109 protein-coding genes, 3 pseudogenes and 1 riboswitch (2 of these 113 cut by a window edge) are annotated in these 113,308 nt (G+C 66.9%); of the genes and pseudogenes, 66 read left to right on the top strand and 46 right to left on the bottom strand.

Annotation, left to right across the window (positions count from 1 at the left end; genetic code table 11):
• Positions 1-292 carry the 5' portion of a peptidase inhibitor family I36 protein gene (locus tag ACWEWT_RS12850; protein WP_452558599.1) on the bottom strand. 71 nt of this gene lie to the left of the window's left edge, so only the first 292 of its 363 coding nucleotides appear in the window; its start codon is at positions 290-292; its stop codon lies beyond the left edge, outside the window.
• Positions 293-709: 417 nt separating this feature from the next.
• On the opposite strand from ACWEWT_RS12850, the gene ACWEWT_RS12855 reads away from it, so the two are divergent.
• The 4 genes from ACWEWT_RS12855 (at position 710) to ACWEWT_RS12870 (ending at position 5,625) form a co-directional block, all read left to right on the top strand.
• Positions 710-2,029, top strand: coding sequence for a hypothetical protein (locus ACWEWT_RS12855; protein WP_452558601.1), 1,320 nt, complete (start codon positions 710-712; stop codon positions 2,027-2,029).
• A gap of 196 nt (positions 2,030-2,225) precedes the next feature.
• On the top strand, positions 2,226-3,362 hold the full coding sequence (locus ACWEWT_RS12860) for a serine hydrolase domain-containing protein (protein WP_452558602.1): 1,137 nt from the start codon (positions 2,226-2,228) through the stop codon (positions 3,360-3,362).
• Positions 3,363-3,828: 466 nt separating this feature from the next.
• Complete coding sequence (locus ACWEWT_RS12865; protein ID WP_452558604.1) at positions 3,829-4,518, top strand: hypothetical protein; 690 nt, start codon at positions 3,829-3,831, stop codon at positions 4,516-4,518.
• 159 nt (positions 4,519-4,677) lie between these two features.
• Positions 4,678-5,625: a hypothetical protein gene (locus ACWEWT_RS12870; protein WP_452558606.1), complete on the top strand. Its 948-nt coding sequence runs from the start codon at positions 4,678-4,680 to the stop codon at positions 5,623-5,625.
• A 202-nt stretch (positions 5,626-5,827) separates the two neighbouring features.
• Here ACWEWT_RS12870 and ACWEWT_RS12875 read toward each other — a convergent pair.
• Positions 5,828-5,929: pseudogene (locus ACWEWT_RS12875) on the bottom strand (SDR family oxidoreductase); the annotation flags it as partial.
• A 29-nt stretch (positions 5,930-5,958) separates the two neighbouring features.
• Here ACWEWT_RS12875 and ACWEWT_RS12880 point away from each other — a divergent pair.
• A complete protein-coding gene (locus tag ACWEWT_RS12880) occupies positions 5,959-6,363 on the top strand; it encodes a hypothetical protein (protein WP_452558840.1) in 405 nt (134 codons plus the stop codon).
• Positions 6,364-6,396: 33 nt separating this feature from the next.
• Here the strand turns inward: ACWEWT_RS12880 and ACWEWT_RS12885 are convergent, their stop codons facing one another.
• Together ACWEWT_RS12885 and ACWEWT_RS12890 are read right to left on the bottom strand one after the other, a co-directional pair.
• Complete coding sequence (locus ACWEWT_RS12885; protein WP_452558832.1) at positions 6,397-7,932, bottom strand: ATP-dependent DNA ligase; 1,536 nt, start codon at positions 7,930-7,932, stop codon at positions 6,397-6,399.
• A gap of 245 nt (positions 7,933-8,177) precedes the next feature.
• Positions 8,178-9,551, bottom strand: a complete 1,374-nt coding sequence (locus ACWEWT_RS12890) for a lipase family protein (RefSeq protein WP_452558608.1) — start codon at positions 9,549-9,551, stop codon at positions 8,178-8,180.
• A gap of 489 nt (positions 9,552-10,040) precedes the next feature.
• On the opposite strand from ACWEWT_RS12890, the gene ACWEWT_RS12895 reads away from it, so the two are divergent.
• On the top strand, positions 10,041-11,393 hold the full coding sequence (locus ACWEWT_RS12895) for a lipase family protein (RefSeq protein WP_452558610.1): 1,353 nt from the start codon (positions 10,041-10,043) through the stop codon (positions 11,391-11,393).
• A 92-nt stretch (positions 11,394-11,485) separates the two neighbouring features.
• Here ACWEWT_RS12895 and ACWEWT_RS12900 read toward each other — a convergent pair whose 3' ends face one another.
• The gene (locus ACWEWT_RS12900) at positions 11,486-12,013 is read right to left on the bottom strand and encodes a MarR family winged helix-turn-helix transcriptional regulator (RefSeq protein ID WP_452558612.1); all 528 of its coding nucleotides are present in this window, start codon (positions 12,011-12,013) and stop codon (positions 11,486-11,488) included.
• A gap of 100 nt (positions 12,014-12,113) precedes the next feature.
• Between ACWEWT_RS12900 and ACWEWT_RS12905 the strand changes: the two genes are divergently transcribed.
• Positions 12,114-12,458: a DUF1801 domain-containing protein gene (locus ACWEWT_RS12905; protein WP_452558614.1), complete on the top strand. Its 345-nt coding sequence runs from the start codon at positions 12,114-12,116 to the stop codon at positions 12,456-12,458.
• Between the two features lie 40 nt (positions 12,459-12,498).
• On the opposite strand, the gene ACWEWT_RS12910 is transcribed toward ACWEWT_RS12905, so the two are convergent.
• The 4 genes from ACWEWT_RS12910 to ACWEWT_RS12925 all read right to left on the bottom strand — a co-directional run bounded on the left by ACWEWT_RS12910 (position 12,499) and on the right by ACWEWT_RS12925 (position 18,424).
• The gene (locus ACWEWT_RS12910) at positions 12,499-13,014 is read right to left on the bottom strand and encodes a hypothetical protein (protein WP_452558616.1); all 516 of its coding nucleotides are present in this window, start codon (positions 13,012-13,014) and stop codon (positions 12,499-12,501) included.
• An 816-nt stretch (positions 13,015-13,830) separates the two neighbouring features.
• Positions 13,831-15,237 (bottom strand): lipase family protein, encoded by a 1,407-nt coding sequence (locus ACWEWT_RS12915; RefSeq protein WP_452558618.1) that lies wholly within the window; start codon positions 15,235-15,237, stop codon positions 13,831-13,833.
• A gap of 537 nt (positions 15,238-15,774) precedes the next feature.
• On the bottom strand, positions 15,775-16,971 hold the full coding sequence (locus ACWEWT_RS12920) for a lipase family protein (RefSeq protein ID WP_452558619.1): 1,197 nt from the start codon (positions 16,969-16,971) through the stop codon (positions 15,775-15,777).
• A gap of 517 nt (positions 16,972-17,488) precedes the next feature.
• Positions 17,489-18,424 (bottom strand): helix-turn-helix domain-containing protein, encoded by a 936-nt coding sequence (locus ACWEWT_RS12925; protein ID WP_452558621.1) that lies wholly within the window; start codon positions 18,422-18,424, stop codon positions 17,489-17,491.
• Between the two features lie 212 nt (positions 18,425-18,636).
• On the opposite strand from ACWEWT_RS12925, the gene ACWEWT_RS12930 reads away from it, so the two are divergent.
• On the top strand, positions 18,637-19,530 hold the full coding sequence (locus ACWEWT_RS12930) for an IclR family transcriptional regulator (protein WP_452558622.1): 894 nt from the start codon (positions 18,637-18,639) through the stop codon (positions 19,528-19,530).
• A gap of 302 nt (positions 19,531-19,832) precedes the next feature.
• Positions 19,833-20,999 carry a 3-hydroxy-9,10-secoandrosta-1,3,5(10)-triene-9,17-dione monooxygenase oxygenase subunit gene (hsaA, locus tag ACWEWT_RS12935; RefSeq protein ID WP_452558623.1) on the top strand — a complete coding sequence of 389 codons (1,167 nt, stop codon included), beginning with the start codon at positions 19,833-19,835 and terminating at the stop codon, positions 20,997-20,999.
• 37 nt (positions 21,000-21,036) lie between these two features.
• Here hsaA and ACWEWT_RS12940 read toward each other — a convergent pair whose 3' ends face one another.
• Positions 21,037-21,822, bottom strand: a complete 786-nt coding sequence (locus tag ACWEWT_RS12940; RefSeq protein ID WP_452558624.1) for an SDR family NAD(P)-dependent oxidoreductase — start codon at positions 21,820-21,822, stop codon at positions 21,037-21,039.
• Positions 21,823-22,261: 439 nt separating this feature from the next.
• Here ACWEWT_RS12940 and ACWEWT_RS12945 point away from each other — a divergent pair, with 439 nt between their 5' ends.
• Both ACWEWT_RS12945 and ACWEWT_RS12950 read left to right on the top strand, forming a co-directional pair.
• Complete coding sequence (locus ACWEWT_RS12945) at positions 22,262-22,954, top strand: MspA family porin (protein WP_452558625.1); 693 nt, start codon at positions 22,262-22,264, stop codon at positions 22,952-22,954.
• Positions 22,955-23,018: 64 nt separating this feature from the next.
• Complete coding sequence (locus ACWEWT_RS12950; RefSeq protein WP_452558626.1) at positions 23,019-23,675, top strand: MspA family porin; 657 nt, start codon at positions 23,019-23,021, stop codon at positions 23,673-23,675.
• A gap of 135 nt (positions 23,676-23,810) precedes the next feature.
• Here the strand turns inward: ACWEWT_RS12950 and ACWEWT_RS12955 are convergent, their stop codons facing one another.
• From ACWEWT_RS12955 to ACWEWT_RS13005, 11 genes and pseudogenes are all read right to left on the bottom strand, one after another.
• Positions 23,811-25,265, bottom strand: coding sequence for an MFS transporter (locus ACWEWT_RS12955; protein ID WP_452558628.1), 1,455 nt, complete (start codon positions 25,263-25,265; stop codon positions 23,811-23,813).
• Between the two features lie 357 nt (positions 25,266-25,622).
• Positions 25,623-26,015 (bottom strand): hypothetical protein, encoded by a 393-nt coding sequence (locus ACWEWT_RS12960; protein WP_452558629.1) that lies wholly within the window; start codon positions 26,013-26,015, stop codon positions 25,623-25,625.
• Between the two features lie 3 nt (positions 26,016-26,018).
• Positions 26,019-26,672: a hypothetical protein gene (locus ACWEWT_RS12965; protein ID WP_452558630.1), complete on the bottom strand. Its 654-nt coding sequence runs from the start codon at positions 26,670-26,672 to the stop codon at positions 26,019-26,021.
• A 207-nt stretch (positions 26,673-26,879) separates the two neighbouring features.
• Entirely contained in the window at positions 26,880-28,997 is a 2,118-nt protein-coding gene (locus tag ACWEWT_RS12970) for an oxidoreductase (protein ID WP_452558834.1), read from the bottom strand.
• Positions 28,998-29,395: 398 nt separating this feature from the next.
• Positions 29,396-29,719 carry a hypothetical protein gene (locus tag ACWEWT_RS12975; RefSeq protein ID WP_452558632.1) on the bottom strand — a complete coding sequence of 108 codons (324 nt, stop codon included), beginning with the start codon at positions 29,717-29,719 and terminating at the stop codon, positions 29,396-29,398.
• A gap of 794 nt (positions 29,720-30,513) precedes the next feature.
• Positions 30,514-31,443, bottom strand: a pseudogene (locus tag ACWEWT_RS12980) (3'-5' exonuclease); the annotation flags it as partial.
• Between the two features lie 40 nt (positions 31,444-31,483).
• Entirely contained in the window at positions 31,484-32,011 is a 528-nt protein-coding gene (locus ACWEWT_RS12985) for a hypothetical protein (RefSeq protein ID WP_452558634.1), read from the bottom strand.
• 38 nt (positions 32,012-32,049) lie between these two features.
• Positions 32,050-33,423, bottom strand: a complete 1,374-nt coding sequence (locus ACWEWT_RS12990) for a hypothetical protein (RefSeq protein ID WP_452558636.1) — start codon at positions 33,421-33,423, stop codon at positions 32,050-32,052.
• 6 nt (positions 33,424-33,429) lie between these two features.
• Entirely contained in the window at positions 33,430-33,726 is a 297-nt protein-coding gene (locus ACWEWT_RS12995; protein ID WP_452558637.1) for a WXG100 family type VII secretion target, read from the bottom strand.
• A complete protein-coding gene (locus ACWEWT_RS13000) occupies positions 33,723-34,007 on the bottom strand; it encodes a WXG100 family type VII secretion target (RefSeq protein ID WP_452558639.1) in 285 nt (94 codons plus the stop codon). The genes ACWEWT_RS12995 and ACWEWT_RS13000 overlap by 4 nt, the downstream gene beginning before the upstream one ends.
• A 371-nt stretch (positions 34,008-34,378) precedes the next feature.
• On the bottom strand, positions 34,379-34,867 hold the full coding sequence (locus tag ACWEWT_RS13005; protein ID WP_452558641.1) for a DUF4265 domain-containing protein: 489 nt from the start codon (positions 34,865-34,867) through the stop codon (positions 34,379-34,381).
• Between the two features lie 158 nt (positions 34,868-35,025).
• On the opposite strand from ACWEWT_RS13005, the gene ACWEWT_RS13010 reads away from it, so the two are divergent.
• The gene (locus ACWEWT_RS13010; protein ID WP_452558643.1) at positions 35,026-36,198 is read left to right on the top strand and encodes a molybdenum metabolism regulator; all 1,173 of its coding nucleotides are present in this window, start codon (positions 35,026-35,028) and stop codon (positions 36,196-36,198) included.
• Positions 36,199-36,209: 11 nt separating this feature from the next.
• Here the strand turns inward: ACWEWT_RS13010 and ACWEWT_RS13015 are convergent, their stop codons facing one another.
• The 3 genes from ACWEWT_RS13015 to ACWEWT_RS13025 all read right to left on the bottom strand — a co-directional run bounded on the left by ACWEWT_RS13015 (position 36,210) and on the right by ACWEWT_RS13025 (position 37,106).
• On the bottom strand, positions 36,210-36,368 hold the full coding sequence (locus ACWEWT_RS13015; protein WP_452558644.1) for a hypothetical protein: 159 nt from the start codon (positions 36,366-36,368) through the stop codon (positions 36,210-36,212).
• Positions 36,365-36,688 carry a hypothetical protein gene (locus ACWEWT_RS13020; protein ID WP_452558645.1) on the bottom strand — a complete coding sequence of 108 codons (324 nt, stop codon included), beginning with the start codon at positions 36,686-36,688 and terminating at the stop codon, positions 36,365-36,367. Before ACWEWT_RS13020 ends, ACWEWT_RS13015 begins: the two co-directional genes overlap by 4 nt.
• 67 nt (positions 36,689-36,755) lie before the next feature.
• Positions 36,756-37,106, bottom strand: a complete 351-nt coding sequence (locus ACWEWT_RS13025; RefSeq protein WP_452558646.1) for a hypothetical protein — start codon at positions 37,104-37,106, stop codon at positions 36,756-36,758.
• 47 nt (positions 37,107-37,153) lie between these two features.
• Here ACWEWT_RS13025 and ACWEWT_RS13030 point away from each other — a divergent pair, with 47 nt between their 5' ends.
• The 7 genes and pseudogenes from ACWEWT_RS13030 to ACWEWT_RS13060 all read left to right on the top strand — a co-directional run bounded on the left by ACWEWT_RS13030 (position 37,154) and on the right by ACWEWT_RS13060 (position 43,737).
• Complete coding sequence (locus ACWEWT_RS13030; protein ID WP_452558648.1) at positions 37,154-38,608, top strand: helix-turn-helix domain-containing protein; 1,455 nt, start codon at positions 37,154-37,156, stop codon at positions 38,606-38,608.
• 10 nt (positions 38,609-38,618) lie between these two features.
• Complete coding sequence (locus ACWEWT_RS13035) at positions 38,619-39,284, top strand: GDSL-type esterase/lipase family protein (protein ID WP_452558650.1); 666 nt, start codon at positions 38,619-38,621, stop codon at positions 39,282-39,284.
• Between the two features lie 350 nt (positions 39,285-39,634).
• On the top strand, positions 39,635-40,471 hold the full coding sequence (locus ACWEWT_RS13040; RefSeq protein ID WP_452558652.1) for an SDR family oxidoreductase: 837 nt from the start codon (positions 39,635-39,637) through the stop codon (positions 40,469-40,471).
• Between the two features lie 23 nt (positions 40,472-40,494).
• Positions 40,495-40,593: pseudogene (locus tag ACWEWT_RS13045) on the top strand (IS5/IS1182 family transposase); the annotation flags it as partial.
• 347 nt (positions 40,594-40,940) lie between these two features.
• Positions 40,941-41,747, top strand: coding sequence for a DUF3048 domain-containing protein (locus tag ACWEWT_RS13050; RefSeq protein ID WP_452558654.1), 807 nt, complete (start codon positions 40,941-40,943; stop codon positions 41,745-41,747).
• Between the two features lie 384 nt (positions 41,748-42,131).
• Entirely contained in the window at positions 42,132-42,581 is a 450-nt protein-coding gene (locus tag ACWEWT_RS13055; protein WP_452558656.1) for a hypothetical protein, read from the top strand.
• A gap of 271 nt (positions 42,582-42,852) precedes the next feature.
• Positions 42,853-43,737: an alpha/beta fold hydrolase gene (locus ACWEWT_RS13060; RefSeq protein ID WP_452558658.1), complete on the top strand. Its 885-nt coding sequence runs from the start codon at positions 42,853-42,855 to the stop codon at positions 43,735-43,737.
• A gap of 84 nt (positions 43,738-43,821) precedes the next feature.
• Here ACWEWT_RS13060 and ACWEWT_RS13065 read toward each other — a convergent pair whose 3' ends face one another.
• Together ACWEWT_RS13065 and ACWEWT_RS13070 are read right to left on the bottom strand one after the other, a co-directional pair.
• Entirely contained in the window at positions 43,822-44,136 is a 315-nt protein-coding gene (locus ACWEWT_RS13065) for a hypothetical protein (protein ID WP_452558660.1), read from the bottom strand.
• 609 nt (positions 44,137-44,745) lie between these two features.
• A complete protein-coding gene (locus ACWEWT_RS13070) occupies positions 44,746-45,885 on the bottom strand; it encodes an XdhC family protein (RefSeq protein WP_452558661.1) in 1,140 nt (379 codons plus the stop codon).
• Positions 45,886-46,119: 234 nt separating this feature from the next.
• Here ACWEWT_RS13070 and ACWEWT_RS13075 point away from each other — a divergent pair, with 234 nt between their 5' ends.
• The 24 genes from ACWEWT_RS13075 to ACWEWT_RS13190 all read left to right on the top strand — a co-directional run bounded on the left by ACWEWT_RS13075 (position 46,120) and on the right by ACWEWT_RS13190 (position 67,933).
• A complete protein-coding gene (locus tag ACWEWT_RS13075; protein ID WP_452558662.1) occupies positions 46,120-46,662 on the top strand; it encodes a MarR family winged helix-turn-helix transcriptional regulator in 543 nt (180 codons plus the stop codon).
• A 306-nt stretch (positions 46,663-46,968) separates the two neighbouring features.
• Entirely contained in the window at positions 46,969-47,940 is a 972-nt protein-coding gene (locus tag ACWEWT_RS13080; RefSeq protein WP_452558664.1) for an ABC transporter substrate-binding protein, read from the top strand.
• Positions 47,940-48,734, top strand: a complete 795-nt coding sequence (locus ACWEWT_RS13085) for an ABC transporter permease (RefSeq protein ID WP_452558665.1) — start codon at positions 47,940-47,942, stop codon at positions 48,732-48,734. The genes ACWEWT_RS13080 and ACWEWT_RS13085 overlap by 1 nt, the downstream gene beginning before the upstream one ends.
• A complete protein-coding gene (locus ACWEWT_RS13090; RefSeq protein ID WP_452558667.1) occupies positions 48,734-49,633 on the top strand; it encodes an ABC transporter permease in 900 nt (299 codons plus the stop codon). The genes ACWEWT_RS13085 and ACWEWT_RS13090 overlap by 1 nt, the downstream gene beginning before the upstream one ends.
• On the top strand, positions 49,626-50,447 hold the full coding sequence (locus ACWEWT_RS13095; RefSeq protein WP_452558668.1) for an ABC transporter ATP-binding protein: 822 nt from the start codon (positions 49,626-49,628) through the stop codon (positions 50,445-50,447). The genes ACWEWT_RS13090 and ACWEWT_RS13095 overlap by 8 nt, the downstream gene beginning before the upstream one ends.
• On the top strand, positions 50,447-51,322 hold the full coding sequence (locus tag ACWEWT_RS13100; RefSeq protein WP_452558669.1) for an FAD binding domain-containing protein: 876 nt from the start codon (positions 50,447-50,449) through the stop codon (positions 51,320-51,322). The genes ACWEWT_RS13095 and ACWEWT_RS13100 overlap by 1 nt, the downstream gene beginning before the upstream one ends.
• Positions 51,315-51,863 carry a (2Fe-2S)-binding protein gene (locus ACWEWT_RS13105; protein WP_452558671.1) on the top strand — a complete coding sequence of 183 codons (549 nt, stop codon included), beginning with the start codon at positions 51,315-51,317 and terminating at the stop codon, positions 51,861-51,863. The genes ACWEWT_RS13100 and ACWEWT_RS13105 overlap by 8 nt, the downstream gene beginning before the upstream one ends.
• Positions 51,860-54,325, top strand: coding sequence for a xanthine dehydrogenase family protein molybdopterin-binding subunit (locus ACWEWT_RS13110; protein WP_452558673.1), 2,466 nt, complete (start codon positions 51,860-51,862; stop codon positions 54,323-54,325). The genes ACWEWT_RS13105 and ACWEWT_RS13110 overlap by 4 nt, the downstream gene beginning before the upstream one ends.
• Before the next feature lie 112 nt (positions 54,326-54,437).
• Positions 54,438-55,280 carry an aspartate dehydrogenase domain-containing protein gene (locus tag ACWEWT_RS13115; protein WP_452558675.1) on the top strand — a complete coding sequence of 281 codons (843 nt, stop codon included), beginning with the start codon at positions 54,438-54,440 and terminating at the stop codon, positions 55,278-55,280.
• A gap of 178 nt (positions 55,281-55,458) precedes the next feature.
• Positions 55,459-57,063: an aldehyde dehydrogenase gene (locus tag ACWEWT_RS13120; RefSeq protein WP_452558677.1), complete on the top strand. Its 1,605-nt coding sequence runs from the start codon at positions 55,459-55,461 to the stop codon at positions 57,061-57,063.
• A gap of 12 nt (positions 57,064-57,075) precedes the next feature.
• Positions 57,076-57,417 carry a RidA family protein gene (locus ACWEWT_RS13125; RefSeq protein ID WP_452558679.1) on the top strand — a complete coding sequence of 114 codons (342 nt, stop codon included), beginning with the start codon at positions 57,076-57,078 and terminating at the stop codon, positions 57,415-57,417.
• A gap of 44 nt (positions 57,418-57,461) precedes the next feature.
• Positions 57,462-57,980 carry a cupin domain-containing protein gene (locus ACWEWT_RS13130; RefSeq protein ID WP_452558681.1) on the top strand — a complete coding sequence of 173 codons (519 nt, stop codon included), beginning with the start codon at positions 57,462-57,464 and terminating at the stop codon, positions 57,978-57,980.
• A gap of 32 nt (positions 57,981-58,012) precedes the next feature.
• The gene (locus ACWEWT_RS13135) at positions 58,013-58,966 is read left to right on the top strand and encodes a PDR/VanB family oxidoreductase (protein WP_452558682.1); all 954 of its coding nucleotides are present in this window, start codon (positions 58,013-58,015) and stop codon (positions 58,964-58,966) included.
• A 28-nt stretch (positions 58,967-58,994) separates the two neighbouring features.
• The gene (locus ACWEWT_RS13140; RefSeq protein WP_452558684.1) at positions 58,995-59,957 is read left to right on the top strand and encodes a VOC family protein; all 963 of its coding nucleotides are present in this window, start codon (positions 58,995-58,997) and stop codon (positions 59,955-59,957) included.
• 18 nt (positions 59,958-59,975) lie between these two features.
• Positions 59,976-60,806, top strand: coding sequence for an alpha/beta fold hydrolase (locus tag ACWEWT_RS13145; protein WP_452558686.1), 831 nt, complete (start codon positions 59,976-59,978; stop codon positions 60,804-60,806).
• Positions 60,803-61,543: an SDR family oxidoreductase gene (locus tag ACWEWT_RS13150; protein WP_452558688.1), complete on the top strand. Its 741-nt coding sequence runs from the start codon at positions 60,803-60,805 to the stop codon at positions 61,541-61,543. Before ACWEWT_RS13145 ends, ACWEWT_RS13150 begins: the two co-directional genes overlap by 4 nt.
• Before the next feature lie 53 nt (positions 61,544-61,596).
• Complete coding sequence (locus ACWEWT_RS13155) at positions 61,597-62,385, top strand: SDR family oxidoreductase (RefSeq protein ID WP_452558689.1); 789 nt, start codon at positions 61,597-61,599, stop codon at positions 62,383-62,385.
• A gap of 56 nt (positions 62,386-62,441) precedes the next feature.
• Positions 62,442-64,118 (top strand): thiamine pyrophosphate-binding protein, encoded by a 1,677-nt coding sequence (locus ACWEWT_RS13160; protein WP_452558691.1) that lies wholly within the window; start codon positions 62,442-62,444, stop codon positions 64,116-64,118.
• Between the two features lie 4 nt (positions 64,119-64,122).
• Positions 64,123-64,713: an alpha/beta fold hydrolase gene (locus ACWEWT_RS13165; RefSeq protein ID WP_452558693.1), complete on the top strand. Its 591-nt coding sequence runs from the start codon at positions 64,123-64,125 to the stop codon at positions 64,711-64,713.
• Positions 64,706-64,933, top strand: a complete 228-nt coding sequence (locus tag ACWEWT_RS13170) for a recombinase-like helix-turn-helix domain-containing protein (RefSeq protein ID WP_452558695.1) — start codon at positions 64,706-64,708, stop codon at positions 64,931-64,933. Before ACWEWT_RS13165 ends, ACWEWT_RS13170 begins: the two co-directional genes overlap by 8 nt.
• Position 64,934: 1 nt before the next feature.
• The gene (locus ACWEWT_RS13175; protein WP_452558697.1) at positions 64,935-66,020 is read left to right on the top strand and encodes a Rieske 2Fe-2S domain-containing protein; all 1,086 of its coding nucleotides are present in this window, start codon (positions 64,935-64,937) and stop codon (positions 66,018-66,020) included.
• A complete protein-coding gene (locus ACWEWT_RS13180; RefSeq protein ID WP_452558698.1) occupies positions 66,017-66,358 on the top strand; it encodes a hypothetical protein in 342 nt (113 codons plus the stop codon). Before ACWEWT_RS13175 ends, ACWEWT_RS13180 begins: the two co-directional genes overlap by 4 nt.
• Positions 66,355-66,753: a RidA family protein gene (locus ACWEWT_RS13185; RefSeq protein ID WP_452558700.1), complete on the top strand. Its 399-nt coding sequence runs from the start codon at positions 66,355-66,357 to the stop codon at positions 66,751-66,753. Before ACWEWT_RS13180 ends, ACWEWT_RS13185 begins: the two co-directional genes overlap by 4 nt.
• Positions 66,754-66,805: 52 nt before the next feature.
• On the top strand, positions 66,806-67,933 hold the full coding sequence (locus tag ACWEWT_RS13190) for an FAD-dependent monooxygenase (RefSeq protein WP_452558702.1): 1,128 nt from the start codon (positions 66,806-66,808) through the stop codon (positions 67,931-67,933).
• 121 nt (positions 67,934-68,054) lie between these two features.
• Here the strand turns inward: ACWEWT_RS13190 and ACWEWT_RS13195 are convergent, their stop codons facing one another.
• The 9 genes from ACWEWT_RS13195 to ACWEWT_RS13235 form a co-directional block, all read right to left on the bottom strand.
• A complete protein-coding gene (locus ACWEWT_RS13195; protein ID WP_452558704.1) occupies positions 68,055-69,143 on the bottom strand; it encodes an MSMEG_0565 family glycosyltransferase in 1,089 nt (362 codons plus the stop codon).
• The gene (locus ACWEWT_RS13200; RefSeq protein ID WP_452558706.1) at positions 69,143-69,994 is read right to left on the bottom strand and encodes a carbon-nitrogen hydrolase family protein; all 852 of its coding nucleotides are present in this window, start codon (positions 69,992-69,994) and stop codon (positions 69,143-69,145) included. The genes ACWEWT_RS13195 and ACWEWT_RS13200 overlap by 1 nt, the downstream gene beginning before the upstream one ends.
• Positions 69,995-70,004: 10 nt before the next feature.
• The gene (locus tag ACWEWT_RS13205) at positions 70,005-71,276 is read right to left on the bottom strand and encodes an MSMEG_0569 family flavin-dependent oxidoreductase (RefSeq protein ID WP_452558708.1); all 1,272 of its coding nucleotides are present in this window, start codon (positions 71,274-71,276) and stop codon (positions 70,005-70,007) included.
• On the bottom strand, positions 71,273-71,593 hold the full coding sequence (locus ACWEWT_RS13210) for an MSMEG_0570 family nitrogen starvation response protein (RefSeq protein ID WP_452558710.1): 321 nt from the start codon (positions 71,591-71,593) through the stop codon (positions 71,273-71,275). The genes ACWEWT_RS13205 and ACWEWT_RS13210 overlap by 4 nt, the downstream gene beginning before the upstream one ends.
• Positions 71,586-72,509, bottom strand: a complete 924-nt coding sequence (locus ACWEWT_RS13215; RefSeq protein ID WP_452558712.1) for a carbon-nitrogen hydrolase family protein — start codon at positions 72,507-72,509, stop codon at positions 71,586-71,588. The genes ACWEWT_RS13210 and ACWEWT_RS13215 overlap by 8 nt, the downstream gene beginning before the upstream one ends.
• Entirely contained in the window at positions 72,506-73,948 is a 1,443-nt protein-coding gene (locus tag ACWEWT_RS13220; RefSeq protein ID WP_452558836.1) for an MSMEG_0567/sll0787 family protein, read from the bottom strand. The genes ACWEWT_RS13215 and ACWEWT_RS13220 overlap by 4 nt, the downstream gene beginning before the upstream one ends.
• Positions 73,949-73,973: 25 nt before the next feature.
• Positions 73,974-75,032: an MSMEG_0568 family radical SAM protein gene (locus tag ACWEWT_RS13225; RefSeq protein ID WP_452558714.1), complete on the bottom strand. Its 1,059-nt coding sequence runs from the start codon at positions 75,030-75,032 to the stop codon at positions 73,974-73,976.
• Between the two features lie 10 nt (positions 75,033-75,042).
• Positions 75,043-75,588, bottom strand: coding sequence for an MSMEG_0572/Sll0783 family nitrogen starvation response protein (locus ACWEWT_RS13230; RefSeq protein WP_452558716.1), 546 nt, complete (start codon positions 75,586-75,588; stop codon positions 75,043-75,045).
• Positions 75,589-76,245: 657 nt separating this feature from the next.
• Positions 76,246-76,611 carry a helix-turn-helix domain-containing protein gene (locus ACWEWT_RS13235; RefSeq protein WP_452558718.1) on the bottom strand — a complete coding sequence of 122 codons (366 nt, stop codon included), beginning with the start codon at positions 76,609-76,611 and terminating at the stop codon, positions 76,246-76,248.
• A 336-nt stretch (positions 76,612-76,947) separates the two neighbouring features.
• Here ACWEWT_RS13235 and ACWEWT_RS13240 point away from each other — a divergent pair, with 336 nt between their 5' ends.
• The 3 genes from ACWEWT_RS13240 (at position 76,948) to ACWEWT_RS13250 (ending at position 80,967) form a co-directional block, all read left to right on the top strand.
• Positions 76,948-78,324, top strand: coding sequence for a 4-hydroxyphenylacetate 3-hydroxylase N-terminal domain-containing protein (locus ACWEWT_RS13240; RefSeq protein WP_452558720.1), 1,377 nt, complete (start codon positions 76,948-76,950; stop codon positions 78,322-78,324).
• Positions 78,321-79,547, top strand: a complete 1,227-nt coding sequence (locus ACWEWT_RS13245) for an acyl-CoA dehydrogenase family protein (RefSeq protein WP_452558722.1) — start codon at positions 78,321-78,323, stop codon at positions 79,545-79,547. The genes ACWEWT_RS13240 and ACWEWT_RS13245 overlap by 4 nt, the downstream gene beginning before the upstream one ends.
• Before the next feature lie 289 nt (positions 79,548-79,836).
• On the top strand, positions 79,837-80,967 hold the full coding sequence (locus ACWEWT_RS13250; RefSeq protein WP_452558724.1) for an acyl-CoA dehydrogenase family protein: 1,131 nt from the start codon (positions 79,837-79,839) through the stop codon (positions 80,965-80,967).
• Between the two features lie 169 nt (positions 80,968-81,136).
• On the opposite strand, the gene ACWEWT_RS13255 is transcribed toward ACWEWT_RS13250, so the two are convergent.
• On the bottom strand, positions 81,137-81,697 hold the full coding sequence (locus ACWEWT_RS13255; protein WP_452558726.1) for a TetR/AcrR family transcriptional regulator: 561 nt from the start codon (positions 81,695-81,697) through the stop codon (positions 81,137-81,139).
• A 628-nt stretch (positions 81,698-82,325) separates the two neighbouring features.
• Between ACWEWT_RS13255 and ACWEWT_RS13260 the strand changes: the two genes are divergently transcribed.
• From ACWEWT_RS13260 to ACWEWT_RS13300, 9 genes are all read left to right on the top strand, one after another.
• Entirely contained in the window at positions 82,326-83,864 is a 1,539-nt protein-coding gene (locus ACWEWT_RS13260; protein WP_452558727.1) for an AMP-binding protein, read from the top strand.
• Between the two features lie 450 nt (positions 83,865-84,314).
• Complete coding sequence (locus ACWEWT_RS13265; protein WP_452558838.1) at positions 84,315-85,826, top strand: ABC transporter substrate-binding protein; 1,512 nt, start codon at positions 84,315-84,317, stop codon at positions 85,824-85,826.
• A gap of 37 nt (positions 85,827-85,863) precedes the next feature.
• Complete coding sequence (locus tag ACWEWT_RS13270) at positions 85,864-86,823, top strand: ABC transporter permease (RefSeq protein ID WP_452558729.1); 960 nt, start codon at positions 85,864-85,866, stop codon at positions 86,821-86,823.
• Positions 86,824-86,834: 11 nt separating this feature from the next.
• Complete coding sequence (locus ACWEWT_RS13275; RefSeq protein ID WP_452558731.1) at positions 86,835-87,686, top strand: ABC transporter permease; 852 nt, start codon at positions 86,835-86,837, stop codon at positions 87,684-87,686.
• A 20-nt stretch (positions 87,687-87,706) separates the two neighbouring features.
• Entirely contained in the window at positions 87,707-88,732 is a 1,026-nt protein-coding gene (locus ACWEWT_RS13280) for an ABC transporter ATP-binding protein (RefSeq protein ID WP_452558733.1), read from the top strand.
• Positions 88,729-89,520, top strand: a complete 792-nt coding sequence (locus ACWEWT_RS13285; RefSeq protein ID WP_452558734.1) for an ABC transporter ATP-binding protein — start codon at positions 88,729-88,731, stop codon at positions 89,518-89,520. Before ACWEWT_RS13280 ends, ACWEWT_RS13285 begins: the two co-directional genes overlap by 4 nt.
• 76 nt (positions 89,521-89,596) lie before the next feature.
• Positions 89,597-91,174: a sulfatase family protein gene (locus ACWEWT_RS13290; protein ID WP_452558736.1), complete on the top strand. Its 1,578-nt coding sequence runs from the start codon at positions 89,597-89,599 to the stop codon at positions 91,172-91,174.
• A gap of 28 nt (positions 91,175-91,202) precedes the next feature.
• Positions 91,203-91,553 carry a YidH family protein gene (locus tag ACWEWT_RS13295; RefSeq protein ID WP_452558738.1) on the top strand — a complete coding sequence of 117 codons (351 nt, stop codon included), beginning with the start codon at positions 91,203-91,205 and terminating at the stop codon, positions 91,551-91,553.
• Positions 91,550-91,858, top strand: a complete 309-nt coding sequence (locus tag ACWEWT_RS13300) for a DUF202 domain-containing protein (protein ID WP_452558739.1) — start codon at positions 91,550-91,552, stop codon at positions 91,856-91,858. The genes ACWEWT_RS13295 and ACWEWT_RS13300 overlap by 4 nt, the downstream gene beginning before the upstream one ends.
• A 202-nt stretch (positions 91,859-92,060) precedes the next feature.
• Here the strand turns inward: ACWEWT_RS13300 and ACWEWT_RS13305 are convergent, their stop codons facing one another.
• Both ACWEWT_RS13305 and ACWEWT_RS13310 read right to left on the bottom strand, forming a co-directional pair.
• Entirely contained in the window at positions 92,061-92,942 is an 882-nt protein-coding gene (locus ACWEWT_RS13305) for an alpha/beta fold hydrolase (RefSeq protein WP_452558741.1), read from the bottom strand.
• Positions 92,939-93,622, bottom strand: coding sequence for a TetR/AcrR family transcriptional regulator (locus tag ACWEWT_RS13310; RefSeq protein ID WP_452558743.1), 684 nt, complete (start codon positions 93,620-93,622; stop codon positions 92,939-92,941). Before ACWEWT_RS13310 ends, ACWEWT_RS13305 begins: the two co-directional genes overlap by 4 nt.
• Positions 93,623-94,575: 953 nt before the next feature.
• Between ACWEWT_RS13310 and ACWEWT_RS13315 the strand changes: the two genes are divergently transcribed.
• Positions 94,576-95,109 (top strand): hypothetical protein, encoded by a 534-nt coding sequence (locus tag ACWEWT_RS13315; RefSeq protein ID WP_452558745.1) that lies wholly within the window; start codon positions 94,576-94,578, stop codon positions 95,107-95,109.
• A 281-nt stretch (positions 95,110-95,390) separates the two neighbouring features.
• On the opposite strand, the gene ACWEWT_RS13320 is transcribed toward ACWEWT_RS13315, so the two are convergent.
• From ACWEWT_RS13320 to ACWEWT_RS13330, 3 genes are read right to left on the bottom strand one after another with little or no spacing between them, the layout of a single operon-like run.
• On the bottom strand, positions 95,391-96,401 hold the full coding sequence (locus ACWEWT_RS13320) for an ABC transporter substrate-binding protein (RefSeq protein WP_452558746.1): 1,011 nt from the start codon (positions 96,399-96,401) through the stop codon (positions 95,391-95,393).
• Positions 96,401-97,171, bottom strand: a complete 771-nt coding sequence (locus ACWEWT_RS13325; RefSeq protein ID WP_452558748.1) for an ABC transporter ATP-binding protein — start codon at positions 97,169-97,171, stop codon at positions 96,401-96,403. The genes ACWEWT_RS13320 and ACWEWT_RS13325 overlap by 1 nt, the downstream gene beginning before the upstream one ends.
• Positions 97,171-98,223, bottom strand: a complete 1,053-nt coding sequence (locus ACWEWT_RS13330; protein ID WP_452558750.1) for a FecCD family ABC transporter permease — start codon at positions 98,221-98,223, stop codon at positions 97,171-97,173. Before ACWEWT_RS13330 ends, ACWEWT_RS13325 begins: the two co-directional genes overlap by 1 nt.
• A gap of 108 nt (positions 98,224-98,331) precedes the next feature.
• A riboswitch (cobalamin riboswitch) is annotated at positions 98,332-98,547 on the bottom strand.
• 521 nt (positions 98,548-99,068) lie between these two features.
• On the opposite strand from ACWEWT_RS13330, the gene ACWEWT_RS13335 reads away from it, so the two are divergent.
• Both ACWEWT_RS13335 and ACWEWT_RS13340 read left to right on the top strand, forming a co-directional pair.
• Positions 99,069-100,163, top strand: coding sequence for a lipase family protein (locus ACWEWT_RS13335; protein ID WP_452558752.1), 1,095 nt, complete (start codon positions 99,069-99,071; stop codon positions 100,161-100,163).
• A 398-nt stretch (positions 100,164-100,561) separates the two neighbouring features.
• The gene (locus ACWEWT_RS13340; protein ID WP_452558754.1) at positions 100,562-101,680 is read left to right on the top strand and encodes an alkane 1-monooxygenase; all 1,119 of its coding nucleotides are present in this window, start codon (positions 100,562-100,564) and stop codon (positions 101,678-101,680) included.
• A gap of 3 nt (positions 101,681-101,683) precedes the next feature.
• Here ACWEWT_RS13340 and ACWEWT_RS13345 read toward each other — a convergent pair whose 3' ends face one another.
• Entirely contained in the window at positions 101,684-102,187 is a 504-nt protein-coding gene (locus ACWEWT_RS13345) for a DinB family protein (protein ID WP_452558756.1), read from the bottom strand.
• 507 nt (positions 102,188-102,694) lie between these two features.
• Here ACWEWT_RS13345 and ACWEWT_RS13350 point away from each other — a divergent pair.
• The 6 genes from ACWEWT_RS13350 (at position 102,695) to ACWEWT_RS13375 (ending at position 107,619) form a co-directional block, all read left to right on the top strand.
• A complete protein-coding gene (locus ACWEWT_RS13350) occupies positions 102,695-102,862 on the top strand; it encodes a hypothetical protein (protein ID WP_452558757.1) in 168 nt (55 codons plus the stop codon).
• A gap of 87 nt (positions 102,863-102,949) precedes the next feature.
• Positions 102,950-104,185, top strand: a complete 1,236-nt coding sequence (locus tag ACWEWT_RS13355) for an ABC transporter substrate-binding protein (protein ID WP_452558758.1) — start codon at positions 102,950-102,952, stop codon at positions 104,183-104,185.
• Positions 104,182-104,982, top strand: a complete 801-nt coding sequence (locus ACWEWT_RS13360; RefSeq protein WP_452558760.1) for an ABC transporter ATP-binding protein — start codon at positions 104,182-104,184, stop codon at positions 104,980-104,982. The genes ACWEWT_RS13355 and ACWEWT_RS13360 overlap by 4 nt, the downstream gene beginning before the upstream one ends.
• Positions 104,979-105,686: an ABC transporter ATP-binding protein gene (locus ACWEWT_RS13365; protein ID WP_452558761.1), complete on the top strand. Its 708-nt coding sequence runs from the start codon at positions 104,979-104,981 to the stop codon at positions 105,684-105,686. The genes ACWEWT_RS13360 and ACWEWT_RS13365 overlap by 4 nt, the downstream gene beginning before the upstream one ends.
• A gap of 17 nt (positions 105,687-105,703) precedes the next feature.
• Complete coding sequence (locus ACWEWT_RS13370) at positions 105,704-106,588, top strand: branched-chain amino acid ABC transporter permease (protein ID WP_452558763.1); 885 nt, start codon at positions 105,704-105,706, stop codon at positions 106,586-106,588.
• The gene (locus tag ACWEWT_RS13375) at positions 106,585-107,619 is read left to right on the top strand and encodes a branched-chain amino acid ABC transporter permease (protein WP_452558765.1); all 1,035 of its coding nucleotides are present in this window, start codon (positions 106,585-106,587) and stop codon (positions 107,617-107,619) included. The genes ACWEWT_RS13370 and ACWEWT_RS13375 overlap by 4 nt, the downstream gene beginning before the upstream one ends.
• Positions 107,620-107,775: 156 nt before the next feature.
• On the opposite strand, the gene ACWEWT_RS13380 is transcribed toward ACWEWT_RS13375, so the two are convergent.
• From ACWEWT_RS13380 to ACWEWT_RS13395, 4 genes are all read right to left on the bottom strand, one after another.
• Positions 107,776-108,324: a MarR family winged helix-turn-helix transcriptional regulator gene (locus ACWEWT_RS13380; RefSeq protein WP_452558767.1), complete on the bottom strand. Its 549-nt coding sequence runs from the start codon at positions 108,322-108,324 to the stop codon at positions 107,776-107,778.
• Between the two features lie 289 nt (positions 108,325-108,613).
• Complete coding sequence (locus ACWEWT_RS13385; RefSeq protein ID WP_452558768.1) at positions 108,614-109,294, bottom strand: DUF2848 family protein; 681 nt, start codon at positions 109,292-109,294, stop codon at positions 108,614-108,616.
• On the bottom strand, positions 109,291-110,769 hold the full coding sequence (locus ACWEWT_RS13390; RefSeq protein WP_452558770.1) for a 4-hydroxyphenylacetate 3-hydroxylase family protein: 1,479 nt from the start codon (positions 110,767-110,769) through the stop codon (positions 109,291-109,293). Before ACWEWT_RS13390 ends, ACWEWT_RS13385 begins: the two co-directional genes overlap by 4 nt.
• Positions 110,766-112,139: an MFS transporter gene (locus ACWEWT_RS13395; RefSeq protein ID WP_452558772.1), complete on the bottom strand. Its 1,374-nt coding sequence runs from the start codon at positions 112,137-112,139 to the stop codon at positions 110,766-110,768. Before ACWEWT_RS13395 ends, ACWEWT_RS13390 begins: the two co-directional genes overlap by 4 nt.
• A 227-nt stretch (positions 112,140-112,366) precedes the next feature.
• Here ACWEWT_RS13395 and ACWEWT_RS13400 point away from each other — a divergent pair, with 227 nt between their 5' ends.
• Both ACWEWT_RS13400 and ACWEWT_RS13405 read left to right on the top strand, forming a co-directional pair.
• The gene (locus ACWEWT_RS13400; protein WP_452558774.1) at positions 112,367-112,891 is read left to right on the top strand and encodes a flavin reductase family protein; all 525 of its coding nucleotides are present in this window, start codon (positions 112,367-112,369) and stop codon (positions 112,889-112,891) included.
• 190 nt (positions 112,892-113,081) lie between these two features.
• On the top strand, positions 113,082-113,308 hold the 5' end (the start) of the coding sequence (locus ACWEWT_RS13405; RefSeq protein WP_452558775.1) for a GntR family transcriptional regulator. It continues 454 nt past the right edge of the window; the window shows 227 of its 681 coding nt (coding positions 1-227); its start codon is at positions 113,082-113,084; its stop codon lies off the right edge, out of view.

The following is a 113,308-nucleotide window of genomic DNA, read 5'->3' on the forward strand; positions in this document are numbered from 1 at the left end:
ACCGGAAGATCACGCCGCCGGAATAGTTGTACTCGGTGAACCCGTGCCAGTATCGGCCGGTCCGGTCCCAGATCGAATAGGCCTGTCCGTCGATATCCTGGAGGCGCAGATCGGTGGAACCGAGGCGGAAGTACGCGATCCGCCCGCCCCCGTCCGCGGCGCTGAAAAGGCAGAAATGCCCGTCCGGGCATCGGTCGAATCCGGTGGCGGCCTGAGCGGGGGCGGCCAGGCCGGAGAGGCCTGCCGCACCCAGTACCAGCAGCACCGTCGCGGCGAGTTTGCGCAGTTTCATCGTATTCTCCTGTTTGCGTCTTCTTGTATTCCCCTGTGGCACAGCGGAGTTCGTGCTACCGCTCGCGGTCGGCCGGTGACCCGCGCGATATGTGGCCTGCCGGGAACGGTGGAGGAGTCGCGTGGACATGTGGACGTCGCGGTGCGGTCCTGCCTCCGGTAAAGACCATCTCCGGCGCCGAAAGGTTGGGTCCGAATGCAGATCCGGGCGGATTCGGATCCGCCGGCAGGGTTCGCGTCGATGCCACGGTTCTCGACGACTCGGCCTAGATCCGACGGCGGCATCCCAACGCTCGGCGGCCGCCGGTGTTCGGGTTCGCCCGCGCCGCGTGGTCCGGCCGGATCGTCCTTCGGGTTATCCTCTGTCGTCGTCCGAGGCGGGATTCTCTCGGGCCGGTCCAGGAGAGGTCGATCGCCCATGACCGGGGTTCTGCACGGTGTGCCACTGTCTTCGAAGGTCGTCACGGCGCTACGCGCCGCGGGCCGCCGGGCCGCTCCGCATCCGGTGGGCACCCGCGATCTGCTGGTGGAGTTGATGCGCACCGATACCACCGGGGACTGGTCGCGGATCACGCTGCGGACCGGCGATCCCGATCGCATCGCCCGGACACCTGTCGCGGATCCGGCACTCGGTGGTTCCGCGGCCTGGGAATCTGTGCCACTGAACGACTCGTGCGCCACCGCACTGGAAGTCGCCCACGAGCTCGCTGTGCGTTACGAGTTGTCGCCGATCCCAGTAGGTGTGGTCGCGCTGGGCCTGGTCGCCGACGAGTCCTCCGCGGCGGCACAAGCGCTGAATGCCGGTCTGGCTCGCGCTGATCTGCTGGATCTGCTGCAGTCGGAGGTACTGGGGCTCACCCTCGGCGGCCTGGACAGCCTGTTGCCGGTATCGGTGACGCGATCGCGGCGCCCGGCTGCTGCCCCGGAACCCGTATCGGCGCAGGAGTATTCACCACTTGTGCCGGTATCCGCACCGGGGCCGGTGTCGCCTGTCAGCAACGCCCCCGGTGGCGGTCGATCGCCCCGTGACAGGCGGCAGCAGTATTTCTGGATGGCAGTGGGAGCGGTCCTGCTCTGTACGGTCGGCTACGCCATGGTTTCGGAGGTCGTGGGATCATCGGGCTCCGCACCCGCCGTAACGGCGGACGCCGGCCATCAGGGCGACCGCGATGTCGTGGTCGGCGTGGCGGCGCCGGGGACCGGGAATCTCGGTGCGTATCCGGAGCCGGGGACCATACTTCCCGGAAAGCAATGGCCCGACGGCTGTACGCTCATCGATGACCGTGAGATCCGGGCCATCCTGCCCGAGGCCGGCGAGATCCGGCGCTACCCGACCGCCCTGACCATCATCGGGCTCGGGATTCCGGTCGACAATCAGGTGCCGGCCGCCGGGTGCGACATGTATTTCGAACTGCCCACGATATCGGCCGATATCGGGGTGACCATGCTGGGTATCGCCGATCCGGCCCTGATCACGCGCTTCTACGCCGACGATCGCGCCGGCACCACGGAAAGAAGGGAAATCGCCACCGATATCGGTAACAGCTGGGGGCCCGAGGCCTGCTACACGTGGCGGATATCGTCGCAGACGACAGCCGACGACCATCTGGCCTGCCGCCACGGCCGGTTCTATTTCGAGGTCGAGGTGAAGGTTTTCACCGAGTACCACAGCGGTCGGGAGCAGACGACCGAAGTCATGCGGCAGGTCGTGCGGACGGTGCTGGCGAAGATGGACTGAATCCGCCCGCGAGACAGCAGCGGGAGGCTTCGAGGGAGAGCGGGTATCCCTATCTCTGCGGGTGCCGAACCGGGCGTGGACGTCTGCGGATCACCGGTTCGAGAGCCGTGCGCAGCACCACCGGGAGCGGTGCGTCCGGTGATATCGCCCGGAGCGAACAGCGCTCATCGGAACGGGAACGTGTTCTAATTCTCGAGTGACAGTGGAAGGGCACATCGATCCGGCCTTCGGCGCGGTTCGCGAGGTCTTCGCGGCGAATCTGGCGACGGGCCGCGATCTCGGGGCCGCGGTGGCAGTCTTCGTCGACGGCCGTGCGGTGGTGGATCTGTGGGGCGGGATCGCGGATCGCCGGACCGGGCGGGCGTGGGAACACGACACCCCCTGTATCACTTTCTCGTGCACCAAAGGGCTCACCGCGACCGCGGCGCTGCGGGTGAGTGCCGCGACCGGTATCGGCGTCGACCAGCCGGTGACGCGGTGGTGGCCGGAGTTCGGCGTCGAGGGCAAAGAAGCCACCACACTGGCGGACCTACTGACCCACCGGGCCGGTCTGCCCGCCTTCGACCGGCCGATCACCAGCGCGGAGGCGGCCGATCCCCGGGCGATGGCCGCACAGCTCGCCACGCAGCGGCCGGTGTGGGAACCGGGCACTCGCCACGGCTATCACGCCCTGACCTTCGGATGGCTGGCCGGGGAATTCGTCGCACGGCACACCGGCGGTTCGGTCGCGGACTATATCGCCGAACAGTTCGGGCCCGGCCTATGCCTCGGAGTACCGCGGGTCACTCCGGCGCGTACTACTTTCCCGGACCGTTCCGGCGCCGCGCGTGCATCCACCACCGTTACCGGAAACGGTATCGCGGCACGGCTCGCGCGTGCCTACGCTGATCCGGATTCGTTGATCATGCGCGGTTCGGCCAACCCGCGCCCGTCCTACTCCGATCCCGCCGTTCAGGCGGGCGGCTGGCCGGCCAGCGGTCTGTACGCGACCGCCCGCGCGTTGGCCGGTTTCTACCGCGACCTCGGTGGCGGGACGCTGCTGCCCGGCGATCTTCTGGACGAGGCGGTATCGGAGCAGGTTCGCGGTCCGGACGAGGTTCTGCTGCTGGACAGCGCTTTCGGATTGGGCTATATGCTGCCCGCACCGGCCATGCCGCTGCCCGAACCGGCGCGTGCCGGCGCATTCGGGCATCCCGGGGCGGGAGGCTCGGTGGGATTCGCCGATCGCGTACACCGGATCGCTTTCGGCTTCGTCCCGAACCTGCGCCGTGACGCTTTCGACGGAGACACTCGCGCCCACGATCTCGTCGCCGCGGTCTACGAATCGCTCTGACGGGGTCGGGGCAGCTCGGGATTTCCGGCGCCGCGTGTCCACCACCCGAATATTCCTCTCGTGCACGAGGTCCCGTGAACATCTGCCGGCCGGGCAACTCGTCACATTGTGCACCGGGGACAAAGCAAGTTTCCGAATATCGTGAACGCACGAACGCCGCAGTAATCGCTCGGTTCGAATCAAGGGACGGTCCGCGGAACAAGACCCGTGAATATGCCCGAGTGACATATCTGGTCGACGGCATTGTGCATCTTGCACCGAAGCAGGCCGGCCGTGCGGTCATTTCTCGGGAGAAAAGGTAATCTGCGGTTGTCCGGAATCTCCCGATTCGTAGAGGTGCGAGATTCCCGCGAGACGTCGGTTGGGATGAAATTCTGTGCGCCTGGTACCAAGAACGGCCCTGGACGGCCCCGCGGGTGATTTCGACCGATCGCCGGGCAGCGCATCCGCGGTGCTGAGAGATGGGGTGAGCCGGCTCTCGGCGGTGGTGGCCGGTATGCGCAGCGGTCTCGCCGGTCGGCTGTCCGCCACCAGCGGCCACCTTGCCGGACCCGGCGGCATCGTACCGCGAGCAGGCGGCGCCGACGGCTGGAGCGCGGCCGCCGTCCGGGGCGCCGCTGTCGCGCAGTCACGTGGTGACGCGGTTTCCGAGGCGACGAACCCCAAGACGGGACTGGGTTTCGGCGCGGGTATCGCCGCGAGCTTCTTCATCGTGGGCGCAGTGGCTTCGCAGAGCGGGGGCGAGGGGGGCGAATCCGCGGGGGGCGGATCCGGCGGCGATGACCAGCGAGACAGCGATAGAGGTGCGTCGGCCGACCGGCGGCGCGACGAGGAAGAGGGCCGGACCGCTCCGGGTGAGCCGAAGACCCCGCTCGAGGGGCCGCTGGATACCGGCCTGCCCGGTGGTTTCGACAAGGCGATGGACCCGAACGGTGATTACCTACCGGGTGACCCGACCGCGGAGTACACCATTCGCCAGTTGCTGGACAACGGCTGGCGAATCAGGTTCACCGATCCCGGAACGATCAAGGGTGATACGTACATGGACTTCGAGCGTGTGGACGAGAAGGGCTTACACACGATGTGGGTGTCCACCGAACTCATGAACCTGCCCCCGGAGAAGTTGATGGCGGCCATTGCGAAGGGAATTCAGTGACGAATCGTGCCGATTCGGCAACCATCGGTCGCTACCGGATCGTATTCGGCGGGAATTCCGGCTCCCGTCCGGCGGCCGGTCCGATGGCTCGCGATGACCATCCGGTGACCGAGGTCGATGCGACGGCGGTCCGGGGTTCGCGTTCCCTCCACACCTGATATGGCAGTGGGTACGGCGAGTCCGGCCGGGGTGGGCCGTGCGGAGTTGAGCAGGGAGTTGCTCCAGCGGTACGGGCGCCTGCTCGGTTTTCGTATTCGCCAATGGTCGGATGGCTACGAGCACGAATTACGGAGTTACTCGGGCGTAGTCGCCGGCGCGGCGCGCAGCAGTATCGACGGTGACCTCCGGGGTGCTCGGAGAATCGTGTCCGGCCGGCTCGGCGGAGATGTGGACGGTGCGGCGTTCTCGGGATCGAGGCGACGGATCGCCGATCTGTCGGATCTGCCGCCGCTCGGTGTGCTGGTCGACGGGGCGTACTCGGGCGCAATGGACAGCCGTGCGCTGACCGCGGCGGTCAAAGGGCTCGAGCGTCCGTTCGGGCCCTATGCTCTCCGCCGAGTGTATTTCGGGCGTGATACCAACGACTTCGGCGAGGAGAAACTCTATCTGGACGCGGATATCACCGACCGTGACGGTACTCATGCGGGCTCCTTCTCGCGGAGTTTCCGCCGGGACGGTGCGGGGAATCTGGTGGTGACCAACGAATATATGAGGCTGAAGAAAGACTATCAGCGAAAGGGATTCGCCCGCGCGCTGGCTTCGTCTCTGCACGAGTACTACCGGCGCTCCGGAGTGGTTCGTGTCGAGGTGAAAACCGAATCGGACGGCGGAGTGGTCTGGGCGAAAGAGGGTTACCAGTGGAACACCCGCCGCGACCTTCTCGCCGATTCACTGCGGAGTGTCCGAGCCCGTATCGACGCCGTGATCGACAGTGGGACGATATCGGCCGACGACGGGAGGCTCTTGGAGGCGTACCGCCATCGGCTCCGAGTGGACAGCGGCAATATTCCGTCACCCGCGGAGCTGGCGTCGCTCACCGGCCACAACCCCCGTCTCGGCGAGACGATCATGAGGGATTCCGAGTGGCACGGGGTGCTGTACCTGTGATCACGCCCGGGCATCGATCAGGCCGGGAGGTGCTGCGCTTCGGGCCGTTTCGCCGTCCGCGCGCTCGGTGAGCGCGCGGACGCACTGCTCGGTTCGTTCGGGGTGCCCCGGTCGAGGTCGAGCGGGATATCGATATGCGTTCCACGGTCGCCTCCCCGGGAACTCCGGTCGGTTGCCGCGGCCCGGCCCGCGCGGTGGTCGTTCACCGGACCATGAAACCGGCGTCGAGCGGCCATTGGGTTCCGGTGATGAATTTCGCCTCGTCGGAGACGAGATAGGCGACGGCGGCGGCGATATCGCCGGGTTCATTACCTGTCGTTCCTCGAACAACTCGTGCGCGAGATCCACCCCCTCGACAACCTCCCCGCCACCCACCGCGACTCCGAACGCGCCTACTACGCCCGCGTCGGCGCGTTGATCGACCACGTGCCACAACCCCTGCGCGATATCCGGATCCATCAGGCCTCGGCCACCTGCCTCCACATCTGCGCGGACCGCCACCGCATGCGCATGATCGGCTCGACCGTCCCACCCTTCGCCGTCCACATCAGTCAGCTGCTCGACACTCTCGTCGCGCAGCTGGCCACGCCGCCGAGCGCCGAGACGCTCGCCACGCTGGAAAAGGCGGCAGCGCACCCGTCCGCCGGTGCGGTGGGTGATCGGGACGAGTCCCGTACTGCCCGCCGTCCGGCACGAGCGGTGAGTTCACCACGCAGCCGTGGTCCGGCCGGCGGGTGACCGCCCGGCGAAACCGTTACCGTTGCGGGTCTCTCAACCGCCCTGTTCGTACAGCGCGCGCACGGTATCGACGGTATCGGCCTCGGCGGGGGATTTGTCGTCGCGGTAGCGGACCACGCGGGCGAACCGCAGCGCCATACCGCCGGGGTAGCGGGTCGAACCCTGCACCCCGTCGAAGGCGATCTCGACGACCTGTTCGGGGCGCAGCCGCACCACATGCCCGTCGATCGGGCTGTCGGCGAGTTCGGTGAAACGCCGGGTCTGCCATTCCAGCACGGCGTCGGTCATCCCCTTGAACGTCTTACCCAGCATCACGAACCCACCGCCGGCCGGATCGCGGGCGCCGAGATGGATATTGGACAGCGTGCCGGTCCGCCGGCCCGAACCCCATTCGACGGCGAGTACGACCAGGTCCAAGGTGTGCACGGGTTTGACCTTGAGCCAGGCGGCGCCGCGCCGGCCGGCTTCGTAGGGGGCCGACGGTGACTTCGCCATCACGCCTTCGTGGCCGGCGGCCAGCGTGTGGTCCAGGAACCACTGTGCCGCGGTGGGATCGCCGGTCACCAGCCGGTCCACCCGCTGGGCGCCGGGGACGAGTGCGTCGAGCGCGGCGAGCCGGTCGCGGGCGGGCAGATCGAGGAGATCTGTGCCGTCGAGATGGAGCAGGTCGAAGAAGAACACCGACAGCGGTTCGAGATCGCCCGGTTGTCTGCGGCCGAACCGGGCGGCAGTGACCTGGAACCGCTGCGGCCGTCCATCGGGTCGTAAGGCGATGGCCTCGGCATCGGCGATCAGGTCGGTGGCGGGCAGGGCGAGTGTCGCCGCGACGACCTCGGGGAGCCGGGCGGTGATGTCGTCGAGACTGCGGGTATAGACCGAGACATCCGATCCGGCGCGGTGGATCTGCACTCGCGCACCGTCCAGCTTGGCTTCGAATACCGCGTTGCCCCCGAGTCGTTGCAGCGCGTCGGCCACCCCGGTCGCGGTCTGCGCGAGCATCGGCCCGACCGGTCGCCCCGCGCGGAGCCGGAATTCCGCCAGTGCCGGCCGGCCCCCGGTGAGAGCCGCTGCCGCGACCGCGGGAAGAGCGCCCGCCAGCATGGCCGCGCGCCGGACCTCGGCGGCCGGTATATCGGCAGCCCTGGCTATCGCGTCGGACATCACGCCCGCCAGTGCGCCCTGGCGCAACTCACCGCTGAGCAGGCGGCGCAGAAATATCTGCTCGGTATCGGACGCTGTCTCGAACAGATCCCGCACCAGTTCGGCGCGTAGCGTTCGAGCGCCCTGCCCGGCGACCGCGCCGATCCGGGTGAACCGCGCGTCGACGTCGGCGACGGTGAGCGTGGCCGTCGTGGCCGGTGGGGGCAGCGTGCGCAGCGCGGCCCAGCCCACGCCGATCTGGCGTTGCGGCAGTTCACCGGACAGCCAGGAGGCTGTCACCGCGACCGATCGCGCGTCACCGTGCGCTGCGACGCGGCTCAGCAGCCCGGCGAGACGGTCGGCTTTGGCCCGCCGGGCCGACGCCGACGCGATATCGGCGGATGCGGCGGCGACCTCGGTGAACAGCACATCGACAGCCTGGCACGCCCACCGGCCCGGGGCAATCGAGCCGCCGCTCGCCGCGCCGCCGATACGACCCACCCCTGTGGACCGGCTCCTCGACGGCGTGCCTGCGTCCACCTGGTCCGCTTGTCACCGACGTCGCCGGAGGCGCGGCGGTCCGGCTCTCGCGGAAAGTCCGACTTCGCGCCGACAGGGGAGACATCGATCGATCGGTCGCCTGCCGGCGCGGGCCTCGCAGTGACCCGAACGATCTAGGCGCACTCGTCCGGGGCCGGCTCGCCGCGCAGGCGTGCCTCGAGCCAGCCGAAGGCGCCGGGGAATCCGGTGGCCAGGCCGATCACGTGTTCACCCGGCTCGCTGCGGAAGACCGTGGGGACGCCGCGGGCGCACTGTCTGCGATACAGCTGCTGTGCGCCCTCGAACGGGATCCACAGATCGTGGGCGGCGTGGTAGATGTACAACGGCACCGCCGAGGTCCGGTCGCTGAGATCGGTGCGGGCGAAGATCTCGTCGGCTATCGCGCTGTCGAGCGGATGCGGAATGTTCGCGGCCACCTCGAGTGGTATCCCGACCACGCCCAGCGGGCCGAGCGCCTCACCGCACACGCTGTTGACCGGCGATGTCGCCACCCATTGGGCCAGATGGTTCATCCGGCCCAGGATTTCGGGATGTTCGCGGGCGTAGGCGAGTACCACCGCCAGCAATACGCCGGAGGCGAACTTGCCGTCGAAACCGTTCGCGACGACCCTGTTGTCGGTGACGAGGCCGCCCATCGCCGCGCCCACCACCACACCGGTCAGTTCCGGCGCGTAGTCGTCGAGCAGCACGGCTGCCGCGTACGAGGCGATCGCGCCCCCGGAATACCCGGCCAGCGCGAAACGGCTGGTACCGAATTCGGGCATCGATCGCACGGCGCGAATGCCGTCGAGGACGATATGCGCGGCGACGTTCGGTTCCGCATACGACATGAACGGGCCTTCGTGATCGGGAATCAGCACCGCGTAGCCACGATCCACCGCCGACGCGGTAGTCGGCGTCAACGCGTCGGTGGCACTACTACTGCCGACCTCCCCGTGCGCCATCGCATAACCCGGTGTACACCGCAGGCCGAGGGAGTTGATCGGCCGATTGTCCACCAGGACCGGCCGGCTGCCGGGACCCGTCCACGCTGCCGCCGGGACCACCAGGGTCGCCGTACCGAACGAAGGCGCCCCCGCCGCGGCGGTCGATCGGAACTTCACGAGTACGGCCCGGCCGACCGGCGCGGCGATCCGCGGCGCGGCGACCGCGGTGATGTCACGCTGTTCGATCACCGCGCCGGCGCTCATCCGGGCTGCCGCGGCGGGCCACGCGTCGAAGATCGGGTCGCCCGTCGGCGGGGACTGCACCGCGTGCCACAGGGCGGCCAGCGGCGGCGGCAGATCGACGATGGGTGGTGACGGCGCGTCAGGTAACGGTGGCGGGGCGAGAGCATCGTCGATACGGCGCTGGAAGCCGGACGGGGCAGCGGGATCCGGCACCTCCTCGGCGACCGCCGCCGGCTGTCCGGCAAGGAGCAGGCAGCACGCCGTGACCACACCCGTCAGCGCCCGTACGAGACCTGTTCGCGCACGGATCCAATTCATAGAGCTACCTCTCGAGATCGGTGAATGCGCCTTCGGGTCGAGGCCGGCGAAGACACACAGAGAGCCGCCGCGTGTCCGCCTTCCGGTCTCGGCGGAATACGTTGGGATGCAAGCTGATCGGTTGATCCAACCGTAGGTGTTCCGGCCGGTTGTCCGGTCGCCGCGGCGTCAGGTTCTGATTTCTCACCACGGTCGCGCGCTGCCGTGTTCATTCGCCACAAACGAGGCCGCCCGCCCGCGCGCGACCATCCGGGCACGGTGCGCGGCGCCGGCCGGTCCTATGAGGTGAACAGGTTCGAGATGTGCTGCCCGACTGTGGAAATCGCCATTCATTGCGGGCAGATGGTCTCCCGGCGACCCGCACCATGGCGAAAACCACAGTGGTAGAGACGATCCGCTGTGAGTGCCCATCAACCTCGTCGGTCGACGGACGATCGAGGAGAGCGCTGCCGATACTGAGGGAACTTCTTCGAATCGAGGGTTGAGGTCGTGAAGTCGCTTCTGGCAGTCGTGGTGACTGTGTTCGTCGGTTGTGCGTCGTCGTTCGGGTCGGCGGCCACTGCGTACGCGGATCCGCCGGACGGTGCCGCGGTGCCGGAGGTGCCGGATCCGGCACCGATACAGGAATGGATCGACGAAACGATCCCCGCTCCCACGCAACTCGCGGCGGGTGATCCCGAAGTATCCCTGTGGCGCGGGGTGCTGCCCTCGGGAACCGACGATCCGATCTTCGACGCCTGGCCCGCCGGTCTCGAAACACTGTCACCCGGTCGGATCATCGAAACGCGGGATGTCACCACGACGACTGCCGCGAGAATGGCGACGCCCATCTCACGCGCGACGTTGCTGAAGTTCCGGTCCACCTCCGCGTCGGGCGGTCCGTCGTTCGGAACCGCGACCCTGATCGTTCCGGCGACGCCGTGGACCGGGCCCGGCTCCCGGCCGGTGGAAGTGAACGCGATGCCGATCAATTCGCTCGGATCGCATTGCACTCCCGGATTCCAGTTGTCGCACGATCTCCTGGATCGGCCCAACACCGATTTCCCGGTCTTCCTGCCGTCGGTCTGGTGGGCGCTGAGCAAGGGACACGCGGTCCTCATGCCGGACCACGAAGGTCCGCTGATGGCCTACGCCGAACCCACTGTCGCCGCCCATGTGATGCTCGATGCGATCCGTGCCGTCCGCGGGTACGCGCCCGCGGAATTCGGCGCCGGCCGATACGTGGCCGTCGGCTACTCCGGTGGTGCCATCGCCGCCTATGCGGCGGCCATGCTGCTCGACGAGTACGCGCCGGAACTGGCGGGTGTGCTGACAGGCGCGGCGGCCGGGGGCCTGGTCACCGACAACGCGAGCGTGGCCCACCAGTTCAACGGCAATATCTCCTCCGGGATCCTGTTGACGGTGGCGCTGGCGGTCGCCCGCGAACACCCCGAGATCCTGCGATACATGAATCATCTCGGGCAGTGGGTGGCGACTTCGCCACTGCGGGATATCTGCGGTGATGCCTCCGGGCCCCTCGGTGTGGTCGGTATCCCGATCGATGTCGCGGCGAATACCGCGAACGCGCTCGATACTCCGTTCGCCGCGCGGATGTTCGAGCGCTTGGACCTCACCGGACGAACGTCGGCAGTACCGCTGTACATCTACCACGGCTTACACGATCCGTGGATTCCGCTCGACGACGCACAGCAGATGTTTCGGCAGCAGTGTGGTCGCGGGGTGGCCGCTGTCTTCCGGGTGGTGGGTGGCGAGCATCTGATCGGTTATGTCACCGGCTATCCCGAACTCGGGGGCTGGATCGATGCCCGTCTGCGCGGTGAACCGGCACCGCGCGAATGCTGAGTCGCTGGACCGGCCGCTGTCGAGAACTCGCCGGCCGGTGCGATTCCGATCGGCGGATGGTGGTGTGCGCACCGGTGCCGGGCGGACAGCCGTTACTCGGACGCTTGATCGGCCGGGGTCTCCAGCGTGTGCAGCAGGGTGCGCAGGAGGTCTTCGAGGGCGGCCTGCCCGGTTTCGGGGAGCGCGGCGAGCAGTCGCGTGACATTGGCGGTATGGGCGGTCATCGCCTCGTCCACTGTGGTGTAGCCCTTTTCGGTCAACCGGACGTGGAAGCTGCGCCGGTCGTTGGGGTCGAGGGTGCGTTCGACGAGACCGGAGGCGACCAATCGGTCGACCCGGTTCGTCATGCCCGCCCGCGTGAGCAGTAGCGCGGCCGAAAGTTGTGAGGGGATGAGGGTGTAGGGCTCGCCCGTCCGCCGCAGCGTCGCCAGAACATCGAATTCGCCCGGCTGGAGTCCGAATTCGGCGAAAATCCGTTCCTGTGCCGGGCGCAGCAGCAGGGCGGCCCGGCCGAGGCGGCCGACGATCCCGATCGCGGTCAGGTCGAGGTCCGGGCGTTCGCGTGCCCACGCTGCTACGACGGCGTCGACGGAGTCGGGTTCGGGGGTGCTCTCACTCATGGCTCCACGGTATTCGACATCTGATAGTTTGACATCTAACTATCAAATATGTGACCATTTTCGCAGGCCGTCATTCGGCCCCGCTGCCGAGGAGGACACCATGAACGACGAAGTCACCCGCTACATCGACGGGTTGCTGCCGTGGCAGATCGATGTCTGCCGGCGATTGCGTGCCATGATCCACACGACGATTCCCACCGTCGACGAGCAGATCCAGTACGGGAAACCCCACTTCTCGAAGAACGGTCGGCACGCCGCGGTGATCCATGTGGCGAAGAGCAAAGTGTCCTTCATGGTGTTCGACGCCGCCGCGATCGAGGCGGTCCCCGGGGTACTCAGGTCGATGGGCAACGGCGACCGCAAGACCGCCGATATCGTCGAGGGGAGCGATATCGACTTCGAACTGCTCGCCACGGTTCTGGCCCGGGCGAGCAGCGGCCGCTGAGCGACCCGTCGATCGACAACAGCGGCGCTCGCTCGTGCCGCTAACTACCGCGGGTGGGCCGACCGGCCGCTACCCATTTCCGGTGACGTTTCACCGTGCGGTCGAAGATCCAGGAGATCTCCTGCCCGGTACGCCGGGTCAAGGCCAGCTCGCTCATATTCGTGGGATCGTGGAATGCCGTCCACATCGGGGAGTCGACGACGCACAGGGGTTCCGGGCGATCGGGTGGGTTCGGTGGCAGCAGCGCCCAGATTCCCTCCAGCGCCCGGCGAAAGGTCTCACCGACGAAGTAGATGAATCGCACACCGATTTCGAGGTTCTCCTCGGCGACCATCTCGTCGAAGTCCGGATAGCGGCGGAGCATTTCGTGCTCCACTGTCACCAGACCCTCGCGGGTCCAGAGGTGGCCGCCGAGTTCGGGGACATCGTTCTCGACGAACTCGGTCTCGACGGCTTCCTGTTGCATCTGCAGCCAGGCCCGGAACTGTTCGTCGTTCTGGATCTGTCGGTACTCCGGCGTATCCCGGACCGTCGTCGGGTCACCTGTCGAGGGCATAGATTCTCCATTTCCGCGTTCCTGTGAGCTTATTTCACGAGCAACGTGGCGACGAAGTCGTGACGCTTCCGGGGATCCCCGATCGGCGCGGGTTCAGCGGCGGCGCGGGCGGAAAGGTGTACCCATGTGCCCGCCGAAAGCGCTGCTGCAGTTCACCACTGCTGCGCAGCACTGTCGGGTTCCACTCCATCGTCGGCCGTACCGGCGGATCGGCCGGGATGCCGTCCTGCCAATTGCGTGGATCCGCGGGAAACCGGGCGGGATCGTTCAGAATTCGGAGAGCGGCGCTGTAGCCGATCACCAGGGTGGCCGGTACGCGGCGCCGGTTCGATGGGGACCAGCGCGCCGTGGCTGTCCCGTACGGCGGCGTAGGCACGGTGCGGATCGCTCGCGAATTCCTCGGAATAGATACTGTGGCGGGGCCCCACCCCGCCGGAGGGTTCGCCGTGGATCATCGAGCGGCTTCGGGCGAATGCCGCCCCTGACATACCGAGATGTAGTGCACGGTCGGAGACGAGGCTCCGACCGGGGAACAGATACTCGCCGAACCCGATCACTCTCCGGCGCCGGGTGCGCCGATCCCGTTCGCAGAACAGCGCTGCTCTACGAACAATTTCGCCGATTCCCACATATCGCCCGGCGATGTCCGCGTCGAGTCCTCCGCTGTGCAGTCATAGGTATCGGCCCCGTGGACGGTACCGGCCGCGGGAAAGCCGCACGGGAGCTTCTGATCACCGTTCGAAGACAGATCTCCCCGCGCCTTCCGGCGCCGAGCGAAGAACTGCCCCGGCCGGGTCGGCGAAATCGCCGCAACGATCAGCACTCACTGTGCGCCGGGATGCCGCGCAGGCGCTCGTCCAGCCAGATCATCGCCTCGGGATAGCCCAGGCCCGCCGCGATGACGTGCTCGCCGGGCACGCTGCGATACACCGCGGTGACGCCGAGCGCGCACTGCTCGCGATAGAGGTTGCGCGCACCCTCGGCCGGGATCCAGAACTCCTGTTCGCCGTTGTAGATATAGAGCGGCGCCGCCGACGCGAGCCCTGCCATCCGGGTCACCTCGTATATATCGCGGGCCAGTGTCGAGCGCAGCGGGTCGGCGATATTCGCGGCGATATCGATCGGCAACAGCAGTGCGCCGGGCAGGGCGAAAACGCTCACACACTGGTCTTTCATCGGCGAGGTGGTCACCCACTGGGCGAGATGGTTCATCCGGGCCAGGATCTCGGGCCGTTCGCGCGCGATCCCGAAGACGGCTGCCATGAACACGCCCGACGCCAGATTGCCGTTCATACTGCGGGCGAGGATCTCGAAGTCGGCGGGCACTCCGCCGAGGGCCGCACCGGCCAGTACCGGTGCGAGATCGGGTGCGTAACTCTCGATCAGCTTCACCGCGCCGTGGGTGGCGATGGCGCCGCCGGAGTAGCCGGCCATGGCGAATCTGCTCGCGCCGAATTCGTCCGCCCGCCAGCCGCGTACCGCGCGTACCGCGTCCAGGACCGCATGGCCCGCGACATAGGGTTCGGCATAGGCCATCAGCGGACCCTCGTGATCCGGTATGAGTACGGCGTAGCCGCGCAGTGCGGCCAGATGAGTGGTCGGCGGTACGAAATCGGTGAGCGCGGTGCCCGATGAGAGACCGTGCGCCAGCGTGTAGCTCGGTGTGCAGTGCCGGCCGAGTGCGTCGATGGGGAGGTTGTTCACCAGCACCGGCCGGGCGCCGGGCACCGGAGCCGGGGTCACCGGAATCACCAGGGTGGCCGTGGCGAACGACGGGCGATCGTGTGCGTCGGTGGTCCGGTATTTGAACAGCAACGCCTGCTGGATCGGTACCACGATCAGCGGCGCGGCCGAAGCGGTGATATCGCGGACCTCGAGCACCGCACCCGGCGCGAAATCGGCGAGGTTCGACGGCCAGTGATCGAATATCGGGTCGCCGACCGGCGCGGGCAGTACCGCCTGGCGCAGCGCGGCCAGTCCCGGTGCCATCGCCTCGGTTTCCTCCAGCGGCACCGGCCGGGCCGGTGCCACGATCGGCGGGGGCGGAATCACCTGGTCTATCCACTGCTGGATACCGGGGAGGATCGCGCCGGGCGCGGGCAGTGACAGCGCGGGCAGTCCGGCGATCGGTAGGCCGGGCGGCGCGGGTGGCTGGGCGGCGGCCTGCCCGGTGAGCAATGCCATGGTGAGCATCGCGAGAATGCCGGCACGGAAACATCTCATGGCACACATCCCTGGGTGCGACGGAAATATCCGGCACCCGCAGAGATACGGCTTCTATCCTCCGAAACGTCCCCTGTGATACCGGGTCCAGGCGCTCAGGTTACGGGGCCGGACGTCTTCCATAGTGATACATCACAGAATCGAGACGCCCCGTTGCTGATTCGAGACAACATGCCCGCCGAGCGGCACGTTCGGCGAGCGCGGTCGCGGTGCGCCGGAACGGTTGCCGCCGTGGGTGTCATCGCCTCGCGGGAGGTCGTTCTCGGCGAGCGCGACCGACCGGTGCGGATTCTCGAGGACCGCAGCCGGGACCGGTCTGCCCAGGGTCCGCGGGATGGGTATCCGGACCGGATGAGGTCCTTCCGGGGAACGTATTCGCCCGCACCTGCCTCGCGGCGGTGGCGGTGGGGCTCGGTGAACGGCAAACCGGCCGCACCTCGGTGCGGCCGGTTTGCCGAATGCGGATATTGCTGTGCGCGAACCTACTTCACCCCTGCTCCGCCGATTCCCGGTCGAGGGAAACGGCGATCGCTCCGATCATCGGGCCGCGCAGGTATCGGTGGTGGGTTCGCCCGAGAGTGCGGCGGCCACGAATCGCTGTGCGTCTTCCAGTGAGCCGGGGACGGTCGCCCGGTGGTCCTGGCCGTCGTAGATCCGGTAGTCGACCGTCGCACCCCTGCCACACAGTGTGTCGACCAGTGCGTCCGTACTCGGTCCGGTGACCAGCGTGTCCGCGGTGCCCTGGGCGATCATCACCGGCACCTCGGGCACGGTGACGGACGGGTCCTGTTCTTCCAGATACTGCGTCAGGGCGCCGAAGTCGGCATCGGGTTCGAAGATCTCGGTGGCCGGTACCGGCGGAACTTCACGGATCTGCGCCACACAACCGGTCCGGGCCGCCTGCAGCATCGGCCGGGCGGCCGGTGTGAACAGTTTGCCGGGATCGATCTCCGGCCGGACGACCTGCGCACCCAGCACGATGAGCGGCAGGAAGGCCGCGGCGGCCTCGGCGCCGGGCCGGCCGCTGTCGACGAATTCGACCATTTCGCTCAGGCCGATACCGCCCGGCGCGATGGCGACGGCACCTTTCAGCGACAGCTCCGGCTGCCGGGCCGCCGCGTACTGGGCGGTGAACAACGCGGCCTGGCCGCCCTGGCTGTGTCCGGCGGCGACCCAGTCCGTACCGATCGAATCGTTCAGCGAACGAGCCGCTTGCACGATATCGGTGACGGTGTTCGCTTCGCCGATACCGTTGATGTACGGATGTCCGCCGGGGGTGCCCAGGCCCTGGTAGTCGGTCTGGACAACGGCATATCCGCGCTGGATCCAGGTGTCGAGGACCTGGGTCACCGGGCCGAGATAGTCGTGGGCCAAGCCGGTTTCGGTGTCCCGTGAGGGTGCGCAGGGATCGGCATACCCCGTTGTTCCGTGGGCCCAGCTGATCACCGGCCATCCCGTGGCGGGCGGAGCCGACCGGGGTACGGCGACGGTGCCGGATACGACGATCGGCCGCCCGTGCGCGTCGTCGGAGGTGTAGGTGATCAGATCTGTTCGCGCGGCGCTCGGTAACGCCGCGACGGTGGTCAGTGGCTGAGCGCCGAGGAGCTTTCCGCCGGGAATCAGGGGGGCGGCCGGGGCGACGCCGACCGCGCCACCGGCGACGGTGATCAGGACCGCGCTGGCGACTACGACGGCCGCTGTGTACAGGCGACGTGCCGAGCGGTGAATGAGCATGATTGTCCTCCGGAACCGGAATTCCCGATGAGCTGAGCGCCGGGCCGTGGGCCGTGCTCGGCGGTGGTCGTGTCGTCGCCCGGGAGCACCGATCGGTGCTCGGCGGATTCGGACCTGTCCGTACCGGGTGGGGTGTGGCGCCGAATCGGTGGCGTGGCCGGTGATCCGGACAGCCGCCGACCGGAAGTGCGTGCCTCCGGCGAGATCACTGCGATCAGCGGAACTGTCCAACGTACAACCACACTTTCCGGCGCCGGGGCTGTTGGTCGAATATTCGACCGACCCGGTAGATTGTGTCGGCGGTCACGGTACATCCGGTCGAGCGCACGGGTCAACCCCCGATTGCCGGTTACCCGGCGGACAACCCGGTCGGCGACGGGATTCCGCCCACGGTCGCCGGTTCCTGTGCCGGGGGCGCGATGACCGCGTGAGGGAACTCGACTCGGCCGACCGCGAGATCGGCCCGGTGAGCTGTTGGACAACGATTCGCCGAACCGTGGGGTCGCGGCGGTGCGGCCTACCGGTGCGGGTTGCGGCCGCCGAGTTCGGTCGTGATGGTGTCCGCCGCGGCTTTCAGGGCGGATCCGCGTTCGGCTATCTCGGCCACCGTGAGGTCGGTCTGCACATTGACGGCCAGCAGTAACGCTTGGTCACCCGCCCGGTCGAAGGTCGGTGCCGCGATGACCCCGACGCGATGGGTCGAATCCGGGCCGCTCTCCCGCAACTCGTCGTGCAGCAGTACGCGTCGTTGCCCCATGCCCGCGATCAGTTCGGTGATCAGGCCGCGCAGCTCGGGTGAGAGGTCGGGGGCGGTGGCGCTCCCCAGTATCCGGTAGACCCGTTCGAGCGTGGGCGACAAACGCTCGACGAGATATCCGACAGTGCGGCATTCGACCGCCATCCGCCGCAGATCGCCGAGATCGACCCCGGTCGTCCACGTATGTTCCGCTCGCATCTGCTGTTCGAGGGCTTCGTCGGATTGCCACAGCAGGTACATCAGGGCGGTGGGCAGGGCGACCGGAACGATCTGTCCCACGCTGACGCGGGGCCGCGTCCCCGGTGGGGCCGCGACCTCGAGCACCATGAATTCGTCGCCCACGCGGCTCGAGGCGACGCACATGGCGTCGAACCGGCGGCTGAGCGACTCCAGTTGCTCGGATACCACCGGATCCAGCGCGAAATCGCGTTGCGCCGCCCGGCCCGCCGTAACCATTGCCGGGCCCAGCCGGTAGGTCTTCGTATCGGGGTCGCACCGGAGATAGCCGCGGACGGTGAGTTCGGTGAGGATCGCCAGGCAGGTGGGTTTGCTGATCGCGCAGCGCCGCGCCACCTCGGACAACCCCGGCTGCGCACCCTGGTGGCGCACCAGGAAATCCATGATGTCGATAACGCGCGCGGTCGGCGGCGACGCGCTTTCGCCGCGCTGCCCCGCATCTACCGAACGATCAGCCATCGGCCAACCCTAGGTGAGCGGTCGGCGTCTACCGCATACAGCTCGGGTGCCCTAAGGTTCCGCCGGAGTCGTCGGTTGTCGGCGCACGGCGTTGCGGGCCGCGGTGCGCGCGTCCGCGGGGATCTTTTCGGTGACCGGGGTCACTGTTATAATTAGAATTCATTTCAGTTTTTGGCCTGCTCAAAGCAGCGGCCAGGTGGGTTGGAGGCTCGATGGCGATCGTCGATACGAAATCGGTGTCTCCGATACAGAATCCGCGGCGTGATCTGCCGCCGTCGATGGTGGAACGGATGACGCTGATCCTCGACGCGTTCGACGGCCCACCGGCGCGCCTGTCCCTCGAGGAAGTCGTATCCCGCACCCTGCTGCCCCGCTCGACCGTGCACCGGATCCTCGATCAACTCGTCCGGCTGAACTGGGTCGAACACACCTCGTTCGGATACCGGTTGGGCCGGCGGGCACTGGGACTCGGGGGCGGCGACGGCGGCCACGCCCAGATCCGCGCCGCCGCCGCGCCGGTGTTGCACGAGCTGCATATGCGCACCGCGATGGTGGTCCATCTCTCGGTGCTCGACGGTGGTGAGACCGTCTGCCTGGACAAGGTCGGCGGCCGGTTCGCCGCCGCTCTCCCGTCCCGGGTGGGTGGCCGTGGTCCGGCCTACTCCACCGCGGGTGGCAAAGCGATGCTGGCATGGATGGACCCGGAGAATGTCGACGCGCTCTATCGGCGCCGGCTGAACCGGTGCACCGAACGCACTATCGCCGATCTGGTGACGCTGCATCAGGAACTCGATCGCATCCGTCAGCGCAGCGGCCTGGCGTTCGAACGCGGTGAGTCGGTGCGTGGTGTCTCGTGCGTCGGTGCCGCGGTCCGCGGGATCGACGGCCCGGTGGCCGGTATCTCGCTGTGCGGTGACGCCCGCACCATGCAGCTGGAGCGGGTCGCCCCACTGGTCGCCCGTGCGGCCCGCGAGGTATCGCGGACCCTGTACCCCGAATCCGATACACCACGCCGTGGGCGTCGGGCCGCGCCGCAACCGGAGACCACCTGGTCCGCCGAGGCGCTCGACCGCTTGCTGGCGGTTCAATCCGGGCAGTGGCTCTGAGCAGGCGACAGGGTGGGCGGTGACCCGCTCGCGGACCTGCCACCCTGTCGTCGATCGACGGGCCCGCCGCTGCTCCGGCCCCGGAAACCGGCCGACGACCACACCGTGACCGCCGGGCGAATCGGCACCGGCCCGAGCCGGCGGATCGCCGATCGCGCATGCGTCGTCCGTCCCCTTCCGGGGGAGTGGTCCGGCCGTCCGGCGAACGTGCCGGATCCCACTGGACGAGACCGGGCCGGGTGTCCCCGAGAACACCTCCGCATACGATCGCCGCGCCCGGCCGAATCCTCAGGAGTTCCCCGATGACCGACCATGTCCTGTACGCAGTGCGCGAGCTGTTACCGGTGTTCGCCGCGCGGGCGCAGCAGGTCGACGAATCGGGGCACGTCCCCCGCCGGACCATCGAGGAACTGCGGAGTACGGGTGTGCTGGCGATGCTGCAGCCCGGACGATACGGCGGCGGCGAGGGGGATCCGGTCGAGTTCTACCGGATCGTGCGCGAAGTCTCGGGCGTATGCGGTTCCACCGGTTGGCTGACCGCGGTGCTGGGCGCGCATCTGTGGCATCTCGCGCTGTTCGACCAGCGTGCCCAGGACGAGGTCTGGGGTGCCGGCGGATCGGTGCTGGTGTCCTCGGCGTATGCGCCGATGGGGCAGCTGGTGCCGGTGGACGGCGGGTACGAGCTCACCGGTCACTGGAAATTCTCGACGGGTTGCGACCGCCCTTCGTGGGCCCTGCTCGGTGGACTGCTCTTCGGGGCCGAGGGCCGGCCGGTCGACTTCATGACCGCGCTGGTCCCGGCGGCGGACTACAGCGTTCAGAACGGCTGGGACGTGGTGGGGATGCGCGGTACGGCGAGCAACGGGATCACGGTGGACCGGGCGTTCGTCCCGGAGCACCGGGTGGTGCGCAACTACGAAACCGCTCAGCTCCGCGGACCGGGACAGAAGGTCAATACCGGTCCGCTCTACCGGTTGCCGTTCGCCACGATCTTCACCTATGCCGTCACGGTCCCGATCGTGGGTATCGTCGCCGGCTGTTACGAATCGTATCTGGGCGAGCTGCGGGAACGTGTGCGGCTCAGCCTCGGTGGTGGTCGTTTCGCCGAAGACCCGTTCGCCCAGGTGGCCGTTGCCCGGGCCGCGTCCGAGGTCGACGCGGCCACACTCCAGCTGGAACGCAACCTCCGCAATCTATGGGATCTGGCCCGGTCGGGTGCGGAGCTACCGACGTGGATGCGCCTGCGGTCGCGCCGCGATCAGGTGCGCGCCGGTGAACGCAGCCTGGAAGCGATCGATCTGCTGTTCAAGACGGCCGGGGGCAACTCACTGAACCGCGGGAACCCGATCGAGCGGGCCTGGCGGGACGCGCACGCCGGTAGTGCGCACGTCGCCAACGAGCCCGAACGCGCGCTCGCCCTGTACGGCCGGGGTGTGCTGGGCCTGCCGGTGGAGGACAACCTCGTCTGATCCCGGTCGCCGCGCCGCGACCGCCGGGATCCCCCGGTCAGCGCAGCTGGATCATGCCCCCGTCGGCCATCACGGTCTGCCCGGTCATGTACCGCGACTCGTCGGATGCCAGGAATACGACGATCGGGGCGATATCGGCCTCGGGGTCCCCGATTCGCGCCAGCGGCACCTTCGATACGGCCGCGGCGGCCTGATCGGGATGCTCTGCCGCCCAGGCGCGTACCCCTTCGGTCGCGGCGAACGGGCAGACCACATTCACCCGGATGCCGTCGGGTGCCCATTCGTTGGCCGCGACCCGGCTGATACCGCGGATCGCTTCTTTGGCCGCCGCGTACGAGGTCTGCCGCGGCATCCCGTCGAGCCCCGATCCGGAGGCGAAGTTGACGACCACACCGCTCGACTTCTTCAACTCTTCGTAGCAGGCCTGCATGAGATGCACGGTGGGGAAGAAGCCGGTGCCGAACGACAGGTCGAACATTTCGGCTGTTGTGTCCACCAACAGCGCTTGACGGGACGCGTGCGCATTGTTGACCAGGATGTCGACCGCACCGAAAGCGGAGAGCGCGGCATCGCGGATCGTGTCCGCGGCGGTCGGCTGCGAGATATCGATGGGCAGGAACCGGGACCGCGCACCGAGTTCCGCCTCCAGCGCGGCACCGCGTTCGCGGTCGATATCGGCGAACAGGACATTCGCCCCCTCCCGGACGAACACGGTGGTGATCGCGCGGCCGATCCCGGCGGCTCCGCCGGTGACGATCGCGGCCTTGTTCTGCAGTTTCACAGCGCTCCTGTAATAGACGGCATCAGGGATCGATCGGCTCATATTCGCCGCCCCGCACCGTGTTCCGGCGCCGCGGTCCCGATGGCCGGGACCACAGCGCGGCGGCGGACGACGAATACGGGGCGCGCGACGCGGTCGCACCTACCTCTGCCCACCGCCACCGTTCGATCCGGCGGTGAGGCGCCGCCCGCCGGTGCACCGTCCCTGCTCTCGGTGAGTGAGATGCGGTGGGAATGTGACGCAGACTACGCCCACCCTGTGACGGCGGGCACAAACGACCGGTCCGGCCGGCGTCCGGCATTTCACACCACTCGAGTCCGCGGCTTCGGCGAGTTCGAGCTGTGCCTCCCCTGGAACAAGACGAGTGGCTGGCACCGACGGCGCATACCGAGTAGCCGGCCACCGTTCGGCCGGCGCCGACCCGCCGGAACGGCGTCGCCCGACGCAAGTAGTACCGCTTCGATCGAGATGAGGGTCATCCATGACGACAACTGCTCCGGACCGTACGCCGACTTCATTTCTGCGCAACGGTTTACGCCGCGGCGGAATCGGCGCGGTATGCACGGTGGTCGCCGGCCTGGTGATCACCGGGGCCGCTCACGCCGATACCTTCGTCCCGCTACCGGACGGCCGGGAGGCCGCGCCCGGGGCGACCGTCACCCGCACCGGCGAACACGCTGTCGTATCTCCCTCGATGGCCGCCAACGGTGCCGGCCGGGTGGTGTGGGTATCGGGCACCGTCACCGCCGATGTCACCGATACGCCCACCGTCGAACGTCCCGGCCCCTACTCCACTCCCGCGGACTGGCCCGGTACCAACAATTCGTCGACCCACGCCGCCTCGCAGGTGAATACCGGCTATCTGGTCGGCTGCCAGGTCAGCATCGGTGACCGCGCGGTCACCGCGGGGCTGGCCGGCAATCTCAGCACCAACGGCGGCGGGGTGAGCGGTTCCGTCGGTGTCCAACTCGGCCCGGGGGAGGTCGAATTCGTGCAGATCGGGTTCAAGGACATCCTTCGGCCGGGTGTCTACACCCTCGGTTACCGGGACTTCGAAATCGAGATCCAGGGCTGCGGTGGCTATGCCCAGGCCCGGTCCTACACGGTGATCGAGATCATCGGCGATCACTATTCGAAAACCACCCTGTACGGAGCTCCGTTCAGCATCGGCTGAACCGGAACGACCGGCCGCCCCATCCCCGTCGAACCGGAAATCGCATCCGGAGAGGTATTCCGAAATGATCGATCACAAGAAACTCGCCCGCACCGCATTCGTCGCCTGCGCCACCTTCGGGTTGATGCACGCCGGTATCGCCGGTGCCGATACGTTCGTTCCGCTGCCGGGTGGTGCCGTCACCGAAACTCTCGGTGACGGTACCGAAGTCAGGATCCGCATCGTCGGCGAATCGGCCACGATCAGCCCGTCCATGGGCGCCACGCCACTACACCGCAACGCCTGGGTCTCCGCCACCGCCGAGGTCGAACTGTCGGCACCGGCCCGCTCGGTGCGGATCGAACCCGGCTATGTCGTGGGCTGCCAGGTGAATATCGCCGGCGGTGGTGCCAACAGCGGTGCGAACTACAGCTCCGACTGGGCCGGGCAGAGCCCCTCGGCCGGCGCGAGCCTCGGCGGCAACCTGAGTCTCGGGCCCGGTCGAGCGGCGAAGTTCTATCTCCTCGACCTCGAAGGACCCGATGCCTTCGGATCCGAATCGCATCGTCCGTTCAGCCGTACCACCGGTACCCGCGGCAGTGTCACCTGGCGTAACAGCACCATCGGTCTTTCCGGCTGCGCCGGCTACGCCCAGGCCCGGGCGTTCACCGAAGTGGAGGTGGAGACCGCGCACGCCAAGCAGATCGTCACCGTCTGGGGTCTGCCGTTCGGCCTCGGCTGATCTCCCGGAATCCGCAGTGACCTTCCCACCGGCGAGGCGGAAAGGTCACTGCGGATTCGGCTTTCCGCCGGAGCCGCGCGTCGGTGACCCGGTGTGCGCGGCCGCGGGCGGAAAGCCCGGATCCTCACACCACGGTTATGCCGCGGTGGAGCTGGTGTAGGCGGTGCCGCGCCGGATCAGCAGCGCGAGGGTGACGGTGAGAACCGTGCCGACGAGCATGATCGTCACGACCGCGTCGAGACCGGCCGCGGTGTTGACCCCGGCGACAGCGGTCGCCGCCAGTACCGCACCGGCGATCGAGGTGCCGATACCCTGACCGCCGGTGCGGACCACGGCATTCAGCCCGGCGACTTCACTGGTGTTCTCCACCGCCACGGTTTCGACGATGAGGTTCTGCAGCGCGGTGTAGGCGAACGAGGCGCCGACCGAGACACACACCAGCACAACGAACATCCCGGCCATCGAATGGTGGGATACATAGGTGAGAACGCAGCCCACCGTATAGATCAGTCCGCCGATCAGCAGCGAGATCCGGGATCCCACGGTGCGGGTGAGCCGGCCGCTCAGCGGTGTGAAGGCGAAACCGAACATCGCGCCGGCGAAGGTCAGCAGACCGGCATCGGAGGGGGACATACCGATACCGAACGGCCCGTCCTGCGGAGATTGCAGGATCAGCGCGTTGATCATGTTGCCGATACCGAAGGGACCCGCGGCCAGTGTCACGGTGGCCAGCATCGTCAGCGCGAGATGGCGATCGGCGAGTATCCGGACATTGACGATCGGATCCTCCACCCGGAGTTCCCAGCGCACCCACAGCAGCAGGGCGACCACACCGCCGAGCACCAGGCCCAGGATTCTGCCGTCGGTCCAGCCCCAGGAGCTGCCCTTGTTGATACCCAGCAGAATCGCCGCGATGGCCGGAGCGAAGACGAGAGTGCCCACGTAGTCGATCTTCTGCGTCGTCCCGGTGGGTGGGCGCCAGGGCAGGACGAACAGCACCAGTGCGAGCATGCACGCTGCGTACACCGCCGCGACGACGAAGATCATATGCCAGCTGGCGTAGTCGATCATCAGGCCGGCGATATAGGCCGCCGCCGCACCCGCGGCTATCGCCGTTCCGGAGATGACCGCCACGGCAACCGGAATCCTGGCCTTCGGCAGATGTTCACGAGCCAGCCCGACGCACAGGGGGAGAATGGCGCCGGCCACGCCCTGGACGGCGCGGCCGAGGATGATGGTGCCGATACTGTCGCCCAGCGCGCTGATCAGGGAACCGGCGACGGTGGCGGCGAGGATCACGACGAGCACCCGCTCGCGGCCGTACATATCGCCGATCCGCCCGCACACTGCCGCCGCGGCGGCCGCCACCAGAAGGAACGCGGTAACTGTCCAGCCGACCGTGCCGGCGTCGCTGTCGAAATCCCGGATGAGGGTCGGAATCGCGGCGAAGACCATCGACGATTCGAATGCGCTGATGATCTCCACCAGCACCAGAATGGTGATGATCGTGCCCACGGAACGCTTTCTGGTGAAGCGCCCGGGTAGCGGGGCCGGATCGACCGGGGCCACAGGATCTGGGAGTGTCGTCATGGAATTCCTCCAGGGAGCCTTCGTGAAACGGAGGTAGCCTTCGCCACGTCGGCACAGGCTAAAGTGACGCACAGCACAGCAGGTGCGTGGTCTCGTTGGGTGGGAGTCGCCGGACGGCCGGTCCGGCAGCGGTTGGCGGGGACGCTTTCGGTGGCGTCGAACCCGCAGGTACCGCACGAATCCGAGGCTCGTCGGCGCGGCCGGCTCGGCGATCGGAGGCAGCGCGGCGCGCGGTGACAGCCCGCAGCGCAGCGCGAAACGTTCGAACTCCGAGCCGACTTGTGTTCCTGGCCGACCGGTATGTCGCCGCAAGAAACAGCTCCGCGCGGGCAGGCCCGCCGAGCAGCGGCAGGAGGGTCAGTGTTCGAAGTAGTCCTCGGCACCGACATGCGGATGCGGTTCCGATCGAAGGGGATCTCGAACAGCCGCTGTCCTGGGTGCGAGGGATGTGGCGAGCAGTACCAGAGTCGTCACGATCACGATATGCGCGGTGAGTATCACCAGCATGGGGAGAGCGAAGCCCTCGTCGGTGAGAACGCCGTGGTCCCCTACGCAGTAGAGGGTGTAGTTGGTGGAGGTGCCTTCGGAGTCGTGGAAGGTGTCGGAGACGACCATAGGCTCGGTGGCCGGGGCGGAACAGAACAGGGGCGCGGTGAGTTTCGCTTCGCCGGGCCAGATAGCGACGGGCACGACGATGCTGAAGGCACCGACGATGAAGCCGGTCGCGAGGCTGGTCACTACTCGGGGCATCGGCTACACCTGGTCGGCTCGGAGAAAGGCGCCGGTGTGGTCGAATTCGGCGACCACCTCCGAACGGGCGGAGGCCACATTGGCGACGATGCGGATGTCGCGGCCGAAGCGGCTCACCAGAACGGCGGTGACCTGACCGTCCGGTATTTCGCTGCGTGCGCGGGCGGTGTCGACTATGTCCTCGATACGCGAGAGGCCGGGCACCTCGCTCATCGTGAAGTTCTCGCCGTCCAGGTCGTCGGCGGAAGAAACCCGCACAGGGCGTGGGGCACTCAGGTCGCCGAGCGTGAAGGAGTAGTCGTCCAGCACGCGGGGCAGACCGGGCGGCCGGACGCGCAGCCGGACAGTGGGTTCGCGGGCGGTGAAATCGCCGCCGGCGAGAAAGTCGGTCACCTGGGTCGGCTGGTTGTTCACCACGAGCCGGAACTGGGTGGAGTTCGGTGCCGTGAGAAGCATGACGTTCATATCCGGGTCTTCGGCACCGATGCGCTGGGCCAGCGCGGCGATCGCGGCCTGCGGCAGGGCGCTCACCAATCCGCCGCCGCGTGTTCGAATCCGGTCCTCGAATTCCGCGCGGTCCACCGCGCCGAAACATCCGCTGGTACTGCCGAGCACGGCCAGGCACAGCAGAACACGAAACCAGTCGCCACGGCGCATGCCCTGAAGGCTATGCGTTGCGAACCGAACGCGCTCGGGATGCTGCCAGAGTCGGCGCCCGGTCTCTCCCCGGCTCTGACCACCCTCGGCCGGGCGGTGGATATCCAGCTCGTGTTCGATCCCGTCCCGTGCGATCGGGGCACGTATGGCCGGGCGGAGTCCGGCGGCGCGGTGCGCGGTCGTCCTGAGAAGACAGGCCGCCGGAATTCACAACTCGGTCGCGACTTTCCACGCCGTATGGATCGCACCCTGGATGTAATCGACTTTCGCGGCGTCTCCCACCACATGAATTTCGGGAACCGTGCCCACCAGCGCCTCGGCCAGCGGCGCCCGGGCCGACACTTCGGAAGCGACGACCACCATATCCGCCGGTACGGCCGAAACTTCGTCCCCGATGCGGAACTCGACGTGCGCCTCGGTGATCCGTAGCACCGTGGCGCCGCGGTGCAGGCGTACGCCCGCCTCGCCCGCGTGGCGAACGGCGGTCCACCGCCGCGGCATCGCCATCGGCACCCCGAGCTGCCGGCCCTCTTCGAGGAGGGTCACGTTCCGCCCGCGTTCGGCCAGGAACTCCGCGAGCTCCAGTCCGACAAGCGATCCACCGATCACGACGATGTTCTTACCGATCGGCAGATACCGGCGGGTGACGGCGCGGATCGCCGCCGGGCTCCTGGTGATACCGGTGATTTTGCCCAGCTTGGCGATGGTTCGCAGCAGCGGCGATACCTGTGCGACGTCGCCGGAACCGGTCATGAGGGCACGCAGTGTATCGCCGGTGTGCACATGCGGGAGATCGCCACCGGGAATCGCCGGACGCCCGCGCACCGCACCGGTGGCGACGACCACCACGTCCGGGTGCAGCGCCCTGATCGACGGCACGGTGGCCTCGGAGTTCAACCGGATATCGATCTCGGGGCGCTTGACCTGAACCGTCAGCCACTTCAGCAGTTGCTGGTTGTCGGGAGTGGTGAGGCCGGAGAACCACAGGGTGCCGCCGAGCCGGTCGGATTTGTCCAGCACCGTGACCCGGTGCCCGCGTTCGGCGGCCACGCGGGCGGCTTCGAGTCCGCCCGGGCCCGCACCGACGACGACAACGTGCTTGCGGGTGCGGGTGGGCATCAGCGGAAGTAGCGTTTCATCGCCCAGCGCGGGATTCACTGCGCAGAGGGGAGTGTCGTCCCAGAAATTCTCCTGGACGCACACATAGCAGTTGATGCAGGGGCGGACCTGCTCCGGACGTCCCGCTCGCAGTTTGTTCACCAGGTCAGGGTCGGCGAGCAGTTGCCGTCCCATCGCCACGAAATCGGCGGCGCCCGCCGCGATCGCCTTCTCACCGACCTCCGGGAGTACCCGGCCGACAGCGATCACCGGAATGGATACCGCCTTCTTCACCTCGGCCGCCGTCCCGAGATACGCGCCGACCCCGTCGGGCAGCGGGCCGTCGGTGAAGTTGGCGAACGGGTTGCGACCCCACCCGGTGATGTGGAGGGCGTCGGCGCCGGCGGCCTCGAACAGCACCGCGGCCGCCACCGCCTCCGCGGTGGTCAGCGCTCCCTCTTCACCGAATTCGCGCCCGGCGACCCGCACCAGGATCGCGAGTGAATCGCCGACCTCCGCCGCGACCGCGCGGATCACCTCCACCGCCGCGCGCGCCCGGTTCTCCAGCGATCCGCCGTACTCGTCGGTGCGCCGGTTGTCCGCCCTGCTCAGGAAGCCGCCGAGCACATAGCCGTGCGCGACGTGGATTTCGACCGCGTCCCCGCCGGCGTCGCGCACCCGCCCGGCGGCCGCGGCGAAACAACGCACCAGCCAGTCGATATCGTCCTTGGTGGCTTCGTGATACGTGGCCTTCTTACCGCCGGTGACCGCGCCCATCTTCTGGAGCTCGCCGGGAGTGTTGTCCGCCAGCGCGGACAGATCGGCGGCGCCGCCCGGCTCCGACGGAACCAGCAGCGGCCGGCCCTGGACGGTATCGATCCGGGCGATCTTGCCGTGGTGCGTCATCTGTACGCACAGTTTGCTGCCCGCGGCGTGGACAGCATCGGCGAGGGCTTTCAGCCCGGGTAGGAAACGGTCCTCGGAGAGACCGGGTTCCTTGGTGCTCGCGCACCCGATCGGATACGCGACAGCGCAGGCACCGGTGATGATCAGCCCTGTCCCGCCGGCCGAGCGGGCGGCGAAATGGTCGATATCGCCCTGCTCGATCTCACCGTCGTCGCAGAGGTTCATATCCATCGCCGGCATGACCACGCGGTTGGCCAGGGACATCGGGCCGATGGTCCCGGGAGCGAGCAGGTGCGGGAAGGTCTGCGTGCCGATCACGATTAGTGAAGCTAGATCGCCGCGGCGGTCACGTGACGGATCGCTCCCGATCACCGAGACCTCGACCGGACCGCACCCATGTTCGTCACCGTAGCCACCCGCGACCCTGTTCACGGAGGTCGCCGCGCGGCCCGGGCCCTCGGCGCGCCCCTTGTGCGATATCGCCCGGCTGTACCGAAGCCGTCGAGCTGGTCGACGCCGCGATGGTGATGGCGGCGGGACCACGGGGATGCCTCGGTCCGGCAAGACCGGCCCGGCGGTCGGCCGTGCGCGGCCCGGCCTATGTGACGTGCCCTCGTGGGAAGGAGATCCGGTGCGGCGGCCCGGGTCGCTCGGTTCGGTGCTTCCGAATCACTGCCGCATCCGCCGCCGACGGTCCCGTGCAGTCGGGTGGGTGTGAATCAGTAGGTGCTCGGCGCACACGGATTCGGCAGTGCGGAGAAGCTGGCGAGGTCGCAGACACCGCCGGTCAGCATTTGAAAGGGCGTGAGCGCGAGTAGGACGAGAACTCCGATGACGTCGCCGTTCCGGACGGCTCCGACTGCCGACTGGGCGGCCGCCGACCCCGAGTCGGCCATTGCCGAGCCGGTCCCGCCTTCATCCGCGGCGACCGGTGCCGGCCGCGGCGCGGCGGCGGGGGGAGTGGCCGTGGCGACGCCCGCGGTGCCGATCAGAGCGGCCGCCGCGACAGCGGTGACGGTCAGGCGTAGTGGAGTGTGCGTCATTGTTCTCTCCGATGGTCGACGAACGGTGGTGGGTGGATCGGCTCGCGGGTGCGGACCGGTGCCGTGCCGGCGGGATACCGCAGTGATGCTCCGGCCTGCATGGCAAGGACATCAAACTAGGAATAGTCAGTAACTTATCAGGCGCTTGTACTGGTCTGTAGCGATTTGGTCTGTGCCGGATTATCTCCTGGTATTCGGATCATTGACAGGATTAATATGCTTGTATAGGCGTCTTCGGTCGGAATCTGGACGATCAATACTGAAGCTATATCGGTCCTCGGTGCTGTGCTTCTATGAGAATTGATATGAACATCGCCGATTCGGCATCCGACCGAACGGGCTGCCTACGATCTGGACATCAGTCGCCATCGCCTCGGCATCGGGACGGTGACCACCTGGGCCACTCGTACGGCACTCGGCTGACGGCCTCGTAGGGCAGTCTGTTCTCCGACAGCATCGAGCGGACAGTCCTCGACTCTGCGACGGGCTCGACCCAGGAATTGATTCAAACCCTGTACAGCGGGGCCCATGAGGGTCGTGACCGCCAGTTCCGCTTCCGCATGATGAACATCTCCGCCGAGATCGTTCGAGATTCCAGCGTTCACTGACCTGCAGCAGCCCGGCGGCCCCGGCAACCAGTGTGGGCGCCGCTGGGCGCGAACATGCCACCGCGCCGCGGAACGCCGGACGCGACCAACAGATTCTCGGCCTGGGTAGGTCGGCCATCGCGGATCCGGCGATCGTCGATCCGGCCGACGCGCCGGATGATTTCGGCGAGACGGTCTCGGCGAAAGCTACTTCGTGTACAGGCCCAGCAGCTCGGACCGCCGTCCGCTCCAGGTGACCACCACCTGATCTCGCGCCCGGCTGGCCGCGACATACAGGAGCGACCGTTCCCGCAGATCCGCTTCGCCGCGCTCTTCCACGGGGACACCGTTGAAGCCTGCCCGTGAGGGGACGTGAGCCTCGTCGATGCCGGCAAGGATCACCCGGGAGAACTCCATCCCCTTCGATCGGTGCATCGTCATGACCTGGAGGTACCCGGGGACGGGCGGGTTCTCGTCCAGCGCGCGGGCGTCCACCCCGCGCTCGGCGAGTCCACGCACCATCTGGTTGCGGTCGTTGAGGCCGCGGGTGAGGACAGCGATGGTGTTGCGGTCTGCATTGTTGTCCGGCTGCAGCCACGCCTTGATCTGTTCCGCCACTGTGTGGAGTTCGTCGGCGGTCGAATCGTATTGGCGCAGATCGGGCTTCGGCCCGTTGCGCGCCGAGCGGTAGTCTGCGGTGGACTCCTCGCCTTCCTCCAGGTCGTGGTAGTCGGCGCCGTCGAGGATGCTCATGGCCAGGTGCAGGTTCTGCGCCGTCGTCCGATAGTTGAGGGTCAGCCGCCGGGACCGGCCCACGATCTTGATACCCAGACGGCCCAGTACAACGGGCTGTCCGTAGATGCGCTGGTGTGAATCCTCGGCGATGAAAAGGTCGTTCGTGCCTTCGGCGGCCGCGGCGCGCAGCATTCGCCAATGGGTCGCGTGCAGATCCTGCGCCTCGTCCACGAGGACATGGTCGGCGAGATGGCCGGCTCCCGAGTGCGCGCGCAGGCGCAGGTGTTCCGCGGCGACGGCCAGCACTTCGGGGAAGCTGAAGGTATCGTCCATCCGGCTCCGGCGCCGGTAGGCCTCGACGAGTTTCCACACCGCGATCCGCTGTGGCCGCGCGGCGGGTACGGCAGCGACCGTCGGGGTGCACGATGTAGACATCCCGAGACTAATCGTCGGCGGCAACTGTGAGCCGGAGCGTCCTGCCCACCGTGTCGAATGTGATGATCTCGTGAAATTCGGTGTGGATGAACCCGTAATCGTTGACCGCTGAAGCGTCGAGCCGGGGCAGTGTGACTATGTGTGTGGCAGTGCGGGCCGGACCGAACACTTCCTTGTCGATCACCTGGCGTAGCGCGTCCGGTACGACGCCGCACTGATCGACCCAGCGCGTCACCAACGCGATGACGGAATCGGCCGATGCGGGCGTGTAGGAGTCCGGGGAAATCCGGTCGATCCAGTACGGGCCGTGGCGGGTGCCCGCCGGGTCGACCCCGCCGCCGATGTAGTCGTCACGGAAGTATTGGTCGCCGATCAAGGCGGACAGCAGATCGCGATCGGGCGGTGGGGGCGCGGCGATGGTGAACTGCTTGATATCGATCCACTGTCGCGAGGGATTGCCACCCTCCGGGAAGTCGAAGTCCCGGAAGTTGATGAAGGAAGTCCCCTCGTATTCCAGGTTCGCCGATGTCTGCACGCACTCATCCTTGTCTGACGATAGGGGCGACGATCAGGTTACTGACCCGGGATATGCCATCGCTTGATCTGTACCCCGGGAACGTCGTTGAAATCCAGTGTCGGCCCGCCGGACTTGCTGAACGGACGATACGTCACCGTCGACTTCGGGTCACCCGATACCTCCCAGACCTCGATATTGCCCTTGGGGGTGGACTTGACCTGTGGTGGGCCGAGTTTCTCGGTCAGTTCGGTGCGCGCGGCGTCGACTTCCTTCTGGGAGACCATCTGCACGCCGGTCGCGTCTTCGGTACCGATCAGCTTCCCGGATTCGTCGGTGACGACGTCCTTGACGGCCTTGGATTTCTCTTCGGTGGTCTTCGCCACCGAGCCCGATTCCTTGTCTGCGCCGTCACCGGCGCTCGCGTCGTCGTCCAGATTGACACGTAGCGCAATGATCCCGGCGAGGGCGGCGGAGATCGGATTGAGATCAGGGATGGCATCGAATTCTTTGACGATGCCGACGGCGGTCGCCGCGACCGCGGCGACGCCCAGGAGCCGGTAGAGGCGGCTGGCCTGGCAGAGGCCTCGGATGGTGTTGACGGTGGCGGTGACCGTACCGGCGATCCCTGCGGTGCCGGCGGCGAGGCTGCCGCCGAAGCTGAGCCAGGATGCGGCGACTGCGGCCGCGGCTATGACACCGATCTCGATCAGCAGGGTGTTGACCTCGCCGGTGATCTCGTTGCTGATGTCGATGGTGGCGGTGCGGTAGTTCGCCACGGGTGCGGCCATCGACTGCGTGGCGCCGGCGAGTTGGTCCGCCGCCGATTTCAGGGTGTCGAAATGGTTTGTGATGAGCTGCGCGGTGCGCGGCTCATCCATACCGGCGAGCATGCCGGCGATACCGCTGATACGAGAGCCTGCACCGGTGATGCTGGCGTGGCCGGCGAAGGTCGACCAGGTCGTTCCGGCGGTAGCGAGCTTGTCGACATCACCGTTGGCCAACTTGCCGAACTGCTCGACAATCTTGCTCGACAGATTGTCGAAGAACGCCTGGACCCCGCCGTCGTGGCGCAGACCGTTGCCGTTGTCGGCGACCGACGTCGGCAGCTGCACGGAATGGATCATCACCTCCGCTGTCGGCGGGCGTGGCGGGTTGCTCGTGTTCGAGCCCCCGTGGTTGTACCCGATCGCGTACAGCACATACCCGAAGTTCGTCAGCGCGTCTGCCAGGTTCGTACACGTCTGCAACGCGGCCAACGCGTGTGCATCGTATGTTTCGCCCCACTGCTTGCAGCCGGGGGCATCCCCGGCCATGCCCGCACAGTCACCCTTGACCGCGTCGTGCACGGGTCTGTCCGCCGTTCGGAGTTCACCGGCCAGATCGTGACACTGTTCGGCGGCCTCGTAGTAGGTTTCCCAGTTCACCCACATGGGCGGTCACCCGCCGCCGAGCATCTGACGGTTGACCTCGATCGCGCGGGTGTACCGGTCGTGTGCGGCGCGGGTGGCGTCGCTGATATCGGCCATTCCGGCCGCGATCTCGCGAGCACCGACCGACCACAAAGTGTGCGCATCCCGGTACGCGGCGGCCGCGAGTGCCTCCCAGTTTCCGTCCAGGCTCGCGACCTTGTCGTCGATCAGATCGAGCTGTTCGGTGAGATAGCCTGCGAGGTTCGCGAGCCGGAGGACGAGCTGATCGAGATGTTCGAGATCGACCGTGAATTCGGGGTTCATATGTTCAAGCTCGGGAACTGCTGCGAAACGCCGTCGTCGGTGCCCTGATAGGCGTCGGACTGTACGCCGAGTTCCTCGGCCATCCCGTCCAACGCCTGCAGGATCTTCATGCCGCCGTCGCGCAGCTCGGTCCATCCGCCGGAGAACTCGTCCGACGCATCACCGCGCCACCCGTCGGCCAGCAGGGCATCGACCTCGGTACTCGCCGAATCAAGTCCTGCGCGAGAGTTCCTGGCGATATCGGCGACGAACTGCCCGACCGACCGCACCTCCTCCGGCACAACAGTTACACCGCCGACGCCTTGCGGAGTTCCCCTGTATCGACCATGAGCGTGAAATTACCAGACGATTTCTGGGCGCTCCGAGGCCTCGTATCCATCGATCAGGTGGGATTCTGCCCGGTCGCGGATCCTGAGGACCGGCCGGGGGTGATCACTTGTGCTGCCGAACGGGTGAGCCTGCGCTGATCGGTGGTCGCGCCGAACTCGGTTACCGGTGATCGGGCCTGTCCGATGATTCTCGTTCGGCTTCAGCAGATCATCGGCGAGCCCATCGGCGACACCGAGTCGGCGGAAACCTTGTGAGATCACCGATCCAGCAGAGGGCGCAGCCATTTCGAATTACTGTCCTGATCGCCGCGGAGCCCGCTGCCTCACCCTCGAGTTGTGGCTTCCCAGGCCGGGGTGACACACCCTTCCTTCCAGTACCACCATTTCTTTTCTTCACCGTGTTCCAACAGCTCGCGGATCTTCGACAGGTCCGCTTCCGGCGGCACATCCAAGGCGACCATCCGGTACCGCTCGATGCCTTCACCTGTCGCGCCGAGGCGGTGGAAGATATCGAGCACACTCTGCCGGGCGGCCGCCGAGCCGTCGTCCTTCAGCACGATCAGTCGGATGGTGCAGTTCCGCGACCGCCGGACCGTCTCCCCGGCCCAGAGAAGGCCCTCGTCATCCGGCCCCACGGTGACGATGTCCCCGTTGGCGACTCCACGGACGAACCAGGGCGTGTTGTCCAACCGCACCGTGCCGTCACCGAGGTTCACCGCCCACAGGCTCTCGACGCTCGCCGGGGGCCAACCGTCCTCGTCGATGTCCATTCGGAAGTGGACCTTCACATGGTCGTCACTGATGTCGGTCACCGAACCATCATCCACACCGCATCCACTGCACCGGACTTCGGAGCCCGGACGAAGCAAGCGCTGTGCCGGATTGTCAGGACGGGCAGGCTCTTTCTCCGAATGTCTGTGTCTCTTGCTAACTTGTCGCGTTCTGATCCGACAAAGCGACGAGGCGAACTATGGCAATCGGGAACAACATCGGTTTCGAACAGTCCGAGGATGTGAAGTCCGCGCCGGTGCTGTGGAGTTTTCGTTCCGGCGCCGCCGCTTCCGGTGTCGTCGTGGACGAACGGGGCTGCTGGGTGGGCACCGAGAGCGGTGATGTGTTCACCTTGACGCCGGAGGGCGTGGTCACCGGACGGTTCCGACTGCCGGGTGCGGTCGAATGCGTTGTGGCCGACGGCTTCTGGATCTACGCCGCGTGCGCCGACAACCACGTCTACGACCTGTCCGGCACGGTGCCGCGAGTCGCCTACGAAATACCGGCCGAAACCGACATCTACTCGCTCGACATCCATGAAGGCCGCCTCTGTGTCACCGACCGGCAAGGTGTCATCACCGCGATCGATTGGAACGGGGAATTGCTGTGGAGCAATCCCGGCGACGAGGGCGGGGTGATCCAGATCGACTCGCACGCCGTCTACCACGGGCATTCCGCCGGTGTCACCGGATATGACCTGGAAGCCGGATATCGCGTGTGTCACGAGGACACCGATGGCGCGGTCCTGTCCGGCTGCCAGGACGAGAATGCGTTCTACGCGGGCACCGATGACAACTCTGTCGAGGTGGTCGGCAAGAACGAATGGGCGGGGATCGGCTACGTGTGCGATGCGCCGGTGCAGTCCTGCGCCACCTCCCCCGACGGCCGCGTCTTCGCCGGGGACGACTGCTCCTCGGTGTACTGCTGGGACATGTCGCGATGCGGTGCGTGGAAATGGGCCACCGGCTGCGGCTCGGCCTCTTCCATGCAGTACCACGACGACAGGCTGTACCTGGTCACCACCACCGGAACCCTCGCCTGTCTCGATGTCGGCGAGACCGCCTTCCGCGACGCCGAGCAGGGTGTGCTGCCCGAGACGGTGTCGGTGACGGCTCCGGAGATCTCCGCCGTGGCGCCCGGCAACGCCGTCGAGGTCACCTCCGACGCCGGGACCGGCGTTGTCGTCGAATGCGTGCTACAGAACGGCGAGCAGTGCGTAATCGCTGTCTCCCCTGATCACGTGTTGTCCTTGGAGGTCCAGTTCCCCAAGGACCTGTGGCGCTGCGGTGCCCGCTATGTGGTCGATGACGTGGACGAGCCCGAGCGCGGCTTCTTCTACCGAGTCCGCGGCGACATCCGGCAGCTGATCTGACCGCCGACCGGTCACAGGGACGGCCGGTCGTCGGGTGTGTCCGGTGGCCGTGCCCGCCCTCTCGGCACGCGGGTGGTTCCTCGTTTGTCCCGGTGTTCGGGCAGCGTCACCGACAGGATCAGCACGGCGAGTGGCAGGCCGATCGCGATGGCGAATCCGAGCGTGATCACTGTTCGGTCCGGTGCTGTGTGGTGATTGCCGACCCCAGGGGATACCGCTGTGTTCCGGTGATCAGGTCGGCGGCTCGAGTGACCACCCACCACGGGGTGCGCGGCTCGAGGGTGCCGAGGTGGGGGATCACGACCGCGTCCGCGGCGTGCTCCAGGGCGTGCTGGACGGCGATCAGCGCGGCCAGGACGGCGGCGGTATCCGTGTGGACGGTGTGGACGATGGTCAGCCGGTGTTTCCGCGTCAGTCCTTCATATGTGGCCGGGTCGTGGGTGCTGTGCAGGAGGGCAACCGCTCTTGTCGGTGCGTCCGGTTCCGTCACAGTGCTTGCCCCTCCACGATTCGATATGGACGTGCCGAGACCGAGCCGCACGCCCTCGGGCCGGCGGTCACTGGTGGTCCTCGATGTACTGTGCCGCGAGCCGGAACCGGAGGCAGTTGTGTTCGGTGTGGTCGGCCATCAGGTGGATGGCGTGTGCTCGCCCGCGGATGGGGTCGGTGCTCTTGCAAGCTGCTGGGTGGTCGAGGTGGCGGAGGCCGGCGGCGACGCGCTCGAGGAGGTCGCGGCTGCGGGTGTGCCAGAGTTGGAGGTTGGCCGCCATCGACTGGTTGTGCGCGCGTCTGGTGGGGAGTTTCGGTAGTTCCTGACGCAGGTGGTCGTCGACCGGGGCGGTACCGGAAGGGATCGGGTCCACGCAGGTCGGCTCGCGGACGGTGGTTTCGGTTGAGGGAACGGGCATAACGGTCGGCTCCGGGTTCTGTCGGGGCGAAAGTCGAGCGTGCGCCTGTGCGGATTGCGGTATTGATCGGTTTCAGCATTGCTGTGTTCTTGCGGCAGAAGGACACACTGAACCCGTACGGAGGCCGTACCCTGGCGGTATTGCAGCGGAGGGGAGAACGCCGAAAGATGGCGATTATCAAGTGGACTGGGTTCGAGGTCGCCGCGCTGCGTACGGCGTTGCGGGATACGCAGGTTCAGTTCGCCGACCGGATCGGTTGTTCGATCGAGTCGGTCGGAAAATGGGAGCGCAGAGGTGCCGACATCACCCTCGGCGCGAAGTACTCCGAGTGCATGGACACTGCCCGCAGGAGGCTCGACGACGAGCAGCGGGCTCGCTTCGACGCAGCGCTTCACCAGGGTCGGCGAACGGCGTCCGCTAACACATCCCCGCAACCTGCCGGAGCATCGAACGGTTTCTCGCGGTCATCTACGGTAATGATCCGGACGAGCGGCGATGGAGTCCCGGATAGTTCGCGCAGCGGCTCGCACGATGACAAGGTATCTACCTTGCGGCGGATGCTTATGGGATGCGTCCCCGATGCGCCGCCAGCCAATGAGTTCGAGATGACGGATGCGGTAGTGAGTACATGGCATCTGTTTTTTTCGGCCCGGCTGGGCGAAATGGAGCGTGGGCTTCTCACCGCGTTGGCGGGAGCGTACAACGCTGCCGAGGAGGTAACCGGGGAAAGTCTCCGGCGGGTAAATATTCTGCTCGCGCAACTATTGCATGCCTCCTCCAACCTGCTCGGCTACGTCGCGCATGCGGACTTGGCGACTCTCGCGCTTGTCCGTGCGGATGCACTAACCGCAGAAAGCGGGGACGAGCTGACGCGGGCTGCGATCAAAGGATCACAATCATGGCTCTTGGCAAAAAGCGGCCTGTACGACGATGCGGTCGCGTGTGCCGAAGAAGCCGCCGTTGGCATCGAGCCGCGATTGTCCACTGCCACACCGCGCCATATCGCAATCTGGGGAGAGCTTCTGTGCTATGCGGCATTTGCGGCTTCTCGAACGGGAGACCACCGCGAAGCGAGAAGATTCCTTCGGTTGTGTGAATCTGCCGGGACGCAGATAGAAGACGACTATCGTAGTCGGCCCGAGGCGTCCAATGTGTTCGGTCGCACCTCAGCCGCTAGTTTCGGCGTCATCAACGAGATCTCGGGGAATCGGCCGCGGGAAGCTCTGAAGCTTGCCAGTGTTATCACCGGCGGTGACACCGGTATCCCGCCCACACTGCAGAGCCGCCGGCTCGTAAACGTTGCTCAAGCTCAGATCGGCAGCCGAGACGATGCAGGGGCCTTGGATACGCTTCGTCGAGCGTGCTCGATGGCGCCAGAGTTCGTAGTTCACATATCCCTAGCCCACGAGCTGACCAATGAACTTATGAATCGGCGGAGTCGGCTACAGGCGAATGAACTCCTCGGCGTGGCCGACCATCTCGGAATATCGTGTGAGCTGTAGGAGTGCGACCTTGATTGTTAACCCGTCCGCATTTACCATTCTGTGTTTCGGGGATTCCAATACCTTCGGCCAGCCTGCCGAGGAGCGCGGCCGCTGGCCAGTGGACGTGCGCTGGACTGGGCGGCTGCAGAAAATATTGGGTACCGGGTACGCCATCATCGAGGAAGGTCTCGGCGGTCGCACCACGGACCTCGACGACCCGGGTCGAGATGATCGCAATGGCCGAATGTACTTCCAACCATGCTTACGCAGCCACTCGCCCCTGGATATGGTGGTAATTATGCTGGGGAACAACGACCTCAAAACCAAGTTCGGCCGAGAAGTAGAGGATGTCGCTACCGCGCTCGAGGGCTATATCGACAATATCGAGCGCACTGCTTGGACCCGCACCGGTGGAGTGCCGGCGGTACTGCTTGTCAGTCCGATCCATCTCGATGCCGACCAGCCGGCGTTTGCCGAGCAAAGTTCCGAATACGACGTTGACTCCGCGCGCAAGTCGCGCGAACTCGCTGCGGCGATAAGCCGAGTTGCTCGCAAGCGCGGCGCTCTGTTCGTGGACGCGGCGACCGTCGCGTGTGCGGGGATCGATGGTGCGCATTTGAGCCGTGATTCACACGAACCGCTTACAAGGCTGATTGCCCAAGAGATAGATCGAAGTGTTCAACTCCATGCTTGACCGCACATCCTGTAGAACGTGGCCTTATGACTCCTGTGCCCCCGCCGCTGGATGACAGCGAGATCGCCGACCTCTTGAAGCTCTGCCCGGTTGGCGGTGCGACGGTGACGAGATTTTCGCACTTCCGTCATGCCTGACACGAGTGCGTGCACCTCGCGATGTATGTCGCGGCGAAGGCCCGCGAGGTGAGTCACCACCCCGACATGCTGATCACAGGGCAGTCACTGTTGAACGCGTCACTTGTGTCCTGCCATATGCGGTACTCGACCTGATGACTTGTCGTCATGTCACCAACTTACCGCGAGGTTAGTCTGTTCCGAGGGCACGCTGCGGATGCTTACGCTTCGACCGTGACAACGGTAGTTTTCGGCGCCACGGGCAATGTCGGCAAACATGTCGCGGCGGGTTTGAAGTCACGAGGCGTGCGTGCCCGGCTGACAAGCCGCAACCTCGACAGAGCGCGATTCCCGCCCGGCGCGGATGTAGTCGCCGCGGATCTCGACCGGCCCGAAACCTTGCCTGTCGCACTCGAAGACGCACAGCAGGTGTTTCTCTACGCGAAGCCGGACGGAATCGATGAGTTCGTCACGGCAGCCGAGTCCAGCGGTGTGCGACACGTGGTCTTGCTTTCGTCCTCGGCCGTCCTGACGGACGTTTCCGGGACCGACCCGATCGCTCGGGCGCATGCCGTCGTCGAGTCGGCGATCGAGATGTCGAGTCTGGAATGGACGTTCGTTCGGCCTGGCATCTTCGCCGGCAACGCGCTGTGGTGGTGGCAGAAGTCCATCAGCGAAGAAGCTGCTGTTCGCCTGCCTTACCCCGATGCGTGGACGAGTCCCATTCACGAGAAGGACCTGGCCGCGCTCGTGGTGGCTGCGCTGACCGAGCCCGGCCATCACGATCGCGCCTACAACGTGTCGGGACCGGAATCGCTGACTTTACGCAGGCAGGTACAGCACATCGGCGAGGCCATCGGCCGCGATATCACCGTGGAGCAGGTCAGCGTCCCCCAGGCGCGCGTGGAACTGCTGAAGACCCTGCCGCCCATCGCCGTCGACGGCATTCTTGCCGGCTGGACAGCAGGGATCACCGCACCGTCACCCCTTACGAACGTTGCCGAGCTCACTGGACTGCAAGCACACACCTTCGCACAGTGGGCGGCTGACCACGCAGCTGAATTTCGCTGAGTGGTTACGGTTTACCGGGTGTCTTACGTGAATGTAATTCGTTGTTGCCCCGGATCGCCCGCCGCGGGATCGAGGACCCCACGCGTCTGAGCCGGTACCAGCGGAAGATCGACCGCACTATCGCGTGGTTGACCGGATATTCACGATCGACGGTCCGCTACAAACGACACGGCTGTCTCGTCGCGGTATTTCCACAACTCGCTGCCGCTCTCACCTGCTACGAGAAACTCCCCATATAAGACATCATCTGAGCCTCATTCAGCGGCCGGCTCGACTACTCCTGCCGTGCTCGAGTTCGGCGTAGAATCGGGTGCGTTAGGGAGTTACCCCTATGCAACAGCGATGGTGGGTGTGGATTGCCGCGTTCCTGACGATACTGGGGATGTGCGCTGTATTCGCCTGCAGTAGCGGTACTCGACCCGAGCGCGCTCCACCCGGTCCGGACACTTCCTCCCGGGTAGGGGTGCCTGTGCTGGTCGCGAAGATAGACAACAGTCCGCAGGCACGGCCACCGGTCGGGCTCGGAGCCGCCGATCTGGTCTACGTCGAGCCGGTCGAGGGTGGTTTGAGCCGGTTGGCCGCTGTGTTCTCGACCGACAAACCCCCGGTGATCGGACCGGTCCGAAGCGCACGAGAAACGGATCTGACGCTGTTGGACCAGTTCGGCAACCCGACATTGGCATCCTCCGGTGCCGCACCTGAGCTGGTTGCCTCTGTCGATCGCTCGTCGCTCCAGAACGCCTCGGCCGATCGGCAACCGGCGGCGTACTACCGCGACTACAGTCGCGACGCTCCGCACAACCTGTTCGTCCGCTCGGATCAGTTGCCCGTGGGCGGTGGCTGGCCATCGGCTTCGCAACCGCACTTCGGTCCTACGCCTGTCGGTGGCCGGCCCACGCAACACGAGGAAGCGCGATATCCGGACACGGTGATCGGTTTCGACTGGTCACCCGGCCACCACCAGTGGCTGGTGTCCATGGACGGTGCTGCCTACACCGGTGCCGATACCGGACAGCTCATGGCGAGTACGGTCGTGCTGGAAAGTGTGCAGGTATACGACTCGGCTGTCAGCGATATCGCGGGCAGCGTCTCACCCCTGGCCCAGACGACCGGTAGCGGACGGGCACTCGTACTTCGGGACGGACAAGCGTTCCCTGCTGTGTGGTCCCGGCCCTCCCCACAGGCCGGCGCAACCTATACATCCCCGACCGGTGCAGCCATCCCGTTCGCGCCGGGGCAGGTCTGGACGGTTCTGGTGCCGGCGCAGCTCTGGTAACCGAGACCGCGCTGCCTCCGCTTCTCGCCGGACGTGCCGTCGAGTCCTTTGTGGGGATCGGACGGAAGCCGGTCTCACCGACGGCGATCATGCATGCCCGGTCCGAAACCCCGACCTCGCGCACCACTCTGCCGGGCGCAACCGTGGTTTCGGCTTCATGACCGACCAGGTACCACCGAATCGACAACAGGTGGGTGCCGTACGGCCGATCCTTCCGGGGAAGTCCCGTCCCGGCTGGAGGTCACGTCGATGAACACGTGCTGCGCGGAGAGCCATTCGGCCGTGCCAGGGTGTACCACTCCGGCATCGGAGTAGGTGACCATGTGAATTGGTCAGGGGAAACAGGCGCGTTGATCTTGCGAGGGTCTGCAATACGATAACGAGGTGTCTGGTCTCGCGGTCGGGATGATCGCCGGGGTGGGTGTCGCTGCGGCCGCTGGAGCGTTGTGCGGGGCGGCCTATTTTCACCTGCTGGTGCCGTTCAACGAGGCACTGCGCAGCAACGGCGGTCCCAGCTACACCGGTCGCCGCCCGGCAGTGGTCCTCGCCCACACCTGCACTTCTGGGCACGAGCCCTCCTCGTGCGTATGCGCGCGGCGATATCGCCGCACCCTGCTGGACTACCGGGGCGCGGACTGGCGCCGCCGCCGATACGCGGTACCCGGTGAATACCCCGTCGGCCAGGAGGTACCCGTACGGGTCAGCTACTCCAGCAACCGTCCCTACCCGCTGACCTGGACCACCGTCCGGCGCACCGCGACCCGGGGCGCGGTGGCGGGCGCGCTGATCGGGCTGGTTCACGCGGCACTGCTGAGTCTGCTGCTCTACACCTGACCCGGGCGGCACGACGCGGCTTCGTGCCGGCTCGCCGGGCCGGCCTCGGTGCAGTCACCAGGGGCAACCGGAGACCGGAGAGAAACGATCGATTCGGTGACCTGGCTGGTCGCGATCATCTGATCGGTGCTGCCGGCGGCGGAACAGACCGCAGATCGCCGGCCGGCACCCGTACATCGTCGAGGCTGTCGGAAGCGATAGCAGGGGTCGGCGTCCCGCGGATGCCGGTGGATATGGTCTATGGAGTACGACTGCTGCGAAGGAGTTGACAGTGACAGTGACGGTGACGTCTGCGGTACCGCGATGGTTCACGGAAGCCATTGCGGAGTTGCCCGAACATCGTGAGGTCGAGGTCGCCGGGGGACCTGTTCATCTGCGTTGCTGGGGACCGGCCGGCGCCCCCGGTGTGGTCCTGGTGCACGGCGGATCGGCGCATTCGGGCTGGTGGGACCATATTGCACCGTTGCTTGCGACCACATATCGCGTAGTTGCGCTCGATCTGTCCGGCCACGGAGACAGCGCCGTGCGATCCCGGTATCCGCTCGACGGCTGGGCAGACGAGGTGATCGCGGCCGCCGAGGCCGGGGGGATATCGGATCGGCCGTATATCGTCGGCCACAGTATGGGTGGAGGGGTGACCGCCGCGGTAGGAGCTCGACATCGAGATTCTGTCGCCGGTCTGGTGATCATCGACTCACCGATGTTCCGAGAGCCGCCGGAAGAGGCCATTATCCGGCATCTCCGCCGTAAGTCGAAAGCCTACCGGACCAAGGAAGAAATCTGTGGCAGGTTTCGTACCGAGCCGGCCCAGGCCACGGTGCTGCCCTATGTGGCCCGGCATGTGGCGGAGGAATCGGTCCGCCGCACCGATGACGGGTGGGTCTGGAAATTCGATCCCGAGATGTTCCGAAAGCGGCTCGAACACGAGAGGATCGATATGCCCGGCCTGCTCCGGGCGGTGGATATCCCCGCGCTGTACATCCGATGCGAACTCGGGTTGGTCGAGCGTGATACCGCATCGGCGATCGCCGGGTCTTTCAAGCGTCGGGCGACAGTTGTCGAATTGGCCGACGCAGGCCACCATCCGATGATGGATCAACCGCTTGCTCTCGTCGCGACGGTGCGTACGGCTCTGGCGCAATGGGATTCGATGTAGATTCGCGTACCCCGGTGAGCCTCCGCTCGACGTTCCCTCCGCGGTGTCCGGGGCCGAGAGCATGGCCGAAACCAGGTCCCCGCGTCAGGAGCCGACCTCGTGCACGACCAAGTCACACCGCGCTACCAGCGCCGTCTGCAGAACGGTTCGGGATACCGTCTCCGACAGATGGCCGTGCGGTGTGATCACCGCGGTCGCGGCGGCCCGCCGACATTCCTGGAGCAGGTCGACGAACGCGGGTGGTAGCCCCTCACTCCGACTCCGCGGCTCGTGGAACACCGTGCCCAGCTCGTAGCCGAGCGCGGTCGCGGCAGCTCGGAGCATGCCTTCCGCGCAGCCGCGTTCGCTGAGCAGATCGTCGCGCAGGTACCCGTAGGCCAGTGGTAGTACTTCGGTCATCGCAGACACCATTCCCGTTCGTGTCGGCCGGTACGGACACGCATCTGCCTCGACCGACGGTAACCCTTCCTGCCGATCTCCCCGCAGTGCGGAGGCCGGCGTCCGATCTTCCGAGCCCCGGCCGGCCCGACCGCCCGGGTTCCTCGTCGGCGGCATCTCGCATCCGGTGGTGTGGTGCGCGACCACTTCGGCGAGAACCCCTCGATTCCGCCGTGTCGTAGCCGCCGACCGCCGACGAATCGAGGTTCGTCGAATAGGTAGAAAAGACACATCGGCAACGTGGATGCCGGCGCCGACCGTTCGCGCACGGCTCGATCGCGCGTCAGACGCCTGCACTTGGTCGGCAGAATGCAAATACTAAGATATGCGCATTCGACTATCTATTTCGGCGGCTTCGCTCGAGTCGGCCACAACCGGGCGAGCAACATCGATGGCGCGCATCCGGGCCGACAGGGTGAGGGCAGCGTTGAACCCGGTGCGGCCCTGTGGGCTTTCACCATTCTCACGGAGTGGCCGATGGCGCAGTCGGCCCGCTCCTATCGGCATCAGGAAGTAGGTGGGGCCGGGTCCATCGACCGCTGCGGCAGGCGGGATGACGGGTCTCGGCTCCTACGCTGTGTCCAGCACACCTCGGTGGTACATGTGGTCGGGCGCAGGTAGGTGGATCGGCCCGGCGGTTCGTCCGAGCCGACGGCCGCTGCCGCCGCGGCGCAGCGCGATGACCTCCGCGAGGATGGAGACGGCAGTTTCCTCCGGTGTGGTGGCGCCCAGATCGAGGCCGATCGGGGAGGACAGCCGGCTCAGCTCGGATTCGGACAACCCGGCAGCGCGCAGGCGTGTCATTCGGTCGGTGTGTGTCCGCCGGCTGCCCATGGCGCCCACGTAGCCCGCCGCGGAGCGTAGGGCGATCTCCAGTGCCGGGACATCGAAGCGCGGATCGTGGGTGAGGACGCAGACGGCGGTCGACGGTGTGATCGTCGCTTGTTCCAGGTAGTCCTGGGGCCACATGACGACCACATCGTCGGCTTCCGGGAAACGTTCGGGTGTCGCGAAAACCGGCCGGGCGTCGCAGAGTGTCACCGAGTATCCCAGAAGTTTCGCCGCGCGGACGAGCGCATGGGCGAAGTCGACCGCGCCGAACACCAGCATCCGCGGTGGCCGGGCAATCGACGAGATCAGTACCGAGAGTGTGTCTTCGGCGCAGTCCCCGGTCGCACCCAGCTGTAGAGTCGTCGTCGTGCCGGTCTCGAGATGGCGGGTGGCCCGGGCGTGCACTGCCACATCCAGGAGTGGGTTGCCGAAGGTGCCGGTCCACGAGACGCCGGTCGTGACAATCGACCTGCCCAGGTGCGCGCCCTCGGAGACAACGGTTGCCGTGGCGACCGGCCGGCCGGCCGCGACGCTGTCCGCGACCAACCCGACGCCGGGGAGGTCTGCCGAACCCGCGCGCTGGACGAGGACTTCCATCGAGCCGCCGCACATCAGTGCGACGGATCCGGCGCCGTCGTCGTCGACCGCGTACTGGTGGACTGTCGCGTTCCCGGTGTCCATCGCCTCGAGAGCCAGATGGAAGACATCGCTCTCGATGCACCCTCCCGAGATGCTGCCCACGACGGTCCCGTCTCGTGCGACGGCCATGACTGTGCCGACGGGCCGGGGAATCGAACCCGCCGATCCGATGATCGTGACCAGGGCGCAGTCGATTTCGGCTGCCTGCCATCGGGCCACTGCATTCAGCACCTCGTGCATCCGGACTACTCTCTGCCTGGTCTTGCCGGTCCGCGTAACGGCCGTGCTGCGACGGCCGGAACGCGGTTCGCTACCGGTGGCGGTCGTCGGCGTGCGGTCGACTGCGCGACCGGTACGCCCCGGCGAGACGATCGCCGGAGTCCCACGCTGGTGGGGCGACAGAAAAGATCGTACAGTACCTTTGCGCAAAGGTAAGCTGGTGTCAGCGACTAGAGATGGGTTGGGGCAGGGTCAGTGGCGGAAAATTCGGACGGTGTCGGCGAGATCATCCGGCAATGGGCCCAGTCGCGGCCCGAACTCGATGTCTCCGCGCTGGAGATCTTCGGACGAATGCACCGGAGCTTCCTGCTCTACCGTTCCCGGATCAACGGGGTGTTCGAGCAGTTCGGCACCAATGAGGCCGGCTTCGATGTGCTCGCGTGCTTGCGCCGCGCGGAACCGGAGTTCCGGCGCACAGCGGGTGAACTGGCGAAGCAGACGCTCGTGACGACGGGTGGCCTGACCTTGCGGGTGAACCGGCTGGAGGAGGCGGGGCTGGTCCTCCGGGAGCGTGACCCCGAGGATGCGCGGGTCGTCTACGTGACGCTGTCCGATATGGGGCGGGACCTCGTGGACCGGGTCGCCGATGCGCACTTCGCCGAACTCACGAGGATGCTCATGGGTCTGGACCCTGGGCAGAAGGCTCAGCTGGCGGGATTGCTCACAGTGCTCGAGGGGTCCTTGCGGACGGCCGCGCTGCCGGTGGGGGAGGAATCCGCGGTCGATCGCACCGCCTGAACGCCTGCTCTGCACGCTCCCGGATCTCACGATCTGGGAGCGTTCGTCGTTTCGGGGCAATTCCCGCGAAACCTTTTCGATCTTGTCTGTGGTGGCTGTCACACTGGTTTTTGGGGTGTGACCTGCATCTCTTCGCGCGAAGCGGCAGATTCCGGTTGAGTTAACCGGCTGTTAAGCGTCGAATTCTCGCCCATCCGGCGTTGACCTCTTAGCGGTAAGGAAGTAGAAATCTCTTGCAGCCAAGATGTTCGGCAACCGCGGTGGACTCCAGCCCGGTCGCCACCATCGTCCCGACAGGAGACGTTCATGACGACAATCCGCCTCGCGGCCGCGGCTTTGCTGGCCGGCTCCGCATTGGTCCTGAGCTCGTGCAGCGGTTCGAGCGAGCGCACTGCCGCGGCGACCGACGGCACCCTGGAGCAGACCGAGGTCTCGGTGGGCGTCCTTCCGCTGGCCGACTACGCGGCCGTGTACTGGGCGGATGAGAAGGGCTTCTTCGAGAAGGAGGGCCTCACGGTGAAGCTCGAGCCGATCCAGGGCGGGCCCATCGGCATCCAGAAGGCCGCTTCCGGCGAACTCGACTTCAGCATCGCCAACTCGATCTCCTCGGCGATTGCCCAGTCCCGCAAGACACCGATCACCACCGTCGCGCATACCGCCTCGCTCGGCGACAGCAGCGGAATCCTCTATGTGAAACCGGATTCGCCGATCCGATCGCTGGCCGATATCGACGGTAAGACCGTCGGTGTGAACACCACCAACAACATCGGTGATGTCACCATCGCCAACCTCGCGGCCGACCAGGGCGTCGATATCGAGCCACGGTACGTCGAGGTGCCGTTCCCCGAGATGCTGCCGGGAGTGCAGGCCGGATCGATCGACGTCGGGTACGCGCCCGAACCGTTCTCCTCGGCCGCGCGCGGTGCCGGGATGCGGGAGATCGCCGACCTCACGACGGGTACCAACAACGCCCTACCGGCATCGATCTTCGTCGCGGGTGACGATTTCGTGGCCGCGAACCCGGACACTACCGCGGCATTCGCGCGCGCGATCTACGCCGCCGGGGCCGATATCTCTACCCACGAAACCGAATTCCGCAACTGGCTGCCGGGTGTCGCCAAGGTCCCCGCGGAAGTGGCCCAGAAGATGTCGCTGCCGATCTTCGCATCGAGTATGGACCCGGCGAAGATGCAGTCCGTCGCCGATATGCTCGGCGCGCAGGGGCGGGTCCCCGCGGGCTTCGACGTCACCTCGCATCTCGTCACGCTCGAGGATTGATGATGAATCTCCTCCGTGAGCCGCTCGGCCGGAACCAGCGCATCGCCTACGGGATCGTGGGCGTGCTCGGGACAGCCGCGCTGACCGAAGCGGTCATCCGGACCGGCCTGGTCTCCACACCCGGATTACCTGTTCCGAGCCGGGTGCTGGCCGAGACCGGCGCGCTGTTCGGCGACCAGGCCTTCTGGCAGGAGGTCGGATTCACTCTCCGAGAATGGATGCTCGGCCTACTGATCGCCACCGTGGCCGGTATGGTGCTCGGCGGCCTGATGGGCGCCTTCACGAAAGTGTTCCTCGCCTTCGAACTCCCGGTCGAGGTGTTCCGGGTGTTGCCGTCGGTCGCGCTGGGGCCGGTCCTGGTGTTGCTGCTGGGTTCGGGAATGCTGCCGCTCTCGATCACCGTGGCGCTCGCCTGTATGTGGCCGATCCTGCTGAACACCCTGTACGGAGTCCGCGCCACCGACGCCACCGCTGTACAGACGGCCCGGACATTCGGTCTCTCGGGGATCGCGATCCTGCGCCGGATCAAGATCCCGAGCGCGCTTCCGTTCGCGTTCACCGGAATCCGGATCGCCGCGTCGATCGGGCTCATCGTCGCTGTCAGCGCGGAGCTGCTGATCGGCAACGGGCAGGGGATCGGCGGGTACATCCTGCTCAACAGCGCGAACGCGACCAACCTCGACACCGTATACGCCGCGACGCTGGTGGCCGGAGTCCTCGGCTTGGCGGTCAGCACGGCCTTCACCGCCCTCGACAACAAGGTGTTCGCATGGAAGAAGGGGCTGGCCCAGTGATGGTCGCATCGACCGACGACACCGGACTCGCCGCGACGGCGGTCCGGACAGGACCGAAATCTCCTGCCGTCACCGCGGCCGCGCGCAGCCGCGGCGCCCTGTCGCGACTGCTCGGCAATACGGGAATCCGGCTGCTGGTTCCGGTGCTGATCCTCGCCGGGTGGTGGGCACTGTCGCAGTCGGAGGTCGGCTCGCTGATCGTCGCGCCGCCGCTCGATGCCTTTCAGCGGGTCTTCACCGATTTCTTCAGCGCCGACGCCGGCCGGCTGTTCCTCGGTGACGCGACCTTCGACCACTTCTTCCCCAGCGTCTACCGTGCGATGGCGGGACTACTCCTGGCCGTCGTGATCGGAGTCGCGCTGGGCGTCGCGCTGGGTGTCGTTCCGGTGCTGACGGCGCTGTTCCAGCCGCTGATCCATCTGGGGCGGTCGCTGCCCAGCCCGGCGTTGCTGGGGGTGTTCTTCTTCCTGTTCGGAACGGGGGACAGCCCGAAAATCTTCCTCATCGCCTTCTCCGTGGTCTGGCCGATCCTGTTCAATACGATCGACGGTGTCCAGAGCGTGGGCGTCGGCCGGATGCAGGCGGCGGCGGTGTTCAAGATCTCGCGCCGGAATGTGCTGACACACATCGTCCTTCCCGGCGCGGGACCGAAGATCTTCGCCGGTGTGCGGACCGCGATGTCGCTCTCGCTCATCATCATGATCATCTCCGAACTACAGAAGGCGGAGAACGGTCTCGGTTATCTGCTGATCCGGACGCAGCGCGATTTCGACTACACCGGGTTCTGGTCCGTTCTCATCGTGCTGGCCGCGCTCGGCGTCGTACTCAATTTCATCTTCGTGTTCGTCGAACGGCGGGCGTTGGCCTGGCACCGAGGAGTGACTCAGCAAAATGACTAGTACAGATGTGACGGCCACGTCCGCGGAGCTGGTTCTCACCGGCATCTCGAAGTCCTACGGAACCAATCTCGCGGTCCGCGATATCACCGCCGCCGCCCCGGCCGGAAAAGTCAGCGTGATCGTCGGACCCTCCGGCTGCGGTAAATCGACCCTGCTACGGATCATCAGCGGGCTGGACGTGCCGACGACCGGTGCGGTCACTTTCGACGGGCGGCAGGTGTCCGGTGTGCCCGACGGCCTGGCTATGGTGTTCCAGGATTACGCGCGCTCGCTGTTCCCGTGGATGCGGGTGGACCGCAATATCGCCTTCCCGCTCGAACATCTGCCGCGGGCGGAGCGCGCTGTCCGGGTACAGGAAGCGATCGACGCGGTCGGGCTGTCGGGTAAGGAGAAGCTCTACCCCTGGCAGATGTCGGGCGGTATGCAGCAGCGTGTCGCCATCGCCCGGGCATTGGCCAGCCATCCGAAGCTGCTGCTCATGGACGAGCCGTACGCTTCGGTCGACGCCCAGACCCGCGCCGAACTCGAGGATCTGCTCCTGACGATCCAGGCGCGGCTGGGGATCACCGTCCTGGTCGTGACTCACGATATCGACGAGAGCGTCTACCTGGCCGATCACATCATCGTCCTGTCGAAGCCGCCGAGCATCGTGGCCGAGACGATCGAGGTCGACCTGCCGCGGCCGCGCGATCACATCACCACCAAGACGGATCCGCGATTCGTCGAGATCCGTTCGCATGTGACCAGGCTGCTGCGCGGTGAGGGCGTGGCAGCCGACGGCCCACGCGATTCGGTTGTGAGCAAGGCGAGCTGATGCGGGTCACGGTGGATGGATCCGGAATTGTCGCGCAGAGTCAATCGGCTCTGGCTTCGTTCCGGCTGTACCGTCCCGAGTCGATCGACGAGGTGGAAGCGGTGCTCGCGGCCGATCCGGAAGCGGTGATCGCCGCCGGATGCAGTGATCTCGTGGCCAGGATCCGGGAGGGTTGTGCGCCCGGGGCGCTGGTCTCGCTGCGGAAGGTCGCGGGCCTGAAAACGATCACCCACGAGGACGGTGTGCTCGACTTGGGTCCGCTGGTGACCCATCACGAGGGCGCGACCAGCGCGACGGTCGCCGCGGCGATCCCCGGACTCGCGGCGGCGTGGTCACGGATCGCCACCGTCCGGATCCGGTACACCGGCACGGTCGGCGGAAATCTGATGGCTCGGCGGTATCGCTACGAAATGCCCTTGATACTGGGTGCGCTCGATGCCCGGTTGACGGTCTCGGACGGCCGCACTCGCGCGCCCGGCGATCTGTGGACCGACGACACCACCGCGCTGCTCACCGGTATCGCGGTGCCCACTACGGATCTGGTGTGGTTCGGGTACGAGCGTTCCATGCGCCCCACCACCACGGTCGCCCTCGCGATCCGCCGGGAAGCCGACACCGCTCTGTCCGTCCACGCCACCGCGGGGTCGGAGTATCGCCGGGGCATCTCGCTGCGCGCCGGCACCGAGGCGGCATCGGTCGCCGATATCGACGCGGCCTCGACCGCGGCGGTCCTCGCCGCGCAACTCCCGGACGATATCGCCGATTACACCGGGTCCGCCGAATACCGCAGGCACCTCGTCGCAGTACTGATCCGCAGGCTGCTCACCGAGGCGGCCGCTGCCACCCATCATCGTGAGGACGAACCGCATGAGTGAACCCGATGCCGAGACGAGTTCGGCCGCCGCGGACGTGCCGCCGGGTGTGCTCGAGACCGCGATAGAGTTCAGTCTGAACGGCGAAAAGCACTACTGCCGAATCGATTCCAGCGCGGTACTACTCGATGTGCTCCGCGAGGATTTCGGCTGCCGGGGTGTGCGCCGTTCGTGCGAGCGCGGTGTCTGCGGCGCCTGCACGGTACTGGTCGACGACGTTCCGGTCGCCTCCTGTTCGACATTCGCGTTCGCGGTCGACGGCGCCGCCGTGGAGACCGTCGAGGGACTGGCGGCTCCGGACGGAACTCTGTCGCCGCAGCAGCGGGCCTTCGCGGAATGCGGTGGCTACCAATGTGGTTTCTGCACCTCCGGCATGCTGATGCTGACGACCGGTCTGCTACGCCGGGAACCCCGGCCCGACCGCGGCACCATCCGCGAATGGATCAGTTCCAACACCTGCCGCTGCACCGGTTACGAGATGATCATGGAATCCGTCGAACGTGCGGCGGAACTGACGGTCGCGCAGGACGGGGAGCGCGAATGACGGCGGTAGCGGATCGGCCGGGTGGCCGCGAACCGCGGATCGAAGCTCGTACCCACCGTGTCGACGAACGGACGATCGGTGGGTACCGGATCCGGGAGTTGCCGACGGCCCCACCGGAACACCGGGTGAGCGGACGGGACGGCCCGCGCGCGGACGCGACGGCCAAGGTCACCGGAAAGGCCGTGTACGGCGCCGATATCGTGCGGCCCGGCATGCTGCACGCGAAGGTGCTGCGCAGCCCGCACGCGCACGCCCGCATCGTTTCCGTCGACGCCTCGGCGGCACGGGCGCTCCCGGGGGTCACCGCCGTCGTCACCCAGGACGAGATCGAGGGGTTGCAGTGCTACGGGACGATGGTCAAGGATCAGCCGGTGGTCGCGACCGGCGTCGTCCGGTACGTCGGTGACGTGGTGGCGGCGGTCGCCGCCACCGACGAGCGCACTGCGCTCGCGGCACTGGATCTGATCCGGGTCGAATACGAGGTGCTGCCGGCGGTGTTCACCGTCGACGAGGCACTCGCGGAATCGGCGCCGGTCATCCACCCGGACGAGCCGTTCGGGGTGATCCCGAAGTACGGGCAGGGCGCGTCGGCGTCGCTGCGCAGTGCGCCGAACGTGAGTTACGAATTCCGGTACAGCACCGGCTCGCCTTTGGTCTGGGACAGCTGTGACCACGTCTTCGAGGACACCTTCCACTTCTCGCGGATGAACCATATGCATCTCGAACCCTTCGTGACCGTTGCCGAGGCGAGCGCCGACGAGATCGAGGTGTGGACCGCTACCCAGTCGCCGTTCAATCTGCGCAAGGAGCTGTCGCGCGTTTTCGGAGTGCCGGAGAACCGCATCCGCGTCCATGTGCCGCTGCTCGGCGGTGGCTTCGGCGCGAAGAACGGGCCCAAGGCCGATCCGGTCGCGATCCGGCTCTCGCAGCTCAGCGGCGGTCGGCCGGTCCGGTTCTGTATGACCACCGAGGAAGTGTTCCTCACGGTGTCCCAGCACGCGGCGACCCTCATCGTGAAATCGGGAGTGCGGGCCGACGGTACGTTCGTCGCGCGGCGGTCGACGGTACTGCTCAACGGCGGTGCCTACGCCGAGCACAGCCCCGCGGTCGCGGAGAAGGCCGGTTACCGGATGCCGGGTGCCTACCGTTGGCAGCATATCGATTCGGTGTGCAAGGTCGTCACCACCAATACCGTCCCGGCCGGGGCCTACCGCGGATTCGGCGGCACCCAGGCGACGTGGGCCAGTGAGCGGCAGGTCGACCTGATCGCCGATCGCCTCGGACTCGATCCGTACGAACTGCGGGTGCGCAACCTGAAGGCGCTCGGTGAGGAGTTCGTTCCGGGTGAGTCCGGTATCGACTCCGATCTGGTGGCGGGGATGCGGGTGGTGGCCGACGCGATCGGTTATCACGAGCGGGTGCGGACCGGTAACCGGGGCATGGGCGTTTCGGTGGGTGTCAAGGACGGCGGCGGTATCAACAAACCCGCCATGGCGCGGGTCAAGGTCACCACGCGGGGGGATGTCCTGCTCAACTGCGCGCTCACCGAGATGGGGCAGGGTGGGCACTCCGCGATGGCGCAACTGGTCGCCGAGGTGCTGCGCTGTGATCCCGCCCGGGTGGCCTACGCGCGTATCGACACCGACAACACCCCGTTCGACCAGGGCACCAACGCGTCTTCGGGAGTGGCGGTGATGGGGCAGGCGGTGCGGACGGCGGCCGAGAAACTCCGCGACGAGGTACTCGACTGGGCAGCTACGCAACTCGCCGTCGATCCCGCCGGGCTCGAACTCGTGGACTGGCAGGTGCACACACCCGGCGGGACCGTGCACGATCTGTTCCCGATGATCATGGAGGTCTTCGGCAACACCGGATTCGAATTCTCCGCCGACGGTTTCTACAAGGCGCGTAACGATCACCGTGCTCCGCTCGAGGCGCCGTGCGTGTTCTGGGAGATCGGCTGGGCGGCCGCCGAAGTGGAGGTCGATCCCGAGACCGGCCGGATCACCGTCTTGCAGCTGGCGGTCAGCGGTGACGCCGGCAAGGTGATCAACAAGATCGCGTGTCGCGGTCAGGACGAAGGGGCGGCGGTGTTCGGATTGGGACAGGCGTTGTTCGAGGAGCTCCGGTACGACGCCGGCGGCGAACTGCTCAACGCCGAAGCGCTGCTGTACCGGGTGCCGCTCGCCGAGGACATCCCGGAACGGTTCGTCTCGATCACGCAGGAACAGGGGCACGGCGCGGGACCGTTCGGCAGCAAGGGCATGGGGGAGGGCGGGATGCTACCCGTCGCCAGCGCCATCGCCCAGGCCGTCGCGGACGCGGTGGGCGCGCAGATCACCGAACTCCCGCTGTCACCGCAGCGGGTCTACGAAGCGATCGCCGCGCGTGCTGCGGTACCTCCGCCTGCGCTGCGGTCTCCGCGGATCGCATCCACCAGTGATTCCGAGGGGGCGCGATGAGGAGATACCCCCACCCGCGTTCCGGGCTGCGCAGACCGCGGGTCACCGATTCCGCGGGCGCGATGTGGCCATGCCCGTGCGGCGATCTCCGCCGGCTACAGGGGAGGGTGTTATGACTTCGGCGTCGAACCGCACGCGCCCGGCCGCGGCACTATCCGCGGGTCGGAATCCGGTGCGGGTGTGCGTACTCGGTTACGGGAGTATCGGTGCGGTCGTGGCCGAGCGGCTCCGCCGCGGGGACGTACCCGGTGCCGAACTGGCCGGGATCGTCAACCGGTCACCGGTCGCGGACCTCCCGGCGCCCGCGCTCGGCCTCGCGGAAGCGCTCGACATCGCGGACGTGGTAGTCGAATGCGCGTCGCAGGAGGCGGTATGGGAGGTTGCCCAGCAGGTGGTCGATGCCGGGCGTGACCTGCTGGTGTCGTCGGTCGGGGCGCTGTCGGATCCGGCGTTCGCGCAGCGGATCGCGGGTCGCGGGCCGGGGCGGGTGGTGTGTACGCACGGTGCGGTCGGCGGCCTCGATCTCCTTGCCGCCGCCCGCGACGCGGCGCCGTTCGACCGGGTACTCGTCCGGTCGACGAAATCGCCGGAGTCGCTGGTGCAACCGTGGATGGACGCGGCGCAGCGGCTCCGGATCGGCACCACGGCGACGCGGCTCCAGGTTTTCGCGGGCAGTCCGGCCGAGGCGGCGCGGCTGTTCCCGAAATCGCTGAATGTCGCGGCCGCGGTGAGTTTCGCGGTGAGTGACTGGGAGACGGTGTCGGTCGAGTTGTACGCCGATCCGGATGCGGAGCTCACCTGCCACGAGATAGAGGCGTCGGGACCGATCGGCAGGTATTCGATCAAGATCGAGAATCTGCCGAGCGCGGACAATCCGCGGACCAGTGCGGTGGTGCCGTACTCGATCCTGCGGACGCTGGCACATCTGACCGGCCATCCGAATCTCATTGCTTGACCGGGCCGCTCGACGCGACGACGAACACCCCGAAGGGCCCGGGCCGGGCCCGTTACGACAACTTCACGCAGACATCTTGACGGTAAGTATCTTTTAGCTCAGACTCTTTTACCGGAGGGATTCGGAGCTCATGCGGTTCCGGACAGTGCTGCGACAGAGGGAACGGATGAAGACCCCGATGGACTTACCGAGCAGCACGAGCACTCGTTCGCCGCAGGCGGCAAACGAGATCCCCGCCTTCGGGCCGCAAGCCCCGGCGGTACCCACCGACGCCGCGGATCTCGAACATTCGTGGACAGCCGCACCGGTTCTCGATACGACCGATGAGATCTTCGTGGCGGGCCGGTGGGTGCGCGGCTCGGGCGCGGTCATCGAATCGGTCGATCCGGCCACGGGCCGGGTCTTCGCGCACCTGCACGGTGCCGTCGCACACGATGTCGAACTGGCCGTCGACGGTGGCCTGCGGGCGGTCGCGAGCTCCGGTTGGGCCGAGTTGCTACCGCACGAGCGCGCGGCCGTCCTGTACCGGATCGGGACCGCGATCGAGGCCAACACCGACCGCATCGCCGCCCTGCAGACCGCCGATACCGGAAAGACGCTCGCCGAAACCGGTGCCCTCGCGCGCAGCGCCGCCGGCACCTTCCGGTTCATGGCGGCGGCGCTCGAGACGATGGAGGAGACGATCACGCCCCGGCGGGGTCCGTTCCTCACCTTCGCGACCCATGAACCGATGGGGGTCGTCGGCGCCATCACGCCGTGGAACTCACCGATCGCCTCGGACGCGCAGAAGATCGCCCCGGCCCTCGCGGCGGGAAACGCGGTCGTCGCCAAACCGCCGGTCTGGGCGCCGTGGGTGACCCTGCTGCTCGCCCGGCTGGCGGAGGAGGCCGGCCTACCGCCGGGCCTGCTGTCGGTGCTACCCGGACCGGGGCGCACCGTCGGCGACGCACTCGCCCGGCATCCGGGAATCGGCAAGATCTCGTTCACCGGTGGTACCCGGACCGGTCGCGCGCTGGCACATGTCGCCGCCGAGAAGCTGATGCCGATCACCCTCGAACTCGGCGGGAAATCGCCCACCATCGTCTTCGCCGACGCCGACCTCGATCAGGCGCTGGCCGGGGTGCTGTACGGCATCTTCTCCTCGTCGGGCCAGAGCTGTATCGCGGGGTCCCGGGTCTTCGTACAGCGCGCGGTATACGACGAATTCGTCGACCGCCTGGTGGCAGCGACCACGGCGCTGCGGGTGGGTCCGGGCACCGATCCGCGCACCCAGGTGGCGCCCATGGTCACCCGGGAGCACCGGGACGGGGTCGCGGCGATGGTCGACGACGCGGTGCGCGAGGGTGCGACGGTGCTGTGCGGCGGTTCCGTCCCCGCCGATCCCGCCCTCGCGGACGGCGCGTACTACCTGCCCACCGTGCTCACCGGCGTCCCGAACAGTGCGACCGTCTGCCAGGAGGAGATCTTCGGGCCGGTGGCGGTGGTGCTCCCGTTCGAGGACGAGGCCGATGTCGTCGCCCAGGCCGACGACACGGTATTCGGTCTGGCCTGCGGAATCTGGACCTCGGACTATCGGCGCGCCTGGCGGACCGCCCGCGCCGTCCAGGCCGGAACCGTGTGGATCAACACCTACAAACAGTTCAGTATCTCGACTCCCTTCAGCGGGCTGAAGGACAGCGGGATCGGTACCGAGAAGGGCCGCGACGGAATCCGGTCCTATATGAACCAGAAGAGCATCTACCTCGACGTGTCCGGGCAGCCGCTGCCCTGGGCAGGTCGGTGAGAAGGGAGCACCGTGAGCGCTCATCCCTACAGCCCGGCCTTCGGTATCGCCGGTTTCGGATTCGTCTCCGGCGCACTGTCGGTGGACGAGGACGGTATCGCGGTCCCCGGCCGCCGGGCGGCCCTCGAGGCCGCGATGGCCCGGCTCGGCGAACGACTCGCGACCATCGATATGACGCTCGAGAACGTCGTGAAGACCACCTATTTCGTCACCGACGTCGCCCTGCGCGACGAAGCGAACCGGCACTACGAGGCGGTATTCGCCGAACCCCGTCCGGCCCGGTCCTTCGTCGAGGTCGCCGCGCTGCCCTACGGCGCGACGGTCGAGATCGAGGCCATCGCCCACCGCGGGTAGTACACCCGCACCCTACGGATCACCGACAGAGGAAGGCACACATCATGTCCAGCACCGAAAAGACCGGCGTCGATCTCGACGCGCTGATCGACTCCTGCATCGCCGCGGCCGATACCCGCCACGAGGACTGGGACACACTCGGGTTCCAGGCAGCCAAGGGCGGCGACCGGTTCAAGCGGGCCCAGATCCGCTATATCGGCTCGGGTGCCACCGGCAACCACGACACCGACAACAACATCATCAAGGCCGATCACTTCACCTTCTCCAATATGCGGCTGCCCGCCGGTGCGGTCGGTCCCGAGCACACCCACCACGACGTCGAAGAGGTCTTCTACGTTCTCGAAGGCGAGATCGAGGTCGCCGTCCACGATGTCGAGGACGGGACGAAGAAGGCGGTCCGCACCCTCGGCTACCGCGATCTGATCCGCGTACCCGCCGGGGTGCCGCGCAGCCTCGCGAACGTCTCCGATGCCGACGCGCTGTTCTGCGTCATCATCGGCACCCCCAAGCCGCAGCTGCCCACCTACCCGCCCAGCTCCGAAATGTTCGGCGTCACTCGCTGATCGAGTACCGGAAGACGGACGAGGAGAGCCCGATGGACGAGCCGATGAGGCGGACGCTGCGCGTCCAGCAGAAGACCTGGGAAGCCGACGGAGTCGTCAGCGTGACGCTGGTCGATCCGGCCGGTACCGAGTTGCCGAGCTGGGCACCCGGTGCGCACCTCGCGCTGCACCTGCCGAACGGGCTCGTCCGCGAGTATTCGCTCTGCTCGGACCCCGGAGACCGGTCGCGGTGGACCGTGGCGGTACTGCGCACACCGGATTCGCGGGGCGGCAGTGCGTATATCCACGACCTGCTGCCGGTCGGCGGACTCCTCGAAGTCGAGGGTCCGCGGCAGAACTTCGCGCTCGACACCGCGGCCCGGCACATTCTGGTCGCGGGCGGGATCGGTATCACCCCGATCCTCTCGATGGTGCGCGACCTGCACCGCGCGGGCGCGAACTGGACGCTGCTCTATACCGGACGATCCCGGTCGACGATGGCGTTCCTCGACGAGATCGGCGCGCTGCCCGCCGACCGCGTGACGATCCACGCGGACGACGCGGCAGCGGGTCGATACCCCGACCTCGCCGGGCTGCTCGGGGATATCGACGGCGATGCGGTCGCCTACTGCTGTGGCCCCGAGTCGTTGCTGACCGCCTGCTCCGACGCCTTGACCGATCCAGGGCAGTTGCGTATCGAGCGGTTCAAGGCTCCCGAACCGGTGATCATCGGGACGGATACCGCCTTCGACGTGGTTCTCGCCACCAGTGGCCGGCGGATCCCGGTCGCGCCGGATGTGTCGGTCCTGAATGCCCTGCAGAACGCCGGTGTGCCGGTGGAGAGCTCGTGCACCGAGGGTATCTGCGGGACCTGCGAGGTCGGCGTCGTCAAAGGCGATGTCGAGCACCGCGACTTCCTGCTCTCACCCGAGGAACAGCAGACGTGCGGCACCATGTTCGTCTGCGTTTCCCGCTGCCGCTCCGCCGAACTCGTCCTCGACCTGTAGCCGGCCACCCTCGACAGAAAGGTCGATCATGCGATTCTCCGGAACACCGGTCTGTACTCTCCGGGCATTGCGGTCGGTATCGGTCACGGTGCCCGATCCGGCCCGCTCCCGCGATTTCTACCACGAGGCGTGGGGTCTGAGCACCGTCGACGAAGACGGTGACACCTTCTGGCTGCGTGCCACGGGGACCGAGCACCACGTTCTGCAACTGCGCGCCGGTACCGGCAACGCACTGGACCGGATCTCGTTCGCGGTCGGCACGCCGCGCGAGGTCGACGATGCGGCCCGCGCACTACAGAAGCTGGGTATCCCGCTGCTGCGCGAGCCCGGCCGGCTCGACGACGCGGGCGGCGGCTACGGCCTGCAGCTCGTCGATCCGGAGGGCCGCTGCCTGGAGCTGTCCGCCGATACGTTCGCGGTCTCGGCACAGGAACCGGCGGGTCGCCGGGCCATTCCCCGCAAACTCGCGCATATCGTGCTCAACACCAGCGATATCGATCGCACCGCGGACTTCTACACCCAGGTGCTGGGTATGCGGATCTCGGACTGGTCCGAACACCAGATGACCTTCCTGCGGTGCAATTCCGACCACCACGTCATCGCGCTCAACCAGGCCGATTTCCCGTCGATCAACCATGTGGCCTACGAGATGGAGAGCCTCGACCATTTCATGCGGGGGCTCGGCAGCCTCCAACGCAGCGGCATCGTCCCGCAGTGGGGCCCCGGCCGGCACGGTCCGGGCGACAACACCTTCTCCTACTTCACCGATCCAGCCGGACTGGTGTGCGAGTACACCTCCGAGGTGGCCCAGATCGACGAGGACCGCTGGTTGTGCCGGACCTGGAAGCGCACGCCCGAACTCTCCGACCAGTGGGGTACCGCGGGTCCGCCGACGACCACGGTCCGCGCGGCCATGGCCGGAGTACCCGATCTCGGGCACCGCGGCCGGGTCAGCCCGGGGATCGACGACTACTTCTACGGGGGTCAGTGAGATGCGGAGGGTGCAGCCGTGACCGTCACGGCCGAATCGGCCGCCCGGGCGACCCGGTGGGTTTCGGCGCGGGGGATCTCGCTCGAGGTCCGCGGTGCGGGTGACCCGGTGCTGCTCCTGCACGGTATCGGCGGAAGTGCCGCGGCCTGCGGCGCACTGGCCGAGGTACTGAGCACGCGGGGCTACCGCACCTACTGCTGGGACGCACCGGGATACGGGCAGTCCGCCGATCCGGTGCCGAACGCGGCCGGATCCCCCGGCAGCTACGACCACGCGCTGGTGGTTGCGGAGCTGATCGCCGAACTCGGCGGCGGGCCGATACATCTGATCGGCACCTCGTGGGGCGGAGTGATCGCGACCGCGGTCGCCGCCGTGGATCCGGCGTCGGTCCGTTCGCTCGTCCTGGTCGACAGCACCCGCGGTTCGGGGGTGAACCGGGAGCGGGCGCAGGGGATGCGGGCACGGATCGGTGAACTGCGTGAAGTCGGCGCTCCGGCATTCGCGGCGGCCCGGGCGGGCCGGCTGGTCTCGCCCGGCTGCGCTGCCGAGATCGCGCGCGCGGTGGAATCCGAGATGGCGCGGGTTCGGTTGTCCGGCTATACCGCTGCCGCCGAGTACATGGCCCGCACCGATACCGGTCCGAGCCTGGCGACCCTGGCGGCACCCACATTGGTACTGGTCGGAGTGGACGACGTCGTCACCGGCGTCGACGAATCCCGGTTGCTCGCCGACGCGATTCCCGGGGCACGTTTCGGGCTGATCCTGGGCGCCGGCCATGCGGCGGTGCAGGAGAAACCGGCCGAGGCGGCCGCGCACATCCTGCGGTTCTGGAAGGAACTGGACGAATGAGCAGACTGATCGTGGTCACCGGGGCGGGCCGTGGACTGGGTTTCGCGATCGCCGAGCGGCTGGCCGCCGCGGGCGACCGGATCGTCATCGCGGAGATGCGCGCCGAGCTGGCCGAAAATGCCCAGAAAGCGTTGCGGAACAAGGGATACGACGTCACGGCTGTGGTCACCGATATCGCCGCCCGCGATTCGGTGGTGGCCCTCGCGAGCCGGGTCGAGGCCCTGGGGGGCGCGGACGCGCTGGTCAACAATGCCGCGCTGGCCGACGGCGTGGGCGGTGATGCCTTCTGGGAACTCGATGAGGGGTTCTTCCAGAAGGTGATGACCGTCAACGCGTTCGGGACCTGGCTGGTGAGCAAGCACCTGTTCGCCCAGCTGACTCGCGGCGGCAACGGCGCGATCGTGAACATCGCCTCCGATGCCGCCCTGTACGGGTCGCCGCGCCTGGTGCACTATGTCGGCTCCAAGGGTGCGGTCATGGCGATGACCCGCACGATGGCGCGCGATGGGGGCCCGCACGGACTGCGGGTCAACGCCGTCGCACCCGGGTTGACCCGGGTGGAGGCGACGGCCACGGTCCCGGCGTCGCGGTACCGGCTCTACGCCGACAACCAGGTGCTGGCCCGCGAGCAGACGCCCGACGATGTCGCGGGCACGGTGCAGTTCCTGCTCTCGGACGCGGCGAGCTACCTGACCGGCCAGACACTGGTGGTCGACGGCGGATTCGTCATGAACTGAGCGACCTTTCCGGCCTACCGATACCCCCTCCCTCACAGAGAGACCGACACTCGATGGATCTGCAGCTCACCGACCGCACCGTGGTCGTCTCCGGCGCGAGCTCCGGGGTGGGATTGGCGACCACCCGCATGCTGATCGCCGAGGGCGCCCGGATCGCCGCGTGCGCCCGCGATCTGGACCGGCTACGCGCCGCGATCGATTCGATCGACGGTGCCGACCCCGCCCGGATCCACCTCGCCGCCTGCGATGTCACCGACCGCGACGAGGTCGAATCCTTCATCGGCGCCGCCGCCGGACGATTCGGCGGTATCGACGGGCTGGTGTGCAATGCCGGACGTTCGCTGATGGCGCCTCTGACCCGGACCACAGACGAACAGATACGTGCGGAATTCGACCTGAAGATCTTCGGTTCCTGGAACCTGGTACGCGCGGCCCGGGGCGCGCTCGCGGCCGCGGACCGCGGTGCCGTCGTCAATGTCAACGCGATCCTGTCCCGCCAGCCGGAACCGCGCCTGGCCGTCACCTCGGCCGCACGGGCCGCGCTGCTCAACCTCACCCACTCCATGGCCGAGGACCTCGCCGCGGACGGGACCCGGGTGAACTCGGTACTGCTCGGTCTCGTCGACACCGGGCAGTGGCGCCGCCGCTTCGAGGAATCCGGGACCGCACTCGACTACGACGCGTGGAGCGCGGAGATCGCCGCCGATCGCGGTATCGCGCTGGGCCGCTTCGGCACCGCGGAGGAGGTCGCGTTCCCGATCGTCACCCTGCTCTCGCCGCTGAGCGGCTACACCACCGGCACCAGCATCGATGTCGGCGGTGGCGTCGGCCGCTACATCTGACCATCGGCCCGGCCCGGCGTATCCGCCGTTCCCACATCTCTTCCGGAGGACCCACCATGACGACCACCGACAGCCCCGGCACCAAGGAGCCCACCGGGGGCGATGTGCTCGTCGCCGTGATGCGCAGGCACGGCATCGACACCGCCTTCGGCGTGATCAGCATCCACAACCTGCCACTCGTCGAAGCGGTAGCGCGGGAATTGAAGTTCGTGGAGGTGCGCCACGAAGCGGCGGCGGTCAACGCCGCCGACGGGTACGCGCGGGCGACCGGGAAGATCGGTGTCGCGATCACCAGCACGGGAACCGGCGCCGGCAATGCCGCGGGTTCCATGCTCGAAGCGCTGACCGCGGGTAGCCGGGTGTTGCACGTGACCGGCCAGATCGAGAGCGAGTACCTCGGTGCCGGCGGGTCGACACGCGGCGTCATCCACGAAGTGCCCAAACAACTCCAGATGCTCGATGCCGTCTCCCGCTATGCGACCTCCGTCGAACGCGCGGAGGACGTCGAAGCGGAGCTGGAAACCGCCATCGCCCATATCCTGGCCGCCCCGCAGGGTCCGGCCAGTGTCGAATGGCCCTCGGATCTGCAGTATCTGGCGCGGCCGGCCGATCAGCGTACGTACGAGCCACCGGCTTTCGATGCTCCGAAACCGGACAGCCGCGCGATCGCCGAGGCCGTGGCGTTGCTGTCGGCGGCCGAGCGTCCGCTGCTCTGGGTGGGCGGGGGAGCGGCCGGCGCGAAGGCCGAGCTGGCCACCCTGCTGCACACCCTGGGCGCGGGTCTGCTGACCAGTAATTCGGGGCGGGCGATCGTGCCGGAGGACGACGCCCTGGTGATCGGGAACTTCGCGACGGCGCCGGAGGTCGCGCCGTTGCTCGCGGATGCCGATCTGCTGCTGTCGATCGGTACCCATTTCCGCTCCAACGAGACCAAGAGCTACAACCTGCGGTTACCCGTCACCCAGATCCAGATCGATGTGGATCCGGCGGCCATCGGCCGGATCTATCCGGCGAAGGTCGGCATCGTGGGGGATGCCGCGACCACCCTCGCTGCGATCAACGACGCCCTGACCAGCACATCGGTGGACCCGGGGTGGTCCGCCCGGGTCACCGGCACCGGGGCGGCGGTACGCGCCGCACTCACGGCCTATATCGGCGGCTACGCGGAGATCTGCGCGGCGATGCGGTCGGTACTGCCGCGCGAATCCGTCGTGGCGCGCGATGTGACCATCCCGTCCAGCCAGTGGGGCAACCGATTGCTGCCCTTCTACGAACGCGAGACCAATATCTTCCCTCTCGGCGGTGGTATCGGCCAGGGGCTGGCCATGGGCATCGGCGCCGCCCTCGGCCGGCCCGAGGTGCCGACCGCCGTGATCGCCGGGGACGGCGGTCTCGCCGTACATCTGGGCGAACTCGCCTCGCTCGCGGGCAGCGGCGCCTGGTGCGTCGTAGTGGTGTTCAACGACGGCGGCTACGGCGTACTGCGGAATATGCAGGCGGCAAACGGCTTCGATCGGTCCGGTGTCGATCTGTTCACGCCGCGGTTCGATCTGCTCGCGGCCGCGCTCGATATGCCCTACACCCTGGTCCAGGGGCCGGGACGTTTCGAGAAAGCGTTCGCGGACGCGGTGGCGACGCGCGGTCCGGCGATCGTCGAGGTCGATGTCGCGGCGGTCGAACCGCCGCCCGGCCCGTTCACACCACCCGTGCACATCCCGGTTCGGGAGGGTTGATCCGATGACCGGCAACGAATGGGACGACGACACCCCGGCGCACGCGCTGGTATGCCTGCACGCCGGGCCGGACCCGGATAGCTGGTTCGCCGAGCAGGTCGAGGCACTCGGCGCCATCGCGTACCGGTCCCGCGCGCTGGACCCCGCCGACCCGGAATCCGTGGAGCCGTGGGTGAACGAGGTCGCCGCCGCCGTCGCGGCCCTCGGCCACGACCGCGTGCACCTGCTGGCCACGGGCGCCACCGCATACGGCGCCATCGCGTTCGCCGCCCGGCATCCCGCGCTCGTGACCAGCCTCGTACTCGGTGACCCGGAGGTCGAGCCGGATTCTCCCGGGTATCGCGAACTCCTGACGCGGGTGGCCGCACCGAGCCTGGTGATCGCCTCGGTCCCCGACGGGCACGCGGATATCGCTACCGCGCAGCGCATCGCCGGTGGTATCGACAACGGCGTCTTCGTCGTCATCGACGGCGGCACGATCCCGGCCCACCGCGAACGCGCGGCCTCGTTCAACGAATGGGTCACCGCGTTCACCATCATCGCCGAAGGTCTCGATGCCATGGCATCGCAGCGACAGGAGAAAGCCAATGCCTGAACAAGCCGCGCACTACCTCGAACCCAACCAGACCCATCTCGAACCGATCAGCCCCTACGAGGCCAAACTGTCCGGTTCGATCATGGAGGTTTTCGGCCGGGGCACCCACGACCTGCCGGGACTGATCGCGGGACTGAACGATCTGGGGCTGCACGCCCCCGACGGGCAGGCCTGGACCGAGGACAATTTCCGCGCCGAGATGCGACGACTGGGAGACTGAGATGACCACCGCGACCACATCCGCCCCGACCGCGACCGGCGGTCCGAAGAAGCGCGCCGTCGGCGTCCGCAGGGATATGACCGCCGCCGATATCGCCGCCACCGGGCTGCGCGACCGCTGGTATCCGATCCTGCCGTCGCGCATGGTGAAACCCGGCGAATCCAAGAAGGTCACCCGCCTGTCCGTCGACTGGGTACTGTTCCGGGACCCCCGGGGAACCGTCCATATGCTCGAGGACCGCTGCCCGCACCGCAGCGCCCCGCTGTCGGTCGGGCAGCATCTCGGCGACCGGCTCGCCTGCAAGTATCACGGTGTCCAAGTGGACGGCACCGGCACTGTCGTCTCCGTACCCGGGATGCCCGGTTGCGCGCTCGAAGGTAAGCGGGCGACAGTATCGTTGCGGGTCGTCGAGGCCGCCGACACCATCTTCGCGTTCGTCCCGCTCACCCATGATTCCGAACCCACACCGTTCGTGCTGCCCGACCGGCTCACCGACGAGGCGGTCTCCTGGTTCCCGAACTTCGCGGAATGGGCCGGACCCTGGCGCTTCTATATGGACAATGTCCTCGATCCGATGCACGGTGCGTTCCTGCACCGCGATTCGCATTCGATGTTCGGCGGTGACACCTCGGCGCGCTTCCGGATCCGGGAAACCGACCGCGGCTTCTTCTTCGAGAAAACCGATCAGATCGGCGTGAACTTCGACTGGGTCGAATACGTGCGCGGATCCATGGACTACGTCGACCTGGAGATCCCCTACGCCCCGAACGCCGGGCCGGGCGGTGTTTTCGGCATCGTCGGCATGGCGACGCCGATCGACGCCGGCGATTCCGCGATCTTCCACTGGCGTACCCGCCGCGTGGACGGCTGGGAACGTGAGGTGTGGCGTTTCCTGTACCGCACCCGGCTCGAGGCCCGGCACTGGGAGGTACTCGAACAGGACCGCGAAGTGCTCGAGGCCCTGGCCGCCGACGCCGATCACGAGGAACACCTCTACCAACACGACCTGGGTGTTTCGCGGATCCGCCGCATCTACCGCGCGGACGCGCGGAAGCAGGCCGCGATCCTGGCCGGCGAACCGGTATGAGCACGACCCGGGCGGACTCCGCCGACACCATGATGCTGACCGTATTCCTGCGGCACGACCAGTCACAGAACCTGGAACAGATCCAGGGCAAACTCGACGACGCCGGCTGGTGGCAGCACTTTCCACCGCCGGGTTGCGAGGTGGTCTCGTGGGTGGTCGCGATGGGGGTGGGCCAGATCGTGACACTGCGGCTGCCGGTGGCCGAGCTCGCCGCCGTGAATGTGGAGCTGGAACGGCGGGCGTGGGGTGTGTTCCAGACGGACTTCTACCCAACCTACGATTTCGTGCCGGTCCGCGAACGGCTGACCCGCGAATCCGGCGAACGGCGCGGCGCATGACCCGGGTCGCGGCGGCGACGGTTCCGGAGCCGCCGCGCCCGGGCATGTTCAGCAACGCCCGGGTGCACGGCGATCAGTTCTTCCTGTCCGGTATGCACGCCGGCGGTCCCGAGGGGACAGTGGGCGGCGCCGACGCCTACCTCCAGGCTCAGGAGGCGTTCCGGCGGGTCCGGCTGCTCACCGAGGCCTGTGGCGCCGTGGTGGACGACATCCTGTTATTGCGGGTCTACCTGACCGATATCGCCGACCGGGCGGCGGTCGGGAGAGCACGCGCCGAGGTGTTCTCCGGCGATTTCCCGTGCTCGACGCTCGTCGAAGTGTCGGCGCTCGTGGAGCCCGGCCTCAGGGTGGAGATCGAGGCCCAAGGGGCCATCGGATCACACAGGCGCACCTGATCCGCCGTCGGCCCGGATCGGATTCACACTCTCGAAAGGTTAGGAAGAGATCATGAGCAAGGCACCGAGTGTGGCCGTCTGCGGGGCGGGTATCGGCGGTCTCACCGCGGCTCTGGCGCTCCGGAAGTTCGGTATCGACGCGCAGGTCTTCGAGCGGACCGCCCGCTTCGCCCGGGTCGGCGCCGATATCAACCTCACCCCGAACGCCGTCCGGGCCCTCGACGGCCTCGGTCTGGGCGCGGCCCTGCGGGATTCGGCGGCCCGGCCGCAGTTCCGGATCAGCCGGACCTGGGATACCGGCGCGGAGACCTCACGGCTCGAGATGGGCTCGTCCGCGGAAGCGCGCTACGGGTCACCGCAGCTCACCCTGCACCGCGGTGATCTCATGTCCGCCCTCGAGGCCGCGCTGCCGGGGGAGAACGTAGCGCTGGGCCGGCAGGTCGTCGACGTCCGCGACGGGGCGATCCATTTCGCCGACGGCGGTACACATCGGGCCGACGTGATCATCGGCGCGGATGGTATCCATTCGGCCGTCCGTACCGCGTTGTTCGGCCGGGAGCACCCCACCTTCACCGGCGTGGTGGCGTTCCGCGCGGTGGTTCCGGCAGCGGCGGTCGCCGCGGTGCCGAATCTGGACAGCTTCACCAAATGGTGGGGCCCGGACGCGGCTACGCAGATCGTGACGTTCCCGCTGAGCCAGGGCAAGGACATCTTCATCTTCGCCACCTGCGCGCAGGACGAGTGGACCGAGGAGTCGTGGACGACCCCCGGCAGCGCCGACGAACTCCGCGACCTGTACCGGGACTTCCACCCGGACGCGCGCGCTCTGCTGGACGCCTGTGACGAGGTCTTGAAATCCGCTCTCTACGTGCGTGATCCACTGCACGCCTGGACCCGGGAGACCGTGACACTGCTCGGCGACGCGTGCCATCCGATGATGCCCTTCATGGCGCAGGGCGCAGGTCAGGCGATCGAGGACGCGGTGGTGCTGGCGCGCTGCCTCGGCTCGGACAGCTACGCTCGCGCGGCCGATGCCCTGGTCGGGTACGAGAACACCCGGATGGACCGGACCGCCCGGATCCAACGCGGCTCCCGATCCAACGAATGGCTGAAAACGGCGGGAAACGGTGACTGGGTGTACGAGTACGACGCCTGGAATGTGCCACTGGCCGGCACTTAGGAATCGGGGTCGACAGCGATCGAATATCGCCTCGATCGACGTCACGAGGCCGGGGACTCCTGGTGCCGGTTCGTCGCACGGAATATCGTTCCGGGAGTCGGCGGGATTCGGACCGGACGATTCAGCCGACGGCTCGATAGAACTCCAGGTGCGCGCGTGCTGCTCGCTCCCAGCTGAACTCGGCAGCGAGAGCCCTACCACGCGAAACCCGGATCGGGTCGGGCCGTTGTGCGCGGGCCAGCGCATCGGCCATCCCGGCCGCGGTGGTGGCGTAATGAACGGTTGGGCCGAATACCTCGCGCAGCACCGGAAGGTCGCGGGCGACTACGGGAACCCCCGCTGCCAGGGCTTCCATGGCCGCGAGTCCGAATCCCTCCTTGACGGAGAAGAAGGGAAACAGGGCCGCGCCCGCTACCAGCGATGGAAGTTCGGGGTGCGGCACCACACCGAGCACGATGTGCTGGATGCCGAGCTCGGCCGCCCGGGTATCGAAGTCCTCTCGGTACGACCGATAGTCGAAGAGTGTTTCGCCGCCGGCGAATACGAGAGCGAGGTCCGGACAGTTGTGCCGCAGGACGGCGAAGGCATCGAGCAGATCGCTGCTGCCCTTGCGGGGTTCGATGCCGCCGACGGCCAGGACGTAGCGGCCCAGGCGTCGCTGCCAGACGTTGCGCGCCGCGGTGGCCGCAATGGAGCTGTCGGCAGCGGCGGCGAAGCGCTCGTACTCGACGCCGTTGGGAACAACGGTGGGGTGCAGGCCCCATCCGGTATGCACTTCGGCCGCGACGGCGGCTGAAACACAGATGTGCGCATAGGGCTCGACGATGGCACGCTCATGGCAGCGGGCGAGTTCGGGGGTGGTGAAGGTGTCGAGGTGGTGGATGGTCCGGATCCGGTGATCCACGGCGTTGGCGCTGATGCAGTCCTGCGCGTGGACGATATCGTAGTCGCCGGGGACGAACGCCTCACGTAAGGCGCGGATGGAGCGCATGATTCGCGCCCCGACCGATTCACCGTCGATGGCGGCGAACGGGACCACACGAAGAGCGACCGAGGGGTCGACGGGCCGGAAGAAGCCCGCGTCGCCACCGCGGCCCAGCGTCCACACGGTGACATCGACACCCAGCCGCGAGAGCGCCTCGGCGAGGTTGAGGGTGTGTACCACCCCGCCGCGGGGTTTGGTCGAATACGTGAGTAGCGCCAGGCGCATCAGTGGCCGCCTTTGTCGATCATGAGGTTGCGGTAGGCGTCCACGCGCCGCTCCTGTAGGTGTCGCAGCACCCGCCGGGCCCTGCCGACTTCGCTATCGATATCGATATCGGCCACGGCGAGCCCGCCCTTGGACCAGGTTCTGGCGAGAATCTCGCCGCCGGGTCCGACGACCTTCGCTTGACCGAGGAAGCGCAGGGTCCCGGTGATTCCGGTTTGGTTGGCGGAGGCCACCACGACCTGGTTCTCGGCGGCACGGGCCTGGTCGTAGAGATCGAACAGGCGGGATTGGCGGTCGTTGGGCATCCGGGAGGCACGATCGGTGACACTGGCAGGCCAGGCCGAGAGGGCGGCGATGATGTGGGCGCCGTCGAGGGCGAGGCTACGTGCGGATTCGGGGAAGGTCTTGTCGTAGTCGATGAGCATGCCGATGCGTCCGACGGGGGTATCGAAGGCGGTGAAGCGATCCCCGGCGGCATAGGCGAGGTGCTCCCCGGCCGGTTGGTGCACCTTCCGATGGCGGCCGAGGACGCCGTCGCCGTTGAGACAGACTGCCGAGTTGTAGCGAACGCCGTCGGCATGTTCGGCGTATCCGACGCAGATGGTCATCGCACCGGCGAGTCGGCACAGCAGCCGGATCTCGGGCCCGTCGGGATCGATGGCTTCCGGCCCGGTGGCCGGGTCCGGATTGCGGAGGTCTCCGATATAGCCGCCGAGGGTGGCGTCGGGCAGTACCAGGAGATCGACTCCGTCCTCGGCGAGCCGGTCGATTATCCCGGTGATCTTGTCCAGGGCTCGGGCTATATCGGCGCCGAAATGGGCGGCGGCGGCGGCTATTCGGGTGACGGGCATGCGATCCGACTCAGGCCGCCGCGGTGGCGCGGGCCGTGACGGCGATCCGGCCGGCGAGATATTCGGCGTCGCGGGCGACGGCGGCGAAGCGGCCCGAGCCCCACGTGTGCAGCCAGGGCAATCCCAGAAAGTAGAGTCCGGGTGTGGTGGTGACGCCTCGGTTGTGACATGGGTGGCCCTCGCCGTCGAAAACGCCCACACGCAGCCACCGATAGTCGGTCCGGAATCCGACCGACCACACCACCGAGGTGATATCGGTGGCGGCCAGGTCGAGCTCGGTGATCTCGCGTTCGGGTGTCCAGACCGGGCAGTACCGTGCCTCGGAAGGGGCCTCGATGCCCATCCTGGCGATATAGGCGTCTATGGAGTCCTTGATGCTCTCGGCTACCGAATCCGCGGCCTGGAGGTTCGCTGCCAGCGATGGGTCGAAATGAGCCGTGCCGTCGACGATATCGACCATGCGACCGTAGAGCGACATACCCTCGAGCGCGAATTGACGCAGGTCGATATCGCGGCCGCCGTCACGGCCGGTGACGTAGTGGTTGGTGTTCTCTCGTTTGCCGAGTCCGCCGGGCTGGTCCTCGATGGGAATATCGTAGTGGCCCATATCCTGTAGCCACGCTACGCAGTCGCGGCCGCGGTAGAACCGTGCGACACGGGGCGCCGTGCCCACCGCGAGGTGGACATGCCGGCCTGCCAGGTGCAGATCCTCGGCGATCTGGGCGCCGGATTGGCCGGTGCCCACGACGAGTACGCCGCCGTCGGGAAGAGCCGCGGCACTGCGGTACTCGGCGGAGTGGAACTGCGCGATCGAGGTGGGCAGCCGCTCGGCGAATCGAGGCACGGTGGGTGTGTGGTAACCGCCCACGGCGATGACAACCTGGCCGGAATGCAGCGGCCCGGATGTTGTCTCGATATCGAAGCCGTTGTCGGATGCCACCCGTACCGAAGTGACACCGGTATGCTCCCGGACCGGGGGATCGAAGGTCTCGGCGAAGCCGCGGACCCATGCGTACACCTCGTCGCGTTTCATGAAGCCGTGGGGGTCCGGTCCGTCGTAGCGGTAGCCGGGCAGCGCACACTGCCAGTTGGGGGTGACGAGGGTGAAGTTGTCCCATCGGGTATCCCGCCACTCGTGGGCGATGGTCTCGCGCTCCAGGACGACATGGTCGATACCACGCATGGTCAGATGCCGGCTGATCGACAGTCCGGCCTGCCCGGCGCCGATCACCACGACATCACGGTGTTCCACACCGGTGCCCGAATCGGATTGGAATGTCATTGCTTTTCTCCCGAGGGCGTTGCCGGTAGCGATGGCGGGGTCATCGTCAGGACGCGGACAGTTCCCGGTGCGGTACGGCTGCGGGCGGCCGACTTCTCGATGGCGTCCAGGGTCTGCACAGCGGAGGTGCAGTAGAAACCGAATTTCTCCCGTACGCGTTCGGCCGCGATGGTCAGCGCGGTCGAGACCCGGGTGAGGAACTCGTCCATCGGATAGTCGACACCTGTGACCAGATGGTCGCGGATCACCAGCGACGGCGAGTAACAGGTCTGGATCAGGCCGTCGGGCCAGCGAATGTCGAAGGTCATCTCAGGCATGGACGGCCCGCAGTCCCTCGGGCCCGGTCGACTGCCCGACGACGCCGCGCTCGGCGACCACACTGTGGTAGAGCTCGGGGCGTCGGTCGCGCAGGTTGTACATACCGCCGCCGCGTGCCAGTTCGAGGGCGTGCTCGACATTCATCGTCGCAGTCGCCAGTCCGGCTTCGGTACCGGTGGTGGCGAGAATATCGCCACCCGGTCCGACGATCTTGGCACTGCACACGAAGCGCAGTGACCCGAATGTTCCGGCCTGGTTCGACGACACCCACACCACCTGGTTCTCCACGGCTCGGGCCCGGTCGAAGATATCGAAGCGCTGCGTCCAGCGGTCGTCCTCGAGGCGTTCCACGGTGGCGGTGCGGGCAGTCGGCCACGCCGAGAGCGAGGTGATGATCTCGGCTCCGTCCAGCGCCAGCGCACGCGCGGCTTCGGGGAATGCCTTGTCGTAGCAGATCTGCATGCCCATCCGGCCGATGGGGGTGTCGAAGGCGCGATACTCGGTTCCGGCTGCGTAGCAGAGGTTTTCACCGAGCGGTTGATGCACCTTGCGATAGGAGCCGAGAACGCCGTCCCCGGTGAGGGTTACCGCCGCGTTGTAGCGCAACTCGCCGTCGGCCTCGCAGAAACCGAGCGTTACGACGAGATCGCCGGCCATGGCCGCGACGCGCCGCAATTCCGGCCCGTCGAGGGTGAGGGCGGGCGGCAGGCTGCGTAACCGCCGTTCCCTGGCCTCCGCGCTTTCCGCGCCGCCCCCCAGGCTGGGTAGGTATCCGCCGAGGCAGGCTTCGGGCAGGACGAGCAGGTGACTGCCGTGCTGTCGAGCCTGCTCGATCAGCGAGGCTACGGTTTCGTAGCAAGCCTCCATATCGCGGCCGAATGCTGCGGCCGCCACGGAGATGGTGAGATCGTTCATGAGAGTCCCAATCCGGTGACTGCGCCTTCCAGCGCGTGCGTGACTTCCCCGTCGGGCCAGCGCAACCGCACGCCGGGCGTCGTGTCGAGTACCCCGCAGATTGCGCTGGTGGCCGGGCCGGCGGGGGCGATTGCGGTGCCGGGGCGATCGGCGGTGAGCATCGCGAACCCGGGGAAGCAGGTGATCCAGTCCGCCAATTCGGCTCCGGCCGGGCGGGGTATCCGTGCGATATCCAGCTCGACACCGATTCCGCCGGCCTCGGCGAGCATGCCCGCGGTCCCGGCGATTCCGGCCATGCTGACGTCCTTGGCTGCCGCGGGCGCGGTGTCGGCGACGAAACGCCCGAGTGCACGCAGTTCGTCGGTACGGCGATGTGAGGACGAATCCCATTGTCGTCCTGTGTATCCGGGCCGCCAGCCGCCACCCAGGTCGGCGGTCAGCCGAAGCTCGTCGCCGGCTTTGCCGCCACCGCCGGGGATCGGGTGTGCCGTGCGACCCAGCGCGGTGACCGATAGTGACGCCGGGACGCCGAGCTGGGTGTGTCCGCCGAGCACGGGTACTCCCCAGGCCCGGCCGGCCGCCGCGAGGCCCCGCAGCACTCTCGTCAGGAGCGTCCGTGTGGGTGCGGCGACAGCGTCGAGCATCCCGATCGGCTCCGCGCCCATTGCGGACAGATCGTTGAGATTCACCAGCGCCGCGCACCAGCCGGCCCATTCCGGATCGCGCTCGACCATGGACGGCAGGACGGCATCGCATGCGGCCACCAGATCGCAGCCCGGTACCGGTGCACCGTCGTCGCCGCGGAATCCATAGCCGCCCAGCGCTGTCGGTGTCTCACCGAACTCCGCCAGCGCCGGTCCGAGCATCGCCTTGGTGGATCGCGCGAGCAGCTGGATGCGGTCGATCGGCCGGCGCATCCGCAGATGCGGTGTGCCCGCGACCGTGGTGTCGCCGATCCGGATCCAGCCGAGGTGTGTGAACAGCGATTCGAAACGGGCCTGCACTGTCGCCTCGAACCGCAGCACGTTGTGGGTTTCGACGTAGGCGCACGCCGCTCGGACGAGTGCGCGCCCTACTCCGCGGGTGCGGCGGCCACAGTTCACTACCAACCGGCTGCCGGTCCACCAACCGAGATCTTCCGCGGTGGCCGGTGCCAGCCGTACACCGCCGAGTACTTCGCCGTCCGGTGCGAGCGCGACCAGTACGCGGGCCCGCGGGTCGTCGTCTATATCGTCGGCGTCGCTGCCGGTGAACAAACCCTGCTCGACGACGAAGCTCTGCCGTCGTATTGCGTGATATGCGGCGAGGAGCCGGGTGTCGGCAAGCCGGATGAGGAGACCGGTATCGGTCCCAGCGGCGGGCGAATGCCCCGATAGGATGCAGTGATCCGGTGATCCGGCGGATTTCTCGGATGGGTGGTCCAGCCATGACCGGGTCATGGTCGTCGATCGCGTGGTGAGCATCTCAGCCCCCGGCGTTCTGCAATACACTGCATGCCCCGCAGGCCGCGCATCCGGCTTTCTGATCAGCGCCGAGCATGCCCGCCCGGCCCAATTCGGCGGCGACGCGTCGAGTCACGTTCTCGAGCACCCGCGCCGGCGGCGGCCCCGCACCGTCGGCGTCGACGGCAAGGGTGCCGGCCAGCGGCCGGAACGGGACGACGAACGGGTATACCCCCATCGAGATGAGCTCGCTCGCACCCGCCACCAGCTCATCGGGATCTTCGCCCAACCCGACGAGCAGATAGGTGGAGACCTGATTGCGGCCGAATACGCGGACCGCTTCGGTCCATGCTGCCCGGTACTCCGACAGCGGAACAGTCGACTTTCCGGGCATCCAGCGAGCCCGCACCCGGTCATCGAGCGATTCGACATGGATTCCGATCGAGTCCGCACCGGCGCTCCGCAACTCGGTGAGTGTCGCCGGGTCGCCGGGCGGCTCGCACTGCACCTGGATCGGAAGCTCGGGTACCGCCCGCTTCACCGCACGCACGCAGCGGGCGAGATGCCGCGCACCGCGGTCCTTCCCACCGGATGTGCCGGTGGTCATCACCATCTGCCGGACTCCGTCGAGCCGTACGGCCGCCTCGGCGACCTCGGCGAGCTGATCCGGTCGTTTGACCGCGATCGTGTCGCCGGCCGCGAGGGACGCTTCGATGGAACAGAATCGGCAGCGTTGATCCTCGCGGTACCGGATGCAGGTCTGCACCACCGTTGTCGCCAGCACGTCCCTGCCGTGCAGGCGGGCGATCTGCTCGTAGGGCACGCCGTCGCCGGTGTGCCGATCGTAGAAGTGCGGGCGGCGCACGGGCTCGACGGGCACGCCGAGATCGGTGCCTTCGAACAGCAGTCGATCGTTTCGAATCGTGTAGGGGCTGTCGGAGCGGATGGGGACGGCGGCGCCGGCACCCCCGAACAGCACATGACCGTCGTCGCTGGGACCGGCACCGGAACGGCGCTGCACCGGCACGTCGACACGGATGCCCATGAGTGCGAGATCTACTCGCGTGGATACCTCGGTCATGCCGGCCGTCCTACAGCTGATAAGTGGAGTTGATGATGGCGCCCTTGCGGGCGTAGTGGATCAGCGCGTCCTGCACATCCAGCGGATGTGCCGGGATCACCCCTTCGATGAGGTCCTCCTCGCGGGCGCCGTGCAGGGCCAGACCGAATCGGCAGGCGAACACCTTGCCGCCCTCCTCGATGAAGGTGGCCAATGCCTCGTTCATGTTCTGCTCACCCGGGAACCCGCTGTCGCCGGTCGTCGGAAAGCCACGGGTGGCAAGGCAATTGATCGCACCGGGGCCGTAGAAGTAGATCGCCGACTCGAAGCCTTTGCGCAGCGCGCGGGTCGCCTGCAGGATCGCGACGAAGCTCACCGACGACTCGTGGGCGATACCGTGTACGAGGGTGAAGTAGGTCTCGCCGGCCTCGGCCCGGTAGTCCGGGAAAATCTTGGTCGCACCGTAGATATTGCTGCCTTTCGCCATTGCCGGGTGCGGGATCTCGGCGAGGGATTTCGCGATGTTCTCCTCGATCGCCTTGTCGATATCGGAGGTCGAAGTGGTGGGTGCGGACATGATTCGTCTCCTCGGGCCTGTGGTTTCGGTCCGGCGAGCAGCAGTTCGTATGACTCCGGTGGTTCGCCGTTGGGTCAAGTTGACGCTCGATGTATTTCCGGTTGGTCACAACGGGAAGAATTGGCCGTTGCCGAGAATTCACCTCCTGCTTGCAAAGGTGATGTTATGTATTATGTTGCCGCACAGTGAGATTGACTGTGTGGTGAGGGTTTCCGACGCTCGGGAGGGGGTGTCGAAGTCGCGGCGACGTAATTGTTTCCCTGGTCCGCCGCCGTCGCTGTTAACAGTTCTCGGCCGTGGGCTTTCGATCCGTAACATCGGCGAAACGGCTTCGGAACTCCGGTGCGTGGCCGTGGAAGGGGAGTGCGCTGCGCCGCAACGGCGCGCGGCCGGGGTCGCGGGTAGGTGTCGGGGTTCGGTGATGCGCTGACCGGGTGCAGGTGAACGGGCTACGGGGCGCAACGGTGTGGATGCCGAGATCGACGATCGGAACGTTCCGGCCGTGGAGTGGAGACGATATCGTCCGGAATCGAAGCGGCGGCATGCGAAGTAGACCTCGCCGAGGTGAATTCGCGAGCGCAACTCGCCGACCGGGGAGTGACCGGCCTTCCTGTGTCAGGTGTGCGGGCGGCTCGGTGGGTGGGTCCGCCCGCGGGACTACGGTCCGGTGGCGGGGCGCTCGATCGAGATGAGGGGGAGGACGATCGTGTCCACGATTTCTTCTATTGCGGCGTCGGCCGCGGGCTGCATATGGATGAGCATCTCCTGGCGCAGCACGTCGTCACGCAGCGATCCGGTGTCGGGCGCGGTGGGCCGGTGTCGGCCGAGGGTATCGGTGAGCGCGCTGTGTACCAGGTCGTTCTTATCGCTCCATCGGCGGGACAGGACCGGCCGGCTGGTTCCGGCGCGAGTCGCTACGGCCTCCATGGTGAGGTTCGCGTAGCCGCGCTCGAGGTCGGCGACCGGGTCATCCGAACAGGTCCCGAGCCGGCGCCGGAAGATCGGGCTCCGAGCAGCAACCATTTTCGGTTGCCGAGCCCGACGTCCTACCGATCCCCACCGCAGCACGGGCCGTCGGCCATGGCCGGGCCGGCAGGGCCGAGGCCTCTGTTATGCGCCGAAGTGCTCGGCCCGTCCTCCCGGCGGCATGTGGGGGATCCGATCGATCGCTGGTCCGCACCTGGAGTGAAAGGCGCGCGCGGGACTCCACCTCCTGCACCGGATCCTGCTGGTAGCGCGGTACCGACTACCCCGTAGCCGAGCGCGGCCGACCTGCCGCGGTCCGGCTCCGGCTGTTGTGGTTTTCTAAATCTGAATCTACAATCAGTTTTCGGTCAGCCAATGAGAGGACGAAATCGGATGGCGATGATGACCCACGGTGAATACGTCGCCTCGCTCGGCGACGGTCGGCAGATCTTCGCGGAGGGTGAACAGGTCAAGGAGCTTTCGGAGCATCCCCAGTTCGCGACTGCGATCGAGTTGGTCGGTCGCTGTTACGAGCGGCACTACCGCCCCGGCGACGATGCGAGTGGCCCGTACTTTCACATCCCGAAGAGCGCGGACGACCTACGTGAACTGCTGGAGACCCTGCTGAGCTGGGACATGGTCACTGTGACAACCAGTCAGGGTCTGCTGGCGTTGCTCACCGCCGCGGCGCGGATGCGTGCTGATCATCCCGGGCTCGCGCGGCGAATCGAAGAGTACTTCGACTATTGCCGACGCAACGATCTGCGGTGCGTGCAGGCCATCACCGACGCCAAAGGTGATCGCCGATCGGCGCCCGGCGCGCAGCGGGATCCCGACGCTTACACACGAATTGTCGAACGGCGCCCCGACGGCATTGTGATCCGTGGTGCGAAACTGCATATATCGTCGGCTGCCATCAGTCATGAGCTGATCGTGATGCCGACCAAGAATATGAAGCCCGGTGAAGAGGACTACGCCGTTGCGTGCGCGGTGCCGGTGAACGCTCCGGGTGTGCGGATCGTCAACACCAGTTACGCGCCCCGCGAGCGGGTGGAGGACTTCCCGGTCAGCTCGACGCACAATATGCCCGAAGGCTTCATCATTTTCGACGATGTGTTCGTGCCGAACGAGCGTGTCTTTCTCGCCGGGGAGACCGCGCATTCGGCGACCTTCGCGCACGCGCTGGGGTTGTGGGAGCGACTCGGCGGCACCGCGCACATGTCCGAATTCGGCGACCAGCTCGTGGGGCTTGCACAGCTGATCGCCGAGGCCAACGGGACGGAGCGCATCTCCCACATCCGGGAGAAGATCGCCGAGATGATCATCTATGCGACCATGGTGCGCTCCGGCCTCGAGGCCGCGATCGCGAACGCGGAGGAGAGCCCGGAGGGTTGGTATTTCCCCAGTGAGCTGTACACCAATGCGGCAAAGCACTATGCAGCGGCGGAATTCAGTCACATGGTGCGTAATTTGCATGACATAGGCGGTGGTTCCATCGTCACCGCGCCCTCGGTGCGGGACCTGGAAAACAACGAAATCGGCCCGTTCGTCGAAAAGTATATGGCGACCAAGGAGGGCATCTCCGGTCAGTATCGGACTCGTCTCTTCCACGCGATCCGTGACTTCACCGCGGACGCTTACGGGGGGTGGCAGTTGGTCACGATGCTGCAGTCGGGCGGCGGACTCTATGCGCAACGTCTGGTTGCGCGAAAGCACTACGATATGACGAGGGCCAAGCGCCTGGCCCTCGAACTCGCGGGTCTTGCATGACAACCGTCGATGCGCCGCGGAACCTCGCCTCGTTCGGCGCGCACCTCCGCGCCGAGTTGGCCGACCTCGCCCACGAATTCGCGCATGCGAAGCGAGCGGACCCCGCCGACGGTCGCATCGCTGCTGTCGAGGAACTGCGCGACGGCCACGAAGCGGTGGTCCGGCGGATGCGCGAGTTCCAAGCGGCGCTCTTCGGGGCGGGCGTGGCCTGGCCCAGCGGTCCGCCGGCCCTCGGTGGAATGGGTCTGACGCCGGCCCACGACTCGATCCTCGACGAGGTGCTCGAGGATATGGGATTCCCCTCGCGTGAGGCACTGTTCGTCGGATTGAACATCGTCGCACCGGCGCTCGGCGAGTATGCGCCCGAGGAATTGCGGAACTGGGCCCTACCTGCGCTGTTCCGCGGTGAAATCATCGGCTGCCAGTTGTTTTCGGAACCTGGTGCGGGATCCGACCTTGCCGATGTCAGGACCCTGGCGAAACGGGACGGTGACGAGTGGGTGCTGACGGGGCAGAAGGTGTGGACCTCGATGGGACATCTCGCCGACGTCGGCGAGGCTCTCGTCCGTACCGACTCGCACGTCCGGAAACACGCCGGATTGACGATGTTCCTGGTGGATATGCATGCCCCCGGCGTGACCGTACGCCCCATCCGGCAGATGACCGGTGGCGCCGCCTTCAACGAGGTATTTCTCGACGGGGTTCGTGTCCCCGACGCGCACCGTATCGGTGCAGTGGGGGAAGGCTGGCGGGTCGCTGCGACGAGCCTCGGCAGTGAGCGCGCGACCATGAGCGGCGTAGCCGGTCCGCTCACGCCGTATGTCATGCAGAGGCTCGTCGGTTTGGTCCGCCGGCTCGGCGCCGAGGCGGACCCGGTACATCGCCCGCAGATCGCACGTACCGTGGCCGCGGTCACCGCTATGCGTGCCGCTGCCGGTCTCTCGCCCGGATCATGGACACACACCATGGAACCCGTCGCGGGTTCGGTGCTGAAACTCCTGATGGCCCGGGCAGCTGACGAGGTCGCGCACCTGGCTCAGACCGTCCTGGGCGAGCGGGCATTCGTCGACCTCGGCGCGAAAGAGGACTTCGCGTGGTCGGAGTTCGTACTCGGTGTCCCGGCCCTGCACATCGCCGGCGGCACCGACGAGATCCAAGCCAACGTGATCGCCCAGCGTGGCCTCGGCCTGCCTCGCCCGGGCAAGCCGGTCACCGTTTCCTGATATCAGATGACAGGAGCCAGTCCAGTGGAATTGCTCATCCGCCACCGCGCAGGCCCGACCCGCCCTCCCGACGACGGATATCCGGGCGCGAGGACTACGGGTTCGGTACCTACGAGCGCATCGACGCCACGTATCGGTCGAGGAGGAACGACCGGCGACAATCAGCCTCGATCGTTGATTTCGCCGCCCTCGCAACGTTGCCGAGTCTCCACGGCCGCGATCACTACTGCGGCTCGTCGATCCTCGAAGGGATGCGCCGCCGCCGATTCCGAGTGGATGGGAGCCGGGCATGTGCGATGAAGTGAATGGACCCGGAATATCGCCGGACGAGATCCGAGCCGCCCTGCGTGACTACTTCTCCGAACGGCCCGGAATCGTAGCCGTCCGCCGCAACCGCGATGAGAACGGCACGGACGCGGCAGGTTTCGATCGCGAAGGCTGGAAGGTGCTCGTAGAGCAACTCGGTTTGCTCGGCATCGCAGCACCGGAACACTGGGGCGGGCTGGGACTGGAGGCCGAGTATCTCGTCGCCGCGATGGAAGAGTGTGGTGCCACGCTGTACCCGGGTCCGTTGCGGGCATCGGTGCTCACGGCGGCCGCGTTGGGGGGTACGAGCCCCGAGGCCGTGCCCGCCGAGTTCCGAGAAACGATCGTGGCGCTACTCGCCGGTGCGGCCGTAGCCGGGGTATCGACCCGCTCCGATCGGATATCGGTACCGAATTACCGGGACGGGCGTGTCAGCGGGCGCCTCGCCGCGGTAACCCACGGGGCGGTAGCCGATCTCGCGCTGTGCATCGTGGATACCCCCGACGGTCCTGCACTGGCGTTGGTTGCCACGGGTTCGGCGCAACGCCGCCCGGTGCCGACCGTCGATTTCGCGACCCCACTCGCCGATGTCGTTCTGGCCGGCGAATCCGCGATTCTGCTGACTGCCGCAGGGGACGACGGGGCGCTGGAGAAGCAGCTCGCCCTGGAAACACTCTTATCGGCCGCCGAACTCGTCGGAGGCGCCGAGGGGTGCTTGACGCAGATGGTCGACTACGCCAAGGTCCGCGAGCAGTTCGGGTCGCTCATCGGTGCCTATCAAGCCGTTCAGCACCACTGCGCGAGAACCGCGGTCGCGAATGCGGGGGCCCGCGCTCTGGTTGCCGGAGCTGCGAGGATGTGGGACAGGTACGACTATCCAGCCGCTCGTCAGCTCACGCTGCTCGCCCGAGCCGACGCCGCGGACGCCTTCACCTCGGCGTCGAGCACTCTCATTCAGATATGTGGTGGTATCGGTTTCACCTGGGAACACGATGCGCATTTGTTCTTCCGGAGGGCGCGGGCGACCGCGGCGATCGGCGGGACCCCGGCCCGAATACGCGACAGCGCTGTCGGAATCGGATGTCTGGACCTGCTGGTGCACGAGGTGGCCTGAGCGCGGTTATCGCATCGGCTGTCGTCCGCCGTCGGCCCGCGAGGTAACCTCGGGCGTCCGGACACGGCGCGTTCCGCGAGTCCGGACAGTACGCTGGGGCGCCGGTACCGGGCGATGCTCGGGTACCCGTCCGGTGCCGACCGGCGCGCGCTGGGGAATCGGCATCTTCTCAGTGGTCGGTGTAAACCGTCCGATACCACACAGTTGCGAGAGTGTCGATCGCGGATTCGTCGTCCGGGCGTTCGACACCTGTCTCTCCGCCCATCACGAGCCAGGTCCAGCAGAATCCCTCGAGCATCGAGACCAGCGCAGAGGCAAGCAGGTTCAGGTCGCCTTCGAGCGGTTGCCCGGCCCGCTTCGCGCTGTCCAAGCCGACCAGGATGGCCCGGATCCCGGCGGCGCGGTTTTCCCGCCAGCGAGTGGCGAAGGATTCGTCGGTCATCGACATCTGGAAGACGCCGATCATCTCCGGTAGATATTTTTTGTAGGTGACCCAGTACGCCTTCACTGCACCGCGGATCCCATCGACCGGGTCACCGGTTTCCGCCTCGAGCGCCGCTTCTACCACTTCGGTGGAGAACTGTTCGAGCAGCGCCTGGAGCAACTGCTCTTTGTTGTCGTAGTAGTTGTAGAACGATCCCGGCGACCGGCCGGCGGCCTCGGTGATATCCGAGATCTTGGCGTTGAAGAAGCCCTTCTGCGCGAAGACCTGCCGGGCTGCGTCCAGCATCGCTTCTTCGGTCCGTTGACCCTTCGCGCTGGCGGGTAGTGGTCTCGATCGCGGACTCTGCTCTGTTCGACGGTGAGTGGACCCCGCCGACCGTCGAGGCGAGATGTCAGTCACCTGGTGTACTCCGATCCGCTCGGCGCCGATTGCCTCTTGCGAAGCCCTAAAACTGAATCTACCATCAGAAATCGCCTCGTGGCGCATCCCGATCGAGAACGTAGGGCGGAGACGCAACAGGATGACGGCGAAGGCTCGTATTTCTCGCTTGTCCGTATCCACCTCGGCCTCGCCGACTCGACCGATACGTCCTGCTCACCGCAGGTACCTGCGGCGGTACGGTCCGCTTCGCCGCGGAAGTGGCCGGACTCGACCGGAGCGGCGTCGGCCCACCTCGTGTGCGGCGCCGGCCGACCGCCGATCATGAGCCCGGCCGACGGCGCGGACACGGAAGTATGTGCGCCCGGCGGGTCGGAACATCGACGCCGATCCCGCCGAGACGCCGATGGTCGGGACCCGGCGGCCCGCCTCCCGGCAAGCGGTCGGCCTGTCCACTGGTCGACAAGACCGAGGCCGGTGGAATCCCTTTCTCGACCGGGTGGCCGGGAGAGCACTTCTTGAACAGGAGATTGTCATGGACGATGGTGTCACGGCGCAGGCCGCTGGTGGAGCCGGGTGGCCGAGCTGCACCGTGGACGAAGCCGTTCGCAGTCATGCAGAGCGCCGTGCCGACGAAGCCGCCCTGCTCGGGCCGGCGGCCGATCTCACCTGGAGTCAACTGGATCGCGCGGCCGGACGTGCGGCCGGGATCATTTCGCGCACCGGCGGTCCCGGGTCGCGAGTTGCCTGGTTGGGGCAGAACGAAGCGGGATTCGCCATCACTCTGCTCGGATCCTGGCGTCGGCGGGCCGCGTTGGTGGGATTGAACTGGCGGTTGCCGGACACCGATCTCGCCGCGTCATGTGTGGAGGCGGGCGTTACGCATCTGTTCGCGAGCGCGGCGTTCGCCGATCGTGCGCGGGCCATCGCCGGCGCGGGTGTGCACATAGCGCTGATCGACCCGGCAACGACCGATCCCTGGCCCGAACTCGCCTCCGCCGAACCGCTCGAACCGGCCGCGGAAGATATTGCGCTGGTGTTCTTCACGTCCGGGTCGACCGGGGTGCCGAAGGCGGTGCCGGTTACGCGCCTGGCGATCGAGGCCGGGGTGGCGGCGCCCACGCCGCACGGATTCGACGAATCGTCGAGGTTGTTGATCGTGCCACCGCTGTTCCACCTGGCCGGATCCTATTGGGTGCTGTACGGACTCCGGTTCGGTACTCGGCAGAGCTATCTCGCCGAAGCCTCGCCGCGGGCGATCGTGGACGCCCTGGCCGAGCACCGCATCACCCATGCGGTCTTCGTGCCCACCCTCATCAGAGCGGTGATCGACCGGCTTGCCGTCCAGCCACGGCGGCTTCCGGACTTCCGTCATCTCGGCTACGGCGCTTCTTCGATCACCGTGCCGATGTTGCGGGAGGCTCTCGAAGTGCTCGACTGCGAGTTCTGTCAGGTCTACGGCATGACCGAGGCCGGTGGGGTCGTGGCCTACCTGCGTCCGGAAGACCATCAGCTCACCGGTGCGACTATCGGACGGCTGGCATCAGCGGGACAAGTGAGCGCGGATTGTGAGATCGAAGTGCGCGACCTGACCACCGGCGCGGTGCTACCGGCCGGGCAGTCGGGTGCGCTGTGGTTCAGGACGCCGTCGATGGGGCACCACTACCTCGGGCGTCCGGAGGAGAGCGCCCGCACCTTCGTCGACGGCTGGTTGAACACCCGCGATGTGGGATATCTCGACCAGGACGGCTACCTCTTCGTCGAAGGCCGGTCCGACGACATGATCATTTCCGGGGGCGAGAACGTCCACCCGAGTGAGGTCGAGACGGTCATCGCCGAGTTGCCCGAGGTTGCCGAGGTCGTGGTCTTCGGATCCCCTGATGTCCGATGGGGGCGGCGCGTGTCGGCCGCGATCGTTACGCGCGACGGCGATTTGACCGAGAGCGCGGTGGTTCGTCATTGCCGAGAGCGGCTTGCGCACTACAAGGTGCCGCGGTCGGTCGTTTTCATGACCGAACTGCCGAAGACCGCGACCGGAAAGATCGCCCGGTCGGCGTTGCCGGCCATCGGCTGAACGGTCGGCAACGGGAGCGCCGGTCGATCCGGATTACGCCCGAACGAATCGAATCCCGTTATGGGACAGAGGTTGTGCGGCCCGCGCATGCTATGCAACGTCTCGGGTTTCGGCCGCGCGCCCGGTGTAGCGGTGTGCCCGGTATCGGTGAGCTTCCGGGTGATGCGGGGCAGGACACCTATGTGCGCCGATTGCCGCGGAGTCTCCTCTTCGCCGGCAGTGCGGGCGTCGTTCGGGTGTACCGGTGCGATGAGTTCGTGCCGGCCGCGTCCGGGCGTCCGCCGATCGTGTCGTGAGTCGGGTTGCCCCTGCGGTGCTGCCGAACTCGATGGGGTAGCGATCGGGGTTGTGCGGGCTCATTTTTGTATCTAAAGTCATATTCAGTTTTGCATGTGCTTCGGGTCACATCATCCCGGGCGTGGTTATCAGGGAGAGCGATCGTTGAATCAGATGAAGAGGCTGGCCCTGGTCGCAGTCACCGGCATGCTGACGCTCGGCTCGTCGATCGCCTGCAGTGTCGGCCCCGGGATGTCGGCCGACGGTACATTGACCTTCGCGGCGCCGATCGCCGCGACCACGATGGATCCGGACTTGCTGGCTCTTCGCCAGATGGCGGTCTACGCCGCCCCGGTCTACGACACGCTCACGGCGCTCGGTGCGGATGAGGCAGTGCAGCCGAGGTTGGCGACCGCCTGGCAATCGGGTACCGACGCCACCGGGCCGTACCTGGACCTGACGCTACGTTCGGATCTACAGTTCGCGGACGGAACGCCCTTCACCGCCGATACCGTTGCCGCCAATATCTCGCGATCGCAGAGCCTTCCCGGGAGCGCCAACCGCGCCTCGCTGACCGGAGTGAGCACCGAACCGCTCGGCGAGCTGAAGGTGCGGCTACGCGCGGCCCGAGGCGTCGGAGCGCTGCCGCGGGTACTCGCCGGGCCCGCTGGAATGATGATCTCGGACAAGGCGATCGCCGAATCCGCCGACCTCTCGAGGCAGTCCGCCGGAATCGGTCCGTTCACCCTGGCGAGCGTGCAGCCCAACCGGGTGGTGTTCGAGAAGACCGAGAACTACTGGGATCCGGGGGCCGCGGCGGTCGACACATTGGAGATCGTATATCTCTCCGACGACGCGAAATTGAACGCCGTACGGTCGGAGGCGGTCGATGTCACCGTTCTGCCGAACGACATGGTCGAGCTGGCCGAAACGGCCGGATACGTCGTCGAGCAGGGGCTCGGGACGGAGAACTATATCTTCTCCATCAACACCTCGATCGAACCGTTCGGCGATCCCAGGGTTCGTGAGGCAGTCAACCTGTCGCTGGACCGCGGCCGCATCTGTACCGGATTGCTGCACGGCAACTGCGAACCGACCGGTCAGATCATGGGCGCCGGCACCGCCGCTTACGACCGCGGCCTCGGAACGGACGCGTTCCCCTACGATCCGGATCGGGCCCGGGCGCTGGTGGCCGAGGCCGGGGCGGTCGGAGCGCACGTCGATATAGCGACCGTCGCCGGCAACAAGACTTTCGAACAGCTCGCCACGATCCTGCAGCAGCAGCTGCAGTCGGCCGGGCTGCAGGCGAACGTCGTTCCGCTCGCGCCGCCACAGGTTGTCGGCAGGTTCACCGCGGAAAAGAACGTGGCGATCGCGTTCGGCGGGGCCGGTATCTCCCACGACCCGTCCGAATCGATCGAGCGCTATGTCCTGCCCACCGGGCTGTACAACCCCGGCGGATCGGAGATCCCGAAAGTCGTAGAGCTCGCCGCTGCCGCGAAACGCGAAACGGATCAGGGCCGGCGAATCGAGGACTACCGCGAAATATCCGGTCTGATCGGTCCCGGTTCCTTCATTGTTCCGGTGCTCACGCCGAAGACTGCCTATGTCGTCGCGCCGCACGTCACCGGCTGGAAGATGCCGTGGTCGCCGTCGTTTCCCGATTTCCGCGGAGTGTCCGGCTGATGCGGTGCGACCGAGTGCCGGAGAAGGAGCTGACCATATGTTGCTGTTGAGTATTCGCCGCATCGTGAGCCGAGTGCTCATCTCGATCCCACTGCTGTTCGCCGTGACGTTCGGAACCTTCGTGCTGCTCTACTCGATCGGAGATCCGGCCGCGGCACTGGCCGGCGATACCGCCACCCCGGAGCAGATCGCCGAATTGCGGACCCAGCTGGGACTCGACGAGCCGCTGCTCGTGCAGTACGGGAAGTGGCTGAGCGGGTTCCTCGGCGGTGACCTGGGGACGTCCATGCAGAATCGGGGCGAGGTATCCGGACTCGTCGGCGAACACTTGCCGCCGACCCTGCTGATGGCCGCCATGGCGATGGGGATCGCGGTGCTGATGACGCTCGTCATCGGCTCGGCGGTCGGCGTCCGGCCGAACGGATGGCTGGATCGAACCATGCAGGGAATCTCGCTGCTGGGCGTCGCGATTCCGAACTTTCTGCTCGGCCTGGGACTCATCCTGGTGTTCGCGATCTGGGTGCCGGTGCTACCCGCGGGGGGCTTCCAACCCGTATCGCAGGCAGGCCTGCTGGGCACGTTGCGGTTCCTGATACTTCCGGCGCTGGCGCTCGCCCTGTCACTGATGGCCCTGCAGACCAGAACATTCCGCTCGGCCGTCGTCACCGAGTACAACGCGGACTACGTGCGCACGGCGCGGATGAAGGGCGCCGGGCCGACGCGGATCTTCTTCCGTCATATCGCGCGCAATGCCTCGGCGCCGCTGGTGACCGTCATAGGTCTCGAAGTGGGAGTACTGATCACGGGCGCCCTCATGGTCGAGGTCGTCTTCGCGGTACCCGGGGTGGGCACGCTGATGATCGACTCGGTACGGGGTCAGGACTTCCCGGTCGTACAGGCGATGGTGGCCCTGTTCGGTGCCGTGGTACTCGCCGCCAACCTGGTGGCCGACCTCGTTGTGCTCTGGCTCGACCCGGCATCCAGGACGACACGATGAGTGGAACAGTGATGGATACGAACACAAGCGAGAAGTCCGTTGTGCGCCGAGCCGGCTCGCGGCGCTGGTCGGTACTCGAGTGGGCCGCCCTGGGTGTTCTCGGCGCGGTCGTCACCGTGACGATTTTCGTCCCGTTGCTGCCGATAGCCGATCCCCACGCACAGGACCTGCTGAACACGGCCGGGCCGGTGACCGCGGACCACTGGCTGGGCACCGACGAACTCGGCCGCGATATGGTGAGCCGACTGCTCTGGGGTATTCACACTTCGATGCTGGCCGCGTTGATCGCGGTGGCAGTCGCCTTCCTGATCGGGCTTCCGCTGGGTCTGCTGGCGGGCTACTGCGGCGGGTGGGTCGATCAAGCGTTGGGTCGGCTGGCCGATGTGGTCCTCATCGTTCCCGCTCTTATTCTGCTGCTCGCCGCGCAAACAGCGCTTGCCACGGGTATCGAGGGGCAGATGGTGGTTCTCGGCGTGATCTTCGCACCGAGGATCCTGCGGATCGTGCGGACTCAGACGATCCCACTGGTCGGTGCGCCGTATGTCGCCGCCGCCCGGATGTCCGGAGTGGGACACCTCCGCATTCTCCGGCGATATCTGATGCCGGGCGTGCGGTCGCAGCTGGTGGTGCAGGTGAGTTACCTGCTCGGGCTCGCGCTGGTCGTCGAGGCGGGAATCAGCTTCCTGGGAATCGGCGTGCAACCGCCCGACGCGAGCCTGGGGACTCTGCTCACCGGGGCGTCCACCCTGCTGGCCACGATGCCGCTGGTGGTGATCGTTCCGGCGGCGACGCTCACGCTCTTGATCCTGAGCCTCAACATTCTCGGTGACACGCTGAACAAGCAGGAGGGGGTCGACCGATGAACGACCTTCACGGAAAGAACGTGACCAGCACGCGTACGACTACGGACCGGCCCGTGGTGTCGGTGGTGGATCTCGCGATCGAGACCCAGGGCCGGAACCCGCGGGTGCGGCTGGTCGAGGACGTGTCGTTCGAGCTGTTCGCCGGCGAAATGGTCGGATTGGTCGGCGAGTCGGGTTCGGGTAAGAGCCTCACCGGTTCGGCCCTGGCCGCGCTGCTTCCCGGTGGTGTCCAGCAGAGCAAGGGGACGATCACCCTCGCCGGTCGTGTCGTGGATACGTCGGCGACAACGTGCCCGGACGAGGTCTCGATGATCTTCCAGAACCCCATGACGAGCCTGAACCCGTCGGTACGAATCGGTGACCAGATCGCCGAGGCGGTACGGCTGCGCCACAAGGGGGTTTCGCGGCACGAAGCCAGGCGGCGCGCTGTCGAGATACTCGACCGAGTAGAGATCGATCGCCCCTCCGAACGTGCCGCGCAATATCCGTTCGAGTTCTCGGGCGGAATGCGGCAGCGAGCGATGATCGGTATCGCGATCGCCCGCGAGCCGGCGGTTCTCATCGCGGATGAGCCGACCACCGCGCTGGACGTAACGGTGCAGAAGAGTGTCATGGATCTCGTCGATCGGTTGCGAGCGGAGATGGGTCTCGCCGTACTGCTCATCTCTCACGATCTGGGAGTGGTGAGCGAGCGCAGCAATCGGATGATGGTCATGTACGCCGGTCAGTTGGTCGATATCGGACCGACCGACGCGATGCTCAGCGCACCTTCGCACCCCTACCTCGACGGGCTGATGCGCTGCATACCCGAATATGTGCTGAAAACCGGCCGCCTGCAGCCGTTGCCCGGTCAAGTGCTCGCGCTCGACAAGGCGGGCCCCGGGTGCCGGTTCGCGCCGCGTTGTGGCCTGCGCGTCGAACAATGCGAGATCGAGACCGTACCGATGCGCCGAATCTCGGATGAACGCCGAGTGCGGTGCATCCGATACGACCCGGACCCGGCAAGGGACCGCCTTCCCGAAGCGACTGCCGAGGTGGCGAAATGAACGAACCGCTCCTGGAATTGGTGAATGTCAGCAAGACCTATCACACCTCTCGATGGCCGGCACCGCGGCTGTGGACCACTGCGGTGGACCAGGTGTCTCTCCGGATACGAGCGGGTGAGTCCGTCGGGATCGTCGGCGAGTCCGGTTCGGGTAAGTCGACACTGGCCGGCACGATCTGTGGGCTCGTCCGCCCGGACAGCGGCGCCATCCGGCTGCTCGGACAGGATGTGTACTCGCGCGGGAAGTTCGACCGGCAAGCCTGGCGCACCGTCCAGCTGGTGTTCCAGGACCCCTACACATCCCTGAATCCGGGGATGACGCTGGAAGACACTGTGGCCGAGCCCTTCCGATTCTGGCACGGTGCGTCGGACGGTGCGGCCCGTGAAAGTGCCCGCGAACTGCTCGATCTCGTCGGCCTCGGCGAAGCATTCGCGACGCGCCGCCCCGTCCATCTCTCCGGTGGGCAGCGACAGCGCGCGGCCATCGCCAGAGCGCTGGCCGTGGCACCGAAACTCATCGTCCTGGACGAGTCCGTATCGGCACTCGACGTCTCGATCCAGGCGCAGATACTCGAACTCCTGATCCGGCTACGCCGGGAGCGGGATCTCGCCTATCTGCTCATCAGCCACGACATCGGCGTCGTCCGGCTCTTCTGCGATCGTGTCGTGGTCATGCAGCGCGGTCGCGTCGTGGAGTCGTGTACCGCGGCGGATCTGACATACGACGGTGTCCGCGAGGAGTACACCCGGGAACTGCTCACGGCGGTTCCCGCCCTTCGCACCGCCTGACACCGCACGCGGCAGGCGCGAATACGCCTGCCGTCGACAAAGAGTTCAGGAACGAACAACAGCTATTGGAGTAATCGTGGGCCGAAAGATTCTCTTCATCACCACCGACCAGCAGCGCTATGACGCGTACGGCTGCAACGGGGGAACAGTCGCGCGGACGCCCACCACCGACTCGCTCGCGGCGGCCGGGATCCGTTTCGAGCGCGCGTACTGCACCAATGTGGTGTGCTCCCCGGCCCGGTCGAGCATCCTCACCGGTCAGTACCCGCGGACGCACGGCGTTATCGCGAACGGGGTGCCGCTACCCGACGATGCCCCCAGCGTGGCACAGGTGCTCACCGATGCGGGATACCGGACGGCATTGATCGGAAAGGTTCATTTCGAGCCGATCGCCGATCCGTCCTATCGATGGCTCCAGAACAGACTGGTGGCCAACGGGGAGAGCGGACCCTATCGAGGTTTCGACTACGTACGGTTCGCCGGGCACGGTCCGTTCGGCGCGTCGCACTACGGGAACTGGTTGCGCGAGAACCGGTCCGAGTCGATGGACGGGTTCCTGCGCATCTTCTCCACCGCTCCGGGCGGTGACACCGGCGCCCCCGCGGTCCGCGCCAATCCGATTCGGCGCGAGGACTACCACACCGATTGGGTCGCGGATGCGGTCATCGACTGGCTGGATACCCTGGCCGACGACGAAGACTGGTTCTGCTGGATGAGCTTTCCGGACCCGCATCACCCGTGGGACCTTCCGGCGAGCGAGCACAAACGTATCGACTGGCGCACGCTGGATCTGCCTCCGGGGCATCCGGGCTCGGACGAACGGATCCGCGAGATCCTGGCGGACCGTCCGAGCCACTGGATGGCCTGGTACGACGGGTCGGTGCCCAATATCGACGCCGCCCCGGCGGACTTCGTGCCGGCCCGGCTGACCGACGATCAGATCCGCGAGATCAACGCCATCTGCCATGCCAAGAACGAGATTCTCGACGAGGCTTATCGGCGCGTGCTCGACCATATCGAGGAACGTGGCTGGGGCGCTGACACCGACGTGATCGTCACCACCGATCACGGTGAGTTCCAGGGTGATCTCGGCCTGCTGTTCAAGGGCCCGTACCATGTCGACGCGCTGATGCGCCTGCCCCTGATCTGGCGACCCGCCCCGTCCGCGGCCATCCCACCGGCGGTCGTCACCGAACCGGTCAGCCAAGTCGACCTGGCGCCCCTGTTCTGCCGGATCGCGGGAATCCGGCCCGCCGAGTGGATGCAAGGCGCGCCGCTGCCCACCGCACCGGGATCGGGACGCGAGCGCGCCCTGATCGAATGGGACAGTCAACTCGACACCGGCTTCCGGCTTCGTACGATCGTGCGGGACGGGTGGATCTGTACGGCCTACGAAGCCAACGACGTCGAATACGGTTTCCACCGCGCCGAGCGCTACGCCGATTTCGGAATCCCACCGGAGGAAGTTCCCCCGCGCATCATCTACGACGGTAGCGAAGGGGAGCTCTACAACATCGCCGACGACCCCCACCAGTGGAGGAACCGCTGGAACGATCCCACTGTCCGCGAGATCCGGGACGCGTTGGTCACCGACCTCTACGAGCACCTCGTCAGTCCGCGCGAGCCGCGGTTGCGGCCACAGGCCATGGGTTGAGTGCACCGTGAGAACAACTATCGGACTCGTGCGACGATCACCCGCACCCGCCGAACACGAGCCGGACTATCGGTTCACGCTCGCGAACGAGCGCACTTTCCTGGCATGGATTCGTACTGCCCTCGGGCTGCTGGCGGGAGGTGTGGCGGTCGATCATCTGGCCGCCCGGTCGCAGGACAGCGGCACCTTCAACCCATTGGTGTTGGCCTGCGTGCTGTTCGCGGTCGTACTCGCGGTGGGTGCGTTCGTTCAATGGAGTGCGGTGCGGCGTGCGATGAGACGCGATCTTCCGCTCCCGGCATCCACATTGGTGCCGGTCCTGGCATTGGGTGTCGGCGGTATCGCCGTGATCGTCACCCTCACCACCCTGTCCTCGTGATCGACACCTCGAACCGGGATACGGGATTACAGGCCGAGCGCACCGAACTCTCCTGGCGGCGAACATCGTTGTCGGCGCTCTGCGTCGCCGGCCTGTTGCTCCACGAGTCCGTCGAGCGGGGGTGGGGTACGACCGCCGCGGTGCCCGCGCTCGCGGCGGCGACCATGCTGCTTTTGAGCGGTATCGGCAGATGGCGCGGACGCGCACTGCGCAGGGGAAGAGTGCGCGTCGGGACGACGCATGCCGCGGCAGTCTCGATCGCCGTCGCGCTGAGTGGTATCGCCGCTGCGGTCACCTATCGCTGAATCGTTCGACGGACGATCCGACTGTTCCCGTGGTGATGAGGAGATGTGCCGCCCGCGCCGGCGCCGGTTGCTCAGCCGGCGGGCCACCGCGCGATCACCCATCCAATCGTGCGGTGGCGGCGGCCCGCACCTCGGAGCCGGAAGCACCGGGGCGGCGTCAGGACCCACTGGTCACCGGGGATGTTCGCGTTTCCAGGCGCGACTACCTGCCGCCGAGCGTCGATTCGAGGAAATCCTCGGCCGATCGGAAGAACTCGAGGGGCTGGTCGTAGGTGACGATATGGCCGGCATCCGCGATCGTGATCATCCGGGCTCCCGGTGCCAGCGATACCGCCGCGGCGAGTTCCGGATGCCGCACCAGTGGATCGTTCTCACCACGAATCCAGAGGCTGGGTACCTGGAGCCGGGAGAGTTCGGGGAGGTAGTCCACGCGCATACGCCAGGGGCCGTAGGCGTCGACCATCCAGTCGTCGAGAGCCGGTTCGCCGAACCGGGCTTTGGCGCGGGCCTCGGCCTGCACCAGCTCGAGGATGGTGTCGAAGCCGGGGGTGTCGGCACCGGCGGTGAGATTGGCGATCATCGATCGCCGGACCGCTTTCGGACTGCGCGCCAGGTACTTGCTCGTCAATGTCAGCACACCCGGGGTCTTCAGCACCGACCAGGTGGTGAACTGTGCCTGCCGCTTCGCTCCGATTCCGCCCGGCCCGATCGCGATCAATGCCGATACCCGGCCGGGATTGCGCAGCGCGTAGGCGATACCGAGACCGCCGCCGAGGGACAATCCGATGATCGCGGTACTCGGCAACTCCAGCCGGTCGAGCAGTTCGTCGAGGAAATCGTCGAAGAACCTGCTGTTCAGTCGGCCCGCCCACGGTCTGCTGGCGCCGTGTCGCGGCAGGTCGATCGCGTGTACGCGATGGTTCGCCGCCAGGCGATGCGCGATATCGCGCCAGACGCCCTGGGCGGTGTCCAGCATTCCGCCGTGCAGGAGCAGGACGGGCGTGCCGCGGTCCCCGGATCGGTAGTGCCGGACCGGGCCGCCGCCGATCGTCAGGTCGGTATGGTGTTCGAAAGTGGCGGTCATTCGGTCTCCTCCAGGTGGGTGAGCTGGTCCGACAGCTGATCGAGCAGTCCGAGCTGGGCACGGCGGGCAGCGGCGATATCCACGGGCCCGTCGTCGGTCAGGCCGTCGCCCACCAGATCCGCGAACAGGGTGACCGTGGCGGTGAGTTCCGCGTGGTTCGTCGCGCCGAGGACCCCGGGGGCGCTGATCAGGCCGATGGTGAAAACGCTGAGCATGCGGGTGACGGTGTCGCCGGGGACGGTGCTCGTTATTACTCCGGCCTCTTGGAGCCGGCCGATGTAGCCGGTGAGCCAGTCGTAACGCGTCGAATAACGCTGATCGGTGATGCCACGGACGTGTTCACCGAGCACGGTGTCGTCTCCCAGATACAGCGCGCGCATCAGTGGCTCGGACAGCAGAGCTTCCACTCCGAACCGGTAGACGGCGGGTAGGTCGACCAGGTCGTCGGCCTCGAGTACGCGCCGGTGTACCTGTGCGGTCATCCGGCGCATGCTGCCGTTCAGTACCGCGGTCAGAATGGCCGCCTTGTCATCGAATTCGCGATAGACGGCGCCTTTGCCGATACCGGCTCGTTCGGCGATCCGCGCGATCGTGGTGTGCGGCCATCCGGTTTCGGTGATCAGTTCCGCGGCCGCGGCCAGGATCTTTCCCCGGCGGTCGGGTACCAGGGGGCGGGGCATACAGCTCCTACCGTCGTAGTGACCAGAATTTGCAATATGGTCACTACGTTACCAGAGGTGGTGTGGAACGGCAGGCCCGGCTTCCGGAGTCGTGGATCGCTGCCCGGCGGGATCACCCGCGTTGCTGCGCATGAAGGTTGGGGAGTGCAGGCCCTCGGTACGGGTGAATGCCGGGTCGTCCGCTATCGACTCGGGCGCCGGTCTGTCGGCACTCGAGTCGAGAGCGGACGCCGACGGGACTGCTGACCGGCGAAGCGGATGCCGGGTTGCCGCTTCCCGTGTCCGGCTGCCGTGGGGGATCGGGTGCGCCGACCGTTCTCGGCCTCGGATCCTGCGTGCGCGATGTCCGGGCGAGAATCGGATGCGGGCGGTCCCGCCACGTGCGCGGAGTCGTTGCTGCGCACGCGGATTCGCCGTCGCGTATGCGGTCGATATCGTCGAAGTGGGGGCGCGGCAAGGCTGGTCGGCGAAATCCCGGGCATCGCAACGCCGTAGACGGCGACACGCAGGCCATCGGCGGTGTGTCTTCCGACACGCGGCGAAATCGCCTCGGAAATAGCGGAAACGCATAACACCTGACGGTGTGGGTGGACGATGGGATTGCCCGCGGGATCGATCCCGAATGCCAATCCATCGAGGCGCCGGCGGTCAGGGACGCTTTCGATCCGTACAGACCTGGTGGCGCCACCTCGAATATTGTGCCCGGCCGGGGCCACACCGTAGTTCGAGGTCGTCACATCACCGATCGATCGCACGTCCACGGCGCATCGAGAGCCCTTCGGTGCTCCCGGACCGCACGACGGAGGAAGGGGTGAGGCCGCTGGTCGTCGACAGTTTTCGATCCGATCACAGTTCGAGATGACTCCGCTGTCCGGGCAGGCCGGCATCCTGCCCGGACAGCGGTAAGCACATAAAACCGTGCGCCGCGGCGGTGCTGCCGGAAAATAGGACGGGTGCGCGAACGAGAGCCGGCCGGTGGCCGCGGAAATTCTGTTGCCTTGGTGGTGCTGTGGGTATTGTGCCTGCCGCTGGCCTGGTTCTCCGTACATCTGATCGGCGATATACCGGTTCGCAACGCGAAGGTGGTGGCGGCCGGGCTCGATTGGGCGGGGGAGCGGGGGGACGTGACGGTCCTGCGGTCCGAAGAGGTCTACGAACGTGACAGCCGGGGAGGCGGTCGCCGAACCATGCACTGTTACGGTGATTTCGCCGCTGCCGAGGGATCCGGGGGATTCGCTGATATCCGTGTTCATGTGAACGGTGCGTGTGAGCCGGGGCGGGTGCTCCCGGCGCGACTGGTCCGTGCCGACCCGGGTAACTGGATCGGCGGTAACGATCGAGATCAGGCCTATGCCGGAGCCGGGTGGGGCTCGCCGCTGATCGTCGGACTGTTCATGGGCGTTTTCCTCGTGCTGGTCGGCGGGATCCCGATCGTCGGCGTGGTGCTGTTACCGCTGCTGTTCCTCCGCGGGAAGCATCGCGGCTGACCGGTCGTGCGCGTCCCGGACGGCCGTAATTCCATTGAGTCGGCAGCGGTTCCCGGGGCGAGGCCGGGACCATGGAGTCCGGGGGATGACGGCGATAGCCGGGTTCGGGGCGCCTCGAGCATCCGTGCGCCGCGGACGAGCCGTTCGGTGCCGAAGCCGGCCACCGGCTGTGATCGTCCCCCGTCGATTGCGCCGACCACCGCGTAAGCCGGTAGCGTGGCGCGGCTCGCCCTGCCGGTACCCGGGAACCTCCCGTACTCGCCGGGAGGAACTCGGCTCGTTCAGAATCCTCTGGATCGGAGGAAGTCCGCTACTGTGACGACGGCCTGCGGGTTGCGGGGGCTCTCGACCAGCGCGGCATAGGGTAGCGCGATGATGTTGTCCGCGCGGACGGCTGTTGTTCCGGCCATCAGCGGCTGGGCGCGTAGCTGGTCGATCTTGGCCTGCACCGAATTGTCCGGGCCAGCGCCGTAGTCGACGATCACGATCGCCTGCGGATCCCGCTGTGCCGCCGCCTCCCACGAGGTCGTGGTCCACGAATCGTTCAGGTCGTCGAAGATATTGCTGCCACCCGCCTCACGGATGATCTGTGACGGTGCCGCGGTGCGGCCCGAGGTGAACGGTTCCGGTGTCGCGCTGTCGAACAGGAAGACCCGCGCCGGTGCCCGCCCGGCCGGTACGCCGTCGGCGGCTCCGGCGATTTGTTCACGGTACTGGGCGACGAGTTCGTCCGCCTTGTCGCGCACATCGAAGATCTCACCGAGGTTGACGAGGTCCGCGTAGAGGGCGTCCAGCGGTTCCATCACGCCGCGACGATCGGATCCGGGTTGCCGGCATGCCTCGGTCAACTGGTAGGGGACCGCGCCGATCGAGCGCACCCAATCCGGGGTGAGTCCCGTGGACTCCTTGAAACCGTAGTTCCAGCCGGCGAAGACGAAATCGGGGGCGGCGGCCTGCACGATCTCGCGGGTGAAGGCGTCGCCGAGCGCGGGTACGCGGTCGAAGTCGGCCTTCCACGGTGAGGTGGCGATATCGCGTTCCTTACCGGGGTAGCTGGTGTAACCCGCCAGCCGATCGGCCAGGCCGAGGGCGAGCATCATCTCGGTGATGCCGGTGTCGTTGGTGACCACCCGCTCCGGGATGCCGTCGACGGTGAGCGGCGCGCCGCAGTTGGTCACCGTGACCGAGGTGTCGGCCGCGGATCGCGGGGCCTCCTGGAGCTCGGCTCCGCATGCTGCCGTGGCCACCACGCAGGCGACCGCAAATGCCCGGGCCGGCCGGAGAAATCTCATCACTGTTCCTTCTCGTCGAAGATGACCTGTGGGACACCCAGCCGCGGATGGTCGACGATATGGCCGCCGATCGAGAACCAGCGAGTGAGGACCTCGGTGGTGATCACTTCGTGCGGGCGGCCCGAACAGACGAGTCGGCCCGCGTACAGGACGAAGATCCGGTCGCAGTGCTGCGCGGCGAGATTGAGGTCGTGGAGAGCCGCGATCACGGTGATCCCCAGACCGCGTGCCGCGGACAGCACGCTGTACTGGTGGCGGACGTCGAGGTGATTGGTCGGTTCGTCCAGGACGAGCACACGCGGTTGCTGGGCCAGCGCCCGCGCGATCAGCACCCGTTGGCGTTCACCGCCGGACAGTGCGAGAAAGCCGCGCGTGGCGAGATGACCGATATCGGCGGTGGCCATGGCCGCGGCGCAGATCTCGCGGTCGCGGCGGTGTGTACCGCGCAGCAGCGCGGTATGTGGTAGCCGCCCGGTGGCGACTACCTCGGCGGCGGTGAAATCGAACGGGGTGTTCGCGTCCTGGGTCAGCGCCGCGACCTGGCGGGCGTTCTCCCGCATGCTGATCGCCGAGATATCCGTCCCGTCGACCAGGACGCGCCCCGAAGTCGGCGACAGGGCGCGGTAGAGGCATCGCAGCAGGGTGGATTTACCACTGCCGTTCGGTCCGACGACGCCGATGAACGCACCGGGCGCGGCGGTCAGGGTCACCGCCTCGACCACCGGCGTGCCGTCGAACTCGACCGCCACGTTCTCGTAATCGACCCGCATCAGCCGTGTTCCACCAGCGCGCCGCGGCGGCGCATCAACAGGACGAAAACGGGGACGCCCACCGCCGCGGTGATCGCGCCCAGGGGGAGTTCCTGCGGAGGTATGAGGGTCCGCGCCACCAGATCCGCGGTCACCAGGAACACCGCGCCCAGCAGAGGCGTCACGATCGTGAGCCGTCGATGGTCGGCTCCGACCAGCAGTCTGGCGATATGCGGCACCACCAGCCCGACGAAGCCGATGGCGCCGCATACGGCGACGAAACAGCCCGTCATCGCGGCGGCGACCACGAACAGGAGCAGCCGGAACCGGGAAGCGTCCACTCCGAGTGCGGCACCGACCTCGTCCCCCATCGCCAGCGCGTTCAGATGACGCGCGTACACGGCGATCACCGTCAGCCCGGACAAGGCCGCTGCGGCGACCAGGGGAACCATCTGCCAGGTCGCGCCCGCCAGACTCCCGAGCAGCCAGAACATCACCGAACGGGCGGCATCCCCGTGCGGGGCCAGGAACACCAGTACCGTCGTCGCGGCGGAGAAACCGTAACCGACGGCAGTACCCGTCAGTACCAGCCGCAGCGGTACCAGCCCGGACGCCGAGCGCGCCATCAGATAGACGAGAAGGGTGGCGCCGAGCGCACCGATGAAGGCCGCGGTCGACAGCGCGTAGATGCCGAGAGCCCCGAAAACGCCGAAGAGTACGACTGCGGTGGCCCCCACCGACGCCCCTGAGGAGATCCCCAGTACGTACGGGTCGGCGAGCGCATTACGGACCATGGCCTGCACCAGCAGCCCGACCCCGCCCAGACCCGCGCCGACGAGAGCAGCCGACAGGACCCGGGGCAATCGGGAGTCGACGATGATCCGATAGTCGGCGACGTCGGTGGCGAGCACCGTCGCGCCGGTGAGTTCGGCCCACAGGAACCAGATCGTGTCACGCCACGGGATCTGGGCCGCACCGAGCGCCAGCGCGAGTACGGAGATCACCACGAGTGCCACGACGAGGCCGGAGGCAAGCACGGCGACGGGCAGCCGCCGTTTCTCGACAGTTCTCATCGGCCGGCGCTATCCGCACCGTCCCGAAGCGTATGTGCGCAGGCAGCCGAGCACCACAGGACCCATATCTCGTCAACCGCTCCCTCGGAGTCGACAGGAGACCGCGCCGTCGGCTCGGCCGCGCGGGCAGGTCTTCGGGCTCGTGGACGGGATACCGGATATCCGGTATCGCCTACTGGCGGTCGCTTCCCGGGCGGCGGGCCCAGTGCTGATGACCGCGGTCGTTTCCACATACCGCTGCGGGGCAGCTCCGGATTCCCACCGGATTCCCTCTTGCGAACCGCCCATCACGGACAGGCGGTAACCAGCGCCCGGTCACAGTAGCATTCCGGTCGATGCCGAGCCGTCCGTGGGCAGATGGCGAACCGGTCGTCGGTACCGATCGGCCCTGTGCGAATCCCCGCGGCGACCTCCGGGCTTGCGTCCGCAACATGGCATATGCTTTGGCCTCGACGACACGAAGTGCATATGTGCCCGGTTCTGCGTTCGAACAGAGATACTCGCAGTACTCGATCGAGATCTGTTGGATCGAAGCGTCGCCTTTCCCTGCTTACGGTTCGCTGACCAGCAGAGTTGTGCTCGCGTCCGCGGCAATCGTGTCTCTCGGTTCAACAATCGCCCTGACTGGATCACACGCATGAAGGATCGGTATGAAGAGCGAAAAACGAGCTTGGCTAGCAGTTTTGACAGGAGTCCTCATAGTCGCAGCCGGTGGCGCGATCGCCGCGCCGGCCGCTTGGACGCAACCGGCGTCGTCGCGCTCACCGGGCGCCGGGGGCGATATCCTCCGTGCCGAGGCAGCGCACCTGGCAATCTCGGCCCCGGGTCTACCCGGGACGGTACCGGTGCAGTCGACCCGCCTCACTTACGCCAGCAGCGACACCCATGACGCGCCGACCACGGTGGTGGGTACGTATCTGGAGCCGATTGCGCCGTGGACCGGCCCGGGGGAACGCCCGCTGGTGGCGTATGCGGGTGGTACCCAGGGGCAAGGCGTCGAGTGCGCGCCGTCGGCGATGCTGTCGCAGGTGGTCCGGTACCAGCCGCCGGCCGATCTGGTCTTCGAATACGACGTCATCGCGATCTACCAGATGCTGTCCCGCGGGATGGCAGTGGTGATGACCGACTATCACGACCTCGGCGCGCCGGGCATCCACAATTTCCTCAACCGCAAGACACAGGGTTACGCGGTACTGGATTCCGCCCGCGCCGCGTTGGGGTTGCCCGGTGCCGGTTTCACGCCGAACTCGCCGGTCGTACTCTACGGCTACTCCCAGGGCGGGATGGCTTCCGCGGCGGCGGCCGAACTACAACCGGAGTATGCCCCCGAGCTGAACGTACGAGGCGCCTATGTGGGCGGTCCTCCGGTGGGCCCGCAGGAATATATCGCGCGCAGCGACGGCCACCCCGGCGTCGCACCGGCCATCGCCTGGATCCTCAACGGCATCGCCGCCGACTATCCCGGTACCCGTCCGGAAATCGATGCCGCGCTCAACGACACCGGTAAGGCGATCCTGCGCGATTCGATAGGTAAGTGCGGTGGTGGGCTCTCCAGCACCATGGCGCAGCCGCAGGTCACCGCGCAGTGGACGACCAGCGGACTGCCTCTCGCGGCCGTGATCGACGGCTCCCCGGAACTGAAGAAGGCATTCGACCAGCAGCGGCTCGGCGGCCTCACTCCGGCGGTGCCGGTACGTATCTACTCGGCCAGGAACGATGAGGCTGCTCCGTACCCGGCCGTGCACGGTATGGCGTCGAGCTGGTGCGGTGGCGGCGCGGCCGTTCAGCTGGATTCCGACGCTGGGTTGCCTCCCGTATCCGCCGGTTTCCTGGGCACCCACGATGTGGCCTTCTTCCCGTCGATGATGACCTCGGAGCAGTGGGTGAACGATCGCCTCGCCGGTGTGCCGGCGCCGGTGAACTGTGGTGCCCTGCCGTAGTTCCGCGAGTGTAAGAGCGATCGAAACACCCGTCCGGACAGTGGGTCTGCTGCTACGCGGTATCGACTGATCGCACGCGGGTGCCTCCGTACCGTCCCCGGCCGGGTCGGTCCGCGGCCGAGACGGCTCCGGACCGACCCGGCCGGGAGTGCCGAGCTGTACGGACCGAACGCGGAAACGGGCCACTTCCGAGTCCGGGCCACCAGGGATACAGGTGGCGCCGACCTCCGGAACGCCGAAAAACATGAATCTGCCGCCGCGCCGGAAACTTCCGGCCGGTCACGAGAAATCCGGAATACGAGTCGGGATGCGCCTCCGTGACGCGGGGAGCCTCGGCGGTACCGGATTCGGGCAGTCGTACCCAAACTGAATGGATCGGTTGGACGAGCGAGACAGATATGACAATCCTCAGACGCGGGACCACCCGCGATCGTAAACGCTATCTCTGGATTCTGAGCACCGTAGCGCCCGGTTGCGCGCTACTACCGGCACCACTGGTGAGCCTTACCGGAGCGGTCCTGTTCTGGTGGATCGGCCCGATTCTCGTCTTGGTGGTGATCCCGGTGCTGGATATCGCGGTGGGTTCCGACGGAAGCAGTCCGCGAGACGAAGACTACGAGGCCTTGTCCAACGATCGTTATTATCGTTGGTGCACGTTCCTATTCCTGCCGATGCAGTTCATCGGACTGGCCGTCGCGGGATACATGTGGGCCGGTTCCGAATTGGCACTCGTCGATAAATTGGGCCTGACCGTCACGCTGGGAATCGTTTCCGGTATCGGTATCAACGCCGCCCACGAATTCGGTCACCGGGTCGAACGGCTCGAACGCTGGCTGGCGAAAGTCGCGCTGGCGCAATCCGCGTACGGCCATTTCTTCGTGGAGCACAACCGCGGTCATCATGTCCGCGTGGCCACACCCGAGGATCCGGCGAGTTCCCGCTTCGGCGAATCGCTGTGGGCGTTCATACCGCGCAGTGTCACGGGCGGCTTCCGCTCGGCACTCGTCCTGGAACGGGAACGTCTGTCCCGCAAGGGTAAGACGTGGTTCAGCTGGGACAACCATCTATTGCAGGCGTGGTCGATGAGCCTGGTGTTGTTCGGTGTGATGATTCTCTTCTTCGGGCCCGTCGTCATCCCTTTCCTGGTGCTGCAGGCCGCCATCGGCATCGGACTGCTCGAGACAGTGAACTACCTCGAGCACTACGGGTTGCTACGGGCGCTCCGGCCGGACGGCCGATACGAGCGGTGCTCACCCCGGCACAGCTGGAACAGCGACCGACTGGTCACCAACGTCTTCCTCCTCCACCTCCAGCGCCACAGTGACCACCACGCGAACCCCGGCCGCCGCTACCAGACGCTGCGCAGCTCCCAAGAGGCCCCACAGCTGCCTTTCGGATACGCCACCATGATTCTGCTGGCCGCCGTACCGCCGCTGTGGCGCGCGGTCATGGATCGCCGGCTCCTCGACCACTACAGCGGCGACAGCTCGCTCGTCAACAGCAAATCTCGAAGGTGACTTTCATCGGTCCGGTTGCCGGTCCGCGGCGTTATCGATCTGTTCGCGGAGGATATCGCCGTGTCCCGCGTGCCTGGCGAACTCTTCGATCATGGCGAGCAGGGTCCATCGCATACTGACTGTGCCCTCGAGCGGATTGTCCAAGGTGTCGTCGAGGTCGAAACGGGCCGCGATCACTCGTGATCGGCGGCTCGCGCGTTCGAACTCGGCGATGACATCGGCCAGTGATTCGTCGTCGGCGACAGCGAAGGTGCCCTCGTCGCGTTCGGAATATCCGTCGCATTCGAACGCGTCGAGGCCGGCCCAGAACCGCTGAAACCAGATCCGTTCCGCGGCAGCGGCATGTTTGATCAAAGAGATCGGTGTCGTCAGCGATGCGACGAGTCGCCGACGGGCGTCGGTATCGGACAGGCCGCGCGCGGTGTCGATGAGTGCTTCGCGGTTGCGGTCGAGCATGTTCTCGATGATCGCGCGCTCGGTGGCGGCGGTGATTCTTCGGGTACTCAAGGGTTTTCGCTCCGTTCTGATGAGTGGTCGAGACGAGTGCGGGCCGTCCCGGCGGGTGCACGGCGCAGCGCGGCGGTGCCGCGATCTCGGGAGGTACAGAAGTGCCCGGCGCCGGGGAACGGCCGGGAAAGGGAGATGCTCGCCGCGTGGACCGCGGGCCGAGCGTGGGCAATGCGCGCCTGCGTCGAAAGCGCGGCCCGGACAGGTCAGGAGCCTGCCGCCCAGGGCCAGTATGTCGTAGATTTCGATCCCTGGCTACAGGTCGACCATCGCGGCGCCACCGACAGCGGAGGTCGATCGCCCTGCGTCGCCGGCTGCGCGCGCCGCCCGGTCCCGGCGGTGATCGTTACCGGAAATCGCAGAGGAAATACCTGGTCGCCGCGGTGCTGCCGGTCCGGCCCGCGGTACGGGCGTCTTCAGGCGGTTGACAGTTCTCGTGTTCCCGGTCACACTTCCTCAAGTTGACATGACTGTCACGTCATAAAAGGGAAGTGCCGAGGAGGCAGCATGACCGCATCCGTAACCGATATGCGCGAACTGGGTCGGCGAGCGGGCGATCAGGGTCGCCGGGGGAGCAGGGACGGCGAGGTAGTCGTGGCATCGGCGTCGTCGGCGCGGACCGGCGAGATCCTCGAATACGGACTGCGCGAACACTTCTCCGCCCGGCCCGCCTGACACTGCCGCCCCATCCGCTCGGTCACGCCGCTCGCGCGGCGAGGACCCGCCCTTGTCTTCAGCACCTCTCACACCCCGGGAACGACCATGAAACGTACTCTCGCCGTGGGCCTGACCGCCCTCTGCGCCACCGCCGCTCTCACCGCCTGCGCGGGTCGTGATACCGCCACCGCGTCGGGTGACTGCGACCCCGGCATCACCGATACCGAGATCAGGTTCGGCACCAGCCTCATGCAATCCGTCGCCGGCGCGCAGGCCACTGCGGCGACCGCGCTGTTCGACGAGATCAACGCCGCAGGCGGAGTCGCGATGGGCGACGGCAAGTCCCGCAAGGTCGTGTACACCGCGATGGACGACGGCTACGACCCCGCCCGCACCGTGGGCAATGTGCGGTCGCTGGTCGAACAGGACCAGGTGTTCGCCATCCAGAATCTGATCGGCACCGCCTCGACCCTCGCCGTCGTGGACTACCTGACCCAGCAGAACGTGCCGCTGGTGTTCCCGATGACCGGTACCGACGAACTCCTCAGCACGCTCGACAAGCGACCCGTGGTCGCCGGTGCGGTGAATCCGCAGACCGGATGGGAGGTGTCGGAACGAGCCGAACAGATCCGGCGCGACCATCCGCAGGCGAAGATCGCCGTGCTCTACCCGAACGACAGCCTCGGCTCCGGGAGCCTCGGCGCACTGAAATCCGCGCTCGAGGGCAGCGGAACCCGCATCGTCGCCGAGCAGTCGTACGAGCAGACCACGCCGTCGGTGGATTCACAGATCGTCAACCTGGCCAGTTCCGGCGCCGACGTCTTCGTCAACTTCGCGACCGCGAGCTTCGTGACCCAGTCGCTGAAGAAGGCGAACGAGTTGAGCTGGAAGCCCGACACCTATATCTATTCGGGCGCCACCGATACGAATTTCGTACTCGCGCCGGCCGGTCCCGGGGCCGCCGAGGGTATCCATTCGTTCTACTGGATCTACGACGTGAGCAGCCGTGAGCACGACACCCATCCCGGGGTGCAGAACTGGCGGGCTTTCGCCGAGCGTAACGCGGGCCGGATCAAAACCACCGATACCATCGCGGCCACCGGCTACAACACCGCGCAATTGCTGGTCACCGCCCTCGAGCAGATGAAGGGCTGCACGCGCGCCGATCTTCTCGAGGCGGTCGGAAACCTGAAGGGTGTGACCACCGATCTGTCCATCGAGGGCGTCACTTTCGACACCACTCCGGATTACCCGTACGTGATCACCTCCATGGCGCCGATGACCTTTCGTGGCGGCAGCTGGCACTACGACGCTGTGGTCACCCGCAGCACCGAGGGATGACGACCGTGCCGGACGCGAACGTCACCGGGGCGGTACCCGCGCTACGCGTCGAGGAGGTGCGGCTCCGCTTCGGGGGCGTCGTCGCGCTCGACGGGCCCTCGTTCACGATCGAACCCGGTCGGATCGTCGGGCTCATCGGCCCCAACGGGGCGGGTAAGACCACGCTGTTCAACTGCATCAGCCGTCTCTATCAACCGGATTCGGGACATATCACCTTCGGTGCCACCGATCTGCTCGCGCTACCCGCGGCCGGGATCGCGAAGGCCGGGATCGCGCGCACCTTCCAGAACATCGGGCTGTTTCCCACGATGTCGGTGGTGGAGAACGTGCTCACCGGCGCGTATTCGCGCACCCGGGCCGGGTTCGCCCGCACCGCCCTCGGGCTGCCGCCGACGCGGCGGGAGGAGCGCCGCGAACGTGAACAGGCGTGGTCGCTGCTCGATTCGATGCAGCTCGCGCATGTCGGAACCGAGCCCGCGGGGAACCTGCCGTACGGCACTCTCAAACGGATCGAGCTCGCCCGAGCGCTGATGCAGCGACCGACGCTGCTGTTGCTCGACGAACCGGCGAACGGGCTCATCCACGAGGAGGTGCTCGAGCTCGCCGATACGGTCCGCGCCCTGCGCGACGAACGCGGGTTCTCGGTACTGCTCGTCGAGCACCACATGGCCATGGTGATGTCGATCTCGGACCGGGTGGTGGTGCTCAACTTCGGTCAGAAGGTCACCGAGGGCGAACCTGCCGAGGTGGCGGCACATCCCGAGGTCGTCGAGGCGTACCTGGGAGGTGCCGCGTGAACCTGCTCACCGTCGAGGGGCTGCACGCCCGCTACGGCAGCGCGGAAGTGTTGCACGGCGTCGACTTCGAGGTGCCGGCCGGTGAGGTGACGGTGGTGCTCGGCGCCAACGGTGCCGGGAAGACCACCATCCTCCGGTCGATCTGCGCGATGGTGCATACGACCGGGCGGATCGTATTCGACGGGCGCGATATCGCCGGACAGCGCACGGATCGGATCGCCCTGCTCGGCGTAGCGCACGTTCCGCAGGGGCGTGGGACATTCGGCGATCTGACCGTCGAGGAGAACCTGCGGATCGGTGGATACACGACGTCCACCGCGGCCACCGACCGGGCGATCGCGCAGTGGTACGACTTCTTCCCGCGGCTGCGCGAGCGGCGGCGCCGGCCGGCGGCCGGGCTCAGCGGCGGCGAACAGCAGATGCTCGCCATCGCCCGGGCACTGGTGGCCGGGCCCCGGCTGCTGCTGCTGGACGAGCCCTCACTCGGACTGGCGCCCCGCATCACCCAGGAGGTGTTCCGGGTGCTCGCCCGGATCAACGAGGAGACCGGCACCACGATTCTCGTCGTCGAGCAGAACGCACATCTCGCGCTCGACATCGGAACCTCGGCGGTACTCGTCGACGCCGGTCGTGTGGTCGCCCAGCGTCCCGCGGCCGGCCTCGCCCGGGACGAGTCGGTGCGGCGCGCCTACCTCGGCTATTGAGCACAGGAGATTCGGTCATGCAGGTGTTTCTGCAACAAATGGTGGACGGGTTGACGTGGGGCGCGTTGTACGCCGCGTTCGCGCTCAGCATCGTCCTGGTCTATCGGGCGTCCGGAATCGTCAACTTCGCCCAGGGCGAGATGGCGATGTTCTCGGCGTTCTTCGCGTGGCAGTTCCACCAATGGGGTGCCCCGCTGTACCTCGCGATCGGTGGTGCGATGGTGGTGGCGTTCCTCGCCGGTGCCGCCACCGAGCGGGTGCTGATCCGGCCGCTCGCCGGATCGCCGAACCATATGCCGCTCGTCATCATCACGCTCGGGCTGATGCTCGTGCTCAACAGCGCGGCCGGGTGGATCTGGGGAGTGCAGAGCAGGGAATTCCCGGCCGTCGTCTCGGGGCCGGTGATCACCCTGGGCCCGGTCGTACTGTCCCGGCAGTCCGTGGTGATCGTCGGCGCGGTCGTCGTGGTCGCCGCACTGTTGTTCGCGCTCTTCCAGCGGACCCGGGTCGGGTTGGCGATGCGGGCGGCCGCCGGCAACCCGGACTCCGCGCAACTGATCGGTGTGCCGGTCGGCCGGATGCTGATGATCGGATGGGGACTGGCCGCGGCGATCGGCGCGCTCGCCGCGTCCCTGGCGGCGCCGCAGCTGTTCCTCCAGCCGAATATGCTCGTCGCGTCGCTGATCTATTCGTTCGCGGCCGCGGTCCTGGGTGGACTCGACAGCCCGGTGGGTGCCATCGTCGGCGGACTGTGCGTCGGGGTGGCCGAGAACCTCGCCGGTACGTATATCTCCTGGATCGGCCACGATTTCAAACAGGCGGTCGCGCTCGTCCTGATCCTCGGCGTGCTGTTGCTCAAACCTGAAGGGCTGCTGGGCACCAGGAAGGTGGCGCGGGTATGAGGCTTCTCCAACTCCTCCGCCGTCCGCGGGCCGAACTCGACGCGCCGCTGTGGCTCTCCCGCGCCATGACGGTCCTGGTCGTCGGGGTCGCCGCGGTGGCACCACTGGTGTCCGCGCCGTATGTGAACTTCGACCGCTCGATGGTGCTCGTGTACATCGTCGTCGGGCTCGGACTGAACCTGCTGACCGGCAACACCGGCCAGATCTCCCTGGGCCACGGCTTCTTCTTCGCTCTCGGCGCGTATCTGAGCGCCGTGCTGGTGGAGAACCACGGTGTGCCCTATCTGCTCCTCATCCCGATCGCGTTCGCGGTCGGCTACCTCGTGGGTTATCTGTTCGGGCTGCCGGCGCTGCGGTTGCACGGACTCCAGCTGGCACTCGCGACCCTGGGCCTCGCGTTGGTGACACCGGCGGTCATCAAACGATTCGAACACGTCACCGACGGGCAGGCGGGTATCAATATCTTCGGTGCCGAGGCCCCCGGGTTCACCGGATTGGCCCGCGACCAGTGGGTCTACTATCTGTGCTTGGTCGTGGCGCTCGTCGCGTACCTGGTGGTGCGCCGGCTCGCGGCCGGCCGGATCGGGCGCTCGCTCATCGCGATCCGTGACTACGAAGCGGTCGCCACCACTCTCGGTGTGCCCGCCACCCGGACCAAGACGACGGTTTTCGCCTTCAGTGCCGCGCTCGCCGGCGTCGGCGGTGTGCTCTACAGCTTCGTGGTCCAGTACGTGGGTCCGGAGGCGTTCGGGCTGCCGCTCGCGATCGCCTTCATCACGATGATCGTCGTCGGTGGACTCGGCACGGTGCCCGGTGTGGTGTTCGGCGCCTTCTTCGTCGTATACGTCCCGCAGTGGACCGCCGATATCAACCAGTCGGCCGCCGGAATCACCTACGGCGCGGCGCTGATCCTGTTCATCTTCGTCCTGCCCTACGGAGTCGTCAGTCTCGTGCGGCAAGGGTTCGGGCCGGTGGTCGCACGTATCCCCGGACGCCGGCGTGGTGGCAGGGCCACCGGCGGTGCCTCGTGAGCGTCCGTCCTCGGGTCCGGTGTAGGCCCGCGCTACGGCGATGCCGAATGGTCGTTCGACGAAGGTCGAGGTGGTGTGGCGTATCCGATCTCGGCGGGGTCGCTGGTCGAAGCGATCCGGGTGAGGGCGGGACGCATGGCCGCTGCTCCAGGGTCGTCAGTCGGTACGGGTGGTCCCGGTGCTCGGGGCGGTCATGATCGCCGCGAGCCGGGACGGAGAGCCGAGCCCTATGTAGAAGGTCAGGATGACCAGTGCGGCGCGGCGTTGATCGTCGGTGAGACCCGACTGGAATCGTTCGACCCGGGTGTGTACGGCGGTATCGATTCGTTGCAGGAGATCGCGTGTGTCGGAGGTGGCCCGGATGCCGATCACCCGTTTGTCGGTGGTGTCGCGGTGCCGGGTGACCAGGCCGCGGCGTTCCAGTTCGTTGACAGTGCGCGAGGCGAGCGCGGGGACGATATCGAGCCGTTCGGCGAGACCGCTGATGGTCAGGCGGTCCGGGCTGCCGAACACCTGGAGCAGGGCCTGGTGTTGCAGCGGATCGAGGCCTTCGGTCTTGGCTTCGTCGTCGACCATCCGGAAGATGCGCCGGATCACGTAGCGGGCTTGAGCGATGCCGTAGACGTAGCCGTCGAACTTGTCGGCGCGGGCGCCTTCCTCGGCGGCCACCCATTCGCCCAGCATGTTCATCAGTTCGTCTGCCACCTCGGCGCCGATCCTTTCGTCTCCTGTGTTACGCCTCAGTCTGTCATCCGGCATTCGGCCGTCCTCCCCGCGACATCAGGGTGGCGTCTCCGGCGGCGCGCTGTAATCGTGAGCAGCGCGCCGCCGGACGAGCGCAACGGAACCGGCTACGGCGAGCTGCCGGCGTATCGGTATCGGACCTCGAATATCAGGCAGCCGTTTCTCATGGTCCATGGACCGTATTTCATCCCCGGTGGTCGGCATGCATCCATTCCGGCAGTGCATCCCGGTGGCGGCACGGGTTGTTTCCTCAGACGAGGGAGTATCGATGGGTCAGAGTGTGGCCGCCGAACCGCAGAGCCAGGGTCCATTCCTTGCCATGGCGGAAGGTCCCGTCCAGCAAGGGCACTGTTCCGGTGAATATCGCCAGGTCGCCGGTCGGATCGACGTCCGAGAAGACGTCGTTCAGATGGCCGAGGAGGTCGGAGGGCCGCCGCAGCGCGGACAGCGATCCGGACTGGTACGAGATCCCGTCCACTGTGCTCTCGACGGTTGCCGAGTCCCAGGTCTCGTCGGCCGCCCCCGTGGCAGGATCTCCGGGTAGCGCGGTGACGACCGTTCCGATCGGTTTCGGGCACGCCCCTTTCGATCGGCCGATGTCCTCGCGTTCGAGCGCCCGATCGGTGTGGTCCGAGCCGACTCCGACATACCAGTGGCCGGTGTGGCGCAGCAGAACCGGTTCGACCTCACCGGAAGTGGCCGCACCGGCGATTCGGTGTGCCGGGGCGGTGGACAACAGTCCGGGATCCAGGTCGTAGCGCATCGGAACGCGCGGCGGAGGAGAGATCCCGATAGCCGCCAGCTCGTCGATATGTTCTCTGACGGCGGCTTCGTCACGGCCGGTGTAGCCGGCGACGACCAGGACGCGCGGTCGTAGCTCGATCTGCTCTCCGGAACCGGCCACGGTCAAGGCCAGGGCGGGCGTGCTCACCGGGCGCCTCCCGGCAACGGGGTGTCGAGGTCGTAGCCCGCCAGCACGGTGTCCACGAGACTGCGCCGGCGGTCGAAATCGTAGACACCGTACATCCGTTGCCGGACCACGAACGGTGCACCTACATAGAACATCTCGTACTGGTGGTGGCGGCCGCCGAATTCCGATCCGACGAGATCCCAGGCCAGCTTCAACAGCTTGACTCGCTCTTCGGCGGTCTCGTCCGGACCGCCGATATACCGTTCGAGATCTGCCTGCATCTCCGGATGCGCGAAGTCCGCTGCCGCGGAGGGAAGTTGGATCAGCCCGCCGCCGCACAGGTCCCGGAGCATGTGCATGACCTTCGGGTACAGCTCGGACTGCAGGGTCATCACCGCGAAGCACTCTTCCCGCCCCGGCCAGGCGATCCCCTCGTCGTCGATCTCGCAGTTGCGTTCCTGCGCCGCCAACAGCCCGGAGACGATTCCGGCGTGCGCGGCCATCTCACCCAGCGCTCCGCGGACCGGGGGCGCCGCGAGGTTACCGGTGGCCTCGGCGATCCGGTGCGCCAGACCGACGGCGAAATCCAATTTGGTCGCCAGTCGCACCTGGGCCTGATGGTTGCCGAGGACATGGGCCGGTGTCTCGGTCCACTGCGCCGCGCAGATCTCGCGGTCACGCAGGACGAATACGTGTTCCCACGGTACGAAGACATCGTCGAGGACGACCAGGGCGTCGGTCTCGTCGAAGCGGGTACTGAGCGGGTAGTCGAAAACGCTGGTGGCTCCGGTCGCGTACGGTCGCCGGGAGTAGATCTTGACTCCGGACGCACCCACGGGGATCGCGACATTGATCGCCTGGTCCTCATCGCCCGGGCGTTGCGGTGCGATATTGCTGAGCACGATGTAGTCCGCCAGCGCCGCGCCGGTGGCCAGCATCTGGGCGCCGCTGACCCGGATGCCTCCGTCGGTCTCGCCGGTCACGCCCGCATACAGGTGCGGATCGGCCTGTTGATGCGCGGGTTTGGAGCGGTCGATCTGCGGCGGGACGATGGCGTAGACGGCGTAGAGGTCTTCGTCGCGTAGATGCTCGTAGAAGCGAACGAGGTTGTCGGCGTAGCTCTCGTTCGCCCGGGCGAAGACGTCCCGGCGGCCTGCCCAGCCCGCGAAGAAGGCCGCGACGTGGTCCGGGTTGCGGCCGAGCATGCCCACCGACAGTTCCGCACTGCGGCGTAGCGCCGCCCCGCGCGCGGCGAGATCCGCGGCCGAGCGTGGTATCAGGAACGACCGGTTCACCGGTTCACCGGTCGCCGGCGAGGTGAACGTCATGACGTCGCGGTTCTCGGGTGCGTGGGCGTGGTCGTAGTGGCGCGCGATCGAGCCGACGGCTCCCGCGAATGCGGGGTGGGCGGGGACATCGCGGACGACCTCGCCGTTGACCATGACGCGGCGACCGTCGTCGAGACGCTCGATGTATTCCTTGCCGGAGCGGGTCATGAATTCCTCCTGAAGTCGGTTGCGGTGGCGGCGGTTGTGTCGTGGACGAGGGGTGCGATCCCGGTTTCGCCGGTGCGGTGATCGGTCGCGGCCCGCGGCGAAACGCCGGCCTGAGATGTGTTGTCGAGTGCCGAGTTACGGGTCTCGGGCAGAAATCCGAGGCATGCCATGGCGATGACGGCCACGACAACGATGTATCCGGGCAGGATCCACCAGGCATGGTCGGTGGTATCGCCGAGTTTGGTCGCGATGGACGGTGCCAGGGCTCCGCCGAGCATCGCGCCGAGGTTGAACGCCACCGATGTCCCCGTGTACCGGGTGCGGGTGTCGAACAGTTCGGGAAGGAACGCGCCGAGTGGGGCGAAGACGAGGGTGTAGAGCACAATCCCCACGGAGAAGGCGAGCGCCATCACGACCGGGTTTCCGGTCTGTACGAGCAGGAACATCGGCACCGCCCAGACAACCGAGCCGATGATGCCCGCCCGGATCGTCCGACGCCGGCCGATCCGGTCGGACAGGCCGCCCAGCGGCACCGTGACGACGGCGTTCACCACGACCACCGCCAGGACGACCAGCAGCATCGTTGTCCTGGAAACGCCGAGTTCTTCGGTGCCGTAGGACAGCGAGTATGTGGTGATCAGGAAGAACAGCACCGAGGACAGGATCGAGGGTCCGGCGGCGAGCAGCAGTCTGCCGCGCTGGGTGCGCAGGAGCTCGGCGATCGGAACTCGTACCTGTTCCTGACGGCGGGTGAGTTCGCGGAATACGGGGCTTTCACTCACATTCAGGCGCACGTACATTCCGACGATCACCAGCAGAGCACTGGCTACGAAGGCGACGCGCCACCCCCAGGTGAGGAACGCGTCCTCACCCATGACCGCGCTCAACAGTAGGAAGGTCAGGCTGGACAGGGCCAACCCCACCGGTGGGCCCAGTTGCGCGAGTGAGGCGAAGAATCCGCGTCGCTGTGGCGGCGCGTGTTCTGCGATCATCAGCATTGCGCCGCCGAACTCGCCGCCGAGGCCGATGCCCTGCACGAATCGCAATGTGACGAGCAGGATCGGCGCGGCCACTCCGATGGTCTCGTAGCCGGGCAGCAGCCCCACGGCGACCGTGGCGAGTCCCATCATCAGCAGGGAGGTCACGAGCATTGTCTTGCGGCCCAGCCGGTCACCGAAGTGGCCGAACAGGATGCCGCCGATGGGGCGGGCGATGAAGGCGACCGCGAAGGTGGCGAACGAGGCGAGCAGTGCGGTCAGGGGGTTGAGGGAGGGGAAGTAGACCTTCCCGAATACGAGCGCGGCGGCTGTCCCGAAGATGAAGAAGTCGTAGTACTCGATTGCCGTGCCGACGAATCCGGATACGGCCACTCGGGTCGCTCCGCGGGTGGATACGTCGTCACCGGGTTGGGATTCGCCTATCGGCGGGGAATGTGGGTTCACGGGGGGTCCTCCGCGATTTCGACTCAGGACTGGAGGTCTTGTGTGGTGAATCACGACATTGGCAGAATAGGTGACTCAGGTCAAGTACTTGTATGTCATACTTAAGTTAACTAAATTCGGGTTCTCATTCACGAACCACCCGAGGAGGCCTCGAAATGTCTGCCCAGGCCGAGATCCGAACGCCGGACCCCCGCGCTTTCCGTGATGTCATGGGCGTCTTCGCCACCGGAGTCGCTGTGATCACCACCGAGACGGCCGGGGTCGCGCAGGGAATGACCGTCAATTCCCTGACTTCCCTCTCCGCGCATCCGCCGATGCTCCTGGTGTGTCTCACCGAGGGGACTCGCACGGCGCGCGCCGTGACCGACCGGGGCGCGTTCGTCGTGAACCTTCTCGGTCGCGGCCAGCGGCACCTGTCCGATCGTTTCGCCGCGCAGGGGCGGGAACACTTCGACGGACTCACCACGACACGCACCGACCGGGGGATGCCGAGGCTTGCGGGGTGCGCCGGATACCTCGAATGTGATGTGGATGCGATCCATCCCGGTGGGGATCACATCATCGTCGTGGGCCGGGTGACGAATTGTCACGCGGCACCGTCGTCCCCGCTCCTGTTCTATCGGGGTCGCTACCACCGCCTGGCCGGCCCCGGCCACGACGATATTCCCTTTGCTGTCTGAATCGGTGGTCCTCCTTCGTGCCGATCCCGCCCGCACGGTCGGCTCCGGCGCGTACGCCCTGTACCGACTCGACCCCCCCGGGCGAATCCTGACGCGAGCATATTTCGGTCTTGTTGCCGATGTGGGCAGGTCTGTTAACAGGGAGAAAGGGTCTTGTGCACCTTGTCGACCACATGTATACAAGTTACCTATGAGCAGTCCACAGAATGTCGGCAAGCGGGAATCCGCTCAGGACATCTCCTACAAGTGGTTGAAGGAACGCATCTCCGGGCTCTCCCGGGAAGGAGGGATCTTCCTCAGCGAGTCCGAGGTGGCCCAGAGCGCCGGCACATCGAGGACGCCGGTCCGGGAAGCGCTGTTACGGCTTCAGGCCGAGGGCTGGCTGCAGATCATCCCCAAGAAAGGGGCCTACATACC

This window comes from Nocardia sp. NPDC003963, from assembly GCF_053605105.1.

Bases quoted from the DNA above. Each gene is read 5' to 3' on its own strand.
- ACWEWT_RS12855 (WP_452558601.1), top strand. From the start codon at position 710: ATGACCGGGGTTCTGCACGGTGTGCCACTGTCTTCGAAGGTCGTCACG.
- ACWEWT_RS12870 (WP_452558606.1), top strand. From the start codon at position 4,678: ATGGCAGTGGGTACGGCGAGTCCGGCCGGGGTGGGCCGTGCGGAGTTG.
- ACWEWT_RS12890 (WP_452558608.1), bottom strand. From the start codon at position 9,551: ATGAATTGGATCCGTGCGCGAACAGGTCTCGTACGGGCGCTGACGGGT.
- ACWEWT_RS12900 (WP_452558612.1), bottom strand. From the start codon at position 12,013: ATGAGTGAGAGCACCCCCGAACCCGACTCCGTCGACGCCGTCGTAGCA.
- ACWEWT_RS12905 (WP_452558614.1), top strand. From the start codon at position 12,114: ATGAACGACGAAGTCACCCGCTACATCGACGGGTTGCTGCCGTGGCAG.
- ACWEWT_RS12910 (WP_452558616.1), bottom strand. From the start codon at position 13,014: ATGCCCTCGACAGGTGACCCGACGACGGTCCGGGATACGCCGGAGTAC.
- ACWEWT_RS12915 (WP_452558618.1), bottom strand. From the start codon at position 15,237: ATGAGATGTTTCCGTGCCGGCATTCTCGCGATGCTCACCATGGCATTG.
- ACWEWT_RS12920 (WP_452558619.1), bottom strand. From the start codon at position 16,971: ATGCTCATTCACCGCTCGGCACGTCGCCTGTACACAGCGGCCGTCGTA.
- ACWEWT_RS12925 (WP_452558621.1), bottom strand. From the start codon at position 18,424: ATGGCTGATCGTTCGGTAGATGCGGGGCAGCGCGGCGAAAGCGCGTCG.
- ACWEWT_RS12930 (WP_452558622.1), top strand. From the start codon at position 18,637: ATGGCGATCGTCGATACGAAATCGGTGTCTCCGATACAGAATCCGCGG.
- hsaA (WP_452558623.1), top strand. From the start codon at position 19,833: ATGACCGACCATGTCCTGTACGCAGTGCGCGAGCTGTTACCGGTGTTC.
- ACWEWT_RS12940 (WP_452558624.1), bottom strand. From the start codon at position 21,822: ATGAGCCGATCGATCCCTGATGCCGTCTATTACAGGAGCGCTGTGAAA.
- ACWEWT_RS12945 (WP_452558625.1), top strand. From the start codon at position 22,262: ATGACGACAACTGCTCCGGACCGTACGCCGACTTCATTTCTGCGCAAC.
- ACWEWT_RS12950 (WP_452558626.1), top strand. From the start codon at position 23,019: ATGATCGATCACAAGAAACTCGCCCGCACCGCATTCGTCGCCTGCGCC.
- ACWEWT_RS12955 (WP_452558628.1), bottom strand. From the start codon at position 25,265: ATGACGACACTCCCAGATCCTGTGGCCCCGGTCGATCCGGCCCCGCTA.
- ACWEWT_RS12960 (WP_452558629.1), bottom strand. From the start codon at position 26,015: ATGCCCCGAGTAGTGACCAGCCTCGCGACCGGCTTCATCGTCGGTGCC.
- ACWEWT_RS12965 (WP_452558630.1), bottom strand. From the start codon at position 26,672: ATGCGCCGTGGCGACTGGTTTCGTGTTCTGCTGTGCCTGGCCGTGCTC.
- ACWEWT_RS12975 (WP_452558632.1), bottom strand. From the start codon at position 29,719: ATGACGCACACTCCACTACGCCTGACCGTCACCGCTGTCGCGGCGGCC.
- ACWEWT_RS12990 (WP_452558636.1), bottom strand. From the start codon at position 33,423: ATGTGGGTGAACTGGGAAACCTACTACGAGGCCGCCGAACAGTGTCAC.
- ACWEWT_RS12995 (WP_452558637.1), bottom strand. From the start codon at position 33,726: ATGAACCCCGAATTCACGGTCGATCTCGAACATCTCGATCAGCTCGTC.
- ACWEWT_RS13010 (WP_452558643.1), top strand. From the start codon at position 35,026: ATGGCAATCGGGAACAACATCGGTTTCGAACAGTCCGAGGATGTGAAG.
- ACWEWT_RS13025 (WP_452558646.1), bottom strand. From the start codon at position 37,106: ATGCCCGTTCCCTCAACCGAAACCACCGTCCGCGAGCCGACCTGCGTG.
- ACWEWT_RS13065 (WP_452558660.1), bottom strand. From the start codon at position 44,136: ATGACCGAAGTACTACCACTGGCCTACGGGTACCTGCGCGACGATCTG.
- ACWEWT_RS13070 (WP_452558661.1), bottom strand. From the start codon at position 45,885: ATGCACGAGGTGCTGAATGCAGTGGCCCGATGGCAGGCAGCCGAAATC.
- ACWEWT_RS13080 (WP_452558664.1), top strand. From the start codon at position 46,969: ATGACGACAATCCGCCTCGCGGCCGCGGCTTTGCTGGCCGGCTCCGCA.
- ACWEWT_RS13085 (WP_452558665.1), top strand. From the start codon at position 47,940: ATGATGAATCTCCTCCGTGAGCCGCTCGGCCGGAACCAGCGCATCGCC.
- ACWEWT_RS13090 (WP_452558667.1), top strand. From the start codon at position 48,734: ATGGTCGCATCGACCGACGACACCGGACTCGCCGCGACGGCGGTCCGG.
- ACWEWT_RS13095 (WP_452558668.1), top strand. From the start codon at position 49,626: ATGACTAGTACAGATGTGACGGCCACGTCCGCGGAGCTGGTTCTCACC.
- ACWEWT_RS13100 (WP_452558669.1), top strand. From the start codon at position 50,447: ATGCGGGTCACGGTGGATGGATCCGGAATTGTCGCGCAGAGTCAATCG.
- ACWEWT_RS13105 (WP_452558671.1), top strand. From the start codon at position 51,315: ATGAGTGAACCCGATGCCGAGACGAGTTCGGCCGCCGCGGACGTGCCG.
- ACWEWT_RS13110 (WP_452558673.1), top strand. From the start codon at position 51,860: ATGACGGCGGTAGCGGATCGGCCGGGTGGCCGCGAACCGCGGATCGAA.
- ACWEWT_RS13115 (WP_452558675.1), top strand. From the start codon at position 54,438: ATGACTTCGGCGTCGAACCGCACGCGCCCGGCCGCGGCACTATCCGCG.
- ACWEWT_RS13120 (WP_452558677.1), top strand. From the start codon at position 55,459: ATGGACTTACCGAGCAGCACGAGCACTCGTTCGCCGCAGGCGGCAAAC.
- ACWEWT_RS13130 (WP_452558681.1), top strand. From the start codon at position 57,462: ATGTCCAGCACCGAAAAGACCGGCGTCGATCTCGACGCGCTGATCGAC.
- ACWEWT_RS13135 (WP_452558682.1), top strand. From the start codon at position 58,013: ATGGACGAGCCGATGAGGCGGACGCTGCGCGTCCAGCAGAAGACCTGG.
- ACWEWT_RS13140 (WP_452558684.1), top strand. From the start codon at position 58,995: ATGCGATTCTCCGGAACACCGGTCTGTACTCTCCGGGCATTGCGGTCG.
- ACWEWT_RS13150 (WP_452558688.1), top strand. From the start codon at position 60,803: ATGAGCAGACTGATCGTGGTCACCGGGGCGGGCCGTGGACTGGGTTTC.
- ACWEWT_RS13155 (WP_452558689.1), top strand. From the start codon at position 61,597: ATGGATCTGCAGCTCACCGACCGCACCGTGGTCGTCTCCGGCGCGAGC.
- ACWEWT_RS13160 (WP_452558691.1), top strand. From the start codon at position 62,442: ATGACGACCACCGACAGCCCCGGCACCAAGGAGCCCACCGGGGGCGAT.
- ACWEWT_RS13165 (WP_452558693.1), top strand. From the start codon at position 64,123: ATGACCGGCAACGAATGGGACGACGACACCCCGGCGCACGCGCTGGTA.
- ACWEWT_RS13170 (WP_452558695.1), top strand. From the start codon at position 64,706: ATGCCTGAACAAGCCGCGCACTACCTCGAACCCAACCAGACCCATCTC.
- ACWEWT_RS13175 (WP_452558697.1), top strand. From the start codon at position 64,935: ATGACCACCGCGACCACATCCGCCCCGACCGCGACCGGCGGTCCGAAG.
- ACWEWT_RS13180 (WP_452558698.1), top strand. From the start codon at position 66,017: ATGAGCACGACCCGGGCGGACTCCGCCGACACCATGATGCTGACCGTA.
- ACWEWT_RS13185 (WP_452558700.1), top strand. From the start codon at position 66,355: ATGACCCGGGTCGCGGCGGCGACGGTTCCGGAGCCGCCGCGCCCGGGC.
- ACWEWT_RS13190 (WP_452558702.1), top strand. From the start codon at position 66,806: ATGAGCAAGGCACCGAGTGTGGCCGTCTGCGGGGCGGGTATCGGCGGT.
- ACWEWT_RS13195 (WP_452558704.1), bottom strand. From the start codon at position 69,143: ATGCGCCTGGCGCTACTCACGTATTCGACCAAACCCCGCGGCGGGGTG.
- ACWEWT_RS13200 (WP_452558706.1), bottom strand. From the start codon at position 69,994: ATGCCCGTCACCCGAATAGCCGCCGCCGCCGCCCATTTCGGCGCCGAT.
- ACWEWT_RS13205 (WP_452558708.1), bottom strand. From the start codon at position 71,276: ATGACATTCCAATCCGATTCGGGCACCGGTGTGGAACACCGTGATGTC.
- ACWEWT_RS13210 (WP_452558710.1), bottom strand. From the start codon at position 71,593: ATGCCTGAGATGACCTTCGACATTCGCTGGCCCGACGGCCTGATCCAG.
- ACWEWT_RS13215 (WP_452558712.1), bottom strand. From the start codon at position 72,509: ATGAACGATCTCACCATCTCCGTGGCGGCCGCAGCATTCGGCCGCGAT.
- ACWEWT_RS13220 (WP_452558836.1), bottom strand. From the start codon at position 73,948: ATGACCCGGTCATGGCTGGACCACCCATCCGAGAAATCCGCCGGATCA.
- ACWEWT_RS13225 (WP_452558714.1), bottom strand. From the start codon at position 75,032: ATGACCGAGGTATCCACGCGAGTAGATCTCGCACTCATGGGCATCCGT.
- ACWEWT_RS13230 (WP_452558716.1), bottom strand. From the start codon at position 75,588: ATGTCCGCACCCACCACTTCGACCTCCGATATCGACAAGGCGATCGAG.
- ACWEWT_RS13235 (WP_452558718.1), bottom strand. From the start codon at position 76,611: ATGGTTGCTGCTCGGAGCCCGATCTTCCGGCGCCGGCTCGGGACCTGT.
- ACWEWT_RS13240 (WP_452558720.1), top strand. From the start codon at position 76,948: ATGGCGATGATGACCCACGGTGAATACGTCGCCTCGCTCGGCGACGGT.
- ACWEWT_RS13245 (WP_452558722.1), top strand. From the start codon at position 78,321: ATGACAACCGTCGATGCGCCGCGGAACCTCGCCTCGTTCGGCGCGCAC.
- ACWEWT_RS13250 (WP_452558724.1), top strand. From the start codon at position 79,837: ATGTGCGATGAAGTGAATGGACCCGGAATATCGCCGGACGAGATCCGA.
- ACWEWT_RS13255 (WP_452558726.1), bottom strand. From the start codon at position 81,697: ATGCTGGACGCAGCCCGGCAGGTCTTCGCGCAGAAGGGCTTCTTCAAC.
- ACWEWT_RS13260 (WP_452558727.1), top strand. From the start codon at position 82,326: ATGGACGATGGTGTCACGGCGCAGGCCGCTGGTGGAGCCGGGTGGCCG.
- ACWEWT_RS13265 (WP_452558838.1), top strand. From the start codon at position 84,315: ATGAAGAGGCTGGCCCTGGTCGCAGTCACCGGCATGCTGACGCTCGGC.
- ACWEWT_RS13270 (WP_452558729.1), top strand. From the start codon at position 85,864: ATGTTGCTGTTGAGTATTCGCCGCATCGTGAGCCGAGTGCTCATCTCG.
- ACWEWT_RS13275 (WP_452558731.1), top strand. From the start codon at position 86,835: ATGGATACGAACACAAGCGAGAAGTCCGTTGTGCGCCGAGCCGGCTCG.
- ACWEWT_RS13285 (WP_452558734.1), top strand. From the start codon at position 88,729: ATGAACGAACCGCTCCTGGAATTGGTGAATGTCAGCAAGACCTATCAC.
- ACWEWT_RS13305 (WP_452558741.1), bottom strand. From the start codon at position 92,942: ATGACCGCCACTTTCGAACACCATACCGACCTGACGATCGGCGGCGGC.
- ACWEWT_RS13310 (WP_452558743.1), bottom strand. From the start codon at position 93,622: ATGCCCCGCCCCCTGGTACCCGACCGCCGGGGAAAGATCCTGGCCGCG.
- ACWEWT_RS13320 (WP_452558746.1), bottom strand. From the start codon at position 96,401: ATGAGATTTCTCCGGCCGGCCCGGGCATTTGCGGTCGCCTGCGTGGTG.
- ACWEWT_RS13325 (WP_452558748.1), bottom strand. From the start codon at position 97,171: ATGCGGGTCGATTACGAGAACGTGGCGGTCGAGTTCGACGGCACGCCG.
- ACWEWT_RS13330 (WP_452558750.1), bottom strand. From the start codon at position 98,223: ATGAGAACTGTCGAGAAACGGCGGCTGCCCGTCGCCGTGCTTGCCTCC.
- ACWEWT_RS13340 (WP_452558754.1), top strand. From the start codon at position 100,562: ATGACAATCCTCAGACGCGGGACCACCCGCGATCGTAAACGCTATCTC.
- ACWEWT_RS13350 (WP_452558757.1), top strand. From the start codon at position 102,695: ATGACCGCATCCGTAACCGATATGCGCGAACTGGGTCGGCGAGCGGGC.
- ACWEWT_RS13355 (WP_452558758.1), top strand. From the start codon at position 102,950: ATGAAACGTACTCTCGCCGTGGGCCTGACCGCCCTCTGCGCCACCGCC.
- ACWEWT_RS13360 (WP_452558760.1), top strand. From the start codon at position 104,182: ATGACGACCGTGCCGGACGCGAACGTCACCGGGGCGGTACCCGCGCTA.
- ACWEWT_RS13370 (WP_452558763.1), top strand. From the start codon at position 105,704: ATGCAGGTGTTTCTGCAACAAATGGTGGACGGGTTGACGTGGGGCGCG.
- ACWEWT_RS13375 (WP_452558765.1), top strand. From the start codon at position 106,585: ATGAGGCTTCTCCAACTCCTCCGCCGTCCGCGGGCCGAACTCGACGCG.
- ACWEWT_RS13390 (WP_452558770.1), bottom strand. From the start codon at position 110,769: ATGACCCGCTCCGGCAAGGAATACATCGAGCGTCTCGACGACGGTCGC.
- ACWEWT_RS13400 (WP_452558774.1), top strand. From the start codon at position 112,367: ATGTCTGCCCAGGCCGAGATCCGAACGCCGGACCCCCGCGCTTTCCGT.